General features: G+C 45.4%; 99 protein-coding genes and 3 pseudogenes. 45 read left to right on the top strand and 57 right to left on the bottom strand.

Features of this window, described 5'->3' with window-relative positions; all coding sequences use genetic code 11:
• Both QT996_RS09675 and QT996_RS09670 read right to left on the bottom strand, forming a co-directional pair.
• Nucleotides 1–710 (bottom strand): annotated as a pseudogene (locus tag QT996_RS09675) (M3 family metallopeptidase); the annotation flags it as partial.
• 180 nt (nucleotides 711–890) lie between these two features.
• Nucleotides 891–1,727 (bottom strand): hypothetical protein, encoded by an 837-nt coding sequence (locus QT996_RS09670; RefSeq protein ID WP_333046172.1) that lies wholly within the window; start codon nucleotides 1,725–1,727, stop codon nucleotides 891–893.
• A 144-nt stretch (nucleotides 1,728–1,871) separates the two neighbouring features.
• Between QT996_RS09670 and QT996_RS09665 the strand changes: the two genes are divergently transcribed.
• Both QT996_RS09665 and QT996_RS09660 read left to right on the top strand, forming a co-directional pair.
• Nucleotides 1,872–2,039, top strand: a complete 168-nt coding sequence (locus QT996_RS09665) for a hypothetical protein (RefSeq protein WP_333046170.1) — start codon at nucleotides 1,872–1,874, stop codon at nucleotides 2,037–2,039.
• Nucleotides 2,040–2,176: 137 nt separating this feature from the next.
• On the top strand, nucleotides 2,177–2,311 hold the full coding sequence (locus tag QT996_RS09660) for a hypothetical protein (RefSeq protein WP_333046168.1): 135 nt from the start codon (nucleotides 2,177–2,179) through the stop codon (nucleotides 2,309–2,311).
• A 121-nt stretch (nucleotides 2,312–2,432) separates the two neighbouring features.
• Here the strand turns inward: QT996_RS09660 and QT996_RS09655 are convergent, their stop codons facing one another.
• Together QT996_RS09655 and QT996_RS09650 are read right to left on the bottom strand one after the other, a co-directional pair.
• Complete coding sequence (locus tag QT996_RS09655) at nucleotides 2,433–2,672, bottom strand: hypothetical protein (RefSeq protein ID WP_333046167.1); 240 nt, start codon at nucleotides 2,670–2,672, stop codon at nucleotides 2,433–2,435.
• Between the two features lie 187 nt (nucleotides 2,673–2,859).
• Nucleotides 2,860–3,027, bottom strand: coding sequence for a hypothetical protein (locus QT996_RS09650; protein WP_333046165.1), 168 nt, complete (start codon nucleotides 3,025–3,027; stop codon nucleotides 2,860–2,862).
• 26 nt (nucleotides 3,028–3,053) lie between these two features.
• Here QT996_RS09650 and QT996_RS09645 point away from each other — a divergent pair, with 26 nt between their 5' ends.
• On the top strand, nucleotides 3,054–3,320 hold the full coding sequence (locus QT996_RS09645) for a hypothetical protein (protein ID WP_333046163.1): 267 nt from the start codon (nucleotides 3,054–3,056) through the stop codon (nucleotides 3,318–3,320).
• 107 nt (nucleotides 3,321–3,427) lie between these two features.
• Nucleotides 3,428–3,637, top strand: coding sequence for a type II toxin-antitoxin system RelE/ParE family toxin (locus QT996_RS28625; protein WP_445243948.1), 210 nt, complete (start codon nucleotides 3,428–3,430; stop codon nucleotides 3,635–3,637).
• Between the two features lie 180 nt (nucleotides 3,638–3,817).
• Here the strand turns inward: QT996_RS28625 and QT996_RS09640 are convergent, their stop codons facing one another.
• The 5 genes from QT996_RS09640 to QT996_RS09620 all read right to left on the bottom strand — a co-directional run bounded on the left by QT996_RS09640 (nucleotide 3,818) and on the right by QT996_RS09620 (nucleotide 9,757).
• On the bottom strand, nucleotides 3,818–4,111 hold the full coding sequence (locus tag QT996_RS09640; RefSeq protein ID WP_333046162.1) for a TIGR03792 family protein: 294 nt from the start codon (nucleotides 4,109–4,111) through the stop codon (nucleotides 3,818–3,820).
• A 26-nt stretch (nucleotides 4,112–4,137) separates the two neighbouring features.
• Complete coding sequence (locus tag QT996_RS09635) at nucleotides 4,138–6,345, bottom strand: PAS domain S-box protein (protein ID WP_333046160.1); 2,208 nt, start codon at nucleotides 6,343–6,345, stop codon at nucleotides 4,138–4,140.
• Nucleotides 6,346–6,928: 583 nt separating this feature from the next.
• On the bottom strand, nucleotides 6,929–8,137 hold the full coding sequence (locus QT996_RS09630; RefSeq protein WP_333046157.1) for an AAA family ATPase: 1,209 nt from the start codon (nucleotides 8,135–8,137) through the stop codon (nucleotides 6,929–6,931).
• 70 nt (nucleotides 8,138–8,207) lie between these two features.
• Nucleotides 8,208–8,753 carry an RNA 2'-phosphotransferase gene (locus QT996_RS09625; RefSeq protein ID WP_333046154.1) on the bottom strand — a complete coding sequence of 182 codons (546 nt, stop codon included), beginning with the start codon at nucleotides 8,751–8,753 and terminating at the stop codon, nucleotides 8,208–8,210.
• Nucleotides 8,754–9,073: 320 nt separating this feature from the next.
• Nucleotides 9,074–9,757 (bottom strand): class I SAM-dependent methyltransferase, encoded by a 684-nt coding sequence (locus QT996_RS09620; RefSeq protein ID WP_333046152.1) that lies wholly within the window; start codon nucleotides 9,755–9,757, stop codon nucleotides 9,074–9,076.
• A gap of 524 nt (nucleotides 9,758–10,281) precedes the next feature.
• Here QT996_RS09620 and QT996_RS09615 point away from each other — a divergent pair.
• From QT996_RS09615 to QT996_RS09605, 3 genes are all read left to right on the top strand, one after another.
• A complete protein-coding gene (locus tag QT996_RS09615; RefSeq protein ID WP_333046150.1) occupies nucleotides 10,282–13,128 on the top strand; it encodes a diguanylate cyclase in 2,847 nt (948 codons plus the stop codon).
• Nucleotides 13,129–13,275: 147 nt separating this feature from the next.
• The gene (locus QT996_RS09610) at nucleotides 13,276–13,563 is read left to right on the top strand and encodes a hypothetical protein (RefSeq protein WP_333046149.1); all 288 of its coding nucleotides are present in this window, start codon (nucleotides 13,276–13,278) and stop codon (nucleotides 13,561–13,563) included.
• Nucleotides 13,564–13,644: 81 nt separating this feature from the next.
• The gene (locus QT996_RS09605; protein ID WP_333046147.1) at nucleotides 13,645–13,857 is read left to right on the top strand and encodes a hypothetical protein; all 213 of its coding nucleotides are present in this window, start codon (nucleotides 13,645–13,647) and stop codon (nucleotides 13,855–13,857) included.
• A gap of 59 nt (nucleotides 13,858–13,916) precedes the next feature.
• Here QT996_RS09605 and QT996_RS09600 read toward each other — a convergent pair whose 3' ends face one another.
• Together QT996_RS09600 and QT996_RS09595 are read right to left on the bottom strand one after the other, a co-directional pair.
• Nucleotides 13,917–14,123: a DUF6887 family protein gene (locus QT996_RS09600; RefSeq protein WP_333046145.1), complete on the bottom strand. Its 207-nt coding sequence runs from the start codon at nucleotides 14,121–14,123 to the stop codon at nucleotides 13,917–13,919.
• Nucleotides 14,123–14,299 carry a DUF6888 family protein gene (locus QT996_RS09595; protein ID WP_333046144.1) on the bottom strand — a complete coding sequence of 59 codons (177 nt, stop codon included), beginning with the start codon at nucleotides 14,297–14,299 and terminating at the stop codon, nucleotides 14,123–14,125. Before QT996_RS09595 ends, QT996_RS09600 begins: the two co-directional genes overlap by 1 nt.
• Before the next feature lie 212 nt (nucleotides 14,300–14,511).
• On the opposite strand from QT996_RS09595, the gene QT996_RS09590 reads away from it, so the two are divergent.
• The 3 genes from QT996_RS09590 to QT996_RS09580 all read left to right on the top strand — a co-directional run bounded on the left by QT996_RS09590 (nucleotide 14,512) and on the right by QT996_RS09580 (nucleotide 16,361).
• Nucleotides 14,512–14,805, top strand: a complete 294-nt coding sequence (locus QT996_RS09590) for a hypothetical protein (RefSeq protein ID WP_333046142.1) — start codon at nucleotides 14,512–14,514, stop codon at nucleotides 14,803–14,805.
• Complete coding sequence (locus QT996_RS09585) at nucleotides 14,792–15,955, top strand: DUF6745 domain-containing protein (protein WP_333046140.1); 1,164 nt, start codon at nucleotides 14,792–14,794, stop codon at nucleotides 15,953–15,955. Before QT996_RS09590 ends, QT996_RS09585 begins: the two co-directional genes overlap by 14 nt.
• Before the next feature lie 100 nt (nucleotides 15,956–16,055).
• Complete coding sequence (locus QT996_RS09580) at nucleotides 16,056–16,361, top strand: hypothetical protein (RefSeq protein ID WP_333046138.1); 306 nt, start codon at nucleotides 16,056–16,058, stop codon at nucleotides 16,359–16,361.
• Nucleotides 16,362–16,515: 154 nt separating this feature from the next.
• On the opposite strand, the gene QT996_RS09575 is transcribed toward QT996_RS09580, so the two are convergent.
• From QT996_RS09575 to QT996_RS09560, 4 genes are all read right to left on the bottom strand, one after another.
• Nucleotides 16,516–17,361, bottom strand: coding sequence for a nitrate ABC transporter ATP-binding protein (locus tag QT996_RS09575; protein WP_333046135.1), 846 nt, complete (start codon nucleotides 17,359–17,361; stop codon nucleotides 16,516–16,518).
• 184 nt (nucleotides 17,362–17,545) lie between these two features.
• Nucleotides 17,546–19,546 (bottom strand): nitrate ABC transporter ATP-binding protein, encoded by a 2,001-nt coding sequence (locus QT996_RS09570; RefSeq protein ID WP_333046133.1) that lies wholly within the window; start codon nucleotides 19,544–19,546, stop codon nucleotides 17,546–17,548.
• 334 nt (nucleotides 19,547–19,880) lie between these two features.
• Nucleotides 19,881–20,726: a nitrate ABC transporter permease gene (ntrB, locus tag QT996_RS09565; protein ID WP_333046130.1), complete on the bottom strand. Its 846-nt coding sequence runs from the start codon at nucleotides 20,724–20,726 to the stop codon at nucleotides 19,881–19,883.
• Between the two features lie 65 nt (nucleotides 20,727–20,791).
• Complete coding sequence (locus QT996_RS09560) at nucleotides 20,792–22,177, bottom strand: CmpA/NrtA family ABC transporter substrate-binding protein (RefSeq protein ID WP_333046127.1); 1,386 nt, start codon at nucleotides 22,175–22,177, stop codon at nucleotides 20,792–20,794.
• Between the two features lie 735 nt (nucleotides 22,178–22,912).
• Between QT996_RS09560 and QT996_RS09555 the strand changes: the two genes are divergently transcribed.
• Nucleotides 22,913–23,608, top strand: coding sequence for a CU044_2847 family protein (locus QT996_RS09555; protein ID WP_333046124.1), 696 nt, complete (start codon nucleotides 22,913–22,915; stop codon nucleotides 23,606–23,608).
• 282 nt (nucleotides 23,609–23,890) lie between these two features.
• On the opposite strand, the gene QT996_RS09550 is transcribed toward QT996_RS09555, so the two are convergent.
• Complete coding sequence (locus QT996_RS09550) at nucleotides 23,891–25,471, bottom strand: tetratricopeptide repeat-containing serine protease family protein (RefSeq protein WP_333046121.1); 1,581 nt, start codon at nucleotides 25,469–25,471, stop codon at nucleotides 23,891–23,893.
• Between the two features lie 187 nt (nucleotides 25,472–25,658).
• The gene (locus tag QT996_RS09545) at nucleotides 25,659–25,832 is read right to left on the bottom strand and encodes a cation transporting ATPase C-terminal domain-containing protein (protein ID WP_333046118.1); all 174 of its coding nucleotides are present in this window, start codon (nucleotides 25,830–25,832) and stop codon (nucleotides 25,659–25,661) included.
• Nucleotides 25,833–25,870: 38 nt separating this feature from the next.
• On the opposite strand from QT996_RS09545, the gene QT996_RS09540 reads away from it, so the two are divergent.
• Entirely contained in the window at nucleotides 25,871–26,002 is a 132-nt protein-coding gene (locus tag QT996_RS09540) for a hypothetical protein (RefSeq protein WP_333046116.1), read from the top strand.
• A gap of 81 nt (nucleotides 26,003–26,083) precedes the next feature.
• Here the strand turns inward: QT996_RS09540 and QT996_RS09535 are convergent, their stop codons facing one another.
• Nucleotides 26,084–27,538 (bottom strand): methyl-accepting chemotaxis protein, encoded by a 1,455-nt coding sequence (locus QT996_RS09535; protein ID WP_333046113.1) that lies wholly within the window; start codon nucleotides 27,536–27,538, stop codon nucleotides 26,084–26,086.
• A 419-nt stretch (nucleotides 27,539–27,957) separates the two neighbouring features.
• On the opposite strand from QT996_RS09535, the gene QT996_RS09530 reads away from it, so the two are divergent.
• On the top strand, nucleotides 27,958–28,980 hold the full coding sequence (locus QT996_RS09530) for a cysteine peptidase family C39 domain-containing protein (RefSeq protein WP_333046111.1): 1,023 nt from the start codon (nucleotides 27,958–27,960) through the stop codon (nucleotides 28,978–28,980).
• Between the two features lie 145 nt (nucleotides 28,981–29,125).
• On the opposite strand, the gene QT996_RS28620 is transcribed toward QT996_RS09530, so the two are convergent.
• From QT996_RS28620 to QT996_RS09520, 3 genes are all read right to left on the bottom strand, one after another.
• A complete protein-coding gene (locus QT996_RS28620) occupies nucleotides 29,126–29,251 on the bottom strand; it encodes a glutathione S-transferase C-terminal domain-containing protein (protein WP_445304558.1) in 126 nt (41 codons plus the stop codon).
• Nucleotides 29,252–29,339: 88 nt separating this feature from the next.
• The gene (locus QT996_RS09525; protein WP_333046110.1) at nucleotides 29,340–29,780 is read right to left on the bottom strand and encodes a hypothetical protein; all 441 of its coding nucleotides are present in this window, start codon (nucleotides 29,778–29,780) and stop codon (nucleotides 29,340–29,342) included.
• A 219-nt stretch (nucleotides 29,781–29,999) separates the two neighbouring features.
• Complete coding sequence (locus QT996_RS09520; RefSeq protein WP_333046108.1) at nucleotides 30,000–31,028, bottom strand: isochorismatase; 1,029 nt, start codon at nucleotides 31,026–31,028, stop codon at nucleotides 30,000–30,002.
• Between the two features lie 77 nt (nucleotides 31,029–31,105).
• Between QT996_RS09520 and QT996_RS09515 the strand changes: the two genes are divergently transcribed.
• Nucleotides 31,106–31,837, top strand: coding sequence for a TVP38/TMEM64 family protein (locus QT996_RS09515; RefSeq protein ID WP_333046107.1), 732 nt, complete (start codon nucleotides 31,106–31,108; stop codon nucleotides 31,835–31,837).
• Between the two features lie 16 nt (nucleotides 31,838–31,853).
• Nucleotides 31,854–33,389: a mercuric reductase gene (locus QT996_RS09510; RefSeq protein WP_333046105.1), complete on the top strand. Its 1,536-nt coding sequence runs from the start codon at nucleotides 31,854–31,856 to the stop codon at nucleotides 33,387–33,389.
• 131 nt (nucleotides 33,390–33,520) lie between these two features.
• On the opposite strand, the gene QT996_RS09505 is transcribed toward QT996_RS09510, so the two are convergent.
• The 3 genes from QT996_RS09505 to QT996_RS09495 form a co-directional block, all read right to left on the bottom strand.
• Nucleotides 33,521–34,111, bottom strand: coding sequence for a Uma2 family endonuclease (locus tag QT996_RS09505; RefSeq protein ID WP_333046104.1), 591 nt, complete (start codon nucleotides 34,109–34,111; stop codon nucleotides 33,521–33,523).
• Nucleotides 34,112–34,202: 91 nt separating this feature from the next.
• Nucleotides 34,203–35,051 (bottom strand): phosphatase domain-containing protein, encoded by an 849-nt coding sequence (locus QT996_RS09500; protein ID WP_333046101.1) that lies wholly within the window; start codon nucleotides 35,049–35,051, stop codon nucleotides 34,203–34,205.
• A 197-nt stretch (nucleotides 35,052–35,248) separates the two neighbouring features.
• Entirely contained in the window at nucleotides 35,249–36,334 is a 1,086-nt protein-coding gene (locus QT996_RS09495; RefSeq protein WP_333046099.1) for a T4 RnlA family RNA ligase, read from the bottom strand.
• A gap of 190 nt (nucleotides 36,335–36,524) precedes the next feature.
• On the opposite strand from QT996_RS09495, the gene QT996_RS09490 reads away from it, so the two are divergent.
• From QT996_RS09490 to QT996_RS09475, 4 genes are all read left to right on the top strand, one after another.
• The gene (locus tag QT996_RS09490; RefSeq protein WP_333046097.1) at nucleotides 36,525–37,085 is read left to right on the top strand and encodes a hypothetical protein; all 561 of its coding nucleotides are present in this window, start codon (nucleotides 36,525–36,527) and stop codon (nucleotides 37,083–37,085) included.
• Between the two features lie 145 nt (nucleotides 37,086–37,230).
• Nucleotides 37,231–38,259: a hypothetical protein gene (locus QT996_RS09485; RefSeq protein ID WP_333046094.1), complete on the top strand. Its 1,029-nt coding sequence runs from the start codon at nucleotides 37,231–37,233 to the stop codon at nucleotides 38,257–38,259.
• A gap of 141 nt (nucleotides 38,260–38,400) precedes the next feature.
• Nucleotides 38,401–38,637, top strand: coding sequence for a type II toxin-antitoxin system Phd/YefM family antitoxin (locus QT996_RS09480; RefSeq protein ID WP_333046092.1), 237 nt, complete (start codon nucleotides 38,401–38,403; stop codon nucleotides 38,635–38,637).
• Nucleotides 38,634–39,071, top strand: a complete 438-nt coding sequence (locus tag QT996_RS09475) for a type II toxin-antitoxin system VapC family toxin (protein WP_333046090.1) — start codon at nucleotides 38,634–38,636, stop codon at nucleotides 39,069–39,071. The genes QT996_RS09480 and QT996_RS09475 overlap by 4 nt, the downstream gene beginning before the upstream one ends.
• Nucleotides 39,072–39,129: 58 nt before the next feature.
• Here QT996_RS09475 and QT996_RS09470 read toward each other — a convergent pair whose 3' ends face one another.
• Nucleotides 39,130–39,585, bottom strand: coding sequence for a type II toxin-antitoxin system antitoxin SocA domain-containing protein (locus QT996_RS09470; protein WP_333046087.1), 456 nt, complete (start codon nucleotides 39,583–39,585; stop codon nucleotides 39,130–39,132).
• Between the two features lie 439 nt (nucleotides 39,586–40,024).
• On the opposite strand from QT996_RS09470, the gene hemC reads away from it, so the two are divergent.
• The 3 genes from hemC (at nucleotide 40,025) to glgA (ending at nucleotide 44,170) form a co-directional block, all read left to right on the top strand.
• Nucleotides 40,025–40,996: a hydroxymethylbilane synthase gene (gene hemC / locus QT996_RS09465; RefSeq protein ID WP_333046084.1), complete on the top strand. Its 972-nt coding sequence runs from the start codon at nucleotides 40,025–40,027 to the stop codon at nucleotides 40,994–40,996.
• Nucleotides 40,997–41,353: 357 nt separating this feature from the next.
• Nucleotides 41,354–42,181 carry a trypsin-like peptidase domain-containing protein gene (locus QT996_RS09460; protein WP_333046083.1) on the top strand — a complete coding sequence of 276 codons (828 nt, stop codon included), beginning with the start codon at nucleotides 41,354–41,356 and terminating at the stop codon, nucleotides 42,179–42,181.
• A gap of 561 nt (nucleotides 42,182–42,742) precedes the next feature.
• Entirely contained in the window at nucleotides 42,743–44,170 is a 1,428-nt protein-coding gene (gene glgA / locus QT996_RS09455; protein WP_333046082.1) for a glycogen synthase GlgA, read from the top strand.
• Nucleotides 44,171–44,304: 134 nt separating this feature from the next.
• On the opposite strand, the gene QT996_RS09450 is transcribed toward glgA, so the two are convergent.
• From QT996_RS09450 to QT996_RS09435, 4 genes are all read right to left on the bottom strand, one after another.
• Complete coding sequence (locus tag QT996_RS09450; protein WP_333046081.1) at nucleotides 44,305–44,733, bottom strand: DUF1824 family protein; 429 nt, start codon at nucleotides 44,731–44,733, stop codon at nucleotides 44,305–44,307.
• Nucleotides 44,734–44,952: 219 nt separating this feature from the next.
• On the bottom strand, nucleotides 44,953–45,663 hold the full coding sequence (gene rnc, locus QT996_RS09445; protein ID WP_333046079.1) for a ribonuclease III: 711 nt from the start codon (nucleotides 45,661–45,663) through the stop codon (nucleotides 44,953–44,955).
• 47 nt (nucleotides 45,664–45,710) lie between these two features.
• Nucleotides 45,711–46,907 (bottom strand): ribonuclease III, encoded by a 1,197-nt coding sequence (gene rnc, locus QT996_RS09440; RefSeq protein ID WP_333046078.1) that lies wholly within the window; start codon nucleotides 46,905–46,907, stop codon nucleotides 45,711–45,713.
• Nucleotides 46,908–47,018: 111 nt separating this feature from the next.
• A complete protein-coding gene (locus QT996_RS09435; protein WP_333046076.1) occupies nucleotides 47,019–47,255 on the bottom strand; it encodes an HNH endonuclease in 237 nt (78 codons plus the stop codon).
• Between the two features lie 635 nt (nucleotides 47,256–47,890).
• On the opposite strand from QT996_RS09435, the gene QT996_RS09430 reads away from it, so the two are divergent.
• The gene (locus tag QT996_RS09430) at nucleotides 47,891–48,034 is read left to right on the top strand and encodes a chlorophyll a/b-binding protein (protein ID WP_015176459.1); all 144 of its coding nucleotides are present in this window, start codon (nucleotides 47,891–47,893) and stop codon (nucleotides 48,032–48,034) included.
• Between the two features lie 202 nt (nucleotides 48,035–48,236).
• Here QT996_RS09430 and QT996_RS09425 read toward each other — a convergent pair whose 3' ends face one another.
• From QT996_RS09425 to QT996_RS09395, 7 genes are all read right to left on the bottom strand, one after another.
• Nucleotides 48,237–48,449: a hypothetical protein gene (locus tag QT996_RS09425; protein ID WP_333046074.1), complete on the bottom strand. Its 213-nt coding sequence runs from the start codon at nucleotides 48,447–48,449 to the stop codon at nucleotides 48,237–48,239.
• Between the two features lie 106 nt (nucleotides 48,450–48,555).
• Complete coding sequence (locus QT996_RS09420) at nucleotides 48,556–48,774, bottom strand: hypothetical protein (RefSeq protein ID WP_333046073.1); 219 nt, start codon at nucleotides 48,772–48,774, stop codon at nucleotides 48,556–48,558.
• Between the two features lie 465 nt (nucleotides 48,775–49,239).
• Nucleotides 49,240–49,632, bottom strand: coding sequence for a response regulator (locus QT996_RS09415; protein ID WP_333046072.1), 393 nt, complete (start codon nucleotides 49,630–49,632; stop codon nucleotides 49,240–49,242).
• A 400-nt stretch (nucleotides 49,633–50,032) separates the two neighbouring features.
• Entirely contained in the window at nucleotides 50,033–52,600 is a 2,568-nt protein-coding gene (locus tag QT996_RS09410; RefSeq protein ID WP_333046071.1) for a PAS domain S-box protein, read from the bottom strand.
• 356 nt (nucleotides 52,601–52,956) lie between these two features.
• Entirely contained in the window at nucleotides 52,957–55,203 is a 2,247-nt protein-coding gene (locus QT996_RS09405; protein WP_333046070.1) for a glycoside hydrolase, read from the bottom strand.
• Between the two features lie 349 nt (nucleotides 55,204–55,552).
• A complete protein-coding gene (locus QT996_RS09400) occupies nucleotides 55,553–55,789 on the bottom strand; it encodes a NifU family protein (protein WP_006632519.1) in 237 nt (78 codons plus the stop codon).
• Nucleotides 55,790–56,068: 279 nt separating this feature from the next.
• The gene (locus QT996_RS09395; protein WP_333046069.1) at nucleotides 56,069–56,719 is read right to left on the bottom strand and encodes a DUF3386 domain-containing protein; all 651 of its coding nucleotides are present in this window, start codon (nucleotides 56,717–56,719) and stop codon (nucleotides 56,069–56,071) included.
• Between the two features lie 319 nt (nucleotides 56,720–57,038).
• Between QT996_RS09395 and QT996_RS09390 the strand changes: the two genes are divergently transcribed.
• Nucleotides 57,039–58,577 carry a PAS domain S-box protein gene (locus QT996_RS09390; protein ID WP_333046068.1) on the top strand — a complete coding sequence of 513 codons (1,539 nt, stop codon included), beginning with the start codon at nucleotides 57,039–57,041 and terminating at the stop codon, nucleotides 58,575–58,577.
• A 304-nt stretch (nucleotides 58,578–58,881) separates the two neighbouring features.
• On the opposite strand, the gene QT996_RS09385 is transcribed toward QT996_RS09390, so the two are convergent.
• Nucleotides 58,882–59,691 (bottom strand): GAF domain-containing protein, encoded by an 810-nt coding sequence (locus QT996_RS09385; protein ID WP_333046067.1) that lies wholly within the window; start codon nucleotides 59,689–59,691, stop codon nucleotides 58,882–58,884.
• A 338-nt stretch (nucleotides 59,692–60,029) separates the two neighbouring features.
• On the opposite strand from QT996_RS09385, the gene QT996_RS09380 reads away from it, so the two are divergent.
• Nucleotides 60,030–60,200, top strand: a complete 171-nt coding sequence (locus tag QT996_RS09380) for a hypothetical protein (protein WP_333046065.1) — start codon at nucleotides 60,030–60,032, stop codon at nucleotides 60,198–60,200.
• Between the two features lie 245 nt (nucleotides 60,201–60,445).
• Here QT996_RS09380 and QT996_RS09375 read toward each other — a convergent pair whose 3' ends face one another.
• Together QT996_RS09375 and QT996_RS09370 are read right to left on the bottom strand one after the other, a co-directional pair.
• Complete coding sequence (locus QT996_RS09375; protein ID WP_333046064.1) at nucleotides 60,446–62,344, bottom strand: ATP-binding protein; 1,899 nt, start codon at nucleotides 62,342–62,344, stop codon at nucleotides 60,446–60,448.
• Between the two features lie 564 nt (nucleotides 62,345–62,908).
• Entirely contained in the window at nucleotides 62,909–63,136 is a 228-nt protein-coding gene (locus QT996_RS09370) for a type II toxin-antitoxin system CcdA family antitoxin (RefSeq protein ID WP_333046063.1), read from the bottom strand.
• 526 nt (nucleotides 63,137–63,662) lie between these two features.
• Here QT996_RS09370 and lepA point away from each other — a divergent pair.
• Nucleotides 63,663–65,477: a translation elongation factor 4 gene (lepA, locus tag QT996_RS09365; protein WP_333046062.1), complete on the top strand. Its 1,815-nt coding sequence runs from the start codon at nucleotides 63,663–63,665 to the stop codon at nucleotides 65,475–65,477.
• 375 nt (nucleotides 65,478–65,852) lie between these two features.
• Here the strand turns inward: lepA and QT996_RS09360 are convergent, their stop codons facing one another.
• Nucleotides 65,853–66,110: a hypothetical protein gene (locus QT996_RS09360; protein WP_333046061.1), complete on the bottom strand. Its 258-nt coding sequence runs from the start codon at nucleotides 66,108–66,110 to the stop codon at nucleotides 65,853–65,855.
• Nucleotides 66,111–66,269: 159 nt separating this feature from the next.
• Between QT996_RS09360 and QT996_RS09355 the strand changes: the two genes are divergently transcribed.
• From QT996_RS09355 to QT996_RS09340, 4 genes are all read left to right on the top strand, one after another.
• On the top strand, nucleotides 66,270–67,289 hold the full coding sequence (locus tag QT996_RS09355) for an XRE family transcriptional regulator (RefSeq protein WP_333046059.1): 1,020 nt from the start codon (nucleotides 66,270–66,272) through the stop codon (nucleotides 67,287–67,289).
• 129 nt (nucleotides 67,290–67,418) lie between these two features.
• Entirely contained in the window at nucleotides 67,419–70,205 is a 2,787-nt protein-coding gene (locus tag QT996_RS09350) for a helix-turn-helix domain-containing protein (RefSeq protein ID WP_333046058.1), read from the top strand.
• Nucleotides 70,206–71,084: 879 nt separating this feature from the next.
• On the top strand, nucleotides 71,085–72,023 hold the full coding sequence (locus QT996_RS09345; RefSeq protein ID WP_333046056.1) for a UDP-glucuronic acid decarboxylase family protein: 939 nt from the start codon (nucleotides 71,085–71,087) through the stop codon (nucleotides 72,021–72,023).
• Between the two features lie 133 nt (nucleotides 72,024–72,156).
• Nucleotides 72,157–73,545: a UDP-glucose/GDP-mannose dehydrogenase family protein gene (locus tag QT996_RS09340; protein WP_333046177.1), complete on the top strand. Its 1,389-nt coding sequence runs from the start codon at nucleotides 72,157–72,159 to the stop codon at nucleotides 73,543–73,545.
• 145 nt (nucleotides 73,546–73,690) lie between these two features.
• Here QT996_RS09340 and QT996_RS09335 read toward each other — a convergent pair whose 3' ends face one another.
• Nucleotides 73,691–74,161, bottom strand: a complete 471-nt coding sequence (locus QT996_RS09335; protein ID WP_333046054.1) for a hypothetical protein — start codon at nucleotides 74,159–74,161, stop codon at nucleotides 73,691–73,693.
• Between the two features lie 166 nt (nucleotides 74,162–74,327).
• Between QT996_RS09335 and QT996_RS09330 the strand changes: the two genes are divergently transcribed.
• Both QT996_RS09330 and ppk1 read left to right on the top strand, forming a co-directional pair.
• Complete coding sequence (locus QT996_RS09330) at nucleotides 74,328–74,546, top strand: helix-turn-helix domain-containing protein (protein ID WP_006632503.1); 219 nt, start codon at nucleotides 74,328–74,330, stop codon at nucleotides 74,544–74,546.
• Nucleotides 74,547–74,671: 125 nt separating this feature from the next.
• On the top strand, nucleotides 74,672–76,855 hold the full coding sequence (gene ppk1 / locus QT996_RS09325; protein ID WP_333046053.1) for a polyphosphate kinase 1: 2,184 nt from the start codon (nucleotides 74,672–74,674) through the stop codon (nucleotides 76,853–76,855).
• A 451-nt stretch (nucleotides 76,856–77,306) separates the two neighbouring features.
• Here ppk1 and QT996_RS09320 read toward each other — a convergent pair whose 3' ends face one another.
• Both QT996_RS09320 and QT996_RS09315 read right to left on the bottom strand, forming a co-directional pair.
• Nucleotides 77,307–77,477, bottom strand: coding sequence for a hypothetical protein (locus tag QT996_RS09320; protein ID WP_333046052.1), 171 nt, complete (start codon nucleotides 77,475–77,477; stop codon nucleotides 77,307–77,309).
• Between the two features lie 202 nt (nucleotides 77,478–77,679).
• The gene (locus QT996_RS09315) at nucleotides 77,680–77,940 is read right to left on the bottom strand and encodes a hypothetical protein (RefSeq protein WP_006632500.1); all 261 of its coding nucleotides are present in this window, start codon (nucleotides 77,938–77,940) and stop codon (nucleotides 77,680–77,682) included.
• A gap of 320 nt (nucleotides 77,941–78,260) precedes the next feature.
• Between QT996_RS09315 and QT996_RS09310 the strand changes: the two genes are divergently transcribed.
• Nucleotides 78,261–78,812 carry a DUF2854 domain-containing protein gene (locus QT996_RS09310; protein WP_333046051.1) on the top strand — a complete coding sequence of 184 codons (552 nt, stop codon included), beginning with the start codon at nucleotides 78,261–78,263 and terminating at the stop codon, nucleotides 78,810–78,812.
• A gap of 49 nt (nucleotides 78,813–78,861) precedes the next feature.
• Here QT996_RS09310 and QT996_RS09305 read toward each other — a convergent pair whose 3' ends face one another.
• Nucleotides 78,862–79,023 carry a hypothetical protein gene (locus QT996_RS09305; protein WP_333046050.1) on the bottom strand — a complete coding sequence of 54 codons (162 nt, stop codon included), beginning with the start codon at nucleotides 79,021–79,023 and terminating at the stop codon, nucleotides 78,862–78,864.
• Between QT996_RS09305 and QT996_RS09300 the strand changes: the two genes are divergently transcribed.
• Together QT996_RS09300 and QT996_RS09295 are read left to right on the top strand one after the other, a co-directional pair.
• Nucleotides 79,024–80,094, top strand: a complete 1,071-nt coding sequence (locus QT996_RS09300) for an FAD-dependent monooxygenase (protein WP_333046049.1) — start codon at nucleotides 79,024–79,026, stop codon at nucleotides 80,092–80,094.
• 135 nt (nucleotides 80,095–80,229) lie between these two features.
• Entirely contained in the window at nucleotides 80,230–80,721 is a 492-nt protein-coding gene (locus QT996_RS09295) for a DUF3598 family protein (RefSeq protein WP_333046048.1), read from the top strand.
• 170 nt (nucleotides 80,722–80,891) lie between these two features.
• Here QT996_RS09295 and QT996_RS09290 read toward each other — a convergent pair whose 3' ends face one another.
• Together QT996_RS09290 and QT996_RS09285 are read right to left on the bottom strand one after the other, a co-directional pair.
• Complete coding sequence (locus QT996_RS09290; protein ID WP_333046175.1) at nucleotides 80,892–80,978, bottom strand: DUF779 domain-containing protein; 87 nt, start codon at nucleotides 80,976–80,978, stop codon at nucleotides 80,892–80,894.
• 13 nt (nucleotides 80,979–80,991) lie between these two features.
• Nucleotides 80,992–81,939: pseudogene (locus QT996_RS09285) on the bottom strand (ISKra4 family transposase).
• Nucleotides 81,940–82,924: 985 nt separating this feature from the next.
• On the opposite strand from QT996_RS09285, the gene remA reads away from it, so the two are divergent.
• Both remA and gmk read left to right on the top strand, forming a co-directional pair.
• Nucleotides 82,925–83,191 (top strand): extracellular matrix/biofilm regulator RemA, encoded by a 267-nt coding sequence (remA, locus tag QT996_RS09280; RefSeq protein ID WP_333046047.1) that lies wholly within the window; start codon nucleotides 82,925–82,927, stop codon nucleotides 83,189–83,191.
• Nucleotides 83,192–83,269: 78 nt separating this feature from the next.
• On the top strand, nucleotides 83,270–83,839 hold the full coding sequence (gene gmk, locus QT996_RS09275) for a guanylate kinase (RefSeq protein WP_333046046.1): 570 nt from the start codon (nucleotides 83,270–83,272) through the stop codon (nucleotides 83,837–83,839).
• Here the strand turns inward: gmk and QT996_RS09270 are convergent.
• Nucleotides 83,836–84,567 carry a hypothetical protein gene (locus QT996_RS09270; RefSeq protein ID WP_333046045.1) on the bottom strand — a complete coding sequence of 244 codons (732 nt, stop codon included), beginning with the start codon at nucleotides 84,565–84,567 and terminating at the stop codon, nucleotides 83,836–83,838. The two genes, gmk and QT996_RS09270, sit on opposite strands and share 4 nt — an antisense overlap.
• A gap of 236 nt (nucleotides 84,568–84,803) precedes the next feature.
• Here QT996_RS09270 and xseA point away from each other — a divergent pair, with 236 nt between their 5' ends.
• Entirely contained in the window at nucleotides 84,804–85,973 is a 1,170-nt protein-coding gene (gene xseA / locus QT996_RS09265) for an exodeoxyribonuclease VII large subunit (RefSeq protein ID WP_333046044.1), read from the top strand.
• Nucleotides 85,970–86,197, top strand: coding sequence for an exodeoxyribonuclease VII small subunit (xseB, locus tag QT996_RS09260; RefSeq protein ID WP_333046043.1), 228 nt, complete (start codon nucleotides 85,970–85,972; stop codon nucleotides 86,195–86,197). The genes xseA and xseB overlap by 4 nt, the downstream gene beginning before the upstream one ends.
• A 225-nt stretch (nucleotides 86,198–86,422) precedes the next feature.
• On the opposite strand, the gene QT996_RS09255 is transcribed toward xseB, so the two are convergent.
• The 6 genes from QT996_RS09255 to QT996_RS09230 all read right to left on the bottom strand — a co-directional run bounded on the left by QT996_RS09255 (nucleotide 86,423) and on the right by QT996_RS09230 (nucleotide 94,145).
• The gene (locus QT996_RS09255; RefSeq protein WP_333046041.1) at nucleotides 86,423–89,959 is read right to left on the bottom strand and encodes a CHAT domain-containing tetratricopeptide repeat protein; all 3,537 of its coding nucleotides are present in this window, start codon (nucleotides 89,957–89,959) and stop codon (nucleotides 86,423–86,425) included.
• A gap of 319 nt (nucleotides 89,960–90,278) precedes the next feature.
• Entirely contained in the window at nucleotides 90,279–91,142 is an 864-nt protein-coding gene (locus QT996_RS09250) for a DUF1822 family protein (RefSeq protein WP_333046039.1), read from the bottom strand.
• On the bottom strand, nucleotides 91,142–92,116 hold the full coding sequence (locus QT996_RS09245; RefSeq protein ID WP_333046037.1) for a hypothetical protein: 975 nt from the start codon (nucleotides 92,114–92,116) through the stop codon (nucleotides 91,142–91,144). Before QT996_RS09245 ends, QT996_RS09250 begins: the two co-directional genes overlap by 1 nt.
• A gap of 294 nt (nucleotides 92,117–92,410) precedes the next feature.
• Entirely contained in the window at nucleotides 92,411–92,620 is a 210-nt protein-coding gene (locus tag QT996_RS09240) for a CsbD family protein (RefSeq protein WP_333046036.1), read from the bottom strand.
• Nucleotides 92,621–92,818: 198 nt separating this feature from the next.
• Nucleotides 92,819–93,646, bottom strand: a complete 828-nt coding sequence (locus QT996_RS09235) for a PHP domain-containing protein (RefSeq protein WP_039886987.1) — start codon at nucleotides 93,644–93,646, stop codon at nucleotides 92,819–92,821.
• Between the two features lie 223 nt (nucleotides 93,647–93,869).
• Nucleotides 93,870–94,145, bottom strand: coding sequence for a hypothetical protein (locus QT996_RS09230; RefSeq protein WP_333046033.1), 276 nt, complete (start codon nucleotides 94,143–94,145; stop codon nucleotides 93,870–93,872).
• Between the two features lie 471 nt (nucleotides 94,146–94,616).
• Between QT996_RS09230 and QT996_RS09225 the strand changes: the two genes are divergently transcribed.
• The gene (locus QT996_RS09225) at nucleotides 94,617–94,943 is read left to right on the top strand and encodes a hypothetical protein (RefSeq protein ID WP_333046031.1); all 327 of its coding nucleotides are present in this window, start codon (nucleotides 94,617–94,619) and stop codon (nucleotides 94,941–94,943) included.
• Between the two features lie 145 nt (nucleotides 94,944–95,088).
• On the opposite strand, the gene QT996_RS09220 is transcribed toward QT996_RS09225, so the two are convergent.
• Nucleotides 95,089–95,556: a hypothetical protein gene (locus QT996_RS09220; protein WP_333046030.1), complete on the bottom strand. Its 468-nt coding sequence runs from the start codon at nucleotides 95,554–95,556 to the stop codon at nucleotides 95,089–95,091.
• A 55-nt stretch (nucleotides 95,557–95,611) separates the two neighbouring features.
• On the opposite strand from QT996_RS09220, the gene QT996_RS09215 reads away from it, so the two are divergent.
• Both QT996_RS09215 and QT996_RS09210 read left to right on the top strand, forming a co-directional pair.
• Nucleotides 95,612–96,232 carry a histidine phosphatase family protein gene (locus QT996_RS09215; protein ID WP_333046029.1) on the top strand — a complete coding sequence of 207 codons (621 nt, stop codon included), beginning with the start codon at nucleotides 95,612–95,614 and terminating at the stop codon, nucleotides 96,230–96,232.
• Nucleotides 96,233–96,292: 60 nt separating this feature from the next.
• Nucleotides 96,293–96,670, top strand: coding sequence for a VOC family protein (locus QT996_RS09210; RefSeq protein ID WP_333046027.1), 378 nt, complete (start codon nucleotides 96,293–96,295; stop codon nucleotides 96,668–96,670).
• Between the two features lie 152 nt (nucleotides 96,671–96,822).
• On the opposite strand, the gene QT996_RS09205 is transcribed toward QT996_RS09210, so the two are convergent.
• Nucleotides 96,823–97,113 (bottom strand): hypothetical protein, encoded by a 291-nt coding sequence (locus QT996_RS09205; RefSeq protein ID WP_190661269.1) that lies wholly within the window; start codon nucleotides 97,111–97,113, stop codon nucleotides 96,823–96,825.
• Between the two features lie 42 nt (nucleotides 97,114–97,155).
• Nucleotides 97,156–97,827: a phosphoribosyltransferase family protein gene (locus QT996_RS09200; protein WP_333046026.1), complete on the bottom strand. Its 672-nt coding sequence runs from the start codon at nucleotides 97,825–97,827 to the stop codon at nucleotides 97,156–97,158.
• 167 nt (nucleotides 97,828–97,994) lie between these two features.
• Here QT996_RS09200 and QT996_RS09195 point away from each other — a divergent pair, with 167 nt between their 5' ends.
• On the top strand, nucleotides 97,995–98,672 hold the full coding sequence (locus QT996_RS09195; RefSeq protein ID WP_333046025.1) for a uracil-DNA glycosylase: 678 nt from the start codon (nucleotides 97,995–97,997) through the stop codon (nucleotides 98,670–98,672).
• Between the two features lie 186 nt (nucleotides 98,673–98,858).
• Here the strand turns inward: QT996_RS09195 and QT996_RS09190 are convergent.
• Nucleotides 98,859–99,583, bottom strand: a pseudogene (locus QT996_RS09190) (IS1 family transposase).
• Nucleotides 99,584–99,936: 353 nt separating this feature from the next.
• Between QT996_RS09190 and QT996_RS09185 the strand changes: the two are divergent.
• Both QT996_RS09185 and QT996_RS09180 read left to right on the top strand, forming a co-directional pair.
• Complete coding sequence (locus QT996_RS09185) at nucleotides 99,937–100,167, top strand: hypothetical protein (protein ID WP_333046024.1); 231 nt, start codon at nucleotides 99,937–99,939, stop codon at nucleotides 100,165–100,167.
• A gap of 144 nt (nucleotides 100,168–100,311) precedes the next feature.
• Nucleotides 100,312–101,933: DUF4347 domain-containing protein (locus tag QT996_RS09180; protein ID WP_333046022.1), on the top strand; the 1,622-nt coding region annotated here is incomplete at its 3' end.

The raw sequence follows: 101,933 nt of genomic DNA, 5'->3' as shown, positions 1-101,933 counted from the left end.
TGCATGAAAGGGCCGTAACTCGGAAAGTCTAAAGTAATCCGCCAAGGGCCGTTTTCGGCATCCGCATTTTCTTCGCCGGCGCTGCGAGCGGCTTGAGCTGCTAAACTCAACAAACTCGGTGGCAAACCGTCAATTTCGTCTTTGTTTGTGAGGGTGATGCTGAATGCTTTGGTAGCGTCAAGGACGTGATTAGAAAATTGGGTAGTAATTTCGGCCAATTCTAATTGAATGGCATTAAAACGTTCTTTTTGCTCGCCTTCTAAACCTACGCCGGAGAGTTGGGCGTCTCGGAGAGCGGCTTCGACAATTCGCTTTTGAGCTGACTCTAAGCTGTCCCAATTTTCGCTAGCCCGCAGCGCTTTAAAAGCTTCATAAAGCGGTTTGCTTTGACTGAGCTTGCTCCAAAATTTTACTACTTCCGGCTGCACTGTTTCGTGAGCCGATCGCAGTTCCGGGCTATTTTTCACCCCCATCAAATGTCCGACAATGCTCCAGCTCCAATTTAAACGCTCTCCGAGCCGCTGCAATGGTTCTACTAAGCCGCTCCAAGTCGGCTCGACAGACGATTCTAAGGCAGCTAGCGAGGCTTCTAGTTCGGTCAGCAGTTGGGTGATGGCGGGGACGACGTGCTGTGGTTCGATCGCGTCAAATGGAGGCAATCCTTGACCGATTAGTAACGGGTTATCAGCAATAGTTACGGTTGCAGTCATTGATTTTTCTTGTAACAGGTTGAAAACAGGTGAACTAGACAGATTAGCTTTTAATCTTTTAACACAGTTGTCGAAAAAGTAGGACTCGATCGGGCGTGAGTCGGAGAGTCGGAGAGTGTCTCAGTGTCCGAGGGGAAAAGTATTCCTTCTGACTGATGACTAATGACTGCTGACTAATGACTACTGACGGTTCTCTGCTGTGTGCTGCAACTCCTTGACAACCGTGATTAAGCGCTTGAGGTGAGGTTTGACAACTTCTTGCTGCTCGTGTTCCAAACGGTGGATTTGAGCTTGGACTAGAGACAAATCCGGAGTCGATTGGTGCGCGGGAGCTTGCAGTTGGCTTTGCAAATTGGCCATGACTTTCTGGATTTCCAAAAATCGAGTATTTACTACTTCCCAGTCGTCTCGGGTGATAGAAGTTTCTACCAAGCCTTGCGTCGCGCTTTGCAGTTGCTCTATAGCCTGTTCTACAGCTTGGAGATGCGCCGATTGGTCAACTGATAAATCTTGCAGTTGTGCGCTCACCTGCTGGCGGACATCGAGCACAGCAGACGCCACGATTTCTTGCAAAGAAGCTACCGACTCTCCTAAACTGAGCAACTGCCGCTGGATATCGATCGATTCCTCAAAGCCTTCAGCCCTAGGCATTGCAGCCATTTGCTGGCGCAGCGCTGCAATATCAGCAGACAACTGCTTGCGTAATTTAACAATTACCGTCACCGCCGTTTTTTCGACTTTATTGACAGACTTTTGGACTTGGGTCATTTCCGAATTTTGATGCACCCGCACTTGCTGCTCGAAGCGATACCGATTAGCAACATTCAGCGACAAAGCCAAAGTTAGGGGAGCCACCCCGTAAAAAGCTTGACCCGATACTGCCACCGCCAGGGAACCCACACCAGAGGCTGCCAGAGAGGCGTACTCTGCCAGCTCCAGCCAGTGCCTTTGAGGAAAAGTTGGTCTCAAGTGGTTTGCAACAGAGGGTTTTGGCTTCCGCACGGCTCTTTGGGTCATAGTATTGGCTCGTTGTTGGTAAGGTTGCGAGATTGGGTGGAGCATCGATTTCTATCCTTTTTTAAGTTATATGTTTTAGATTATTTCTTGGCACTCTTCTATTTTTACCTTTGTGAGTAAGTTAAGGATGACTGCCATATTATTATGTATTTGGGAGCCTGTGGCGATCGCGCCCAATTCCGGCTGTTAAAAGGTTCGCCCCAACGCGCCCTCTATTTTACAGGAGTTAGCGCCATCGGGTTCGGGCGATCGACAATAGCTGCCCAGGCTAACCGAACAATGCCTAAGACTATTTTAGATTTTAGATTTTAGATTAAAAGTTAAAAAAATGCGACATACTGAGGGCGAGCGGGATTTGGAGCGTGTCTGGAGTTGCCTTTTTGTTCGCGCATAGGTATAATCTACTCTTTCTCAATTGCCCCTCTCAAATTTACTGCAAAAATTGACCAATGAACTCAGAAAAACCCGGAATTGGCGATCGGATAAAGTCTATTTTCAGTATCGCCATCTTTATCATTCTCGTACTGGGAGTAGGCTTTTTAAGCGTTAATTTTATTTTAGCTATTTATGCAAAACTTTCTTAAAATTAGGACTTACGCATGGGGTTCATAAACCTGGTTTTTTTACAAAAATACTTCGTCGTAGCCAGCAGAATCGGTAAAAAACCCCGTTTCTTTGGTATTTATGCGTCCAGGACTATTTTGGTTATAACCGTTTGATATATTGCTTCACTACAGGTGGCAAAGTGTAAAGACTTTCCTGTTTTTCGATCAAGCAGCGCCGCGATAGAGATTGCAATGCGTTTAGCAAATCGGATGATGATATTTGTCCGTTTTGTAGCAATTTGGCGAAGTTGACTGCCTGGTTTTCTGTCGCCAACAATGACATGACTTGTTTTTCTAGTTCGGAAGTGCGATCGTACTGCTGCTGTAAAACATCTTTCAAATCTTCCGGCAACAATATGGTATCATCTATTTGAAGATTTTCCGAAGGAATTGCAATACATTAACGCTCAAATTCTACCAATTACATTTGAAGGCACTGAGATTTACACAGGTCTTCCCCTGCATCACCCTTGATCCTTTCGATCGCATTCTGGTAGCACAGACGAGGAATCATTCGCTTGTTTTGATTAGTCGTGATGAGGCTTTTGATACTTATCCAATTCGGTGGGTGTGGTGATAAACAAGGCAAAAAGTTTATACTTGCGATCGCCCCTCACACCAAATACCAAACACTGCGATGATTCTACGAGTGGCGATCGCCCATCAAAACTCATAGCGATCGCCGTTACAATCAAAGTATCAATCCTCGTGAGATGCCGCGATGACCATCAAAGAACTCCTCATCCAAGAAATCGATAGCACCCCTAACGAACTGCTTGCAGATCTTCTCAGTTTGGTGCGATCGCTAAAATCCACTCCAAACCCCCAACTTAATAGCTACGAACAACTGCTAGAGCGTATCGACTACCTCGAAGCTATCATCGGCATTCGCAAAGGACTTGAAAGCTTCGATCGAGGTGAAGGTATTCCAGCCGAGAGAGCCATGACAGCGCTACAGCAGCAGTTCAACATTCCTCCTCGTCTATGAGTTATCAACTCCTAATCCAACCACCCGCCTTTCAAGAAATTAAAAACGCCTACCGTTGGATGTGCGATTATCTGAGTGCTGATGCCGCAAATCAGTGGTACTAGGATATCCAAGACGCGATCGCATCCCTGGAACAGTTTCCTTACCGTTGCTCAGTTGCACCCGAAGCTGCCATCATTGGTAGGGAAATTCGACAACTGTGGGTTGGTAAAGGAAGAACCTATCGAATTCTGTTTGTGGTGGAGGGCGATACCGTCGCAATAATACACATTCGTCACCGCCGTCAAGCCCCTCTAGGTACTGAACCGCCAGAGTAATCGCATGAAATAGTCAATCAAGATCGATCGCCCCTAACACCAAATACCAAGCACTGCGATGATTGTACCCAGATCGATCGCCCTTCACACCAAATACCAAATCGATGTCTGCGGTACAATCAAGGTAAAACTCATGATTAATCTTTCAAAAATTAACACCATCAACTGAGTGTGGACTAACTAATGCAAAAACTTGCGAACTTGATATTCGCGACTTTCGGCGATCGCAATTTGCAAATCGCCCATTTTGGCATCCAACTCATCGATTGTGCTTTGTGGCACCGACTTCCACTTCTCCCTAGTTTCCCAGCGAATCAACATCACCACCTCATTTTCTACCGGATCTACCCAAATTTCTTTGCCTAAAAAACCGTCCCAACTTTTTAGTCCCGCCGTCCAAACTTCCTGATCTCGCTGAATAAATTGCTCCCACTTTTCTTGAGGTACTTTAAATTTGAGCCACTCAATTACCATATTATTTCCTATTGGTAAATAGCTAATTAATCGTTGCCTATCGCAATTTTAATTATCAACTCAGTTCCCTCTCCCGGACGCGAAACACAGTGCAACTTACCCCCGTGCTTTTCTACTACTAAATGCTGAGATATTGCTAGACCCAAACCTGTGCTCGTGTCCGGACATTTAGTGGTAAACAAAGGGTCAAAGATGCAGCCGAGGACTTCTTCAGTCATGCCAGGGCCGTTGTCACTAATGGCGATCGCAACTTCGTTTTCCCCTACCACAGAAGTCCGAATCCGAATTTCGGGATTGAATACTTCTGATCTCGATCCGCCGGCAGACAACAAAGACTGACTTTGCATTTTACCATACTTTTCAGGATTTCTCCCCCCTTCTTCCAAAGCGTCGATCGCATTTGTCAACAAGTGCATGAACACTTGGTTTAAGTGTCCTGCATAGCAGTGAACTCGTGGCAAATCCCCGTACTCTTTAACTAGAGAAATTCCCGGCCGTCCCCCTTTAGCTTGCAGGCGATTTTGCAATATCAGCAAAGTGCTGTCCAAACCTTCGTGGATATCAGCAGGCTTCATTTGGGCTTCGTCGGTACGCGAGAACAAGCGGAGCGATCGCACGACATCCCGAATCCTTTCGGAACCGACTTTCATTGAATTTAGCAGTTTTGGCAAGTCTTTTTTGATAAATTCTAAGTCTAATTCCTCCATCAGATATTGAATTTCCGGTGCGGGATTTGGATAATACTTTTGGTAAAGGTCGATCGATCGCAGCAGTTCTTCTATGTAGCCGGTGGCGTGGCTGATATTGCCCGAAATAAAACTAACGGGATTGTTAATTTCGTGCGCTATTCCTGCTACCAACTGCCCCAGAGATGACATCTTTTCTGTTTGAATCAGTTGAGTTTGAGTTTGCTGCAAAACTAAAAGCGTATGCTCCAATCTCGCCGCTTGCTGCCGCAGGCGTTCTTCAGATTCTTGCAAAGCCACAAGAGACTGTTTGCTTTTTGTAATGTCCAATCCCACAAATACCGCCGCCGTACTGTTCTGGTATTTTTGAGCGACAATTAGATAAGTTTTATTTTCTCCTCTGATGTTCGCTGTTACTTCTTGAGATGTCTTCTTTTTATGGTTGGCAAAGAAATCGTATACTAAATCGTTAAATTTGGGACTTGTATCTAAAAAACCTACTTTTTGACCGATAAAAAGTTCGGCCGGCATTTGGTAAGCGCTAGCTAAATGTCGGTTTACTCCCAAGTAGCGCAAATCGGAACTTACCCAAGAAACTAATCCGGGCACGGCGTCCAAAACGGCTTGAAGTTGCTCTTTGGCTTCTAAAAGCGCTGATTCTGCTTGGCGAGCGGAAATGTCGCGGGCGATCGCGCAGCGGTATTCGCAGCCGCCGTATTCTAAATAATTGACTTTAACTTCGACGGGAAAACTGCCGCCGTTTTTGGTTTTGTAAGTGCTTTCAAAAGTGAGGTTGGTTTGCTGCTGGAGTTGAACCCAGTGTTCTCGCCAATCCGATGCTGCCAAATGCGAATCGATGTCGCTAACCCTCATGTTTAGCAGTTCCGATTCCGAGTAGCCGAAAAGATGGCAAGCGGCTTTGTTCACGTAGCAAATTTGACCGTCGGACGTAGTAAAAAAGATTGTATCAGCAGCATTTTCGAGGGCAATTTGAGTTAGTTGTGGTATTGTTTCTAACTGCTTGGTTTTGACCTCGGACTGAAATTTATTAGAGCAATTGGTTGGAGCGGGAGCCTCAGCTATCTTAGATGCAAACAAAATCAAACCGCCGATCGCACCTTCGCTATTTGTCCAAGGCTGAAATACCCATCTTACCGACTCGCTGACAGAGGCGATTGCGGTTTTTCCTGATACAGATGCGATCGAGCGCCCTGCCACAAACTCGCTGTATTCCAAAACTCCCGTCAAACAAGCCTGGGCATTTTGCTCCCAATATTCCGGGAGATTCGGGAACAGTTCCCAATGATATCGGCCGATCGCCCCGCCATCTCCCAAGCCGCAATCTGTTTCCCAGCGACGGGAAACCGACAGATAGCGCATTTCACAATCTACCATTGCCACGGCTTCGGCGGAGCGCTCCACAAACCGCCGAAATCGCTCTTTACTCTGGGACACGGCTGCCTCTGCGGGTTGTTGGGCGATCGGGACATTCCCGTCAACGTACCTTCCCAGTCCCTGACTTTTTTGCTGAACTGGCTTAGTTTGCACGGTTTGGGATTTCCTCCATAGCTGTCAAGTTTGAAAAACTCTGTTTGAGACCAAAAATGCTGTTTTCCCCTGATTTGCTCTCTCGGACGATATCCCTAGAGGGTATCACCCATCATTGATATCATTTTTGATAAGGAGATGTCTATAGGCATTACTATCAACTTAAGACCAAAGCTAGTGCCCGCCTGCTGTTTGATGACTAGGCATAGATCACGGCGACGCCCCCGGAATAGTCGGAGGGGACTGGAGTGAGCTCTTGTCTCCCCCCACTATTCCGGGGCGCAAGAGGGCAGCGACAGTCGGCAAAAAACGAGAGAGAAAAAGGGTTTTAGGCGATTGTTGACACCAAAAGTCTATAGGTACTCAAGAAAATTTCCCCCAAACTTTGATATTCAGAAGAATTCCTAGTGATTGTTGGGTATTTTATACAAGTTCCCAAAAGAATGCAACTGTATGCCCGTGCTCCAAACCATGAGCTTCCTCAGTCATTCCTCATTCTTTAATTGAAAATCCCACATCACACATGGTATTAGATCGTGTAGCCAGTGCGATCGCCACATAGCTGGAGAATGCAAGAGAGCGCTCAAACAAATTTGTGCGTAAATTCACTGGTAAAATCCACTCTTCCTTTGCGTAACATTGCAGGATCTAATCTTTCAGTGGTGTTGCAAGTCATCAAAATTACGAGTTTTTGCTGAAATTGAATGCCGTGTTCGTCGATGACGCTTTGATACAAAGTTCCATCCAGCAAACTCAAAATATGTTCAGTTTTGTTAGTGCGTTGGGCTTCTGCTGTTGAGCGATCTTGAGCCAAATTATCAGCCTCATTGATAATAATACAAATCCGCTCTAAATAACTCGGTGGCACAAAATTTTCCACAGCATCGTGGTCTAAGATAAAAATTACATAACCCAGCGGCACTAAAATTTCCTTTGCTACCGCTTGCGTCCAAGCAGTTTTGCCCGTGCCCGGTTCGCCACTAACCAAAACAGCCAACTGATTTTTATCCAGAATTGCCTGCTGAACTGTATCGGTAAAACTTTGAACCTCCGCAGAAAACGTGCGAATTGGGAACTGGCTGTGAACCTGTCCGACGCGGCTTTTGTACCCGCCCAGAATCACCGCTAAATTATAAGTTGCCTTGCTAACGAGCGGCGCAATATCTTGGCAAATCAGAGTGTAGCAGCGTCTTCCCCTGTCGTAGCTGTCAATTTGCAGCCAGCAGCCGAATCGGGCCCAAGAAGCATAAACAGTACCCAAAACTTCCAAGCGTTCCCAGCTAATAAATCGCTCCGGAGGATAAGAAAAATGTCGCTCCATAAAAGACTGGGTAATTGCATCCGGTTTCCCGAGCAAATCCAGAACTTTGAAAACAGTAATCTCTTGGAGTTTGTTGAGAACGTAGTCGATGGGAATGCTAGCGCGGCTGACCAATTGCACCACAGGCGTTTCGGTAACTAAAACATCTTTGTAGCGGTAATCCGGGTAAACTGGCTGCGGAGTAATGTAATCCCAAAATTCATCAATTTCGTAGCGAGTATTTTCCGAAAATACATTTAAAATATTCGCCCACCAAGTATATTGGTGTCGTCCCATTGCATCGGCAATGTCGCTAGCTGCACCTAAAGTTTTTTGAGCTAGTTCTAAGGGATCGCTAGACGCTAAATGTACCAGGTGTTCCCAATCTAATTGACGGTAAAAAGGTCGCCAACCAGAGCCTAGCAGACCTCTATTTTGAGAATTGTTTTGATGAAAATTGTTTTCGCGATCGCCCATATCTTCCGCACTCATTTGGCAAAACTCCGACTTACTCTTATTTTACAGTTTTTCTGGTACACATTCTACAAAAAAGTCAAAATTATCAACTTATTTTGAGATAAGTGGGCGGCACAAAATCTACTAGCCAAACTTTGTTTTCCGAGCAGTAAAATGTATGACCATCACGTTGCATGGCTACGGCATCTACAGTAAAGACTGCCGGGATACCATGTCTTGCACCTACTTGGCGTGCCGTCTGTATATTCACCGACAAATGAACATGATGCCGTGACATTTTCCTAATTCCTTGACTGAGAATAGACTCCACTGCAGCGCTACCTGTTCCATGATATAAAATATCCGGGGGAACAGCGGGTTCTAACTGCAAGTCAACCTCTACGCTATGTCCTTGGTTGGCACGAATTAGAGTGCCTGTGGAGTCAAAAGAAAAGCGCTGCTTGTCGTTTTGCACGACTACTTCCTTGAGTTCTGCAAGTTGAACAGGAAAGTTATTTTTTTGGCACGCAGCGAGGAGTTCGCTAACAGAAACCCAGCCACCTGGAGCGAGTTCAATGCCGATGCGTGAGGGCGCGTGACGCAGGTGTTTGCTGAGATAGCGGCTGATTTTTACTAATCGAGAATCGTTCATACTTTTACTTTATTTATTTAGTTTTAAAATTACATTTTACAAAATGTCAGTAGCGTGTTATATCATTGATTGGAAGCGGTTTTTTTGAAGCTGTTTGCACTGCCAGAGGACGCTTTAGTGAACCCGCCTCTCCAATTTTTATAAAAAGATTCTAGGAGATAAAAATGCTTTGACGCGCGAATTATAGCGGTAATGTGCGCCCTTAAGCACCTACCGAATTAGGTTCGGCGTCCGAGAATAAAAAAGTGTTTGGTGTGCCATTTTTCACTGGCTTTATATTTTGATAATTCTCAAGAACTGTGCCTTCGGCTGAATGGCTTTTACCTTGGGATAACTCCGCCAAAAATAGCAAAATTGAGATAGCGCCAGTGACATACTGCGTCGGCAAAACCAGCTTCTGCAAGCCACTTGGTCTGCTCTTCCACAGAGGAGGGAATATCTTCTTTTAGATAGTTGTGAAACCAGGCTGCATCGTCTTCTCCGTTAGCTTTCATGTACTGCCGCCACAAGTTTTCGTATTGCTCAGTCAGCCGGGGAGTAGCACCTGTCACAATATCTCGAATTAGCAAGATTCCCCCTGGATTCATCGAGTGGAAAAGTTGGTGAAATAGCTGTTGTTTGCCTGCGCTGTCGAGGTGGTGGATTGCTAAGCCTGAAACTACCAAATCGTAACCGCTGCCGAAATCATCTTCGGCAAAGTTTCCTTGCTGCAAGGTCAGCCTTTCTCGGAAAGCGGACAAGTTAGTTTGGCAAGTTTTCAGCATATTTTGGGCCATATCAAAGGCGAGGACATTTGCTTGAGGAAATGCTGACAAAATCATTGCCGACAGTATGCCTGTCCCCGCGCCTAAATCCAGAACTTTTATGTTAGCATTAGTTTTAAAAGGGATCAACTGGAGTATTACATCGTGCTGCTCGCCATAGCGCGGAATGAGGCGGGGAATTAAACCGTCATAATCAAATGCTCTTTGTTCAAATTGCTCGCGTACAGTGTCTAAATTCACAAACTATTTTCCTCAAGTTGTTAATAGTTGAGTGCGTCAATGCCGTTTGGCGGTTCTATCGTTTGATATTATATTACATTTTATATTACAAAAAACCTACAGACCTGTCAAGATGTAGAAGAAAATAATTTAAAAGAAGTTAAGGACGATCGCCAGACAGGGACTTTGTGCGCCCAAACCCGCCCGTGATTTGGGAACGGTCTAGCCCTGCACATATTGTCTTTCAGTGCAGATGAGACAGAATGCCTCAGACCCGAAAGGCAGCAGAAGACGAGACTTTGGGCCAGCTACCAGGAGTAATTGTGAGAAAAAAATGACGGTTATGATACCCGTTTAAAACAAGAATGCAACTCTAGGCGCGTGTTCCCCATCCGAAATTTATCAGTAATTCCACATAGTAAAATATAAAAGGGAATTAGCAAGCAGCCGATGAGCGGCTAGATAGGAAAAAATCAGTCCTCAGATTGACAAAATTTAGCCCCCTATAAACAAAAATTGAGGTGACTCCCGAGTGGATGTGGTGTATGCCAATTTTTCTGGAAGATGAAGAGATACAAAATATTGCACCCGCCGGCGCGGGAAAGAAAATAGTGATAATGAATCAGGATGCGAGTAGATTAGGTGTCAGCCGTCAGGGGAAGAGAGAAGCAATGGAAATCCAACAACGGAGTAAGGATAAGCGGGATCGCCAGCAACAAAACGCGCCTGATAGCCCAGGTCAAAATTCTACAACAAAAGAACTAGATTCGTTGCTGCAAGAATGTTTAGATTTTAAAAGAGCGATCGACCGATCGGCACTTGCGGTGAGGACTGACGCGCGAGGAATTATCAACTATGTCAGCCAAAGAGTTTGCTCCATCTCCAACTATTCCCACGCCGAACTAATCGGCAGCCACTTCGGCATCCTCCATTCGGAATATAAATCTTCGGAATTAATCAAAAATTTGCTGTTAACTGTTGCCAAAGGTGAAGTTTGGCAAGGAGACATTAAGAATAAAGCTAAGAATGGAACTGATTATTGGGTGTACGCAACAGTAGTTCCGCTGTTAGAATGCAAGGGAAAACCCTGTCAGTATTTGGCGATCGGATTCGACATCACCGATCGCAAAGCCGTTGAAGCCGCCCAAGTCGAAGCCAACCGGGCAAAAGACGAATTTCTGGCGATGGCATCCCATGAACTGCGATCGCCCCTGAGCGCGATTTTGGGATGGGCGCAGCTAGCTCGATCGCGCAATTTCAACGAAGCCACCACCAGCCGCGCTTTGGAAATCATCGAGCGCAACGCCAAATTACAAAACCGACAAATAGACAATCTCCTCGACCTCTCGCGGCTGCTGCGGGGGAAAGTGTGCCTGAACATCAGCCGAGTTCACCTCCCGTCGATCGTCGAATCTGTGATCGATACCCTCCGTCCCGACGCCGAGGCTAAAAACATCTGCATAGAAAAACATTTCGACCCCGGCGTCGATTACATTTTGGCAGATGCAGAACGCTTCCAACAAGTAGTCTGGAACCTCGTTACCAACGCCATCAAATTCACCCCAGAATCGACACCAAACCCAGTTCAAGTGCGCCTCGATCCTAGTCCGTCCGGCGTCTTGATTCGGGTCAGCGACAGCGGTTGCGGCATCGACCCCAAATTTCAGCCACACATCTTTGACTACTTCCGCCCCGCAGACAGCTTCCAGAGCAAGGAACACCACCGGCTGGGGCTGGGGCTCTCAATTGTGCAGCAGTTAGTGGAACTGCACGGGGGAAGTGTTTGGGCTTCGAGTCCCGGTATCGGTCAGGGGGCCACCTTTGGGGTGCTGCTACCGATTGCCAACAAAAATGCAGCCGATGATCGCACTGCTGCGATCGTCCAAAGTGAAAGCAGGCCCGGATCGGTTTCCAAACCCCTAGCGGGAAAGCAAGTCCTGGTGGTGGAAAGCAGCGCCGAGATCCGGAAATTTCTCAAAACTGGCCTGGAAGCATTTGGAGCTCAGGTAACAGCGGTGGGTAGCGCCACCGAAGCGATGGCCGAGTTGCAAAAGTCGCGGCCCGACGTGTTGGTGAGCGATATGACGGTATCGGGAGCAGACGGCTGCGATTTGATCCGCCGCATCAGAGCAATGGAAATGTCCGAGCACAGGGAACTGCTGCCGGCCGTGGCGCTGACCGAAGGCATCGAGGAAGAAGATTCGGCATCGGCGCTGGAGGCGGGGTTTCAGAGGCATTTGTCGAAGCCGGTGGAAGCGAATCAGTTGGTGAGCGCGATCGCCCAATTGGCGGGACTGACTGGATTCGGCGCCGGAGAGTGGGGTTCGGGAAATGTCGGGGCGAGCGGACTCCAGATCCCGCTGCCGGAACCTAAAAGTTCTGACGACAAAAATAATGGGGAACTATTAACCACTGACAGCAGAGAATTACCGCTGTTGCTGGTAGTAGAAGACAACAATTTTTTGGTGGCTTACCTCCAAACTTTATTAACTCCGTACTATCGAGTCGCCGTGGCGAGTGACGGGGTTGAAGGTTTAGAAAAAGCCAAAACTTTGCAGCCAAATTTGATTGTGAGTGACCAAGTTATGCCCAGACAAAACGGACTGGATTTGCTTAAGGAGATTCGGAACACGCCAGAATTAAAATCGACTCCGGTAATCTTTTTGACAGCGCGAGCGGGGATGGAAGCTCGGATCGAAAGTTTGGATGCGGGTGCTGATGATTATATTTCAAAGCCTTTTGACGAGAGGGAATTGCTGGCGAGGGTGAGAAATTTGTTGCGATCGCACTCAGCCGAACAGCAGTTGGCGGAGCTCAACCGTCAGTTGCAGCAGCAGAAAAAGCAGTTAGAAACGGTGAATCGAGCCTTGCACTATTTGGCAACTTACGACAGTTTGACTGAGGTAAGAAACCGCCACTCTTTTAATGAATACCTCGATACGGAATGGCGGCGTTTGGCAAGAGAAGAAGCACCGCTGTCTTTGATTATGTGCGACATTGATTATTTCAAACTTTACAACGACACTTACGGTCACCAAGCGGGGGATGAATGTTTGCGGCAAGTGGCGGCGGTTATCCAACATTCGGTAAAGCGACCGGCAGATTTAGTAGCGCGTTACGGTGGGGAAGAATTTGTAGTAGTTTTGCCGAATACGGATATTGAAGGTGCGACTTGCGTAGCTGAAATGATCGCACAACAGGTGCGGGGTTTGCACATACCTCACGCTAAGTCTGCTGTCAGCGAATACGTGACGCTGAGTTTGGGTGTAGCTTGCTGCATTCCGGCGCCAATATCGCAGCCGGGGGAGCTACTCGCGATCGCCGACGAGTCGCTTTATCGGGCGAAAGAATCTGGGCGCGATCGAGTTTCGGTTGCCGCATTTCAAGGATAATATAATAGTTAAATCAACTTGTATGGTGCGTCTGACATCGATTAGTTTCGATTTAAACAGTTTTTTTGGATCTGACGCACCCTACCAATGTGCTTGAAAACTTGTGCTAATTCAAATTGCTATAAAATAGTTAAAGGATGTCGTGCCATGACAGCAACCTTAGACAAACCACAAGACCAGTGCCTAATTCACTCCGGGATTGATTGGCAACAATTCAAGCTAATCGAGCAGGGGTTTTCTGATTCCCCCGGCATCCGACTTTTTTATTTCAAATGTGAGGTAGAAATGTTGGCAGTTTCGCAAGAACATGAAGTCTTCAGCGGTGTCATCGCCCTGTTGCTGGGCACTTATTTTGTAGAAAAACAAATCGATTTTACTCCCCTAGGAAGCTTTACCCAGGAAGAAGAAGGAAAAGCCTCCGCACAAGTAGATTAATCTTACTTAATTGGCAAAGCATCGGGAGGCATTGCAGACGTCTCGCTCGAAGTTGTATTTACTAGGGGCAACGAAAGCAAGTTGAATCGTTACCAAGCCTTGGGAGTCCCCGAAGTTTGGTTTTGGGAGGATGGAGTATTTGGCCTGTATCATTTGCGATCGCACGGATATGAAAAAATTGACCAAAGCGAAGTTCTGCCCGGTTTAGGCATCAACCTGCTGTCTCGCTGCTTGCTGATGGCTTCTAGGGTTGAAGCAGTTAAGGAGTTTCGGCGCGGGATTTCTGCGGTTTAGAGAGAAAGTGGCTTGGGCGATCGCTCCCGCATTTATAAATATATTGTTAGGATACAAGACTAACCTTTATATTCTTTCATTTGCTGGCGAATGGCTGCCTCAATCTTAGTATCGAAATCCGAATCTCCCACTTTAGTTATGATTAAATTCGAGCGCTTTTTCCGCCTGTCTAAGTAGGCTTGCAGTGCTGCTTTATCCCCGCGATTTTTAAGAAAATAACGCTTTAATTCTCGATCAGACATTGCAGTATAATCTACTTGGCTCATTAAAATACCTCTCCATTTGGAGCAATTTCAATCTCAATTTCCTCGTCATATCCAGCCAATACGAACAAGTTTTTGCTTCTCTCGTCAACACAGACGAGGTGAATAGGTTGCAATGCCAAATATGTCAAGTAATAACTGATTCGATACAAACCCTCTAGCTGCGCGTAGGTAGGCATTCAAACCTAAAACTTTATCGAAACTAACATCTACTGTAGCATTTCTGTCTGCGATCGCACTTTCACCTTCCAAGATAACGTCTGTCAGTGCAGCAAAGAGTTATGGAATTTGGTTTGTGGCTCTTGACAGCCATGTATTACAAATGTAGTATAAAGTTGCGGTAGAAAAGCTCGATCGATCGACACCAGCAAACAAAATTGAGAAAAAACCTATGCAACCCATCCGACAAGGCGACGTAATTCTCACCCCCGTACAGCAAATCGAAGGAGAAAAAAAACCTCACCTAACTCTCGCCGAAGGTGAAGTCACCGGACATTCTCACCAGATTATTGAGGGACAAGCTGAACTGTACGAAAAAGACGGGACTCTGTACTTGCGGGTGCTTTCACCGACAGCTTTATTGAGTCACGAAGAACACCATGCGATCGCAATTCCCGAAGGTAATTGGATGGTGCGAATTCAGCGGGAATATGAGCCGCAAGGTTGGAGGTATGTCGCAGACTAAGGTTAAAAAACTAACGCCTGAACAAGCAGCTTTGATTCCAGTTTATCGGGAAAAGTGGAGAGCGATATCGCTTTCCACTGGGCCGATAAATCGCTCGCAAGCTGCGGAAACAATAAAATCGGCATACAGTGCGATCGGCAAAAAAGCACCGGAAATCATTTTTGTTGATCGCCCCTACGAAGCTGCTGATATAATCCTCAGTCGAGTTGACAATCCCAGCAGCGAACTGCGGAGCGAATTTGAGAGAAAACTTCGCAGCCAGCTAGAAAAACAACTGCGACGTTATTTGGGAAGCCAACTAGAAATCGAACTGCAAAGCCAACTGCAAACTCAACTTTCAGCTCGACTTTATACTCAACTGCAAACGCAAATGTGGGAGGCACACCGCAATTATTTAGCTGGCTTCATAGCAAGCCAATTGCCACCGGAAGAGGTGTTCAATGAGCCGAGTCGAGACTTTTACTGGCAAAGATTAGGAAGAGAACTATTCAGTAATTGCATTCAACCAGTATTGTGGGCTGCTTCTGGCAGTTTATTAGATTTCTGCATTTCGGTTCTAAATTTACCTCATTCCTACGCCAGAAATTGGATAGTTTTTCAATCGATTGTCCGGGATTGCGGCTTGATTTATCCCTATGACAAAGTTTGCATTGTCTGTGAAAAGCCGATCGCACTTTCCGTTGACAGCAACCACCGCTTGCACGCCGAAGGAACACCAGCGGTACAATTTGCCGACGGTGTTTCGATTTACGCCTATCACGGCGTGATTTTACCTGAATGGTACGGTAGGCTGCACCCGCACGAGTGGCAGTCTAAGTGGGTGTTGAAGGAACAGAATGCAGAAATTCGGCGCGCCTTAATTCAGGGAATTGGTTACGATCGCATTTGTCAAGAATTAGCGGTGACAGAATTAGATAGTTGGCAGGAATACACTCTATTAAGCATCGAGTTTGACGATGATTTTGATCAGGTGGGTAATGCAAAGCCAGTTTATTTGTTAAAAATGACTTGTCCAAGTACGGGATTTATTCACGCTTTGCGAGTGCCGCCTGATGTGCGATCCTCTTCGAGGGCTTCGCTAACGGCTCTTGAGGCAATTCGCTGGGTAAATTGGGGAATGGAGCCAGAGGAGTTTTCCGTGCAAACCTGAGTAATACCAATTGTTAAAAGTCACTGAGCCCCGCCCCGGACTTAGGCTAAACCGTTTCCCTACCCGATATCTGTACTTCACTCAACTGAAAACCGCTATATTGACAACAGCCTTAATCCATGAAACACCGATCGACGTTCCCGCAGTGTGCCAGTTCCAAGGGTGGAATGCACCAACCACCGATCGCCCAAAAACTGTTAATAACATGAAGAAGAAGCCCACCCTCGATCGAAGGTGGGCTAAGTTCATGCCAGCTTACCGACAGCTAGGCAATCGGGTCTCTTGGCTGGTAGACGTAAAATATCGGAAAAAGATCCGAACGTCCGAAAAAACTTATCGCCCACCATTAAGCTTCAGTTTACCCAACCGGATCGGGAAAATTGCGCCCGTAGGGATGTTCCCCTGAAATCGGGGAACACTGGGGCTTCAACTTTTCAATAGACTTCTGCAAAAAAGCTCGTCTTGGGCCGGCAGGATGCTCAACCCCCTACTCCGCACAAGAATTAAAATTTTTCGAGAAGTCTCATAATTCTCCTCTTTAACTTTGATTGGCCAACCGATTAGGCATCGTGATCGTGTGCAAAACGACGGAACAGGAAATCTAGGGCGTAGTTCCGCAAATTGTAGTATTCTGGATCTTCCATCATTTGAACCCGATCGCGCGGACGCGGAAACGGAATCTCCAAAACTTCGCCAATTGTCGCCGACGGGCCATTAGTCATCATCACCAGTCGATCGGCCAAAAACAGCGCTTCGTCAATATCGTGAGTAATCATCAACACCGTACAGCGGTGATCGTTCCAGATTTTCAGCAACTCTTCTTGCAATTCCTCCTTAGTAATTGCGTCCAGAGCACCAAAAGGTTCGTCTAAAATCAGCACTTTCGGGCGAATTGCCAAGGCGCGGGCGATCGAAACCCGCTGTTTCATCCCCCCCGAAATTTGTGGCGGTCTTTTCTGGGCAGCTTCCGTCAATCCCACCATCGCCAAATGCTCATTGACGATCGCATTTTTTTCGACCTTCGACTTATTCGGAAATACAGCATTAACAGCTATATAAACATTTTCAAACACCGTCCGCCAAGGCAGCAAAGCGTAACCCTGAAACACCACCATGCGATCGGGGCCCGGCTTCGTAATCCGCTCTCCGTTAATCGACACCGTACCCTGGCTCGGATGGCTAAAACCCGACACCATATTTAACAGTGTTGATTTGCCGCAGCCCGAGTGTCCGATCAGAGCAATAAACTCTCCCTCAGCTACATTCAGATTGACGTTTTCTAAAGCTCTGTAACCGTTTGGATATTCTTTGTAAACATTGTCAATCACCAAAAAAGGTTGGCGGCGGCCTTTTCCCCGCTGGATAGGAGTTTTGGTGTTCGTCTGGTTTGTAGTGGTGTTGAGCATGGGTTTAGGAAATTGTGAGTGGGTGATTCGCAAATAAAGAAGGAAGTTCGGCAACGAGCAATGTACGGGATTTAACGGATGTAACGGAGGTCATGAAGAGGGAATTGATCACTAGCAATTAACAGCTAAAAAGCAACAACTAACAATTAGCAATTACCCTGTTTTTATCCAACTAAAAACCGCTCTAAGCAGCTCTGCGGCCGGAATCGAGTACAACTTCCGCCATCGTGAAATCGCGTTTTATCGCCAGATTGTTGAGATAGCCGATCGGATCGTCAGCATTAAACACCGAGCCGTCAAACAAGCTGAGAGAACCGCGAGTGTAAGTAATATCAGCCATCCCCAGCTCTCGCGCCGCCGTGCTGAACGCACCGACTCGCACCACCCGCTCCAGAATTTCCACCCAGTTGCGGGGGAACACAGTATCGCCCCAGCGCGCCATCTGCACCATGTGCCAGAGTTGTTCGGTGCGGCTTGGGCGGTTCACCCCATCTCCAGAGAACAAGTGGTGGGCGTATTCCCGCATCGGAGAAGTCAGGTTGCAGGCATTAGATTTCGGATCGCCGAGTTGGATGAAACTCTTATCAGTAGCGACGTACTCCCGTCCCGCGACAATTTCCGAAACCTCGGCGGCGTGATTTGGATCGGCGCAATAGTGGCAAGCTTCGAGCAAAGCTTTGACTAAAGCAATGTGAGTGTTGGGATAAGCATTTGCCCAGTCTTCCCGAACCCCCAGAATTTTCGCGGGGTGTCCGGGCCACAGTTCCAAATCTGTCGCCACCGTAAAGCCGACTCCTTCCATCGAGGCCCGCAAGTTCCAAGGTTCGCCGACGCAGAAACCGTCAATAGTGCCGCCCTGCAAGTCAACGATCATCTGAGCCGGTGGGATATTTTTCAGCAACACATCGCGATCCGGGTCAATGCCACCGGAAGCCAGCCAGTAACGCAGCAGCAGGTTGTGCATGGAAGAAGGGTGCACGATCGCCATACGGTGCGTTTGCGCGGGCGTTCTCTGGAGCATTTTTTTAAAGTCGGCCAGAGTGTAGATCCCTTGGTCGTAAAAGCGCCTCGCGAGGGTAATTCCGTTGCCATTGCGGCTCATGGTGAGGGCTGTAACCGTCGGAATCGGCTTCTCTTGGTGGCCTCCCAAGCTCAACCACATCGCCATCCCAGAGGGCATTTGGGCTGCGTCTAAGTAACCGGCGGCGATGCCATCTACGATGCCGCGCCAGCTTGTTTCCCGCACGAGGTGGACTTCATCGAGTCCGTGTTTGGCAAACAAGCCTTTTTCTTTGGCGACGGCTAGGGGAGCGCAGGCGGCTAGGGGGATAAAGCCGAGTTCGAGGTTGACTTTTTCTAGGCCGTGGCGGGCGATCGCGGGTACTTTCCGCGCCCGCAGTTTTTTCACCCGCTTCTGCTGGTTGAGGAAGTAAATCATTTCGCTACGTAGAGCGTAGTAGCTGGGGTGGGAGACGACTTCCATCCGTTTGCGGGGGCGGGGGATGTCTACGTCGAGAATCCCGCCAATCTTCGATTCTGGGCCGTTGGTGAGCATGACGATGCGATCGCTCAGCAACACGGCCTCATCCACATCGTGCGTTACCATCAGGGCGCTGATTTCGTACTCTTGGCAAATTTCCATCAACTTTTCTTGCAAGTTGCCGCGAGTCAAAGCATCCAAAGCGCCGAAGGGTTCGTCTAAGAGTAACAGTTTGGGGCGCAGGGCCAGAGCACGGGCGATCGCCACGCGCTGTTTTTGTCCGCCTGATAGCAATGCAGGCTGTTTCTCTGCGTGGGGAGTTAAGCCCACCATATCGATGTGTTTTTGAATGATTTCGAGGCGTTCGGCTTTGGGTAAGCCACTCATCACCGAGTCTACAGCTAGAGTAATGTTTTCTCTGACCGTCCGCCAAGGTAGCAGCGAATAGTTTTGGAATACTACCATGCGATCGGGGCCTGGCTGGGTGATTCTTTGTCCGTCGATCGTCACCAATCCTTCTGTGGGCAGATCCAAACCTGCGACCATATTTAGTAAGGTAGATTTACCGCAACCGGAGTGTCCGATTAAGGAGATAAATTCGCCTTTTTTAATTTCTAAGTCGATGCCTTTGAGGGCTATGTATGTGCCGCCGTCTGTTAAATTAAATACTTTTCCGACTTGTTCTACTGCAATCAAAACAGACATGATTTTCTTGCCTTTTTTGTAGGTTTGTTATTTTTCTATAGCGGTTCTCAGGAAAGTAAGGTACTCTTCCAATGCCCTGTTTGCCCAATGCCCAAGAACACCTCATGTTACTGAGAAAGGCTATAGATAATGTCGCTTTTAATCGAATCTCGATCCCCCTAAATCCCCCTTAAGAAGGGGGACTTTGATCCATTTCCGGTTCCCCCCTTCTTAAGGGGGGTTAGGGGGGATCTTGGCCTAATCATCAAACAGCAGACTGGTATTACGTTTGACGTGTTTGTTGTCACCAATGGGCAGAGGCTGGGAACGAGTAACAGTCAACATATCTAATTAGCTACTTTCCTTGAGAAGGAGCAATCTTTTGCTGCAACCAAGCCATCATGCGATCGAGCAACAAACCAACAGCCCCGATGTAGACTACAGCTAACAAAATTTCGCTGATGTAGTTTTGCTGGTAAGCATTCCAAATAAAGAAGCCGATACCCGTAATCCCAGACATCACAATTTCCGCTGCAATAATCGCCAGCCAAGCCAAACCGATCGCAATTCTCAATCCGGTAAAGATATAAGGCAGCGCCGACGGGAACAAAATATTGAGATAATATTCCTTCCGAGAAAGTTGCAGCACTTTCGCCACGTTGTTGTAATCGTCGGGAATTTGGCGGACACCTTCAGCCGTGTTGATCAAAATCGGCCAAACTGAGGTAATAAAAATTACGAACAAAGCAGCAGGTTCGTTTTGTTGCAGTGCCGCCAGGGCAATGGGTACCCAAGCCAAAGGTGCCACCATCCGCAAAAACTGGAAAATCGGGTCTAAAGCCTTGTTTAGGAAGGGATTCGTACCTACCACAACTCCCATGCTAATGCCCACAGCGGCCGCGAGAGTGTAGCCTTTTGCTACCCGTTCCAAACTAGCCAAAGTCTGCCAAAATAAGCCGACTCCGTAGGTTTTGGAGTTCATGAAAGGATACATCAACAAAATCCGCGTCCGTTCGTCAGTCCAAACGCTAGTTGGGGGTGGCAACTTGATGATTCCTGTACCCGACAGGAATTGCCAAACTAACAGAAACCCTAAAAGTCCTAAAATTGGCGGCAATATATTTGACGAATTCTTTTTCCAAAACTCGCCCAGCGCTCCTTGGGCATCGACTCCCCTTCTCCGATTCATGCTGACAGCCATCTTGCTAATCTCCTATGTTTCTGCTGTTTTTTTCCAGACTAAGTTATGGGAAGCGATCGACCCCATCACGCTTTTTTAATTGCCAAACTCTTAAGGTAAGTTTCGGGATTTTCAGGGTTGAATTCTTTACCGTCAAAGAACTTCTCAACACCGCGAGTGGATTTTGTAGGAATGTCACCCTCAGAAACTCCGGCTAATTTGGCTGCGGCTTTCCACAAATCTTCGCGGTTGACTTTATCGATAATTGTCTTAGAATCTGCCAAGGTGTTAGTTGGCAAGAAACCCCAGCGCACGCTTTCGGTTAAGAACCACAAATCGTGGCTCTTGTAGGGATAGGAAACGTTGCCGAGGTCGTCTTTCCAGTACAGCGGACTGCTCTTGAAGTCGTTGATGTCTGGTTTGCCGTCGGCCATGACGTACTTGCCTTCATAGGGAGGTATTAAAACTGTCGGATCTACGTCAAAGAAGTTTTTGCCGGAAACAATGGCGACCAATTCGGCACGATTTTCTCGTTTGTCGCACCACTGCTGTGCTTCAATCAGTCCTGCTAGCAAAGCTTCGGTGGCTTTCGGGTGTTTGTCTACCCAGTCGCTGCGAATGGCTAGATATTCCTCGGGGTGATTTTTCCAGATTTCGGCAGTCAGGGCGGACATGAAGCCGATGTTTTCTTTGACAATCCGCAGTGGCCAGGGGTCGCCGGTGCTGAAACCGTCCATGCTTCCGGTTTTCATGTTGGCTACGGTTTGCGCTGACGGTACTGTTAGCAACTCGGCTTCTGTGTCGGGATCGATGCCGTTAGCTGCTAGCCAGTAGCGAATCCACAAGTCTTGATTGGCTTTGGGAAAAGTGTAGGCTGCTTTGAAGGGCGTGCCTGCTTGTTTGAGGCCTTTGATGTAGTCTTGGGCCGCTTGATCTAGTTTAAGTCCGAGGCCTTTGCCTTGGTGTTTGGCCGCGATCGCAATTCCATTTCCCTGAGTGTTCAACTGGGCCAGAACATACATCGGGATTTGGACGCTGTTTTTGGTGATCAGACCTTTACTAATTTGATAAGGCATCGGCATTTGCCACTGGCCGCCGTCAATTCCGCCGCCTGCAGAGCCGATTTCTACGTTATCTCTGGCCGAGCCCCAGTTGGCTTGCTTAGCGACTTTGACATCTACCATGCCGTATTTGGCAAAGAAGCCTTTTTCTTGGGCAATAATTAATGGTGCTGATTCGACGATCGGGATATATCCCAATGTAATTTTAGTGCTTTCAATTCCTTCGACTCTTTTCTCGTTGGCAACAGCCATTACTGAGGTAGCCGCGGGTATTGCGCCGCCAGCACCGGCAGTTGCACCGGGTTCTGGGGGATTTCCCAAACAGCCTTTGAGCAGTATAGAACTGACAGCAGATGCACCTGCTGTAACGATAAATTTACGCCGGGAAAAATTTTCCGAAAATTTGGTCATAGCCTAGCCTCGCTGCAATTCATAATCTTCTGTAACGACATCACTGAAGTTTATCAAGGCGCTTTTTTTCTGTTCGCTAATTGGGTTTAGCTAACTGTTTGGAGCGCAGGTTGGCAGGAGGGAGCAAAAGATTTATCGCTAGTATAAGTCTTTAAACTATCCCTGCAGATTTGACTTTTTTGATTAATATCGATATTTCGATCGGCCGAGTTGTGTGAACTCACTTTTTGCGAGCCCCACGTTTCCTTGGCTTCGTTATTAGCTTACCGTACTCTTGCGGAAATTATGAAACAATTATTAAAATTGATTGATAAGTAAATCTTTTAGGAGTGGGCTAGCGATAAGGAGCCGTTGGGAAGGGCGCTCCGGTTGGCTTATCAAAACTGGTTAAAACCAAGGCTTGGTGGGTAAAGGTTGTAGCGAAGGGCGATCGGGGTTTCTTCAAATCAATTGTCAATAAGCGAAAAATATCGCCACCCTCGCACATTTACTTTGTTAATATATGTCGAGTTTTTTTAATGTAGCAGTTAATTGTAGCCTACAATACAGAAATAATTCCTGTTTAGCAACGTATTCGTTCCCTAAACTGCAACTTTCATTACCTAATTCCCCAGGAGAGGACGGAAACATTACATATATTTGGCTGGCGATTTGTCCGGACGCAACGTTCATTTCTTTGAAGATACATATTATGGAAATAATTTAGCAACGTTAGGATAGCAAGAGGGTAGTACGATGGCTAGTTTTGTACCGATCGAGGATGACGAGGGGAATCAAATCTATATTGAAGTAATACCAACTGGAAGCCAAAGCGGTATTAAACAAACTTCAAAGGATAGTGGAGTTGCTGACAAGCTGACAGCAGACGATTTGAAACGGATGATTCGGCAAGCAGTAATGCCGACTTGTCAAACGTTTGTAGATGTTTGGCAAGAATTGAATCAACCACTGACTGCAGACAGTGCAGAAGTTGAATTTAATGTGGGATTCACAGCCAGTGGAAATGCTGTAATTATGCAAGCTTCTGGACAAGCAAGCTTCAAAGTGAAGGTTAATTGGAAGTTCCAGCCACCTGCCGTCCCTAATATCTCGCAGATGCGAACAAATGAGGATTTTAACGCTAATTTAGATTCGTTAGAATCAGACATTGAAAGAGTAAAAACAGCTAAAAGAAGCTTCCTAGAAAGCCGAACAGACAATCGAGATTTCACTGACAGCGGACAGATTGAGGGACTTAAGAGGAAGCTGAACAACATAACGTTGAATGTTACTGAAAAATTGTATTTACAGTCAAAGAATTGCGATCGCTCACCAAATTGTGATAAAACCATAACTCCCGAACAAGGAGGATGCTGCCGCATTAAAGATCAAGAACCTGTAAAACTATTTCAAAGGATTGAAAAGATTCATGAATACCTACAACAATTTTAACTAACGGTGCTGGTAAGGTGAGATTTTTTTTTTGGGGCTAAGTATTATAAACGGCTTGCTGACAGAGAAAGTATCTCTTGTACAAACTAATTCGATACTTCTCCCTTTCATATCAAATCCGGGTTAGTCACCCCTTTATTTTGTCATTTCGAGAGGAGCGAAGCAATCGCAGAAACCTTGCAACTTGAAAAACACAACGAACAATGACATAAAAACAAATAAAGGGGGTAGTAAACTTGGATTTGGTATCATACAAATCCGAATTTACCACCCCCGTTATTGTCATTGTTCATGCTCGCTCTCGATCGCATAGACTCTGGCTTCAAACGGATGATTTATCAAGGGGAGGCCTAACCCGGATGTGGTATCGCTTGTCTGCGAGCAGATATTTTTGAGATTCTCAGGAACTGCGTAACTGTTTTTCTTATAGAGGTTGCACAGCAAGATTTTAAATTCTTTTGTTTGATAAATATAGGTGTAAATCTTGCTGGAATTTACATTTCGAGCCAGTACATAAGAATTGTTATTATCTAGCACAGCTTTTTTTCGGTTAGGTTCGATCGTTTCTTCTAGAAACTCCCCATAATATTGGATAAAACTGTCTAAATAATTCCCCTCTTTTGAAGTACCTTGATTTTCATAAACTAGGGTCGCATATATATCTGCTAGTAACTTGACGGATTCCTGATAGTATATAAATGAACCCGTTCGTTCGCGGCGACTATTTACTGCAATTTTTTTCGCTGTTTCTGCCACATATTGCAACTTAAGTATAGCCTCATTCCATTTTTGTAAGTCAGAAAAACACCCGCCCATATTGTAGTAAACTTTGATAGTCAATTCTCTATTATCTTGGATTTTTTCAAATTCTTGGAGCGCCTTTTCGCAATCATTAAGGTTAGAATAGGCAATTCCTAAATTATATATTGCTTTTACTCTGTGTGGCGACTGAGAATTTGATGTTATTTTTTGCACAGTATTAATCACTTGTTCGTAATCTTTTTTTTGAAGTAAAATTTGGCTTTTAGCAATTATTAAGCTATCGTCTTTACATTCCTCGATCGCTTGATCGGCTTTAAATAATGCGCTATCGATATTGCCGTCTTTTGTATCTGAATCAATATCCGATACGAGTTCTGTAACTCGATAAGGAGAGCATTTTCCTAAAAAAAACACAAAGTTACTATTTTGCAAGAAAAGCTTTACCCAAAACATTGCCAAAGTTATTAGGGTTAAAACACCGCTCGAGTAAAGCGCAAATTTTATGATATTTAGGGGCCTTATTTTAGACAGGATTTTACTCCGAGCGATCAAAGTGGAAGATGGGATTGCTAATCCACCATTCAAGTCTTCAGAAGCTACAATTAATCCAATGACTTTATATTTGCCTTGTTGATAAACAAATACAGGCGCACCACTTTGACCGCCTTCAATACGTTGAGCATCAGAGAAGGTTTCTAAGCGAATTAGCTTTTGGTCGCCTAGTGCGCCACAGCGAGCAAAGGCAGTAATCTCTCCTCGGATCGGAGCTCCATAGAATTCCTCATTAGAGAAACCAAAGCTTAGAAACTCATCACCAGGGTCAAAATCTTTTCCGAATTCAGCAGCGACAACCACAGCATCTTCAACCTGTAGAAGCGAAAAATCATCTCGCTCTGGATCTCCTTCATAAAGACAAGTCACAGGTTGATCCATAACTCGCACATTTTTCCAACCACCAGCATCTCGTACCACATGGGCGCAAGTCAGCAGATGTGCCTCACGGCTGACAAAAAAGCCAGTCCCGTAAGTTTTTCCATCTTTGTCCTTAATTCTTACAGTTGACTTCTGGACTGCCTCAAAACTCTCACTTCGCTTTCCCATTGCTAACCCCTCGATTTGGCAAAATTCCACTTCTCCTTGTTATTCATCATTCGCCACAAAAAACAGGATTTTTTGTCAAATATGTAGGGGGACTTTTGGGAGCGGAGCAGAGAAACCGGGTTTCTTCAAGAAACCCGGTTTCTAAACACCCGAAATTACTAATCGATCACAGTACCTACAAGTTCGATTAGTTCGGTGGATCAAAGCGGTTGACCCAGAGAGCAACACCGATCGCGGGCAGCGCTACGCCGAAACAAATCAACCACTGCTCCAGATTCATCGGAGCAGTCTCAAATATGCGATTGATAAACGGAGAATTAGCAAAGATGATCGGCCAAATCACCGCCACGACAATTCCCACACCGAATTGTCATCGATTCTCCGCTGTTGACTGGGAGAATGAAGCTAATTGCGGTGTTAGTTCGATCGTCCGTTACAGAAGAGGATTTGTTTAAGGGCAGAAATTCGATCGCCCTGGCCTTCGCGATGCCATTGCCTGCGATCGTTTTTACTTGGAGGCCAGAGGTTTGACAAGCTGGGAGGGCTGCCTGATCAATTCATGACTCAATGCTATCAAGTGCTAGTCTGCTAGCCCAAAACACTGAGCACCCTTTAGACAATTGAATTGAGATTTTGGGCTGCATCGTTCAATTGTTGAGTCCCTACTTTGGTTTGAGTAATACCACTAGCGGTTTCTTTTGCTGCTAGGTTGAGGCTGTTCATCGCCTCCACTACTTGTTTAATAGCAACTGCTTGTTGTTGAGCAGTTAGAGAAATTTGTTGATTGTTCAATACCACATTGTTAACAGCATTTGCTACTTCCGAGAAAGCTGCTGCTGTTTCTTGACTAATTTTGGTTCCTTCTTCTACTGTTTTAGTACCTTCCTTTGTCACCGTTACAGTGGAATTTATCGCATTCTTGATATCCTCGACTAGGCGGTTAATTTTCTCGGCTGATTTCTTACTTTTATCTGCTAGTTTGCGGATTTCTGTGGCTATGACAGTAAAACCTTTGGCGTTTTCGCCCGCCCGGACTGCTTCTACTGAGGCATTCAGTGCCAGCATATTTGTTTGATTGGCTAAATCTGTGACATCAGTAGAGATATTGCCAATCTGATGGGTTTGTTCACTCAATCGCAGAATTTGTGTCGCGATCGCCCCGACATTTTCTTTCAAAATTATCATCGATTCCAGTGTTTGCTCCACTGCTAGGGTTCCCTTTTCAGTTATCTGTAAAGCTTGCCGTGCAGATTCAGCACCAGCTTGGGCTTGCTGGGCTGATTGTTGGGAAGCAGCGCCCAACTCATCCATTGTGATTGTAGTTTGATTTACAGAACTAGATTGCTGTGCGGCTGTGCGTTCTTGCTGTTCAACTGTGGCAGCAATCTCTGTGGAAGAACTAACAATCATAGTGACGGACTGATTCAGTGTCTCTGCAATGCCGGAAGCAATCCACAGAGCGATCGCAATTGCCGTAAGTGCAGCTAAAGCAGTGCTTAAAATCACCACTGTACTCAGGAACTGCAAAGCTTGAATCTGTTTTTTTTCTTGATCGACTAAAACACTTTCCTCGGTGCTTTGAAACTCCTTAGCTATAGCATCAACCTGACGAAGCTTTGGTACAAGTTGGCTCTTCCATAAGTTAATTCCCTCGTCTTTCTTACCTTGGTCAACCAAAGAAAAGGCTTGTTTATAGCCTTTGTCTATCTGATTTTGTAAGACATTCATTTTATCCAGCCGCTGGCGCTGCTGTGGGTTTTGAACCCGCTTGAGTAAATCCTGATAGAAGTGGTCAAAGCTGTTTACCGCTTGATTGTATTCAGTTAAGAAAGTACTATCTTTTGCCAAAAAATACCCACGAGCAGATTTTTGCATACCTGCAAATCCTAGCTGTTGCTCTTTCAAATCTATAACAACAGCATGAGAATTATTTAGCAGTTTTCCTTTTCCTTCTACTTCTTTAGCATTAAAAAAAACTAAAGTAGCTGCTCCAACTGAAAGCAAAATCGGTATGGAATATCCCCACAGGATACGCTCTCTTAATTTTGGGGCTTTGAAGTTAATCATCTTAAATTTTTCCTATATTTAAAAAACAAACAAATTAATCGCCTTCAAAGCAAGGGGAACGGCATATCCGATTAGCCTCCGGTTTCTCAGCTTTAAGTTGGCCCACCTGGCAAGATCTCCTGTTGGGTTAGGTAGCTGAATTATCCGATTCTCAACCATTGACTCAGACTCATTAAGAAAAACCTGAAAAAACTTAATAGGGAGCAAGCTATGCAGGTCAAGCCTTGAGGATTAAGGGTTGTTTTGCCTGCTTCGATTTTGGATAAATCGTGTTTATTCGATTGTAGCGGGAAATGGAAGAACGAAACCCAAACATCGTCAAATTCTCTCCCCCACTCTTCTTCTCTCCCACTATTGATTGGGCTTCAAGTCGATCACATAAATGTTACAACCTAGTTAAGCAACAAAATTTTGAGTTCATGGAAATAGTAGTGACGCTGGTGCTGGGTTCGGTGCTGTTTGTCTGGGGAATGCGGTTCGGGCGGGTGTTAGTTCGATCTGGAGTGACGGCTAATGATTTGTTTAAGGGCAGAAATTCGATCGCCCTGCTGTTTTTGGGTTTTTATATTGCTTTGCTGCTACTGGCTCTAAATCTGCCTCAAATGCCCGCTTTGCCGATCGAGTGGCGCTTTCACGGGATGCAAGTTACTTGGACTTTGCTACGAGTGATGTTGATGGGAGTCTGCGGTATTGGGTTTAGTATAAGTTGGTTGACAGCGCGATCGCAAGTAATCGCGGTAATCTTAATTGGTTGCTTGGGATTGGCAGGATTTACCAGCGCTGAAAACTATTTTATGGCGCCAATTTATGCTGATTTAATAGATAATTTGCAGCCAAACGGTGTATTTCGACAAACATCTAACAGCAGTTGCGCGCCGGCGGCTTTGGCAACAGTGTTAAGGCGTTGGGGAATCGATGCGACGGAATCGAGTGTAGCGCGTTTTGCCGGGACGAGTCGCTTGGGAACTTCTATGCCACAAATAATTGTAGCAGCCAGAGCTTTGGGCGTAAATGCGATCGAACTGGCGCCGACTTGGGAGCAAATTCAGCAAATTAATCGCCCCGGAGTGCTAGCAGTTTGGCTGTTTGACGGCCCTCGGAAGCTACCGCACGCTGTGGCTTTGCTGGGAATGAATGACAGTATTGCTGCAATTGGAGACCCGGCGCGGGGCAGGATTTTCTATTTAGATAGGGCAACTTTTGCCCAGATTTGGCGCGAGGAATACGTGCCGATTTTTCGTTCTGCGGATATCTGGTTAAGTGACAAAAAAGCTAGGGACTATTTGAGTAAATTAGGATATAATAGGGGCGATTTAAAAGCAGATATCGAGCGCTTTCAAACAGATAAAAAATTAAAACTCAGCGGCAAGTTAGACCGGATGACTGAATTAATGTTGAGCGGCAGTTTTTTGCAAGAAGTCCCCAGGTTGGATGGGAAATAGTTATTAAAAATCGTCAACCGCAGAGGCACTCTTGACGCAGAGGGAAGAGTGCCTGGGCAGTTTTTTTAAACAATAGTTGATCCATCCGTTCTTAGCGATCGCAAAAAGTCGAGCGCCCCAGCAGATGAGTGACGAGTGCACCTTCCTAGCATGGCTGCAGGAAATTACCAATGTAACCGTAGGCAGTTGCATCTAATGTGATGCGTTCCTTTCCCATAACCAACGGTTTCTCTGCCAGAAAGTCGGAGAGGGCTGGAAAATCAGCGCAGATTACGTGACTGATTTCTTCATGATTATGACGACCGATTGCTTACATTTTCCTTCTATATTTTTACGGTCGCTCGCAGCTTGGCTACCTCTCACCGTTTTTGACAATGGGGAACAGTTGAACCGCTCCTTTTAGGCTCAGACAGCTTGACTTCCCATCCAGGTAAATTCCACCAATTAACTCGCTTATTCGGCTGAATCCAGAAGTTTAGTTGCGTGATCTTGCCATTCTCAAATCTGAGTGTGGGAAAGGTAGGATAACTGGTATCATCGGTTTCGCGATAAGTGCGTCCCAGGTAATTTAGGCAAGTCGTTAATCCCTCAGTAATTCCCAATTCTTCCACTCCCGTTCCCTTCAATTTGGCATCATCGTAGCTGAAAGAACCGTCGAATGAATTGCCCGCTAACCCGCCTTTAGTAACAGTGATGGTGAAATCGTAGGTTACGGGAACTGCGTAGGCTTGGGTTGCAGTTACAACTGTGCTCAGAAGAGTCGTCGCGATCGCCACCAAGAGTTTTGAAATTGCTTGCACACTCAGCTCCCGAAAAAGAACAACACTATAAATTTCGCTTTCAGCCATCGGACAACTCCTTAACTACGCTTCTCTCGGAAGTGATTTACCGGATATGATATCATAAGTAATCAGTTAAATGCGATCGCAGCAGACTGCAAAGCGAACAAAAATTACCGCCTCTGGTTAATCATGTATACTTTTTTTTGCAGAGACAACCCCAAGAAAAAACACTCGTCTTTAAGCGCCCAGAATTAACTCAGTAGATTGAACAATATTCATTCCCGCCGCCGCAAATTTTTGATAAGCTGCATCTGCTTGTTCCGTAAAATCAACAACACCCGGAACAACCACAGGCGAAGTGCAATCTTCCAGCAAATAAATCTTCTTTGCCAAATTCGGATCTCGCGTCAAAATTTCCGTTAACAAATCATCAATTGTCCAAGCAACGCAGTGACTTTTGGCTTGCCCGGCAATAATTACTGCATCAAAATCGAGCAATTTATCAATAAACTTAGCATTCTTTTCCGCAATCGGATTGCCGTCGAATCCATCTAAAACTTCCGGTCGCAAAACCGAATAGTTTTCTGTTAGCGGATTCCCGCCTTTGATTTCAAAAAGTGCTTGGCTGTTGCGGGCTATAGTATGAAAAAATACTGCTTCTTCCACCGCAGAAACCAGCGCGTGTCCCATGCCACCTAACATTGAGTGATAAGGCCAAATTGTCAGGGGGTATTTCCCATCGTCGCGGAGTTTTTTGACGTAGTGGCAAGCCTGTTTTTCCAGTGCTGAAAAATTAGCCCCACTTATGCTATCGGCGACGGCTGGATTGACTTTCCAAATGCCTTGCTGCACGTCTTCTAAAGTAATTGACGTGGCGGCTGGTAGGGGGTGTTCGCCTGCTTCATTTATCCAAAAGATTGGATGAAAAATTTGCATGGCGGTGTGGGTATCCATTGTCGGCGCAATGGTTGTAATTGCATTTAAATTACGGTAGATAAATTCGCACAGCCGCAGGTTATCTTCGACAGCACCGTTACCGGAACGCCCGCCCACAAATAATTCAAACTCGGGCAAACAAAAGGTATTTTGGGCATCGATTATCATTAAACAAATGCGGTTTGTGTCGCTTGCGGCTGGCTGGATGTTGTGCTGTTTTGCCCAATCTTTCGCTTGGTTGGCACGTTTTTGGTAGGGGACTCGCCAGACTTCACCTAATTTTTTTGGGTCAAAATGTTCGGGGATTGGAAGTTGGGCTTTTGGTGTCATGACAATCGCTTTTAGGGGAGTTTACAGTAATAATTTAAGTTTGGAGTATAATGCTGATAAATATTTGCGGGTGAATCATGGCAAAAGAACGAATCCAAGATTATGCTAGGGTAAAATTTAAACGCATAGTGTTGTTTTTTTCGATCGCCCTTTTGCTCGCTCTCTTAATTGTAGCAACTAGATCTGCCTACGTTCAAGATGTTGTGAGAACTCTGTTAATGCGGATCGAGGAGTTAGGGTGGTGGGGGCCGGTGGCTTTTGTAGCTACTTACAACTTGGCTACAGTGCTGTTTGTACCGGGTTCGGTACTGACGCTGGGAGGGGGGGCGATTTTTGGTTTGTGGTGGGGTTCTGTTTACGTATTTGTGGCGTCGATTTTAGGTGCTGTATTTGCTTTTGCGATCGGGCGCTATTTGTGCCGCGATCGCGTGGTAAAATATATGGAATCTCACCCCAAGTTTAAAGCTCTCGATCGCGCAGTTTCCCAACAAGGATTAAAAATAGTTTTTTTGACTCGTCTTTGTCCTTTATTTCCTTTCAATTTATTGAATTACGCTCTGGGAATTACTCAGGTTTCTTTGAAAGATTACGTGCTGGGTTCCTTTGGCATGATACCGGGTACAATTATGTACGTTTACTCGGGTTCTTTGGTGGGAAATATTGCGGCGCTTGGCGCGATATGTCAGTCAACAAATCCTCAAACAGAAGCAGCCAAATGGTCGCTCAATATCCTCGGTTTTATAGCTACTGTTGCTGTAACTGTTTTTCTCACTAGGATAGCCAGCAAAGCTTTGGAAGAAAGTATTTAATTAGGAGGATTTGCGAATGCCGCAGTCAAAAGTCGATCGCGTAACTGTCCCCCCGATGGACGAACACAACCAGAAATTAGTCTCCTATTTGCATCCGCCAGATTGGGTAAATCCGCAGCCGGCTAGTTCTTATAATTTAGTAGTAATTGGCGCGGGACCCGCTGGATTAATTGTTGCTGCAGGTGCCGCAGGTTTGGGCGCGAAAGTTGCTTTGATTGAAAAACATTTGATGGGCGGCGACTGTTTGAATGTCGGTTGTGTGCCGTCAAAAGCTTTAATTCGCTCGTCCCGCACTGTCGGCGATATTTGGGAAGCAAGTAAATTTGGTGTTAAGGTTTCTGACAGTGTAGAAGTGGATTTTGCCGCTGTGATGGAACGGCTGCGCCGCATCAGGGCGGGAATCAGCGATGTTGATTCTGTTCAACGATATCAGGAGAAATTAGGAGTCGATGTTTTTTTGGGTTCGGGTCGTTTTACTAGCAATAATACAGTAGAAGTTGCAGGTCAAACTCTCCGGTTTAAAAAAGCAGTAATTGCCACAGGTGCAAGGGCGCTACAACCACAAATTCCCGGCTTGCAAGAAGCTGGATATCTGACAAATGAAACTGTATTTAACCTGACAGAAAGACCTCAGCGTTTGGCAGTAATTGGCGCAGGGCCGATCGGCTGCGAATTGGCTCAAGCCTTTCGGCGGCTGGGTTCGGAAGTCGTATTGCTGCACAAAAATGCTCAGATTTTAGATAAGGAAGATGCGGATGGTGCTAAAATCGTGCAGCAGGCTTTTGTAAGCGAAGGAATTCAACTAATACTAGAATCCCAAATAGAGGGCGTTGAGAAAACAAATGCAGGCAAAGTAATTTATTATAAATGTCAAGGTAAGGAAGCATCGGTAACAGTAGATGAAATTATTGTGAGTACAGGGCGATCGCCCAACGTGGAAGGATTGAATCTGGAGGCTGTGGGCGTTGAATACGATACACACACGGGCGTATTTGTCAACGACAATTTGCAAACTACTAATCGCTGCATTTATGCCGCAGGCGATATTTGCATGAAACATAAATTTACTCACGCTGCTGATTTTGCCGCGAGGATGGTGATTCAAAACACTCTATTTTTCGGGCGCAAAAAGCTCAGCGCTTTGACGATACCTTGGTGTACTTACACAAACCCGGAAATTGCGCGCGTCGGAATTGGGGAACACGAGGCTAAGGAAAAAAGCATTGATATCGATACATTTTTAATTCCTTTCAGTCAAGTCGATCGGGCAATTATTGACGGCGAAGAGGAAGGGTTTGTGAAAATTCACGTCAAGAAAGGCAGCGATAAAATATTAGGTGCAACTATTGTAGCCCGACACGCTGGGGATATGATCGGCGAGATTACTTTGGCAATGGTTAACAATATTGGTTTGGGAAAGATTGCTAGCACAATTCACCCGTATCCGACACAAGCTGATGCCATTCGGAAAGCAGGAGATGCTTACAATCGCACTCGTTTGACGCCGTTTGTGAAAAATTTGTTTAATCGCTGGTTGGCTTGGACGCGATAAATTGATATCAAATCTGGCTTGATAAGGCTTTTATGGGCGTTGCTCTGAGCAACTGGCTACAATAAAATTCAGTCTTTGTGGAACAGGCCGGAAAGCCTGTTCATGAAAGAGGTGGAAAATGAAGTGTGTTTTTATGCTTCTGTTTCTGTTTCTGTTTCAAATCCAACACCTTCATACAAAAGTTCGATCGGCAAATCAAACCCAATACTTGATAAAGTGATAATCTCTCCAGCAGTGTAAGAATAGTAAAGCCACATTCTGCCCTCGCCCCGACAGTAACGCTCAACAAAAATCTTTTGTGAATCAATCAAGATATACTCTTGCAAAGTCTGAATTTTCAGGTAACAAGTGAATTTTTCATCCCGATCTTTAGCACTTGTACTGGGAGAAAGAACTTCCACAATTATTTTAGGATTCTGAATGAAATTGCGCGAATTAATGTCTTCTGGATCGCAACTGACTATCACATCAGGGTAGTAGTAACGGCTTTGAAAGTTAACTTGCAATTTCACATCTGACACGTTCATCCGACAGCCTCTGGAACGCAGATGCGGGTACAAGTTCCTGTAAAAGTTGAGTGCAAGATCGTTATGAGGAATTGTACTGCCTGGCATGGCAAAAACTTCGCCGTTGACATATTCGTGGCGAATCTCTTGTTGAGCTTCCCATTCGAGATATTCCTCAACGGTCATTTTTTGGGGTGCTGGGGGAATGGATATCATAACAAAACTTTTTGCAATGTTACTTGGATTGTAGCATTAGGAGTGGGCAAATGGTTGGAAGTTGCGATCGCCCGCGCCAACAAACCCTGCCTTAAAAATCTCCTTCATCTACTTGGAATACCGTCAATCCCAAACCTCTCCACATATCAACAACTTGCTGGCGATCGTCCAAAACAAACTTAATGTTATATTTTCCTGCAATATGCCGCCGATAGAACTCCTCTTTAATAATCGAATCCTTCCTCATATCTCCGGTTTTCCGCATATAAAGACTGGCATAATTAACCTCGTACTGCTGCAACCATTTTTTAGTTTGAGGCTGACAGTCATCTGTGCGGCCAGACACTACAATAATATGGGCGCTGGACTGCCACTTGCGAACAGTATCTAAAACTGGCTGATTGGGTAAATCGCGATCGCACGTCGAAGCATCAAAAGGATTTCTGCCATTGAGAAGCGCTAATGTGCCGTCCATATCGACAATAATTGCATCCGGCAAATCCGGGTTATATTCCGGCAGCCCAACGGGAACCCGCACGTACTTATTGTACATTTTCATGATCACATCTTTGCCCACCGAATTAAGCCTTTTCAAATCCCGTTTAATACATTCCTCAACCGGAACTTGCAAGAAAGAATCATTAACTTCGACGATTGCTTTACCTTTTACCAACTGTTTGATATGCTCGATGTGAGGCCCGAAATTAGTATCATCAACAATGACGTGCTTGCCGCTTTCCAAAGCCATCAAAATAATCGTATCTCTTAACTGCAAAATAAACTTTTCATTTGCCGGCGACCAATGAGAAGCGTGAGCCATTTCTCTGAGCAAATCTTTATTGCTACGCACCCACTTTGCAGGTTCAGACAGCAGCAACTCCCTAGCAAATTGAGATTTTCCCGAAGCAGGTAAACCGACAAGTACAATAACTCTTTTCATGGTAAGTAGAAGGAAGAAGGAAGAAGGAAGAAGGAAGAAGGAAGAAGGAAGAAGGAAGAAGAATCATACAGCAAACTTTTTAGCTGTATCTTAGGTTTAATTAGGTGCATTCCTTTCTTCGATCAGCTAAAATAGAATGTTAATTTTCGTTCGTAGTGAGGACTAAAGTCCTCATTCAAGAACGACTGTAGTCGTTACTACAAACCTAGATGGAGGTAATCTAAACCCAAGAGCTCCTCTATTTTATGGATCGTAACATCACGGAGAGCTTCTTTCACTCCCGCAACTCTTCGGGCACGCAAAGAAAACAAAATCCCGGAATACGGCAAATGCTTCACAGCTAATGCAAAATCTTTCTGAACTTCGATATGTTCATGCTGTCGGTAAGCTTCCTCGATTTCTTCAACCAAAGATTGATATTTGTCCTTAACTTGTTGATACAACTCACTCCACTCAGGAAAATAAGCTAAAAACTCTTCTCCTTCATTAGTTAAAACAATTTCTATCAGGCGGCGGGTCGAAAACCCTTCGCGCAGATGGGAAATCGCGACATATTGCGGAGACTTAACTTTAACTCGGTTGAAGTTAGCGTCGCAGATAATATACCCTTCCGAATTCATCGGATCTAAATGTTGAGCCGCTTCGATAACTTCTTTCCAGCTAGTTAAAGGATAGGATGCTACCAATTCCCAGCCGTATTTATTGGCCCAAAGGCTCGGGTCTGTTTCTAGCAGCGTTTGAGTGTTGCGAACCCCGTGCAGCACAATTTGATTGTTTTTTGGCTGGACAACTATTCTATTGTAAGGCGTCATCAATTCAAAGATAAAACATTGGTCGGTTTCTTCCGGCAATTGATATCCCAATTCTTGCCAAACTTTCCAAAAAAGTTCGGCAAAGCTGAACCCAAAACCATTAACTTCGCCGGCGGCGTCGGGAGTGCCGCTAGATTGCACTCTCCATTCTCCCTTGTAAAAATACAGTACAGTCAGAGAACCGTCGAGTTTTTCATAAACTTTGGCATGACTCCAATCAATTGCAGCGGCGTGAATTTCTCCGTAATTAAAAAATTTGTCGTAGGGATAAGAAACTATCTGCCAATTTTGAGATGAATCTAAAATAATGCCTCGGCACTGCTGGACTATTTTTTCGCCCAGGGGAGATTCTATCTGCGAGTATTTCAGACAGACTAAATCGGGATATTGGCGGTGGCGGGTAACTTTGATATGATAAGTTTCGGACAAAGTTTCCAATCCGTGCTCGCGCAAATACTCTTGCAGTTCCACGATCGACTCCTAAATTGCTCGCCTTCTCTATATTATAGATGACTTCATATTCTGGCAACCTTGTCAAGATAGTCAAAAAACATTTTTCCCGGAAAAGCGAGAGTTAATTGGGTAGTTTGAATTATGGTTGTACATAGGTAAATGCGGTTCGCCGCCCAACCAAACTCTTGGAATATTAAGGGAAAAGACCGTGAAGAAGAAATTATTACTTTTGGCTAGTTCTGCTTGTGTATTGACTGCTTTAGTACCTCCCTCGGTTGTTTTTGGATCTTCGCAATTGTCGCTGCGACAACCGGGAACAACACAAATTGCTCAAGGAGGCACTGCGGTTCCGGTAAGTCAAATTTTGCAAAAATTAAAAGGCAAAACGCAAGTGCCTATTTTTATTCCCAGCAGGATTCCGCTTTCGGGAAAAATGTATTATCCAACTACAGCACAAGCAAACAGCTATAGTATTTCAATCGAGTATAAACCAGATTGCGGCGGTACGACAGTTTGCTCTTTTGGGTCAATTCTAGGTCAAAAAGGCGGGGAGTTTACTACAAAACTAGAAGGGGTAACTAAGACGTTAAAAAATGTCAAACTTGCGGGCGGAGTGAAAGGAGTTTATCATAACGGTTGCGGGGCTTACTGCACAGCAACTCTTCAGTGGAAAACTCAGGGTTTTATGTATACCGTCGCCATTAAGAACGGACGAGAATCGGATTTAATTTTAATAGGAAATTCTGCTATTCAAGCTGGGAAGCGTTAAGTTTAGCAGTCGGGGAGGCACAACTTCTATATGTAGGGTGCGTAAGCGCGCACCTTACCGTTATTGTATGATATATCTTAACTCGCACTCGCCCTTTATAAGATGCTATATTTTTTTGCGCTTACCTACTTCGGGGGAAATCAGGATGAGGGGAAGATGGCTATTTGCGGCGATTTTTGCTTGTATTGTGACTGATTTTACGATTCCCTTCGGGATAGCTTCGCTTCACGCACCTTTGACACCAAACTCAGCGTTAGCAAGGACTGAACTCCCGATTACAGAAATCCGCTGGTTTAATTTTTCCCCTGAAGATAGCTGGCAACCCATACAATTTATTGTACCCGATCGCAACACTGCAAAATCTGCCGGCAGCCGCAAGTTGCGGTTGTACGATGTTCATATTGCCAAAATGTTTGAAATTTCTCATTTTCTGTGCGATCGCGATCGCCCTTCTGAAGGTTACAATTGGTCTTATCAAGCGGAAAATGGCAATATTGAAATGGGACGCTTCAAAATTAGCTGCAATCTCGCCCGTTCCATAGCCACAGCTTACGGCTTAGGCAAACCCGAAATTACAGTGATTCGCCGCAACTTCAACCTGAAAAACGGTAGCCCTTCTTTTGCGCTAGAAAAATACTCGATTCCCACTTTTAACATTGCTAAAAATAGAGTTATGCAGTGGAGGAATTTTGTGCAAAAGTTTTCCCCAATCCCCGATAACTCAGGTACAAACCAAGCTAACAGTAGTTTTCCTGCCAGTACCATCTTTCGGCAAATCAAAGGCAAAACGCGAGTGCCTGTTTTTCTTCCGAGTAGACTGCCTTTATCTGAAATTCAGCAACTTGATTTTGATGTGCAAGCGGGTGCTCACGGTTACATTGTGGCAATGTATTTAGGCAAAGGATGCCGTGCCGGGGCCTGTTATTTCGGCACCATCGAAGCTAAAAGAAATGAACCGTTTTCGCCTCCTTCGCGATTGCCACAGGATACTTACAGAAGCGTGGAATTGGCGGGCGGAATCAGGGGGATTTATTTCAATAATTGCGGTGCTTACTGCACTGCTTTTGTTGAGTGGCAAAGGCTGGGGGTGCTGTACCGAGTCACAAGGAAAAACGCACGGCAGCAAGAAGTTATCCAGATAGCAAATTCTGCACTTCAAGCAGGGCAACGTTAAATTTGGGTGAGAAATGGAAAAGGTACGCGCGAGCCAAGCTATCCAGAAGGCGCTTGCCTTCGGGCACGGTAGAGAATCGATTTTTTTCGCATTAAATATCCCGTTGCTGTACACTTAAAAAGTACCTAAAAAACTAATGAGATGCCTGCGATTAGCGTTGAAGAAGCCCAGCAGAGTCTGCAAGCTATCTTGGAAAAGGTAGCCAAAGGAGAAGAAGTGACAATCCTACAGTCCGGCCAAGTAGTAGCTCGCATAGTTCCGCCACTATCCAAGGAGCAGCGGTTAGCTAGGCGTAAAGCATTCCGAAACTCCATTAATGTCAAGGGCGAGCCCATGAGTGCAACAGTCGTTAGGCTAAGGGAGGAAGCACGGTATTGATTTATATAGATACCAGCGCTCTTGTCCCCTTCTATTTACCAGAAGCTCTCAGCGATGCTGTTGCTGAATTGCTGAGGATTGAAGACACGCCCGCACTAAGTCAATTAGTTGAGGTGGAACTGTTTTCAGCAGTTGCCCGCAAATTGCGAATGAGGGAAATTTCTCCAGAAGAGGCAAGACAAATAGGACTCGATTTTCAAACTGACTTGGATGAAAATTTTTATACTCGCATCCCCTTAGAGCCAATTCATTACAATTTAGCTCGCGATTGGATTAGCCGCTTTGAAGTACCGTTGCGTACCTTAGATGCACTGCATTTAGCAGTAGCAAGTTCTAATCAGTTGCTTTTGGTGACTGGCGATGAGGCTTTGGCTTGCAGTGCTCGGACTTTAGGAATTGAAGTTCAGTTATTGATTGCCGTAGCTGAGAACTAAAAGGTCGTGAAGCGAAGCTATCCCGGAGGGAATCGACTTTTTGGCAAGGAAGCTGCACTTACGCCTCCACCAAAGGTGCATAGCAGGATTTTATATCCTCGTGGGAGATGATTTTAGTTGATGTTTCTGCAGGTTCTAATCCCTTGCGGGCGTTGAGCCAAGGTGTCTCTGATTGCGTCAATCCTGCAAGATGTTTAGCACTTAATTCTCCATAAGCATTCCAAACTTCTTCGAGTACCTCGATTTCATCTTCATCAAATTCTTCTTCAAAATAATTGGGATCTGGAATATCGCTATATTTGTAAGCTTTGTACTCATTCCAAACATCGCGGACAATGGGGCCAGAAACCCAAGCTTCAATATCTTGATCAAATAGCGGCTGGCTTCTAAAGACTAAACTCCAAGCTTGTGCATAATACACGAGCTTTTGCAGTTTCAGCCCAGAAATGGTATCGCCTGCTTCTCGATCGACATGACATAAAAAGTAACGAGCTACGTCAAGAGCACTTTTCATAGTTTTAGGATTTTAGTAATTTGACAAATTCACTTTTGATGCTAAGCTATGTGGTGGCTTTAGAAGTACGATCGCAATTACGATCGCCCTTTTCCCCTCGCCACTACGTTTCTCTCCCCCAATCCCGCAACCTTTGAGCTAATTCTTTCTCGCTGCAGCTAAGCTAACTCCTCATGTCAACCAGGTTCATCCGGCTCGACCCTAGGTAAATCGTACATCGCCCGTAGCCTTTGCTTCGGAATGTCGATCGCCGGGACTGCAAGCGACGCCCAACGCTGGATGGGAAACATCATCAAGACTCAGTGCTACTGGCGCTCAAAACCTGGTATTTCTATTTTATTGCCCGAATTATCCCAACCAGCAATTAAAGTCCCCACCTGCGGTACGCTAGATCAGGTGAATATATTGGCTGATTTCAAGCTATCCTCCGATCGATCTTATGTCCCCAACCACATCTGCCCCTTCCCGAACCGTTCGCATCGGTTCCCGCAAAAGCCAACTCGCCCTCGTGCAAACCCACTGGGTGCAAGAACAGCTACAGAAACACTTCCCGGAACACACTTTTGAAGTCCACACCATGTCAACCCAAGGGGACATAATTCTTGATGTCGCCCTCGCTAAAATTGGCGATAAAGGACTTTTCACCAAAGAATTAGAAACGGGGATGATTAACAATGAAACGGACTTTGCCGTTCATTCCCTCAAAGATTTGCCTACCAATTTGCCCGAAGGTTTAATTTTAGGATGCGTCACCGAACGAGAAAATCCCGCTGACGCCTTAGTAGTTCACTCCAAGCACAAAGACAAGCAACTCGACACCCTCCCAGAAGGTTCAGTAATCGGCACTTCTTCCCTGCGGCGGCTAGCTCAACTTCGGCATCATTTCCCTCATTTTGAATTTAAAGATATTCGCGGCAATCTCAATACTCGACTCGCTAAATTAGATGAGGGCGGTTACGACGCGATTATTTTAGCAGTTGCCGGCCTCGAAAGATTGGGAATGGGCGATCGCATCCACCAAATTATCCCTGCTGAAATCTCCCTTCACGCCGTCGGACAAGGTGCTTTGGGCATCGAATGCCGCGCCGGAGACACAGAAATCATGGCAGTGATTAAAGCTCTCGAACACTTGGAAACCGCCCAAAGATGTTATGCCGAACGCGCATTTCTGCGAGAATTAGAAGGCGGCTGTCAAGTGCCAATCGGCGTCAATACCAAAATAGAAAACGGTCAATTAACCTTAACCGGAATGGTATCGAGTCTCGACGGCAAGCGATTCGTCAAAGATAGTGTTTCCGGCGCCGCCGAGACTGCTGAAATGATCGGAATTGACCTCGCTCACCGCCTGCGCCAACAGGGTGCTAGTGAAATTTTGGAGGAAATATTTGTCCAAGTTCAACGTGGTTCCTAAAACCGATCCGCATCTCTTTGTCAATGCTTTTAGACGCGATATATCGCCTTTTGTAAAATAAAAGTAACAGGCGGTTTGCTTTGGCTTTCACGGGTAGAGTAGCAGTCTGATTGTAGATTTTTGAGGGGATTTTAGGTAGGACTTGCGTGATGGATTTCAAAAATATCTGACTAACTTAGGACGCTCCGCAGGGGTGTTAAGCAACCCGGTTTCTGATGTAAGTCTCGCTGTATAGCCCAAGATTTATGGTAAAAACCGGTTTTTTTCGTAAGTCCTATAATTCTTAACATCCCCATCCCCAATCTATAATCAAACATCCAAAATTAATCAGCAATTTATTTCAGGTAAAGGCCCAATATGAGCGCTAGAGAAATTCAATTAAAGCTGGAATTGAAAAAGGTTCAGCAACTCTATAGCAAAATGCAGGCAGACCAACAAGCTTTGCAGAAGCAATTGAAAGAGTTCAAAACTCAAGCAGGAAATTTTTCGGATGTAGTCGAGCAAGTCTTGCCGTCCGTAGTGTCAATTTACGTCATGGATTGGGATACAGAAGAAGAGATATCTTCAGGAAGCGGGTTCTTTGTATCGCCGGACATAATTGTCACGAACTATCACGTTGTAGAAGATATTGCCGATCAAGATTACTTCTATGAGGAAGATGAAATCGAACAGGTTTTAGTCGAAACTCACGACGGAAAATTGAGATTGGCAGAGGTGGTGTTTACTGGTAACACTGAAGAAGATTTAGCATTACTCTTAATTAGCGATTTTACCTTCGACCCGAACACAGGGGAACAAGTGGACTCTCCCCAAGAATATCCTCCTCTAGAGTTGTCTTTTGATGTGAAAGTGGGAGATAGAGTAATTGCTGTGGGCAATCCTTTGGGGCAGTTTGCTTCAACTGTAACTCAAGGTATTGTGAGTGCAATTCGCGAACCCGAGGAATATGAAGAAGGCGGTGACGACGAAGATGAGGTGGGTGAGGTGAAGGTGTTGCAAACTGATGCGGCGATTAATCCTGGAAATTCCGGGGGGCCACTGATTAATATGGCAGGTCAAGTGGTTGGGGTGAATACGTGGGGATGGGAAGATGCTGATAATATTAATTTGGCGATCGCCTCTGAAGCTTTGGATGATTTTCTAGCGGGATTTGAGGAGACTTTTGAGGACAATTCTCAGAATTAGTCTGGGGTTATCTGGGAGCATCTCATATTTGTAAAAACACTTCCTCTGGCTCCTTCCTTCTTCTTCTTTCCTCCTGCTTCCTGCCTCAAAACTCCAATTTCTAGCTGGGCTGCTTTCATTAAGATGCTCCCGTTGTCCGTAATATGTGATTCGGGCGTGGGCGAAGCCCTCGAAGAGGATCGCTCTTTTTCTCAGAGGGGATGAAAAAGGCGATCGCTATTTCCTTAATTACATACTGATGGCTTTGCGGGCAGTTTTACTAATGCGTAAAAATGACCAAAGTTCATACATTTTTTGATGTTTACCGTTCCTCAGAAAGTGACAGATAAATTTGATTAGAGCGTGAAAATTATCGCGGGAGGGGAGTACGAGCGATCGCACTTTCATCCCCCGCCACTGTTACCTCAAAAAGCGCTTGCTATCTTTTTTATTGAAGATGAACCGACGCCGATCTGAGAATAGGGATAGAAAATTATTTATTTGGCACGATCACGTTAATATTGTGACGCTCCCCATTTAAACTTAATTTAGACTAACAATCTCAAGGAACACAAAAAAATAATGCGTATTTTATTTGTATCCGCCGAAGCAGCACCCCTCGCAAAAGTGGGCGGTATGGGCGATGTCGTCGGCGCTTTGCCTAAATTTCTGCGGCGCATGGGACACGATGTCCGCATCTTCATGCCCTACTACGGTTTCATCTCCGACAAAATGGACGTTCCCAAAAAACCTGTTTGGGATGGGGCGGCCATGTTTCAAAGCTTCTCGGTGTTTGAAACTGTTTTGCCGGGAACCGATGTACCTTTATACTTAATGCAACATCCATCTTTCTTGCCGCGCCGCGTTTACGGCGGTTTAGATGAAGATTGGAGGTTCACTTTCTTTGCCAATGCTGCGGCTGAATTTGCCTGGAATCACTGGAAGCCCCAAATTATCCACTGTCACGACTGGCATACGGGGATGATACCTGTTTGGATGAGCCAAGATCCTGATATCAGCACAGTTTTTACTATTCACAATTTAGCTTATCAAGGGCCGTGGCGCTGGCGTTTGGAGCAGATGACTTGGTGTCCTTGGTATATGCAAGGTCACAATACAATGGCTGCCGCAGTACAGTTTGCCGATCGAGTAAATACAGTTTCACCCACTTACGCCGAGCAAATCAAAACCCCAGCTTATGGGGAAAGTTTGGAAGGCCTGCTGTCTTACATCGGTGGCAAAGTATCAGGCATTTTGAACGGAATTGATACAGAATCTTACAACCCCGCCACTGACAAGTACCTCCATCAACAATTTAGTGTTGATACTATTGAAAAGCGCCCCGCTAATAAAATTGCGCTGCAAGAAGAAGTCGGTTTAGAAGTAAATAAAAATGCTTTTTTGATCGGCATGGTGACGCGGCTGGTAGAACAGAAGGGATTAGATTTGATAATTCAAATGCTCGATCTGTTCATGGCCTATACCGACTCTCAATTTATTGTACTCGGAACGGGCGATCGCTACTACGAAACCCAACTCTGGCAAATGACAGCCCGCTATCCCGGTCGGATGTCCACCCAACTACTCTACAACGAGGCCCTTTCCCGGCGCGTTTACGCAGGCTGCGACAGCTTCCTGATGCCCAGCCGTTTTGAGCCCTGCGGCATCAGCCAAATGCTCGCCCTCCGCTACGGGTGCGTGCCAATGGTTCGCCGCACCGGCGGTTTAGTCGATACCGTTTCCCACAACAACCCGATCGACAATACTGGTACCGGTTACTGTTTCGATCGCTACGAACCCCTCGACTTGTTCACCTGCATGATCAGAACTTGGGAAGGTTTCCGCTACAAAGATAAGTGGAGAGAACTGCAACAGCGCGGCATGAGAGAAGATTTTAGCTGGGATATTTCGGCCCGGAAATACATCAACTTGTACAGCGATATTTTGGGACTGCCACCCGAAGGAATCGCACCGGAACAAGAGCCAGAATTGATCGTTGGCAAGGGTTAATTTTAGTAAGGTGCGTCACTCGCTGTTTGATTCAAGTGAATCGAAGGGCGATCGGCTGACGCACCCTAAAGCTTAGTCCCCAGTCGGTTTTTGATTCAATTTAATCAATCGATTGACTAATAACTACTGACAAATTAATCAACAAATAAATCGAGAGGTAAATGACCGTAAGTGCCACTAACTCCACCTTCTGAGGAAGATTGACACGAAATCAAAACGCCCCGGTAAGTTCCGGGATAGCCGTCAACATAATACGACCCCTTCAAAGTATTAAACTTAATATAAACCGAACCCGCAAAGGTCGAGACAGCATTGGGATCTAAAACAGCTTGATATCCCAAAGCTTTCAAATAAGCTTCTAAAGCTAAAAACCCCTCATCCGTCGAAGAAGCGCACACTCCCAACATTTGATAATCCGACAAACTGGCTACCAGCAAAATCGCTTGACGGAGGGCCTGTTTTTCCAGCGACGATGCTACAGATTGCATATCCAGACAAGTGAAATCTTTGAGGATTTCCTGTGCTTCTTCAACAGTTAGGGTAGTCGGGTTTTGAGTAGACATGAATTGCTCTGATATTTCCCAAAATTACGATCAACAATCGGGCACTCGTCAACGAATTTCTGTCATTGCAACCCTCAAGCGACGGCGGTAACACTTACGCAAGTCTTGATTATAGCCCATTGTGTGCTCTGGCCATCAATTTGGGCGATCGTCTTCAATGGCTTGGCCAACGCCGGAATCGCACAAAAAACCTAGTAGTTTTTACCCCAGTTTTCAAGTTTAGATCAGTCCGCGTTTTTTCAGCTTTGCTAGCGCATCTTCGGCGGCATTTTTTTCGGCATCTTGTTTGCGACGACCCCTGCCAACACCGTACATTTTACCGCTGACATACACTTCAGCAGTGAACTCTTTGGCATGATCCGGGCCTTCCTCATCAATGATTGAATATTCGGGGTTTTGACCGAATTTTGCCAGAGCCCACTCCTGAAATCGATTTTTAGAGTCTACAAGGTTTTTTGGCCCAGCATCGGACTCAGGGTAAACCATACTCTCAGCAACTGGAATAAACAGCTTTTGAACAAAGCAGCGGACAGATTTCATGGTTGAGTCGAGATAGTACGCACCAATAATCGCTTCAAAAGTATCGCAAAGCAAAGAGGGATTTTGGCGACCTTTATCTTTTTCAGCCCCTTTTCCCAGGCGCATTAACTTGCCTATACCTAGTTGCTCAGCAAACTTTGCTAGCTGATCCTGATCGACTAATCCAGAACGCAAGCGAGTTAATTGAGCTTCGCTAAAATCTTCATAGCGCTTGTACAAGATTTCACCGACTAGATAACCTAGCAGGGCGTCGCCGAGGAATTCTAGTCGCTCATTGTGTTCGCCTGCTTCTGGGTGTTCGTTGACGTAGGAGCGGTGAGTGAGCGCGCGACTTAAAAGTGATTCATTTTTAAATTTTGGAAGTTTGGGAAATTTTGGAATTTGTGGCATTTTTGTTTGTTTAGTTATTCAGCAAATCAATTGTAGGGAAAAAGTCTTTACATTAGCTCTATTTTTTTCAGTGCAGCTTCAGCAGCCAGCTTTTCAGCGTCTTTTTTACTGCTAGCTGTAGCTTGACCGTACAGCTTATCATTCACCCGCAGTTCAACAGTAAATTCTTTAGCATGACTAGGGCCAGCCTCATTAATTGTGATGTATTGAGGTGGAATTGACCCGATATTGCGATGTACCCATTCCTGAAACCGATTTTTTGAATCTACAAGGTGTTTGGAATCGATATCAGGCGTAAGAGACAAGAAGTTTTCAACTACTGAAGTAAACAGCGGCTCTACAAACTCACGGACAGCCTCAATACCAGAATCGAGAAAGTACGCGCCGATAACAGCTTCAAAAGTATTACTAAGCAGCGTGTTCTTTGTTCTTCCTCCACTTGTTACTTCACCTTTGCTTAACCGCATCCATTTGCCAATGTCTAACTCGATCGCAAACTTCGCTAACTGTGCCTTATCTACTAACGCAGAACGTATGCAAGTCAGTTCACCCTCACTTTTATTTGAATAATCACGATAGAGATACTCAGCGCTCAGGAAAGTTAACAAGGCATCACCAAGAAACTCTAGTAGCTCGTTGTCTTCACTTACTTCTTTCGGATTTTCAAAAAGAAAGGATCTGTGAGTAAGTGCCTGGTTTAACAAAGAAGCATCCTGAAAATTTAGTGTTTCTAGTAATTCTGCTAAACTTGCTCTAAAGCGAGATTCTTCAGCAGAAGAACTTCGAGTCTCGTGACGAGTTTGCTCTTGAGCAAGAAGTCGCATGACATCTTGTTTTTGCTTTTCTAATTCTTTAATATCTGCATCTGAGGCAGATATAGCTTTAAGTAGTTTGGCAATACTGCCGAGAGCGCGATAGGTGTCTTCACTAGAAAATGAGGAATTGTGCGCCCAATTATTGCGAACTTCTATAAGTTCAATCACTAGAGCATTTTCAAAAGGAGTTAGATGCTTTTTGAAGACATTATCCCACTGCTTGGACATGACTGATAACAGGGTCAAAACATCTTCACGCAGAATATTATCTATTATTTTTCTTTTGGGTATTTTATTGTTTACTAAGCAATCTTGAGCCTTTGCCAGCCAGCGCTCGCCGTAAAATGCTTGCATTTGCTGTTCCACATAAGGGTACAATCTCTGACATAGAAATTTTAAAGCATTGCCAACTCGTTCGTTATTGTTCATGGCCATCTTTGTTATTTCCTTCTCTCGATTGCTTAGGGAATATTATGGTTTTTTATTTCTGGGTAAAACCCGGTTTATTTGAAAAACCGGGGTGTTGAATTGAGATGTTACCTATAAACAATTACCCCTTACCCAGTTGGGAGGGTAGAGACTGTTTCCGCGAGACTGGTTGCATGAAAGACAAGCAAGTCGTAGGTTTTCTAGACAGTCAGATCCACCGAGACTTTTGGGGCGCAAATGTTCTATAGTCAGTTGATTTTTTGGGAGACATTTACCACACCACCAACAGTTATGACCATAATCATCGATAAGTTTTTGCTTCTTGTTATGCTTCTGCTTTGGATTCATTTCGGTTTCCTTTTGCTTGTTGTTTACAACAGCATTGAAACATCAGTTATCCAGCACATAAGGAATGTTGCTTAGGGATTGGCAAGAGATGAATATTCCCAAACAAATAAGATTTAAAAGTAGGGATTAATGCTACTTCTAATTTACTTATCTTATATGGATAATTTTCTGTCGGAAAATTCATAAATGAGAACAACTCACACTAAGCAAACACTTTTCAGGTGACGCTAGGTGTGAGCTGATGTCTCATCTACCGTATATGTAAATATTCTTATATGTATACATCTATATGAGATTAATAGACAACTGCAATAGATATTTAGATAAATACTTAGCAATGTTATTTACTAATCACATATTGAAGCATATGTGTAAGAAAATATACATATACGATAGGTGAGACAGCAGCCCACGCTCCGCACTGGAATTTTGATGATCCAATGATTTCCCTCAAGCGTAGCAGACAGCGAAGCTCGATGTCAATCTCTCCCCCTCCCCTAGCGAGCCCCTCTCCCTGCAAGCCCATCCCGCTTATCTCCGGCAGTTGAACAGTAAATGTAAAAATATGTTGCAAAGTTTCTATTGCTGTGTTAAGTTTAGTTACATAAGGTTGAAATTAAACGAGGTTTCTGGTCATGGAAAACAAAGACGCAAAAGTTGGCTTTACTGAGTTTGCTGAAACCTGGAACGGTCGTTTGGCAATGTTGGGCTTCGTTATCGGCTTAGCTACGGAATTCCTCACCGGTCAAGGCATTCTCTCTCAAATCGGTTTGATGTAATCAGCTTAACTGCATACAATAGCTGAAATTCCGGCGATCGACCCCTTCACAAGTGCAAAAGCCCCCCCGCTAATAAGTCCCCTTCACTTCACACGGAAGGGGGCTTTTGCATTTTCTATCAAAAAATCCAACCGATAGCACAATCAAAAATCTTTTCCGTCTCCATATTTATCGCGAGACTAACGAGACTAACTCCAGCAAACTAAGCCCTTCCTACCGCATCCAACATTCTCAATTTAGGAGTCAAAGCAGGAAGCTTTACCAAGCCGTCTCGTTTGTGAGTTCCCGCAGTGTTACCTAAAATCATCTCCGACAGATCCGGCATTTCCTGCCAGCAGTGCGAGCAGAACCAATAAACGCGATTGTGGCGAGCGTGGCGGAGCAATTTAGAGGAGCAACAAGGGCAACTATTCATGATATTTTAAACCTTTTTTAAGATAATGCAGCGATAACCGAATCATTACAAAGATTGACGAGTGCCGGTGCATCTCCACTCCAGACACAACAATAAAAAATCTCTTTCACTCACAACTTTGAGCGTCTCGCAAGTAGCACTTTTGGAGGCTCAACAGCAACACCACAATCAGAAGCTGAACGCTCCAAGGAGCCCAAGAGAAACCCCAAATAAAACAACCCAGTCCAGCCCAAGCCACAAGAACAAAAATATCTTGAGAGGTTTGCCAGTAAATCCAGACTGCTGCCAGAGAAACTATTAGTAGCAAAATGTAAGCTGAGGGCATAGTCGTCTTCTCCCAATGTGTCTGCCAACAGTCAGGAGCGATCCCTGACCATGTGCTTAAACTTAAAACTAAAACCTGAAGAACTTATGAAGACGAGTGAGTTGTTACAAAAAGTAAAATAATCCTGCTAGCTTATATTTTTTCGATAAATCAGTAGGAATACTGAGATTATGGCTGAGGCCGAATCCGCTTAAATGAACGCTCTAGAAATAGGGACTTAGGCATCACCTATTTGTGTCAATTTCACCTCAAAGAGCGGCAGGGTTGAAACGCCTCTGCCGGACTGCGGTTTTTAGTTTTAAGCTGACAGGACAAAAGGCACAGCCCCTAAGTCCCCACAGATATGCCGAGCGATCGACCTGATTCTAGCTGAGGCACAATACAAAAGAAACCAAGTTTTTTTAGCTCTCTTTGCCTGCAAAACTACTGCTTGAAAAGCTGCACAATTCAATGCCGGCGATCGATCTATTCTTGCTCCCAGCCCAAAGCTTCAGCGACCTGAGCCGCCAAAAACATCGGTTCAAAAGGCTTAGCAATCACGCTCACAACCCCTAAATCCGCGAACATCCGCCTGTCCCCAGCGAGAGCCTTAGCCGTCAATAAAATTACCGGAATGTGCTGCGTAGCATTATTAGCTTGTAACTGTAGAAAAGTAGTAGGCCCGTCTTGGTCGGGCATCATCACGTCCAACAGAATAGCATCAGGCTGTTCGGCAAGAGCCTTAGCAACACCCTCGCGGCCCGAACTCGCTGTCAGGACTTCCCAGCCCCCCACCACCTCAAGACTGACTTGAGCCACTTCCCGAATATCTTCCGCATCGTCAATAACCAAGATGCGCTTGGCAGTCAAAATTAACATTTTTTTAGGAATGAGAACTGATCACAGACTAGAGGCGAAATGTGAATATTTTGTAAAGCAAATTATCTTACCCGATCGGACTTTACAGTAAATTTTCAAAACTGTATAGCAGATGTTGAAGGCCCTTCGCCTCCCGGAGGCTTCGTGAGCGGGTAAAAAGAAGGAAAAAAGAACACCTCCGTTGCCATCGACCGCCTGGGTTTCAACAATTAAGAACATCCTAACCCTCGGGCGCGGTTGCTGTAAAATTTCCCCCCCAAAAAAAGCCACTTTTCTACCTCAAATCGCGATTTTTGCCCGCAGTCCCCGAACGGCATAAAAGGCTGAGATTGTTTCTCGATGACTCTCACGAACAATCGACAGAAAATCACTAACTTTGGGTACACCTGATCAGTAGAAATTAACTTTCAGTTGCAAGCCCCTCCCTTAAAACTGGCAGAGTTAAGAAAAAAGTGCTGCCTTCCCCCAAAACGCTTTCCACCCACATCCGGCCCCCGTGCTGCTGCACGATACTGCGACAAATAGCCAGCCCCAAACCAGTACCTCCCTTCTGACGAGAATCAGAAGCATCAACCTGTTGAAAGCGTTCAAAGACCATCTCCAGTTTGTCTGGCGGAATACCTCGCCCTTGGTCTTTCACAGCAATCACGATGTACGACGAGCTCGTCCCTGGCAAGTGCGGAGGCGCGGCGGCAGGCTTAGGAGACAACAAAGACGGGGACGACACCGGCTTGTACCCTGCTTTTTCTGGCACATCCGGATTGTGGGTCAACTCCCCGCTCAGCCAAACCGTAGCCCCGGAGGGAGAAAATTTAATAGCATTACTGAGCAAATTTGTCAAGGCTTGAATTAGCCGATCGGGAACAGCTTGCAATTGCGCCCCCACAGGCTTCACCGACAGAGTAACTCCCGCCTGCTGAGCCATTCCCTGCATCTCGTCAGCCGCCTGCAACATCAGCTCAGCCATATTACAAGTTTGTTTGATAGCAGTGCTGTAACTCGACTCCATCCGCTCTAAATCTAGGATGTCATTGACCAAGCGCACCAAACGGTCAGTGTTAGTGACAGCAATCTCCAGCATCCGCTTAGCTTTCTGGGGGTAAGCGTCAAGCAGACCGCTGTTGAGGAGACCGAGGGCGCCGTGAATTGAGGTCATGGGCGTCCGCAGTTCGTGGCTGACAACAGAGATGAATTCATCTTTCATGCGCTCGACGGCAAGCCGATCGGTGATATCCTTAAAAGTCACCACAGCTCCAATAATTTCGCCTTCTTCTCGCATCGGAGCAACAACGTACTCAACCGGAAAACTGCTGCCGTCTCGCCGCCAAAAAACCTCATCGGTGACGCGCCGGGCCTCTCCGTCTTCCAAGGTGGCTAAAATTTGAGAACTTACCCGCTGAGACAGCAGTTTGCCCGCCTGCGGTGCTGCGCAGTGTGGAACCCGTTCAGAGCCTGAATTGATGTCTGTTGCAGGTGAGAGTTGCTTGATCCCCTTTGAGCCTTCTTCCTGTGAACGGTGTAAGCTTTCATAGAGTGGTCGATCGATCAATTGCTTTGATTCACACCCAGCCATTCTCACCGCCGCAGGATTGACAAAAGTTACTTTTCCCTCTTTGTTCAACCCACAAATTCCTTCTCCTGCGGAGAACAAAATCATTTCTGTTTGGTGGCGGAGTTGTTCAAAGGCTTTTTCGACTCGCTTGCTGTCGCTGATGTCGCGAGAGATGGTGGAAACGCCCGTTACCGCTCCAGTGGCGTCTTTAATCGGAGAAATCGTCAGGGACACATCTATGTGTTGGCCGTCTTTCCGCAAGTGCACGGTTTCGTAATGGTCGATGGTGGCTCCAGCCCTAATATTTTCCAATATTTGGGGCATTTCCTTGGGGCGTTCCGGTATTGCTAAAATCTCGATCGACTGCCCCTTGATTTCCGCCGCACAGTAGCCGTAAATCTTCTCGGCTCCTGCATTCCAGCTCTGAATGGTCCCGGCGAGGGTTTTGCCCACGATGCCGTCGTCGGAAGACTCGACAATCGACGCCAAGCGCACGAGTTCGTCTCTAGTTTGCTTGTGTTGAGTAATGTCACGACCCAAAATCACTATACTTTTGCGTCTGCCGTCGGGGTGAAATACAGGTACTTTAATCACATCGTAGATTTTCACAGTACCGTTTGAGCGAGGAATCACTTCTTCTCCCCTAGAAAGTTCACCTTTTTCCCACGCTTCTTGATCGCTCACCTCGCACGCCTGTAGCGCCTCTCGGTAAAAACTGCTGAGTTCTCCTAGCTGAGAATCTTTGAGGCCGCGGTAGTCTATCTTTTCTAGCTCAAACATTTCCAATATCGCTTGATTTGCCTCCTGCCACCTGCCCTCGCCATCTTTGAAGCAGACAATATCTGGCATGGCATTGATCAGCGAGTCAAGATAGGAGTTTTCTCGCAGTGCAGTTTCTACCTCCGCCCGCTTGGCGATTTCCCGTTGCAGGTTTTCGTTTGCCGTTTGCACCGAGTTGATTAACAAACTTTCTGTAAAAGTCTGTTCTTTAATTACTTCCTGAAGTCTGTGGAGTTCTACCGACAGCCGCCTGCGGGCCAACAAATTCTCTACCCGCAAGTGCAGTTGGGCAGGTTCTGCGGGACTTACTATCAAATCGTCTATTCTTCCTTCGAGTTGTTTTGCCTGCTGCGAAAAGGGCTGCTCAGAAAGAGCAGGCGTTTGGGATTTACTAACAAGCAAGAAGGGTAAAAATATCGGCTCGGCGGCAGCTTTTAATGATTCTACCAGCGGTCCGATGCGATCAAAATTTGCCTCGTCGAGAATGCACAAGTCAAAAGCGATTTGGGGAAAGGGAAATTCCGAGTTGGGATCTAAAGCCCGATCGAGTACGATCACCTCATGCTCGGTGTTGAGGTGTGCGATCGGCAAATTAGGTTGTTGTTGGCGATCGACCAAGAGTAAAATGCGGCTCATTAGTTTGTTTATTTCCCCATGACTAATGATATGATGTCCGGTAAATTAACCATTATATGTTTTGTAGTGAGGGCTTAAGTCCTCTTTTTTATGAGGGATGCACCCTCACTACAAACAAATTTTATAGCCCTTGATCGACCGGACGTTCTCGAAATGATCAAGGCATTATGTAGCCAGAGTTAAAGCGCCTATTTAATATAATAATTTGATAATCATTTAATTGTTTGTTGGTGAAAGAAATGACTAATGACTAATTCAGGGGGCGGGTTTATATTTATCTGGGTTGTCAGTTCTCTGAAAGCTGGTGCAACCCGCCCCTACAGCCTAATGACTAATGACTAAGGACTAATGACTTTTTACGGCATTCCGATCGGAATCAGAGTATCTTCCGGCATACAGGTAGAGTAACGCTCTCCTTCCGATAAAACCGCAATCAGTCGCAGCGACCAGTCGGGCATAATTTGCAAATCCCCCCAAGGTATTGCTACCTCCAAACATTTATCCAATCCCACTTGGGCCCGGCTGATGCGGGGATGCCACTCATCGCCCTCTCCTGCTTCCTGAAACCAAATCGATTTCGTCAGCAAATTAATCTCTAACTGATGGTGGAATCGATAGTTTAGTGGTGCTTCGTCCGGCAAACCCGACAGCGGAATCAGACTGTTGTTCATCGTGCGATCGGGATAAAACCAAAACAAATTTAACTGCTGCGGGCAATCAATTCCCGGCCGCACCCCTGCTTTGAAGTCGGCGCGAATGTAAAAATTCAAGTGGTCAACCCCGTACCAAAGCCGCTGAATTGCCGAGCTCCGGTGCATCGTACCCCTTGCTCCCCCAACTTCAATCCGACCGGCTTTGTCCCAATCCTGTTCGTTGCCGATACCGTCAATCACCGGGTGAATAAAGCTCAGCGGCAGGTGGTCGCCTTGAACCTCGTGCACCTCTACTTGTCGTCGCACTTCCGGGGGCACGGGTTCGCCAAGAGCTTCGTAAATTCCCGCTACGTGTTCTCGAAATAGCTGGTCGAACATGGCATCTTGGTTCGACGTGTGGCCTTCGCCAAACCACCAGAACCAGTCGGAACCTTCGGCCGCATAAAGCGCTTCCCAAGCTTCTGGGTTGCTTTCTTCTGTGGCCTCTGGATGGTTTGCCAGCATTTGTCTCGCGGGCCCTAATATGTCCCAAGCGCGATTTTTCGCGGGATCGCCGATCCAAGTTGTGAGGGAACCGTCCACCCAGGAACCGGTGTGCAGTTGGGCTGCGGGAATTGTTTCGGTTGCTGGGAATTTGTCGAGAAATTCTGAGACTGTGACTAATTTGATATCTGGATTATCGCTGAGAGTTTGATAGAGGGATTCTAAGAACGGTTTGCCGTCTTGGGGATAGAATTCCCAGCAATTTTCTCCGTCTAGGGCGATCGTAACTAACCAGGGAGTTTCTAAAGCTGTTTGGCCGCCCGACTGTCGGTTTTTGAGAGTTCTGCCGATCGCTTCTAAGTGTCCCACTAAATCTGATGCTGCTTTTTCCGGTTCCATCGAACCGTAAGTAAACCCGATCAAATCAGACAATCGGTGGTCTCGAAATACTATTGCCAAATCGCCGTCAGGAGTTTCTAAACGGTAAGGACGATATAACAGTTCGGGTTCGTAGACATTCCCCGCCCCGTCGCGGTTAAAAAAGTGTTTAATTGTCGAACCCAATACTGCTTCGTCCGAGACTATCCATTTAAAGCCTTGTTTAGCAATATAGGGCAAAATTTCCGGGCTGACTGCTTGTTCCGACGGCCACAAACCGCGCGGTTGGCAATCAAACCGGTCTTGATACATTTCCCAGGCTTTTCTCAGGTGTCGGGGAATATCTTCTTCCCACTGAAACCGCTGTTTTGGCAGCGTCATGTTTGGAATGGCTATGCGGCCGCCGTTGGTGTCGGCAAGCAGCGGTAAAATCGGGTGCGTGTAGGGGGTTGTTGAGACTTCCAACTGTCCCTCAGCTTGCATTTTACGGTGCTGGGGAATGATACGAGCGAGGATTTCTTTTTGTTTTGAGTAGATGTTTTTTCTGTCTGCCAAACTAAAATTTTGTTCTTGTTTCAGCCACCCTGCAATCTCGGGGTCGTCCCAAAACAGCGGGTCAATCCAAGCTAAATTGTGCCACGCCAGCAAGTCGCTAAAATCCTGCAATTTCCAGTTTGCCAAACACCACTGAATGCCTTTTTCCTGCCGCTGAGTGTAGAGTTGAGCGTAGCGGGAATGAGGCTGAATCAGGGTGTGGTAATTGGCGTCAAAGAAGTGTTCTAAAATGAACTCTTGTTCTGCGATGTTTAAAGTTTCTGTTGGCTTTAATGTCACCGCCAAGTAAGGGTCTAATGCTTTGTCTGCGAGGCAGTCTTCTATCTGCAAAATCAAGGACGGAACCAGGTTTACGGTTTGATGCAGTTTGGGATATTTTGCTAGAAGGAGAACTAAATCCAAGTAGTCTTTGACTCCATGCAAGCGCACCCAAGGCAGTCGGTACTGGGCTGTTCCTGCGCTAGCTGATACTCGGGATTTGTAGAGCGGTTGGTGTTGGTGCCAAATGAAGGCTACATAAAGGGGGTGAGACATTGAATTTGGTAATTGGTAATTGAATTTGGTAATTGAATTTGGTAATTGGTAATTGGTAATTGGTAATTGGTAATTGGTAATTGGCAATTAAATTTGGTAATTGGTAAGAGTCAACCGTCAACAGTCAACCGTCAACGGCCAACTGCTAATTGCCAACTGACTAATTACAATACTCCGGACAGTTTTGGGAACGAGACTCCAAGCTTACGCGGGGCAAGGATCATAAATAAAGTCGAATTAAATGCCACGTCAGGGGTGGAGCTGACATTGATTTAATTATCCACAGGGGCTGCGAAGTCAAGCCAGAATAAGCCATTGGGCCATATAAAAACTGTCCGGACTATTGTAATTACATTACCTGTTCGACTTCAGCAATTTCTGGGATAGCCTCGCGCAGGCGACGTTCAATGCCCATTCTCAGAGTCATTGTGGAACTCGGGCAAGAGCCACAAGCTCCTTGCAGTCTCAGGTGTACCACTGGGCCGTCAATTTCTACGAGTTCGACGTTGCCGCCGTCGGATATCAGGTAGGGGCGCATTTCATCAAGAACTGTTTCGACGTTATCTCTGGTTAGTGCTAGTGTCATATTTCGTCTCTGTGAAGATTTCTTGCAGTTGATTGTGTTCGATTTGAGCCAAGGGCAGCATTCTCAACCCGCGCAGGATTTAAGAAACCGGGGTTTTTGATAAAATACTTAGGCACTCAGGTGAGCCCGCGGCACGAAACCCGGTTTCTGTCACGCTGATGCTCGATCGGAATTCGCTCTCTCGTTCGATCGTAGCGTTACTTGCTGCCAAATCAAGTTGATTCTCATACGTTAACCAAAAAAGCCCGTTTTATTTAAGAAATCGGGTTTTTGATCGCTCTAGACTACTGCTGGTTCTAGCAGTTTGACGTTGGAGTAGTTGAACTCGGTTGTTGTCAGTTGACCTTTTTCTTTGGCTCGAACTACTTGCTTGGTCATGACATAATAGTCGCCTATCTTCTCAAAGGTATCTTCAAATTCGAGTTCTCTGATGATTTCGTCGGTTTGAGGGTTGCGGAAAACGGCATCGTAGTGGCTCGCCAAAGAACCTTCGGGTGTCTCTAAGCTTTTGTGCGTGTCAATTACGAAAGCCATGCGGCCCATCACTCGGCTGACTTGACAAATTGAGAGACCTCGGATTTTATAATTCGAGCCCATTGAGTCGCCTTGCACCAAGATGTCCACAGCGTCGGTGCTGTCTTTCTCACCCAGGGTAAAGCTATTTTTGCCGTGAGATTTTTCAAATGTCGAGCGTTTGCGGTGGGTGACAATATCGCGCATTTGGGTGTAGACGCTTTGCTGCACTTCCTCATCTTCAATGCCGCTGACTTCCACGCTCATGTCAGGTTTGATGGAAACATGACCCGTATATACTTCGTCGCCCTGTTTGAGTTCAATATCGGCGCTGTAACCGGGAAAATTGGCATCCCAGGTATAGCGGTGTTCGTAAGCAGCGCGAAACAAATCGCGAGCGTTGGCTTGCTCTGTCATAAATCCCTCTTTCTCTTGACACCCATCTAGTTTAGCTTAACCGCGAGAAGCCCCACATTCACTGGGTAGGGGAGTTACCCGCACTCCTGGCGAGCACTTCTTGGGGGTGGTGCTGGGCTGGCAATTAGGGCACAACAAGAATTTACTTTCTCTATCGGTTGCTATGATTTGAAAATAAAGTCCCAAAATCCCTGGTTATTGAGAACGCGATGGGTCGATCGCCAGACACCAGTCTTAGTTATGGGTTGTGTTGAAAAAACTTGTGTCCGCTTTTTAGGGGCTTCACCCGCAGGCAACTATTAGATTCCCCCTTAATAAAATGCTAGAAACTGTCTACAAACACTTAGAAACATTGCAGGAACAAGCTAGGGAATTGCCACACCCGCAACAGGCAATTTTCACAAAAATTTTGGAAAATTTATCAAATTCTCTACAGGATATTGCAGGCAGCCGCTTGTTTGAAAGCGCCACAAATAACGCCGCCAAGTTGGTTGAAATTGAAAAAAATAATCGCCTCTTGGAACGAACTGTAGCCCAGCAAGTAGGGCAAATTAGACAACTACGGGAGCAGTTGGAAAAACAGACCAGCCAGCATCGCAGGGATCATCAAGCCTTAACTAAAAGTGAAGCCAAACTGCAAGCTATGCTGCGTAATTCTCCCGATCTAATTAGCATTGTTGGCTCGGACGGGCGAGTTCGATACCACAGCGGAGCCCTACAGCGGCTTTTGGGTTACAACCCAGAAGAAAGAATTGGCAAATTTCACGGCGAGTTAATCCATCCCGACGATTTGCTGGCTTGGCAGACGTATTTTGGTAAGTTGTTAGAATCTCCAGGAATTGGGGGGGCCATCGAATATCGGAAACGCCACGCTGATGGTTCTTGGATCTATATGGAGTCGATAGGTAACAGTTTGCTTTACGATTCTAGCGTGCAGGGAATTATAATTAATTCGCGGGAAATAGGGGAACGAAAGCAAGCTGAAATCGCAGTCCGAGAGTCGGAAGTCCACTACAGAGTTATGTCGCAAATTACTTCGGATTTTGCCTATTCTTTTAAGGGAATGCCCGACGGCAAGTTCGCCTGCGAGTGGGCGACAGAAGCTTTTGAGCGTTGCACCGGGATCGTTCCTGAAGAATTAGAATCGTTTGGTTGGTGGAACTCCGAACTCGTTCATCCCGATGACAGGGAAATGTTAATTAAACAATTAGAAGGCTGTACTTTCAGCCGCACTGGAGCTAATGAGTATCGCATTATTAATCAAAAAGGCGAGGTGCGCTGGGTGCGGGATTACTGGCAAGTGGTGTGGGACAAAACTGCTGAACGGGTTGTCCGTTTGTGGGGCGCTTGTCAGGAAATTACCGATCGCAAGCAAGTAGAATTGAAACTGCAACTCGTTAACCAGGTTTTGCAAGCCCAGATAGCATCGGCGCCGCTGGCGATTAACTGTACCAGCAATGACGGCAATACCGTTGTTTGGAACCGCGCTGCCGAACAACTTTTTGGCTGGACTGCGGCTGAGGTTTTAGGGAAACCTTTACCGAATATTCCAGAAGGTCAAAAGCAAGATTTTTACGCGCTGCTAAAGTCTGCGTCTAATGGCAAACCGCAAAACGGTTTAGAAATATCTTTGTTGAAAAAAGACGGTAGTTCGATCGATGTTTGGCTGTTTGCCGCACGCGTCCGAGATGCGGGCGGTCAGACTGTCGGCAGTATCAATATATTTTCTGATCTTTCAGAACGCAAGCGCATAGAGGAAGAGCGCCAAAAACTAGCAGCGATGAAAGATATGGAGGAACCTTTTTGGGCGCGCTATGTCAGCCCTCCAAAAACTCCGAAAAAAAATGGCCGGGGGTAATTCTATCAAGCACAAGTTAAAAGCATTAAAAGTGGGAAAGTGCAATCTTATGCTGGCAATATTTTCCGGTAAAATAACCTATTTGATGGGAGTCGTTGGACCGGACATAATCTGATAAATACACCGGGCTACTACGTGTAGTAGTTGCTATTCTGTAGTCTGTAAAACTATAATTCCCTAAAAATAATTGATGAAGCAGCTACCGAATTTAGTGAGGGAATCTAGCGATAAAGTGTCAGCTTTTTCCCGGTAAAACTTGTTGGCACGGTAAATATTAGACTTGTTAAATACGCCACTAGAAGGTTTATTTAGATCCTGATTTATCCTGAGTCCTGAAAGTGGCTAACTCTGCGTGAGTTTGGCAAGCTTCACTTAACTCAATGTAATCTAAGATATTGGAAATTACTTGAGAAAGGTGGATAGCCGAACGGTGAGCTTCTTGGATAAAATCTCTCTCCTCTATCGGATCGTCAGCTTGATCGTCTATGGTTAGTTGTAAATAGCCGATGATGTGATTTAGGGGAGTGCGGAGCTCGTGGGACGCCTTCAACAAAAATTGCTTTTTGAGCTGGGATAGTCCTTGTACTCGCTTGCTGCGCTCTTGGTAGAGGGTGGCGAGGGCGATCGCACTTCCTACTTGCTCGGCAAGTTCTTGTGCGAATTCGATCTGCGATTGAGTCCAAGGTCGATCGGCATTACCCTTTCCCGACGATCGATCCTTGCACTGATGCAAGCTAATTATGCCGTTAGGTTGCTCTTGGTAAGCGGTAGCCACCACTAGCAGCGACTGCGGACCAAAAGGGTCATTAGCTGCAAAGGAGTCTACTATTACCGGTTCGAGGGTGGCTAGAGCTTGAAGGAAATGAGGTGCTGCTGTGAGCGAGATTTCCATTCCCAGCATTGGTAAAAATGCTTCTTGGCAGTATTCAGCAGCTACTTTGACTTGTAGGCTAGAACTTTCATAGGGACAAATGATGCAGCGGCTGACGCCTAGTGTTTCTCCCAGAGTGTTAACTGTTTGCTGCCAGATGGTATGGACATCCAAGGTTCGACGAATATTTCTGCCAATTTGGAGTAAAAGCTTTTGCGATTGAGCTGATATTTGCTGATTCATAGCAACCCTTTTTCTACTAGACTGGCAAAAGTTTACCACTCCGGCAACAGAGCAGGAAGTAACTGAATTTGCCAGCCTGCCGCTATGCGACTTATGGATTACGTAATTCTACTTAAGTATTGCCACAGGTCGTCAAACATTACTAAGTAGTTGCGGTGTCTTTACAAGATCTTTATGATTTTCACATAGAAGGGAGAGCGTCCTTTTTTCTTAAAAATCCTTTACAGTAGGGGATGAGAAAGCTGAATCAGTGCTAAAAGTAGGCATTAAGTTCTTGTAAAGTTGGCGGTTTGTGGGGGTTTACTAGGAGGTGTGGGCTGCCAGCCGACAGATTAAAGATGAGCTGTTATCCGCATCCCCCGGATTTGATTTATGCCAATTCTGGGTGGGGATTCGGAAGTGGCGTGGGTGATCAATATGAGTCCAAAACTCCCAAGGAGGCAGCTTGGCGACCGATAAAAGTCAAAATTGATACGGTAGTGGGCGATCGAACAGTGTTTATAGGATAATTACCAATTATCGATGACCTTTATTCACGCAACAGAACTTACTAATACAAGAATATAGCAATTTTTAAGTAAGTAAGGTACAGTTTGGTAATTGGTAATTGGTAAGAAAGCTAGCGATTACCTCACGAAAGTTGAGAACCGCTCTAGCAGTTTTTTTTCGGCTTCCTGATTCCCTCTTGCTTCTTAATTTTTGCTGATTCCTTCAATGTCCCGATGACCAATTACTGATGATCAATTACCGATGATTAATTTTTAAATAGTGGTTCTTGATAAAGCGGGACAGTAAAAGTAACAGTCGCTCCCAGCCCTTCGCCCATACTGTAAAAATTTACTGTACCCCCCATTGCTTCTACCAGTTTTTGAGAAATAGCCAATCCCAAACCGGTGCCGCCGTATTGTCTGGTACGAGCGCCGTCCACCTGAAAAAACGACTCAAATAATTTATCCTGCTTGTCGAGAGAAACGCCAATGCCAGTATCAGCAACTCGGATTTTCACCATTCCGGGGAACTGCTGGTTGTCAACAGTCACCTTTTTCTTAATAATTTCGGCACTGATGCGAATTCCCCCTTCCCCGGTAAATTTAATCGCATTGCCCGTGAGGTTCAAGATTACCTGAAGCAGGCGTTGGTAGTTGCCGTACAGAATAATCTCGTCCTCCACAGGGGGTTTTTGGATTTGAAATTGCAATCGCTTTTGCTCGACTTGAACCCGTGTAAAATTCTCAACTTGTTGCAACAGTTCACCGAGTTTGACGGGAGCGAGGTCTAACTCCATTTTGCCAGCTTCGATTTTAGCGACATCCAAAATATCGTTAATCACATTGAACAAATGTACTGCTGATCGGTAAGCTTCTTCGATAAATTGGTGCGCTTCTTCGGGGTCATCTGCCATGCCGTCCATAAGCAGTTTTAGGAAGCCGAGGATGCCGTTGAGGGGGGTGCGGAGTTCGTGAGAAGTATTAGCAAGAAATTGACTTTTAAGTTGGGAAAGAGCTACGGCTTCGGCGCGGGCTTGTTCTAATTCTTGGTAAAGTGTAGCGTGGGCGATCGCACTGCCGACTTGAGCGACTAACTCGCGGGCGAATTCGAGTTCGACTGGACTCCATTTCGGGGAACTGCCGCAGCGGTGCAAACATATCAGTGCATTGGGTTGGTCTTCATAGGAGGTAGCTGCTACGAGCACGGAATGGCGGTGGAAGGGATCAGCGGCGGGGGAGGCGTAATCGACTGCTACTGGTTTTAAGGTAGCTAAAGTTTGAATCCACCCTGGCTGTTCGGCTGCGCGCAGTTCTACTCCCAGCATAGAAGAGTAAGCTTCTTGGCGGTACTCAGCTACTACTTTAAAAGTTTTCGATTGGAGATTTTCGATTTGAGTGGGGGAAATTGGGGGCGAGGGATCGCTAACTATTGACTGTTGTAATTCGGCTGCTGTGGCGGTCGAATTTTGCTGATTTTCTGGTGCAAGGAACGGGGATGTTTCGAGATTTTCGCTGTCTTTTTTGTAGGAACAGATGATGCAGCGACTCGCGTTTAAAACTTGACCCAAACTGTTAACAGTTTGCTGCCAAATGGTGGCTAAATCGAGGGTTTTATGCAGGTTGTGAGCGATTTGAGAGATTATTTTACGGTCGATTTCCGAGTAGGGAGGGAGCGATCGACGGGGGATACGGCTAGCTGGAAGCGACATTTGTTGGCGGGCGTCCAAGGGGGATGGCAAAGCTCGATAGAGCATGAATTCTGGGGAATCAGGCCGTCTGTCTTTGGGTTTGTCAGACAGCAGCCTTCCCATAACTAAGACTTTTGTAGCTTTGCCGTTTGAGTCGATCGCCGGAGTGAGTGTCAAATCGAAGAGAAAATATTGTCCGGCGTGGCCAAATGGATAGCTGAACCGTTGCGGAACGAGGGTTTCGAGCGATCGTCGCAGGATATCGAGATAAGGTGCAGGGGGGATGGGTTGCAGGGTTTCGCTGAGGGGGCGATCGACAATTTGTTCTGCTGTAACGTTGTACTGTTCGGCTTTTTGCCAATAAAAAGATAGATATCGACCAGAGGCGTCTTGGGTAAATACTAATTCTGCTCCTAACTCTTGAAAAAAGGCTGTAGAGGCGAGGCTCGATTGCCGGAAATCTGTGTTAGAGTCCATCAGAGTAGGGGATGAAAGTAGTTCTGATTTTGGAGTATTGAGTTTTTAATAAAAGGCTCAAGACTCGCCCTTGTTTGGGGCTTCTAGTGTTAATTGGTGAGTTATTAATCAATTAAAAAGTTGTTGGCTTTTTAATTAAAACATTAATCGCTCAAAACTCACACTTTGCAAAAATTTTAGGCTTCTACTATTGACTTTTGAGTGATTAATGAACTCATAAAATATTAATACTTTAATTCTGAACTCAACTCAAAGCTCAAAACTATTCGTTCTCAGCCGTTTTGGGTAATTAAGAAATAAAAATTAAGATTGAGGAATTAGGAATCTGCACCGATTAACGATCGAGTTTGAAAATTACGTCAAAATCTGAGGCTGCCAACAGCTCAAGTCTGGGACTGGCTCAGGCATTTTTTCCGTCATCTTGAATAGTTCCGAGGTTGTCAGTTAGCCGAGTTAAGTCGCCCACAACCTGTAGCTTTCGCCACAAAATGAGCCGGAGATCGCCTGCGCGATCGAAATTTCACACCCTGCAGATTTGGGCGCACCGTCTGGGGCGAGAGAAGCTCAGTCGTTCCATTCGCCGCGAGGGGGGACTGGGGGGTTGCGGCGTAAACTCAGAGCCAACTCGTCTTCGCGGCGCTCGCCTCTGAGCCACTGCTTGATTGCTGTTTCAATGACTTTGCTGGGGTCATTCGTCAAGTGCTTAATTTGGTCTAGCAGTTCAGAATCTATATGGATAGATAGTTCCACTTTTTCTGACGAACTGTGGGAGGGTATACGTGATTCGCTCATAGTTAAAAAATCCTAGTTTTAATTCTTAAGTTTCAATTCCTTCTAGGAATTTACGCCTTTTTGTTTTGAAGGAAGTGTTTTGAAGGTAGTGATGCCTTACCCCTAGTAGATATTCACAACGGATGAAAACCTATATTTTTTACACCCTTACCGTCCCGCTTCCGTCATTTGACCAAATTATGTGCTTATTGTCAAGCGCCAGTAACTTCTAACCAATATTTTTAAGTTGGCGATCGCACTCCTGAGAGCAACCTGACTGAGCTGGAGGTTTGAGGGCGGATGGTGGCGATCGGCTGTTCCCTAACCGTTTAACAGATTTTTGTACGATAACAGAGAGAAAACTTTTTTCCCAGGAGGGCGTATTGGCTGGAGTTGGCTGTTTAACATAGCATAAATACAATTAATCTGTCAACCCACAGCTTAGAAAAAATTAAATTCTATTTAAGTCTCTAAATGAGTATAAATGATTGTAAATTGAATGAAGTTTTATAATACAACAAAAGTCAATCTTTTGCCGATAGGTTTTATGACTAACGTTCCTGTATCTCGCATTCGTAATTTTTCGATTATTGCTCACATCGACCACGGAAAATCCACCTTGGCCGATCGGCTGTTGCAGGCGACTGGGACTGTGCAGGCACGGGAGATGAAGGAGCAGTTTTTAGACAATATGGAGCTCGAACGCGAACGCGGCATTACGATCAAGCTGCAAGCGGCTCGGATGAATTACACTGCCAAGGACGGTCAGGAGTACGTGCTCAACCTGATCGACACTCCCGGACACGTAGACTTTTCTTACGAGGTGTCGCGATCGCTCGCTGCTTGCGAAGGGGCGCTGCTGGTGGTAGACGCATCTCAAGGCGTGGAAGCACAAACCCTGGCAAATGTCTACCTTGCCTTGGGAAACAATCTGGAAATTATTCCTGTTTTAAATAAAATTGACCTGCCGGGGGCAGAACCGGAACGGGTAAAAGGGGAAATTGAAGAAATTATCGGTCTGGACTGTAGCGGGGCGATTGAGGCTTCTGCTAAGGAAGGAATTGGTATAGATGAGATTTTGGAGGCGATCGTCGAATTGGTGCCGCCGCCGCAGGATACTGTTGACAAACCGCTCAGGGCGCTAATTTTTGACAGTTATTATGACGCTTATCGCGGGGTAATTGTGTATTTCCGGGTGATGGACGGAAGTGTCAAAAAGGGCGATCGAGTTTTGTTGATGGTTTCGGGTAAGGAATATGTCATCGATGAATTGGGCATCCTTTCACCGACTCAAGTTCAAGTAGACGAACTGCACGCGGGGGAAGTCGGTTATCTGGGCGCGGCAATTAAAGCGGTAGCTGATGCTCGCGTCGGCGATACGATTACTTTGGTCAAAAAGCCTGCACCGGAGCCTTGGCCGGGTTATACAGAAGCAAAACCGATGGTTTTTTGCGGCTTGTTCCCGATCGATGCTGACCAATTTCCAGATTTGCGGGAAGCTTTAGAAAAACTCGAACTCAACGATGCGGCGCTTTCTTACGAACCGGAAACTTCGAGTGCGATGGGATTTGGTTTCCGCTGCGGTTTCTTGGGTTTGCTGCACATGGAAATTGTGCAAGAAAGACTGGAGAGAGAATACAATTTGGATTTGATTGTGACGGCTCCTTCTGTGGTTTATCAAGTCACAACAATTAAAGGAGAAGTGTTAACAATTGACAATCCCAGCCACTTGCCAGATCCTCAGTATCGCGAGAAAATTGAGGAACCTTATGTGCGGGTAGAAATGCTGTCGCCGGAAACTTATGTGGGCGCGCTGATGGAACTGTCTCAAAGTCGGCGGGGCATTTTTATGGATATGAAGTATCTGAGTCAAGGCCGAACTACGCTGGTTTACGAGTTGCCTTTGGCGGAGGTGGTGACGGACTTTTTTGACCAGATGAAATCGCGATCGCGCGGTTATGCGAGCATGGAGTATCACCTCATCGGTTATCGCGAAAATCCGTTGGTGAAAATGGACATTTTAATTAATGGCGATCCGGTTGATGCTTTGGCGATGATCGTACACCGGGATAAGGCTTACAATGTGGGCCGCGGATTGACGGAAAAACTCAAGGAGTTGATTCCTCGTCATCAATTTAAGGTGCCGATTCAAGCGACAATTGGCGCGAAGGTGATTGCTTCGGAACACATTCCGGCTTTGCGGAAGGATGTGTTGGCGAAGTGTTACGGCGGTGATATTTCGCGGAAGAAGAAGTTGCTGCAAAAGCAGGCGAAGGGTAAGAAGCGGATGAAGTCTGTGGGTACTGTGGATGTGCCGCAGGAGGCTTTTATGGCTGTGCTGAAGCTCGATCGGGATTCGTAATCTGTGTGGCCTTTTGTCAGGAACAGGCAAGATGCCTGTTCCACAAAGAGTCTGTTTTTTTGTAGTTGTTTGCAGTCATCTAGAACAGGCAAGATGCCTGTTCCACAAAGAGTTTGTTTTCTTGTGGGATGGGCATCTTGCCCGTCCCCGTGGAATGCCAGAAACCGGGTTTTTTTCCCGAAAGATGCGTTACACACGGTAAATTCAGTAAAAAACCCGGTTTCTTTGTCCGAGTGCGTCCAGGAGTGTTTAAACCCAGATAAATACAAAGAGTTAGGGAAGCTAGATTAAGAGCGATTCCCTACGGGATAACTACGCTTCACGCACTTTTGGAGATGAAGGACGATCGCCTTTTTGCAAATCAACTATCAGAGATTACTCCTCATCATCATCATTATCTTGAACTACCTTACTACTTAAAAGTCCGAAAATCGCACCCACACCCATATTCCAAGTGTTATTGCAAGTCTCAAAAATGCGAGCTTGTTGGGGAGATGGCTGATCTTCGGTACTAATCCAGAAAGACACGCCTCCAGAAAGTAAGGTAAAAAAGATAACAGTGGCGAAGACGTACTGGAAAGGAGAGGGAGATTGAAGAGGAGTCATTTTAGTAGATTTGGGTTTAGCTTTCATGATTGCTACTTTCTTATTGGATATGTTTTAATCTTAAAGAGTAAAAGCTTGAAAGTCAGCCTGTGTATAGGTTTCAGTTAGTATGACTTTGGTATGCGTTTAGGATGCGTTTGGTTGGCGATCGCTCGCTATAATACTTAAAAGGTTTGTAATTTGGCTATGCCGCAACCAACACTCAAAGCATCTGACGCAGGAATCGAAAAAGCAAAAATAGCTCTCATAGATAAAGGCTGGACTCCCGAAGACTTAGCCGAGCGTGTTTTGATTAGGGGTGAGAGCATCCATATTCACACAGTTAAAAAGTTTTTCGCCAACAAGAAGGGTGTCAGGCCCCAGTATTTTGTGGCAATTTGCAAGGCTTTAGGATTGGATTGGCAAGAAATTCGAGAACCCAATGGAACGCCATCGCCCCAAATACCTTTACCAAATGACAATCCAACCGCAGAAGTAGAACAACCAAATATTAACCACAATAATCCTTTTATTCCCCAGCATGGCAAGATAGACGATCCGCGATTTTTTTTTGGCAGAGAAAGGGAAATTCGGCGGGTATTCGAGACGCTGAATAGTGGCAGTAGCGTAGCAATCATTGGCGAAAGTGAGATCGGCAAAAGTTCTCTGCTACAAGCCATTTACCGAGAAGCACCAAATCAACTCCATCATCCGCGCAAACCCATTTACCTCGATTTGCAAATTGTTTGCCATGAAAATGACTTTTACGATGCTTTATGCCACAAAGCGGGTATCGAGACAGTGAAGGGATATTCACTAGAACGGGCTTTAGAATCGCACCGATTGCTGTTGCTTTTAGATGAAGTCGAGAATATGAAATGGGATGGATTTACTAATCCAACACGCAGCCTATTACGGGGTTTGACTGAGGGATATAACCCACCTTTGCGTCTAGTTATCGCCGCGCGCACCTCTCTAGATATCCTATTTCCTGGAAAAAATATGACATCTCCTTTCAAAGGACATGAGGAAAATCTGAAGCAATGGGATGAAAAAATCTGCCGTGAATTTATTGCTAGTCGCCTCCAGGCTTCCTGGTTAACACCTGTGGCTCAGCCCGTGAATTTTACTGAGGCAGAAATTGCGGGGTTAATTGCTGAAAGTGGTGGCTATCCTCAGAAATTGATGCAGTTGTGCTATCAAACTTATGCTGGTTATATCAACTAGGACTTACACATGGGGGCCCAGAAACCGGGTTTTTTATGAAAATATTTCGTTAGAGAATCGCAGATTCGGTAAAAAACCCGGTTTCTCACCAGCCGTGCGTAAGTCCTGTTTATTCATTCCCACCTATTTATGAGTCAAAAAGATCGCCCTGTTCCTCGGTTAGATTTAGCTCCCAAACTGAAGCGCCCTCTTTCTTTGTGGAATCCTTTAGATTACCTGCGATTGTTATATTGGGTGTTTTTCTTTCCTCAAGCTGTGCAGTGGTATGAGTTAACATTTGGGTGTGAATCTAATTTAGAAGATGCCAATTTAGAAGATGCCAAAACCTGGCGAGAAAAGTGGGAGTGGTTACGTCACAATTCAGTCCAGTGTCAGTTAATTCTACAAGCCTTGATGTTAATCATTGTTATCCCCGTAGGCTTGAGTAAATTTTTCGAGGAAATAGGCATTTCTATCGATTGGTTGGGCGTGGCGTTGGGCGTGGCGTTGGGCGTGGCGTCCGGCGTGGCGTCCGGCGTGGCGTTGGGCGTGGCGTCCGGCGTGGCGTTCGGCGTGGCGTTCGGCGTGGCGGTGGGCGTGGCGTTGGGCGTGGAGTTCGGCGTGGCGTTGGGCGTGGCGTTGGGCGTGGCCGTGGGCGTGGCGTCCGGCGTGGCGTTCGGCGTGGCGGTGGTCGTGGCGTGGGGCGTGGCGTGGGGCGTGGCGGTGGTCGTGGCGGTGGACGTGGCGTTCGGCGTGGCGTTCGGCGTGGCGGTGGGCGTGGCGTTGGGCGTGGCGGTGGGCGTGGCGTGGGGCGTGGTGGTGGGCGTGGCGTTCGGCGTGGCGTGGGGCGTGGCGTGGGGCGTGGCGTTGGGCGTGGCGTGGGGCGTGGCGTGGGGCGTGGCGTTCGGCGTGGCGTTCGGCGTGGCGTCCGGCGTGGCGATCGCACGTCCTGAAAATTGGCTTTTCGCTGTACCGTTTACCCTACTTCAGCGTCAACAGCTAAATAGACAATTTCCTCACATTACCCTACTTCCCCTTCCCTACCTGTCTTCTCAAATAGCTAATTGGCTGAGCCGGGATTGGGAAACAGGATTGCACAACATTAACCAATTACTACGATTTACCCGTCAGTTTATCCCTGTTGATAAAGCTGTAAATCGCGTACTGGCAGAGACACCAAAAGACCAACTTATCTATCGCGTCGCTCAATTATCAGCAGATCCTTGGTATTGGGAGTTGGTGTATTATGCCTCAGCTTCTCTAAGTGAAGGAATGAAGTCAGGAGCAGTAGCATATTTTTTCATCCTACCTTGGCGACAACAAATTCAAGCTCGTTTTCAAACAGAAATTCGTTTAAATACTCCTGCCCGTGCCTCTGCCGCTGGTTTCTGGTATCTCCACGAGCAAGAACCAGACAAAGCTACAGAAGCTTTCGCTATAGTGCGAGAGCTGCTTTATGGAGAGGAGATGTTTACCTTAGCGCAGATTCTCACAGATTTTCACCAAACAGGAGAACTAGCCGAGATTGCTTTCCTGAAACTGCCTGCTTCCCCCAATCCACCTCTGCTGCGTGAGACTACTTGGGAAGCAATTGCTTCTCTACGGCGGGTAATTGCCGATGTTCAACTTGTCCAGAATAGCTTATCTCGTTCTGCCCGTTCCCTTGCCCTCAACCGAGCATTAGGTGAACTTAAAACTATCCTCGATAGTCCAGATATTATACCACAATCTGAACGAATTTTAATTATTAAAACTGCCCAAAAATGGCAAGAAATATTACTGCAAGTGACCGGGAAACTCGGAGATATTTCGATCACTCAACCTGTGACTATCCCCTATATAATTGGCGATCCAGTCCAAGGCAATCTATTTGTGGGCCGCGAAGACATCATCAGACAGCTAGAGGAGTTGTGGGTAAAAGGCAATCCGCTTCAATCTGTGGCTCTCTACGGTCATCGGCGGATGGGAAAAACTTCGATTTTGTTGAATGCTAGCAACTGCTTAGGCTCAAAAGTACAGGTAGCTTATGTCAATTTGCTGCGGGTAGGAGACTGCTCTCAAGGAGTCGGCGAACTGCTAATATTCATCACCGATGCCATTGCCAAAACAGTCAAGATTGCACCTCCTGCCGATCGCGATTTACTCGATTTACCCTATCTCACTTTTGGACGCTACATCGAACAAGTAATAGCAAATATAGAAGGTGGATTAATCGTTGCTTTAGACGAGTTTGAAAAAATAGAAGAATTGATAGACGCTGGGAACATCAATCAAGATTTTATCGGTTTTTTGCGAGGGATGGTGCAAATGAGTTCTAAAGTAGCCTTTGCTTTTGCCGGATTGCACACCTTGGATGAAATGACCCAGGATTATTTCCATCCTTTTTTTGCTAGCATTCTCCCCCCCATCCGAGTAGGTTTCCTGAGTCTAGGTGCAACTCGCCAAGTTTTAGCCAATCCCGATGATGATTTTCTCCTCGACTACAAACCAGAAGCCCTCGATCGCATTTATGAACTAACTCATGGCCAACCCTACCTCACGCAATTGGTAGGATTTCTGTTAGTCCGCCTCTACAACGACCAAGTATTTGAAATGGGACGCCCCCGCGATCCAATGTTTACACTAGAAGACGTAGCAATAGTCATCAACGACCCGGAATTCTTCAGCCGAGGTCGCTACTATTTTACAGGAGTTTGGGGTCAAGCAGCGCAAGGCGCATCGGGACAACAGGAGATTTTAAAAGCCTTAGCACCTCACTTAGAAGGAATGAATCTCGACAGGCTGAGTCAAGAAACAGGGATGGATGAGACAAGTTTACAGGAAGCACTAAAAACTCTCGAACGCCACGATGTGGTTCGAGAAAGTGATGGTTGCTACAGTATTACTGTCGAACTATTCCGCCGCTGGGTTGAGATGTCATGGGGAGGGAAGGGATAGTTAGTTATCCCTTTGAGTATTCGGCGGTTGAAACCAATCCTACACAAACTCTCGTCCCAGCAGAGGGGGACTAAGAGACAAGCTGTAAAATTAATATTACTATTAGGCCAAATATTTACATGGTTGGCGGCCCTAACGGTTCAGGCAAAACTACAGTTTTCCCGATATTATTACCCAATTTTTATTTTGAGAATGTTTTGAATATGTCCATGCAGATGCGCCGCCGGAATGTCCCCATTCAATCCAGAGTCAGTTGCATATCCTCGCAGCACGCTTAATGATACAAAGACTGCGAACTTTATCAGACTCTGGCACCGATTCCGCCTTCGAGACAACTTTAGCCGATCGTAACTTTGCTCGATTCTTGAGAAACTGTCAAACTAAAGGCTACACAATCAACCTAATTTAGTTCTGGCTGCAATCTCCCGAAATCCCAATTGAACGGGTGCAACCCAGGGTTGAAAGTGGCGGACATTCTCTTCGCGAAATCGAGATAACTTCTCTCATATTGCTTTTGAGATAAATCGACCCTTGTTTTTTCCAACAAGCCCGTGAAGCCCAGCTATCCCGTAGGGCATCGCCCAACTTCAAACCGAAGTCATCAAGTAACTAATAACCAGTAACAAATAACAGAAGTATTGTCAACAGTATTTTTTCTGAATAGTGAAACTTAAATAAAAATTGCTAGCGAAGATTTAGGAATTATAGCACTTCGTTCAAACTCTTGAAAAATGCTAAGTTAATTAAAGATTTTATAAAAGTGACACATAAGTGTTTACATTGTCGATCGCAATTTTGTTATTCTATTAGAAAGTTTCATTCTAGCGACTGAATTTTTGTACCCCAGTCCTACCCCTAAACAGAACGGCAGTTTCCACAATGAGAATTTTAGTCACAGGCGGTGCGGGTTTCCTCGGTTCCCACCTAATCGATCGCTTAATGGCCCAAGGACACGAGGTAGTCTGCCTGGATAATTTTTACACCGGGACTAAACGCAATATCCTCAAATGGCTGGACAACCCATATTTTGAGCTGATCCGCCACGACATCACGGAACCGATTCGGTTGGAGGTAGATCAGATTTACCATCTGGCGTGTCCCGCTTCCCCTATACACTATCAGTACAACCCTGTCAAGACCCTTAAAACAAATGTCATCGGCACGATGAATATGTTGGGATTGGCAAAACGGGTAAAAGCAAGATTCTTTCTCGCCTCCACTTCCGAAGTGTACGGAGATCCTGACGTACATCCACAAACAGAAGATTATCGCGGCAACGTTAATTGTATAGGAATTCGCAGTTGTTATGACGAAGGCAAACGAGTAGCTGAAACCTTATCTTTTGATTACCATCGGCAAAATGGAGTAGACATTCGAGTTGTACGAATCTTCAATACCTACGGCCCCCGGATGTTGGAAAATGACGGCAGAGTAGTGAGCAATTTTATTGCTCAAGCTTTGCGGAATCAACCGCTGACAGTATACGGCGACGGTTCCCAAACCCGGAGTTTTTGCTACGTTTCTGATTTGGTGGAAGGATTTATTCGTTTGATGAATAGCGACCAAATCGGGCCAATGAATTTGGGTAATCCAGGCGAATACACTATATTGGAACTGGCCCAAAAAATTCAAAACACGATTAATCCTGGGGCAGAAATTATCTTTAAGCCGCTGCCGGAAGACGATCCAAAACAGCGACAACCGGATATTACTCGTGCTAAAAATTGGTTGGGGTGGGAGCCAACTGTTCCCCTGGATCAAGGTTTAGAGTTGACTATAAAGGATTTTCGCGATCGCATCGAGGGAAACCAAAAGTAGAGACTGGGAGAGGGGGAGAGTGGGGGAGGGGAAAAATCTTCCTTATTTCCAATTCTCAATTCTAAATTCGCAATTCGCAATTCGCAATTCCCGATTGCCATCTGATTTTTTTACTAACTTTGAGGACATTTGTATGCAGGTTTGCGTCATCGGTACAGGATATGTTGGCTTAGTCACTGGCACTTGTTTGGCCCACATCGGCCACCACGTGATTTGCGTAGACAATAACGAAGAAAAAGTTAAATTAATGAAGTCTGGACAGTCGCCTATTTTTGAACCCGGACTGTCAGAATTAATGTCCTCTGCATCTGCGTCGGGCAATCTAGAATTTACTTCCGATTTAGCAGCAGGAGTGGCTCACGGGGACATTTTGTTTATTGCCGTGGGGACGCCTCCTTTGCCTACTGGGGAAAGCGATACTCGCTACGTGGAAGCGGTTGCTCGTGGGATTGGCGCTCACCTCGACGGCGATTACAAAGTAATCGTAAACAAGTCAACGGTGCCCATCGGTTCGGGAGATTGGGTGCGAAGAATTGTACTCGACGGTTTAGCAGAACGTCAAAAACCTCAAAGCGGTGACGGGGCTACTGGTGAGGAAGTAGCAGCAAAAAAAGGTGTGGTATTTGATGTGGTTAGCAACCCGGAGTTTTTGCGGGAGGGCTGTGCTGTTTTCGATACTTTTAATCCCGATCGCATTGTTCTCGGCAGCAACTCTCGGCGGGCTATGGATATGATGCTACAGTTATATCGGCCGATTGTCGATCGCAAGTTTGCAGAAAATCCGTCTTTGCCCGAGGTGCCTGTGGTAATGACCGATATCAGTTCAGCGGAGATGATTAAGTACGCAGCTAATGCTTTTTTGGCTACGAAGATTAGCTTTATTAATGAAGTTGCTAACATTTGCGATCGCGTCGGTGCAGATATTACCCAAATATCGAAAGGTATCGGTTTAGATTCGCGGATTGGTAGCAAGTTTCTGCAAGCTGGCATTGGTTGGGGCGGTTCTTGTTTCCCGAAAGATGTCTCGGCTTTAGTTCACACTGCTGAGGATTACGGCTACGAAGCGCATTTGCTGAAAGCGGCGGTGGAAGTTAACGAACGCCAGCGGTTGATTGCTATTGAAAAGTTGCAACAAGTTTTGAAGATTCTCAAAGGTAAAACTGTCGGACTTTTGGGTTTGACTTTCAAGCCGGATACTGACGATTTGCGGGATGCTCCGGCGCTGAATTTAATCGAGAGTTTGAACCGATTGGGAGCGAAAGTTAAAGCTTACGATCCGATTGTTTCTCAAACTGGAATGCGTCACGGTTTGTCGGGAGTTTTGGTAGAAACTGATCCGGAAAGACTGGCTGATGGTTGCGATGCTTTGGTGTTGGTGACTGACTGGGAACAGTTTCGCAATTTAGATTACGAGAAAATGGCGAAGTTGATGAATCATCCGGTGATGATTGATGGCCGCAATTTCTTAGACAAGAAGGCTTTAGAAGCCGCTGGTTTCCAATATGTGGGGATTGGAAGGTAAAGAAGAGTTTTGATCATAACCTCTATCTCGTAGGGTGCGCCGCAGCGCACCTTACAAACGAGCATTTCTAAGCCGTAGGATGCGCCGAAAAACACCTTACATTTGCTGGCGACGAACAATCGCGGGTTTATCCCTCCGGCGTGGTTTAAAAATGTTCCATCAATGTTTTTTCTTGAGCGTAAACATCTCGTAGCTGTTGCAGCGCTGAGGCAGAAATTACCGATTTAACTGTAGCGACTAATTTACCCCACTCAAGCAAGCTGTCAACTGAAACAGCAGTTTTGAAGTTGTACGTATAGAATTTAGTCCAAAATTCTGGTGCTTGTGTCCGTTTCCAGCGTTTGTACCAGGCGACAAAATCTTGAGCACAGGGCGGTTTTACTTCTAAGATAGGGGGGAAATCGGCGTAGCTGACAAATCGACTGAGGCCTTTGGCATGAACGTACACCACGTTGTGGCAGCATTCGATCCGGTATATCTGTTCGGGTGATATGTTGAACAGGAGTGCTACTGTTTCTTCGGTGACAAATCTCGATCGCGGATTGACGATCGACGATTTGTGAATAATTTTTGATGCGCCGATCGTTGACGCTCTTAGCTGATTTTCTGATATCATTGTAGTTGCATCTGGTGGTGGTAGCTAAATCTATCTCTGCTAAGTGCGATCGACAGAAATTATCTGTCGGGATTAATTTTAACTGGCGATCGTCTTTAGTTTGCAGACCGGGGGCGATCGCTTTTTGATATATTATACTAAATCCAAAATTTTGTAAATAGTGAATATGAGCAAAGGCTTAGTCAGATTGCGGGTTCGAGAGTTGGCTGCCGAGAAGGGATGGACGCTCAAGGAAGTTGCGGAGCGATCGGGCGTGGGCTACAGTACGATTAGCAATTATGCTCGTTCTCAGGGGATGGCAATGGTTGACTTTGCAGCAGTCCACAAGCTGGCTCGAACTTTTGATGTGATGATTGAGGATTTCGTGGTAATCCTCGAAAAATAGTTGAAAGTTTTGCCTAAATTCAATGTTTGAGCGATCGACCAAAAGCAGATGCGAACAAATCCTTTAACCTACAATACTATTTCTAGAGATGCCATCACTGAGCCTCCCCAAGACTCCCTCAAACCATGCCCAAGCCAAAAAAGATCCCCGCCAAAACCTACACTGAAATCAATCTCAGCGACCCTCAATATTACTTCAACCGAGAACAAAGCTGGCTAGAATTCAACAACCGCGTGCTCCACGAAGCCCTCGACCCCCGCACGCCCCTCCTAGAAAGGCTCAAATTTCTCGCTATTTTTAGTTCCAACCTAGACGAATATTTTATGGTGCGGGTGGCTGCCCTCAAACAGCAAGTACAAGCAAAAGTCAGCAAATTGACCTCCGACGGCAGCACGCCTCAACAACAGCTAGATGGCCTGAACAAGCGGCTTTTGCCGATGGTTTCTCAGCAACACGCCTATTTTGAGCAAACCCTGCGGCCGAAACTAGCAGCAAGTGGCATCTACATTCTGGACTACATTGACCTCAATCAAGAACAGCGCAATTACTTGCACCGCTACTTCAAAGAACAAGTATTTCCCGTACTCACTCCCTTAGCAGTTGACCCCAGCCACCCATTCCCCTACCTTTCCAATCTCAGCCTCAATTTAGCAGTAGTAGTCAGGGACCCCGACACGCGGGAAGAATTATTTGCCCGCGTCAAAGTACCGCAGGTACTCCCGAGGTTTTTGCCACTACCGGGGGATTTGCAGTGGCCGCAGAGGGGCAAATCTCCTGTTTGGACTGGCGTGCCCCTAGAACAGGTGATTGCCCACAATTTAGAAGCTTTGTTTCCGGGGATGGACGTTGAGGAATATCACCCGTTCCGCATTACTCGCAATTCCGATTTGACGGTGGAGGAAGATGAGGCGGAGGATTTGCTGCTGGCAATAGAACAGGAACTCCGCAAGCGCCGATTTGGAGGTTCTGCTGTGCGGATGGAAATTCAAGCGACTATGCCACCTGCGCTGCGAGATATGCTGATGGATGAGCTGTATCTCGGTGAGCAAGATGTTTACGTCGTAGAGGGGCTGCTAGGCCTCAAGGATTTGATGTCTTTTGTGGGGCTGCCGGTGCCGGAACTGAAAGACCCGGCTTGGACTCCGGTTGTGCCGCCCCGCTTGCGGAACTCGGAATCGGCAAGGATTTTAGAGAAATCGATGTTGGATGCTGAGGATGGTCAGGATATTTTCACCGCCATCCGGCAGGGGGATTTGATGCTGCACCATCCTTATCACTCGTTTGCGGCGACGGTGCAACGGTTTATTACTGAGGCGGCGCACGATCGCTCCGTGTTAGCGATTAAGATGACTTTATACCGCACTTCTGGAGATTCGCCGATCGTCAGCGCCTTAATTCAAGCAGCGGAAAACGGCAAGCAGGTAGCCGTTTTAGTAGAGCTCAAAGCGAGGTTTGACGAAGAAAATAATATTAATTGGGCTCGCAAGTTAGAACAAGCGGGAGTCCACGTAGTTTACGGTTTGGTGGGACTCAAAACCCACACCAAAATTGTGATGGTAGTGCGTCGCGAGGACGGGCACATCCGCCGCTATGTCCACATCGGCACCGGCAATTACAATCCCAAAACAGCCGGACTGTATACCGATGTGGGTTTGTTGAGTTGTCGCGAGGATTTGGGATCTGATTTGACGGATTTGTTTAATTATTTGACGGGCTATTCGCGGCAGGTATCTTATCGCAAATTATTGGTAGCGCCAGTCAATATGCGCGATCGATTTTTAGCTTTAATCCGTCGCGAGGCAGAATTCTGCCGCTTGCAGGCAGAAGGCGGTATCGGTAGCTGCGGCCGCATTGTCGCTAAAATGAACGCTTTAGTTGACCCTCAAATCATTGTTGCTTTGTACGAAGCTTCGCAAGCGGGAGTTAAAATTGATTTGATTATTCGGGGGATTTGCTGTTTGCGTCCCGGCGTTGAGGGTGTTAGCGAAAATATCAGAGTTATCAGTATTATCGGGCGCTTTTTAGAGCATTCTCGGATGTTTTATTTTTTCAACGGTGGCGACGAAGAGGTGTATATTGGTTCTGCTGACTGGATGCAGCGCAATCTCACAAGACGGGTGGAGGCCATAGTTCAGGTGGAAGACCCGACAATTGCCAAGGAACTGCAAGAAATTTTGGGGGTAATGCTGGCTGACAACCGCCAAGCTTGGGATTTGCAGCCGGGAGGACACTACTCTCAGCGACGGCCGCCTACTAATTGCCCGGAAGTGAGCTCTCAGCAAATTTTGATGGATATGGTAATTAATTAGTCATTAATCATTAGTCATTAGTTAAATTTGCCGTTAGCAGTTGTCGGTTGTTTTTAGCTATTAAGCTATAGCAATCCTTGCAGGAGTCGTAAATTTTTTACCTCACCCCAACCCTCCGCGCGGGTTCGGGGGGAGTAATACCAATTTTTTATGAGGCTGCATAGAATCTGATCCCCCCTAACCCCCCTTAATAAGGGGGGGACAAGATTCTTCTCAAAGTCCCCCTTCTTAAGGGGGATTTAGGGGGATCGAGATATGTGCAACTTCACCTTAAATTGGTATAAGAAATTCACAAACGATGCGAGGATTGCTATGTACTGCATTTAATGTTCACTTTTAGGGCTAGCTTTGGGGCCCACCCCACAAGATTTTTAGTAACCTAACTATGCAAATTAAATGCCCGGCAGCTTAGCTAACAACTGATGACTAATGACTAATGACTTCTGACTGCTTAACTGTTAAAAGTGCGCTTGAATTCTTCTAAGAGATCGTCAATTTCTTCGATCGCCTGACTCACATCTATTCTCAGGGCTCCCAAGTCCGATCGATCTAACAGCCGCACGAGGGATTCCCGCTTGCTCTCGATCTGTGCTACGCGCTCTTTGATTGTTTGTGCATCCATGGTTTTTTGCCTTTGCTACTATTAACAAAAATATTTGACATTCCCCCCTGCGAACAGACGGGGATTCTTAATCCACCGACATACCTTTTTGGGCAAATCCTTCACTGTTTTTATATGGGAAGTGATGAACCTGCTCAGGATTTTTGGGTCTGTGTTATAGTTTGATTGTACATCAAAACTTCCCCCAAACTTCAGCCAAATTTTAGCGCAAAAAAGGCGGACGTTTGGTATCTGCGGGTTTATTTTTCATCATTCCAGCTAAAAATCGCTTCAGGGCCTTCTCCCGGTTTTTCATAAAAGCAGCCCAAAATCCCGGTTGATATTCATCCATCGTCTTGGCTAGGGCCCAGACATCGATCGCTAAGATATTATAAAGCCTTTCATCTTCGCGTTTGAGCGAGTTAATCTGCTCCAAAACCGCCTTGTTTGCTCCAGCAGTTTGTTTGTCTTCGTCTTTAATCATGTCCGAAAAATGGTTGAAAGGGCAAGAGTGTAGATCGCGATCGCCACTCTGTATACTTTGATGATACTGCCGATCTCGATTGCCTTCTGGAACCAACGCCGCGCAATTAACACGGATATTTACCGATGGCGCGCCCGGGCGAGTCCGGCAGGATAAGCTTCTGAACCTAGAGACAAGACTGTGGATGCACACCGCTCCCGCGCTCATAGATGCTAGCAGTTTTTGCAGGTCTTTTGGCAAAAAAACTAAATTTATTCAAGACTTTTTGACAGATAATAATTAAAGTATATTATTTCTGTCCGACTACTTACCTCACTAATATGTTACGTAAAATTTCTTTAGCAAACCTAGCCTTAGTTGTGGGCGGTATTATAGCAGCAGTCGGGTTCGGAGCTTACTTCACAGACAGACCTACCCTGAACCTAGCGGGTTTTTTTTATGGAATTCCGCTGTTGCTGGGAGGTTTGGCCCTCAAAGCGGCAGAACTCGAACCAGTGGAGTTCACCGAACCGACTTCTCCCGAAGTTCTTCTCCTGCGAGAAAGTCAAGCCACCGATACTCAAAACCAAGTCCGCAAAGATATTACCCGATTTCGCTACGGTCAACCCGCGCACTTAGATGATGCTTTGGAGCGCTTGGGCCTGGCCCCGACAGACGAGGAACGACCACTCCTGCAAGGGTTGCGGGAAGTTGATGTTGACGGTGCTTATGGGTTAATTTTAGAGTTTTATTCGCCACTAATGTCGATCGACTTATGGGAAGAAAAGCAAGACAAAATAGCTACTTTTTTTGGGCCAAGTTTGCGCGCACAAGTGAGTCAAAAGGCTGGTGACAAAATTGAATTGGCTCTAATTAAAAATACTCCAGCTTAAAGTAGTCTTAAGTTTTGAGTGCGTGAATTTTGAAGTCATCACTTAAACCTTAATCCTGCATCAGCTTAGATAGTGATTTTAGCGGCAGCGTCAAACCTGTCGCTATTAACAAAAGCTCAATCCGCAATTGGGCGATCGCCAAAATTTGATTTTCCTTAATTACAATAGTGGTTGAGAAGCGATCGGCAATCTTAAATCTGGAGAAGCACAAATGGTTTCGTCCCATAGTAGGATAGGTATTATCGGCGCAGGAACATCAGGAGCTTATCTGGCAATTCTGCTGAGTCAACAAGGGTTTCAAGTTGACTTGTTTGAAAAAGCACCCCATCCGCGCACCGATGGCTGTGGTATCCTGATCGTACAAGCAGGTATGCAAGCACTTCATCAAGGCAACCCTGAAATCACCGAAACAATTATCAACTCAGGCGATCCGGTTAAATTATTCGAGTTTCGCAACCTCCGTGGCGGTGTCATCAATTCTGAACCCGTCACCTATCAGGAAAATGAACTCCCAGGAATGCTGGTACACCGCAAAGCTATTCTAGAAGCACTCCTCGACAAGTTACCCCCTGAGTGTATTCATTTTAATGCGGAATTAGCATCGATCGCCCAAACCGAGCACAGTGCAATCGCCCACTTCAAAGATGGCCGTAAATGGGAAGGCGATCTTTTAATTGGTGCCGATGGAATCGTCTCAAAAGTCCGTCAATTTATCGTTCCAGATGTAGAACTTTTCTATTTAGGCGATATTGTCTGGCGAGGAATTGTCGAAGATCACAGCTTCTGTCCCGAAGGAAACTTTTTGGTTTATGTACGCGGTAGGGGAATTTATGCCAACTTCTTTCACATTGGTGGAGGTCGCACTCATTGGGGTTTCTTTATTGAAAAAGAGCGCACAGAGTCGGAAATAGGGAAACTACAACCTAATAATATTACAATTCCTCCCCAAGAATTAGCAAAACTCCCAGATGATGCGCGAAAAGTGATTGAATCAACCCCTGTGGAAAATATTGTCTGTCGTTTTTCCTATGACATTGACCCCTTACCAAAAATCTATGATGGTCGTGTTATCTTAATTGGAGATGCGGCCCACGCGAAAAGTTCCACACGCGCTAGAGGTATGACTTCTGGCTGGGAAGACGGCCTGTGTTTAGCACAACATCTCACAGATAGTGCTAATATTGCCGAAGCGCTAGAAAATTTTCAAGCTGAAAGATTACCTATTGTCCACGAATATCAACGCACTAGCCGCGAAATGAGTTTGAAAATAGGTCGCCGTTAGCCCAATTTTAATCATCCTGTAGGGCGGGTTCGCCAATAACTTTAAAGGGTGCAGACAGGTAAAAAAAACGCCCCCACCCACAAAAAAGCCCTTTTAAGTTTGGACAATTTTTTTAGATAAACCGGAGACTAATTAATGAATAACGATTTGGGAATTCATGAAGATACCGTCAACCCTCTAAACTCTCCTGATTTAGAGAAAGTACCGGAAATTTTCACACGTCATATTGGTACTTGGAAAGGCGAATTTATTAAGACTGATACTCGCGGACATTTTTCTCGCAGCTTTTTGTGTAATATAAGCATCGGGATTGAGGGGAGTCACCACCGACAAGTTAACAACTATGAATACTCAGATGGTTCTCGCATTCAGCTAATTTTTCAAGGTGAATATGAAAATCGGATGCTGAAATTATTTTCTAGCAGTTATGCTGATTTTTTGGGGGTCGTGTGGGATGCTGGTCAGGACATTATCTGTATGCGGTCAACAAAAACTGAGGGTAACGCACTGATTACTTTTGTGGAAACAATCACTTTAGTAGCCGACAATCACCGAGTTCGTAGCACTCAAATTTTTAAAGATGGCATTTTTGACAGCATTGCATTTATTGAGGAAATGCGTATATAAGTAAGCCCACATAAAAAATACCCCGATTGCCGACTTCTTTAAAAAGTCGGCAATCTAACATATCTCGCGTTTTCAAGAACTAATTAATCCGCCTTAATAAACAAGCGAGAACGAGTAATAAAACGCTCTCCATCCGGCCCTTCCAGGGAAAAATCGTTACCTCCTGGCCCTCATGCCACGTCTATAATTAACTGCGTGTGCTGCCAATATTTGTATTGCGGGGCTGCAATATAAAAGGGGCAACGGGTGCATCTCACTTTGGCACATACATCAAATTGAAAGTTGACCGTTCAGATAAGCACAGCGAAGAGCCAGGATAGAGGAAACGTTCTCAATATTCCATTGCGCTCCCGATATTTTCACCCTTAATCCAATGCGTTTAATTTTTGATTCAACGGTTCCCGAACCAATCGAACTTATGGATTATTCTTTGTAGTATTGGTAATTCACTATTCGGCAGCGATGGGTCTCTAAATAATTGAAAAACGTTTTAAATGCTTGACTTTTAAAGTCTTTAAATAAATTTATAACTTCATCAACTTTGCCTTGCCACAACATAGTTTCTGCTAACTTTAATCGTTTTATTGAACCCCCTACCTTGTAGTAATTTTTGCCGATTAGTCCCATCAATTAAATCTTGATTATTTGGAAAAAATGCTCCATCATAAACATTATCTCAACATACGGCTTTATAGTCTTTCCAGTAACACCCCTCGCCCTAGGTTTCGTTGCTTAGCCTGACTTTACCGCCATTCAATGTAATTTATTGGACTCCTTGTTTAGATGTAGGCAATTCAAATTCTTGTCTCTTGACTAATATGAGTAATGTACTGTGAAAAATTTTGATAGCCGTAAATTTTTCCAAATCTTTTTCTGCCATTTGATAAGATTCGTTGGCACTGATTAAAAGACAACATTTTTTCATCAGTGGACTAAATTGACTGTAAGCTTTCCAACCAAAATCTTTCGCCTGATTGTCTGTAATTTCGAGGGAGCCGACTGTGGATTTTATTTGGGGGGTTTTCCTGTTTGAATTCCTGATACTGCTGAAAAAAAAAATCTACCTAGTGTGGAACCCACTTATTCTAACATTTTCTGACGCACCGATTTGTCGATACTTTCCAAACTTTTTTACTCGATTGGATCGGTATTTCTCTAAAGAACTTCTGCTGCCGCTTTTAAGTAGACTTTTAGCTGTTGCTGGTCTGAGGCTGTCATTTTCTTTACCTCATCTTTATTTGACGATTTTACTAGCTTTTTTATTTTAAGCCTTTTTTGACATATTCGCAAAAGTGAGATGCACCCCTACAGAACTACCCCGCAGGGGGTAAGTTTCGATTAAGCTGAATTCTTTGATCTGCATCAATTTTACCCTCGCTTATCCACCAATCAATACCAGTCTACCTGATTTTGAGCTTAACCGAGAAGTATTGATACATATCCTGTATGTGTACGGTGCGGTGTGGATGAAGTCTTACTGCTACCCAGAAGATTCCAGGTTTATGAACCACACAACAGTTCCTCCTAGGGACACGGCAATGCCGTGTCCCTACACTTAATAAACCTGAAATACGCTATAATTTATGCGAAAAACAACTTTTTGCGTAAGTTTTAGGGTTATAAAAATGATAATTGGAGCCACACTTTTTTCATTGGCATTAATAGGAATAAAATTTTCCATACCAACCCATCTTAGTGTAGAACATCATGCAATAAACATCTGTATTTTGGCACATCATCCCCAATCTTTTGGTGGGAAATTGGGGCTGATGTGCGATCGCCAGCAGCTTGTAGTTTAGGTTGGAAACCTCATCAAAGCAGCATCAGTCTCAATAGTGTTAGTATAGACTTTCGCTTGGCAAATATTTACTACTATTTATCACTGATTCTACTTATTTTTCCTATTTTGAAAATTAAATTTATATTTCGCAACATTTACAGATTGTTTGATCGATACAGCTAATGCGTTTATTAGCAACTAAAAATCGACGAATTTACCGAATCTTTAAGATAGAGCGGCAACAGCGAGTATTTTTTAAATTTTTGATAAAGAACGGGGTACTCGGTGTCAAAAGGGTAAAAAATTAATCTCAACTAAAAAACTTAGTTGGGATTAATTTGAGGATTGTACTAAAAAATATTTGTATATATGATAAAAAGTAAGGATTGATAGTTAGTCGTTCACCTACAGATTAAGATTTTCATGGATATTCAATTAATTAATATCGGTTTTGGTAACATTGTGTCTGCTAATCGAGTGATTGCCATTGTCAGTCCCGAGTCAGCGCCAATTAAGCGGATTATTACTGATGCGCGGGAGCGGGGACAACTGGTTGACGCGACTTACGGGCGCCGCACGAGAGCGGTAATTATTACAGATTCGAGTCACGTCATCCTCTCGGCGATTCAGCCGGAAACGGTTGCTAATCGTTTTGTGGTGAGCAAAGACGGTCAAGGTCGGGATGATTGAGGTTTGTCAGTTGCAATTTGAGCGTTTACAGTCTAAAGTAAGCGGAAACTTAAATTGTTACACGTTTCTATTCTAAAAATGAAATCTGGTAAATTAATTGTTCTGACGGGGCCTAGCGGTGTGGGGAAAGGCACCTTAGTACGATCGCTCCTTAATCGCCATTCCGAATTGTATCTGTCGGTATCGGTGACAACTCGATCGCCCCGTGAGGGAGAAATTGAGGGACAGCACTACTATTTTGTCAGCCGCAGCCGCTTTGAACAAATGGTTGAGGCTGGAGAGTTGGCGGAATGGGCCGAGTTTGCCGGTAATTTTTACGGTACTCCTTATTTTGGTCTCAAGCAAGGAATTGGTGAGGGAAAATGGGTATTGCTCGAAATTGAGCTCGAAGGGGCTAGGCAAATTAGGAATAATTTTCCAGAGGCGCTGCGAATTTTTATTTTACCTCCTTCTTGGGAAGAATTGGAACGGCGCTTGCGGAGTCGGGGTCAAGATTCCGAAAGTGCGATCGCCCGTCGGTTGCTGCGGGCTAAAGAGGAAATTGAAGCTGCTGGGGAATTCGATTTCCAAGTTGTTAATGACGATTTGGAAGTTGCTTTGAAAAAGCTAGAATCAATACTTAATTTGGTTGAGCTTGCAGGTAACTAATGGCTAATTACCCATTTCTCCGTCCTCGCTAAAACTTCGCTACTTTGTTTGATAGCAACACAAACTTTTAAATTCAACTCCAGAATATTCGATGAAGGCGAAATTTTTCTCAACGGTTCAATTTCGCGAGCAGAACAGCCCAACATTTCCATATAAGCTAGCGTCCACCCAATAGCTGCCATGTCCCCTACATTGCCTTCTCCGGCGCAAAGGTAACAATCCAATTCGCCCTCGGGTCCACACTCAGGACAAACCCAATTGCCCAGTTGTGAATGGGGCAGATTTATGCGGGAGGCGGATGCAATTGTTAATGCTTTAATATGATTTTGAACTACTTGTTTAAAACCTCGGTTTTGGTCGCTGCGGTGGTCGGAATTACCGTGCGGCCCGATTGCTACTGCTTGCTGTTGTGGCGAAGCAAGAGATGCTGTTTGGTTCTCCCTGGTTACTCTAGATTCGCCTAGGTTCGCAGTTAGCTGAATACTATAGTCTTTCGACTCCGCAGTCTGAGATTGGTTGAGTGCGCTGGAGGAATCGGGTTCGGAAGTTGTGAAGGATTGTTCTATGCGATCGGCAAAATCTTGCATTGAGAGGTGATGTTCGATCGCCAAAGACCAAGTTCTTTTATGTCGGAGGTCGCCATATTTTCTGGCTTCTTCCTCAGTAATGCCGATCGCCGCAGCCTCTTGGCGCAGCACATTCATCGAAGTCATTGTATCTGATATCATTAGTTTGTTTGCAGTTAAAATTACTATCGTCCGCTCAGCCTACCAATAAATTACCTTAGATATACTACAATAGTCCGGACTATTTTGAGATCCTAGTCGGAAACCCTGGATTTTCCGTTAGCAAGTCGATTCTGCCATAGCCCTGACACCCTTATTTTACGCTTGGCAATCGCACACTGTCCGAAGTATTGATAGTAGCCTAAATCTAAAATCTAAAATCTAAAATCTAAAATTGGATGAGTTCAATTCTTCCCGATACAGCTTTATCTGTTGCCGGACTAACATCTTACCTGCAAGACTTGTTGGAGGGCGATCGCAACCTGCAATCAGTTTGGCTGACAGGCGAGGTGTCGAACGTTTCGCACCACCCCAGCGGCTGCTTTTTCACTCTGTGCGACACCGACAAAAGCGCTGCTATTCGCTGCGTAGTGTGGAATTCTCAGCGGCAAAAATTGGTGCAAATCCCGGAAAAAGGGGAACAGTTGCTGGTTTTGGGAAGCATCCGGGTTTACAAAAATCGCGGCGAGTACCAGTTGACTGTTGTGCAATCGCTACCGGCTGGGGAAGGATTGCAGGCTTTGCGGTTGCAGCAATTGCGATCGCGCTTGGATGCTGAGGGTTTCTTCGATCCCGCCAGAAAGCGCCCGATTCCCGCACACCCGCAAATTGTGGCCGTGGTGACATCCGATACTGGCGCTGCTTGGGGAGACATTCAGCGCACTCTAGCCCAAAGATATCCGGGTTTGCGGGTGTTGCTGTCGCCGACAGGAGTGCAGGGAGAATTGGCTGCTGCTGCCATTGCTAGGGCGATCGCCCGCGTAGAATTGGACGGTAGGGCTGATGTGATCATTTTAGGGCGGGGCGGCGGTTCTGCGGAAGATTTGGCTTGTTTTAATGATGAGAGAGTTGTCAGGGCGATCGCGAATTGTGCGATTCCAATTATTACAGGTATCGGACACGAAAGAGACGAATCTCTCGCCGATTTAGTAGCAGATAAACGAGCCCACACTCCGACTGCGGCAGCCGCTCAAGCAGTACCAATTTTAGCAGATATTTACTTTGAACACAAGCAGCGAATGGTCAATTTAGCAAACGCTGTGCGAACCAGATTTCAGACAGAAGAAGAGCATTTGCAACTGTTACAAAACCGATTAAAACGTTTGCCTGCGACATCCCGAACTTTGCGACAAGCAACTGGTAAACTAGAAGTATTGCAAGAAAAGTTATCCGCCCTGAATCCGGCTGCGGTATTGCAAAGGGGTTATGCGGCGGTAATCCAAAGTGACGGTACGATCGTCCGCAAAACTGACGGTTTGGAATTGGGAGAGGAATTGACTGTGAGATTGAGTCGGGGAGAGCTGAAAGTTAAGATTGTAGAAGTATTGGATGCTGAAGAAAAGTTATGATTGATTCGCAGTTGCGCCAGTCTGACTGGAATTATGAAGAAACGGTCGATCGAATTGAAGCGATTATCGATCGGGTTGAATCGGGAGAGTTGCCTCTAGAGGAGGTTTTCGAGCAGTTTGGGGTGGCTGTGGAGTGTTGGCAGGAGTGCGAAAGATTTTTGGCGCGGGGGAAGGAACAGATGGATTTGTCGATCGAGCTTTTAGCCGCAGAACCCGATTTTTAACCGGAGATAAACTCTGATTAATGTGGATGAAATAGCGCGTTTTGCCGAAAGTCCGACAGGGAATTAATTCCCTGTCTCATAGCCAAAGTCCTCGCTAGGAGGAGTGTTAAACTCATAGGATTTAGCATCGGAGCCCAGAAACCGGGTTTTTCTACGAAAAGACGGGTTGCGGCCAAAAGATTCGGTAAAAAACCCGGTTTCTTCAGCCGGAGTTCCTCAGTCTAGTCAATGCAACCCCTGACAAATAAACCCCGACCAATAACTCAAATCATCAAAAGGATTTGACATAGTGTAAATATTTTCTTTCAAACTCTCATATCCTTCCTTCTGTTTCTGAATCTGATTCTCCCGCTTCGTTATTTTCTTCAACTCCGCCCCCAACTTATTAAACTCATCCGTCTCCTTGTGGTAGGATTTCTGCTGCAATTTTAACTTTTGTTTTTCCTTTTGAGCCACAGCCAATTTTGACTTTAAATCCCCAATAATTCTCTGAAGCAACGGATCGATTTGCGGTTGATAAAGCTCTTTCAACTCCGCCCCCGAAATTGTCCGCAACCTCACCTGTGCCCGCCACAAAGCCTCTGGACGACTCAAACCTTCCCGACGATACTGATAGTAAAAAATCGAAAACAACGAAGTAGCAAAATCATCCACCGCCCACAAAGTGCTGACCACACTCCGCGCCCCCGCACACAAAAATCCCGTTCCCAAACTGAGCAGATTATCGGTAATTTCCGTCCCTCCTAAATTAGTTTCGCAGCAGGACATAAACACATCGGATAACTGTGGCAAGCGCCAACCAGGTGTCATCAATTCCCCTAATGTGATACTCCCGTCTCCTAAAAACAAGCGCGATTCTAAAGGATTGTCTAAACGCGAGACAGCGTGGTGACTGGAGTGGATTATATTCATATTTTGGGCGAGGTTTCGATAGGCTGCGACTGTTGCTTCTTGACTTCCTTTTAAGCGCTCAGCTTTGGTCACAATTTCGGCAATTTGTTCGCACTCAAAAGGAGTGAAGTACAAGTCATCCGTGGCATTTTCCACAATCCCGTATTTGGGCGATTCGATGGTTGGGCGTTGATTGCAATACTCCAAGATTCGGCAACTGGGCACGTAACGAATTAGGAATTTGTCACCAAGGAACACCCTTCGTAGGGGCGGTGCCCCCGTGCCCGCCCTCGGTTGGGGAGGTTCTATCGGCAATGCCGCCAGCGGAATCTGATGCAAATACAAATGCGGAATCACAATCAATTCCTCAATCCCATCCAAACAATTACCAATCAACTCATCAACTTTCAACCGCTGCGACAACTGAGACAAAAACTCACCTATCCCCTGTTGCCAAATTTTCCGATCCAGCAAATAAGGCGACAACCAACTCTCAAAAATCCACTTCTGAAAAATTCCCAAACCCTCTCCCTGACAAGTGTGAATTTGCGGCGCTTTATCCTTGTAAATCACAAAAACATGAGTGTCATCTGTCGTGGTATAAAAACAGAGAATCGCCGTCTGCGAATTGTCAATCAATTGCTGCATCGCCGCAAACTGCATCGGATAGACTTGAACTTGTCCAGCTAAAACTGGATCTAAACTGCGGATGTTTTCCCAGATTCGCTGTTTCTGGGCTTCCAATTCTTGAATCTTCTCCGTGTAAGCAGAAGTATCCGCCCGACTCCGCGACTGACTCCCCACACCAGCTAATCCCTTATTCCCCTCAGATGGATTGCGGAGTTGTTCGACTTCTGCGTCAATTTCCCGCTGCTTCGCTTCAAATTCCTGCAAATATTTTTGCACTTCCGGCGGGATTTCCCCGCTAGCATACAAATCATTGCTGTGCATTAAATCGACTAAACGCTGAGCACGGGTTCTGTCACAATATTCGATGGCTTTTTCCAGTTGATTGTTGTTGACAGCAGCTTGAATAGCCTTTTCGTAAACTTCTATAGATTCTGCTATAATCTGTTGGCGGATATCGTCTGAAGTTGCCCAACTTCTGCTTTTTTCTACTGCTTGGATTGCTTGCTCGAATCCTTCCAGGGCGATATCCCAGAAGCCAGCAGTGAAAGCGGTATTGCCGAGGTTTCTACCAGATTGCAAGCAGTCTAAAGGGAAAGTAGTAGGAGTGCGAATTTGTAATGCTAAGCGGAAACAAGAAATTGCCTCTTCAATATTCTCGGCCATGACTCCTGCTATTCTGTTACGATAGGCTTCCCCCAAATTGTTTTGAGTCATTGCCCAATATTCGGGATAATTCTCGCGGGTACGGACTTTTAAGGCTGCGGTATAACGGGCGATCGCAAGTTCAATATTCCCCGCCCTGACTCCTGCTATTCTCTTACTATAGGCATTTCCCAAATTGTTTTGAGTCATTGCCCAATCTTCGGGATAATTCTGGCACTTATAGACTTCTAAGGCAGCGGTATAATAGGCGATCGCAATTTCAATATTCTCGGCCCTGACTCCTGCTATTGTGTTTCTATAGGCTTCCCCCAAATTGTTTTGAGTCATAGCCCATTGTTCGGGATAATTCTCGCGGGTATAGACTTCTAAGGCTGCGGTATAACTGGCGATCGCAAGTTCAATATTCCCCGCCCTGACTCCTGCTATTCTCTTACTATAGGCATTTCCCAAATTGTTTTGAGTCATTGCCCAATCTTCGGGATAATTCTCGCACTTATAGACTTCTAAGGCAGCGGTATAACAGGCGATCGCAAGTTCAATATTCACCGCCCTCACACCCTCTATTCTGTCACTATAGGCGGCCGCCAAATTGTTTTGAGTCATAGCCCAATCTTCGGGATAATCCTTGCGGGTACGGACTTCTAAGGCTGCGGTATAACGGGCGATCGCAAGTTCAATATTCTCTGCCTTGACTCCTGCTATTCTGTCACAATAGGCAATCGCCAAATTATTTTGAGTGATAGCCCAATCTTCGGGATAATTCTCTCGCTTATAGACTTCTAAGGCTGCGGTAGAACGGGCGATCGCAAGTTCAATATTCTCTGCCTTGACTCCTGCTATTCTGTTACCATAGGCAGCCGCCAAATTATTTTGAGTCCCTGCCCAATGTTCGGGATAATCCTTGCGGGTACGGACTTCTAATGCTGCGGTATAACAGGCGATCGCAAGTTCAATATTCGCCGCCCTCACACCCTCTATTCTGTCACTATAGGCGGCCGCCAAATTGTTTTGAGTCATAGCCCAATCTTCGGGATAATCTTTGCGGGTACGGACTTCTAAGGCTGCGGTATAACAAGCAATACAAATTTCTAAATTCCATGCCCGCCGCCCCAGGGGAAACTGCTGAATTAAATTGCCAAATTGAGCAATAACTGCAGCGATGTATGCAGCTTGTTCTGAGGTAACTTCTGTGAATTTGGATGTTGCCCAAGCTTGTAATACTTGAGCAAGATTTAAATCCAATTTGTCGAAGTTTTGTCCTAAAATAGAATAGACAACTTGAGGATTTCCACCACTTTCCATCGTTGCTTGTAATACCTCCCCAAAAAAAGATAAATACTCATCAGAAGTTGCTGTACTGCTGATATAATTTGCCAAATATGCAGCAAGACTTTGCAACCAACTTACATTGGAGTTACCCTCTGCCGCCATCTTCTCCGCTTCCGCTGCCATGAGTTGCACAAAATTGGCATCAACTAAGTCTCGATTGGCGTTGAGAATATCATTTACTGTACCGCTAGGGCACTCAAGCAGGGCTTGAATCAGTTCGAGATAGGCGGCGATGCGTTGTTCGTCCATTGGAGTTTCCCTTTATTCTGTATATATCTCTATCGGTAATTTGGGGGATAATTATGCAGATTCCTGAAAAATTCTAGATATTTGTCTTTGGAATGTTGTAGGGGCGGGTTCACCAACCACCAGCGCCAAAAACAAATAAACTCCAAAACCCGCCCCCACCCCATGCAAAAAACCCAAAAACGCAATATTTTAATTTTTTTTTCGTATTGATGACTTGTAGGGGCGGTTTTTTTTAATTTTTGATTTTTATCAGATATGGTTAGTGAAGCCGCCCCTACAAGTCAGGGAAATTTATCCATATTTCTAGGAGATTGCCGATTTATGACAAGGCAAAATCCTCACCATCTCCCCAAATCTCAGCTAACTTCTCCAACAAATCTTCAGCAATCAGATTCAGTTCTGCTTTCACATCCTCCTCAATATCTGAAGCTTTCTCAACAGGTGAAGATTTATCACGAGAGAAAGATATATCTCTATTTCCCAAACCTCCACTGCTAGAACCACTTCCCGCTAAAGCCTTCCCCCCTTCATATCCCCAGTCAGATTTCTCACTACTGTGCAAAACTTTATTCAAAATTGCCACAATTTCCGAAATAGATTTGTTTTGCAAATTCTCCCGAACTTGTGCTTGTACGGGGTCATTTTCTCCCAAATCAGATAGCAACTCTTCAATTTCACCTTGCAACAGCGGAATCGCCAACTCAATTCGATCTAAATAATCCCACAATTCCTCAAGTGGTTTGAGATTAGTTAGAGAAATCTCTTGAATTTCATCATGAATTTCCACAGCCGAAATAAAGCCCAAAAGTTTCACCTTATCGAAAGGTTCGGCAAACTGAACGACGATATATGCAATGCGGTTTCCTCGCACTTCCGGCAGAGAAATCGCCGATTCTCCAAGCTGAACCGGACAGCATTCTATCTTGCCAATCCCCGGCAAAACCAAATCGCCGACATCCAAAACCGCCCGCATTGCTGGATTCCAACTATCACCGCCATCAATATCGGTTTCCATTTCCATCCATTCCAAAAAATAGTTAACTGCCCAAACCGCCAGGGTATTGAAATAAACCCGCTTGCCTTTTTGCGGATTAGCTTGCTCTGAAGCAAATTGCAGAGCTAAATTGCGGGCAGTTTGCTCCAGAGGAATTTGTAACAAATAAGTATCCATGCTATTCACCATTATTCCTCCGGTTGATATCCACATTCTTTAGCAATTCTATTGCCAATCTCTTTGACGAGTTCAAAACCTGTTCTTTTCCAGTGAGAGTTGAGAGTTTGATAGTCAATATTTAACTCTCTGGCAATTACCGATAATTTATCAGGAGGGTCTTTCAGCAGCAATCGCACTGCCAGTATGTGACAATTGGCATCCGGTCGAGGGCGACGATTTTCGGGAGTGTTTGGCTGAGTCTTATCTATTTTTTCATTGGGATAACTGTTTCGCAGTTCTCCCGTCGGATCGTCTTCAATACACTGCCATAGTTTGCGGCCGATGCGATCCTTATTTTTAACTTGTTCTTGCTCAATCAGTTGCTCAATCCCTATGACCGTAGTATCATCAGCCACTCCTTCAGAATCAAATTTTTCACCTGTTTTGCTCTTAGTTGGAGCATCCAAACTAAAAGTAAAAGGCTGCCGCTCTAACTTGCTGTATTGGTCGTATACTTTGCGTTTAACGATTGTATTGAACCGCTTAACCACTCTGGTTTGCAACGCATCATCAGCGATATTATCGAGGTCAATTTCCCGAAAAAATCTCGGCAGCGTTTTGAAAAAACCCCCATAGGCCTCATTCACTGCGCCGTCAAAATCAATATTAGGATTGACATCGCGATTCTTGCGAATTCCGGGCAAATGGGGAATGAGTTGGCACAATTTATTTTTGAGTCTTTCTTGTTCCTTACTCCCCTCTTGCGAGTCTTTCAAGAGTTGTAGAAGTTGGCGTAACTGTTCGTCGGTGTTCACTGGGACGTTCGGATGACATCGAGATAATTCGATTATCCCAGGGAAAATAGCGCTGTAACCTGCCAACAGTAACAAGGTCAAGGAAATCGGTTTGAGTTCCCAACCCGTGGGTGGAAGCAACAAGTTGAAACTTGCCCCTACAGGAACTAAACCTGCTAAGGGTTCGACGGGGGTATCATGTCTCGTCATAGTCCAGTTTTTGCGTGTTGATACTCTGATATCGCAGGTTTTGGCTGCTTTATGCAGAATTGAGCAAAAATTTTTCGTAAAGGCAATGCGATAAGGACTGAAGTCCTTACTACGAAATTAATCCGGTGTAAAATTAACAATCGTAGGGACTTCTCCACTGCGCTTTTGAAGAGATGTCGCAGGAGTCACCCAGTTTATGCACATTTCAAAAATAAATCATATCAAACCCTATTGATACCAAAGGATTTGATATGAAGCGAATTCTATTAGCCAAGATTTGGTATAGCGCGGTTTCTACAATTTGTCGATCGACCTTTTGGCTTTATCTGCCAGATTTCTCACCGCATTTTTAGCATCTTCTGCTGCGTGGCGGGCGGAGGCTTCCGCTTGTTTGGCTTTGCCTTCAACCTGGTCTTTTCTGTTGCCCGTAATATTACCGAAAATTTCCTGAGCTTTGCCTTCTAAATTTTTGCCGATCGCCTTAGCTCTGTCTTCTGCACTCATAATAAGCTCCGTTTGGCAAGTTGCTATAGTAACATTGTAAAATTAACTCGGCTGCAATTGCCTTTAACTTCATATTAATTTATATTCTGCTTGACCTCGGTCTTCTTCTAATGATTTACTTCCGGCAAACTCGTCACTCAAAAAGCCAAGGATTTTTTTGTGACAACTGTATACATCCGCAAAATTCGTTCTAAAAAACTATTTCAAACTCGCCGCAGCAACTTTAATTGGTTCCAGTAATTCTAACGGCAAATGCAGCATATTCAATTGGGTGCTATCTGCTGCTTTCCTTTCAGGATCGGGGCCGTGATAATCGCTGCCACCAGTTGCCAGCAAACCGTAATGAAGGCACAAATCTTTCAACTTTTGGATTTGGCTGGAACTGTGGCTGGGATGGTATACTTCAACTCCCATTAAACCAGCATCTACTAATTCTTTTAAGACTTCCTCAACAGCGCCGCCGCGAAATAAATAAGGGTGAGCCCAAACTGGTACGGCGCCGCAACTCTTCAGTAAATCGATGCCTTCGACTATCGAGAATTTCTCGTAATGAACATAAGCCGGGCCGTCATCTCCCAGCCAGCGATCGAATGCTTCCCGCGATGATTTCGCGTGACCGGCTTTTACCAGTGCAGAGGCAATGTGAGGCCTTCCCGGTGCCATTCCTGGGGATGTTTTTGGCAGTTCGATCGCGTATCCCATTGCTGCTAATTTTTCGACCATTTCCTGCGATCGGCGGAACCTTCCTTCCAGGCGATCGTTCAAAGGAACGCGCAACTTATTGGCATCAGGATAAAAACCTAAAATGTGCAGCGAACGGCCGTTGTGAACAGTGCTGAGTTCGAGTCCTGGCACGATTTCTATACCGTGCAAAGCAGCAGCGGCGAAGGCTTCATCCCAACCCGACATCGTATCGTGATCCGTGACAGCCAAGGCGCGAACCCCCGATGACGCGGCCGCGGCTACGAGTTCGGCAGGGGTGAGAGTGCCGTCGGAATAAGTAGTGTGACAGTGGAGTTCTAGCATTTTTTCGGTAAGTTAAAGTCTGCAAGACCTGCAATTATTCCCCTCACTCACGCGACATATATCGTCCCTGCAATCGACAAGTTTTTGGGTAATTTCAATCAGTTAGCTGTAATAAGTTGTCGCGCCTTTAATTGGGACATTTATGTTTATTAAAAGCTGGCGTGGGGTGGGCATCTTGCCCGCCTTTTCAATTGAATTTAGATGCAGAACACCTTAGCTCTATCTAGATTTCTCGCATTGGATGAAGGACACCCTCTGGCAATTTGGAAGGAATCGGCGATATTTCAATACTTTGTATGTTGTGAACTGGGATAACTACCAGTTTATCTGCCAATTCGAGAATTATCGGGTCTGCTGTCAACATTTTGTGCAGGCGAGTGCCTAAAGTTGCTTGCTCTCCTACTGTTCCCTCTGGCGCACTGAACTGGAAGTGTTGCTGTTTGCCGTTGGTATAGTGGATTATCAGATCGATAATTCTTTCTTGGTTGGTTGCTTGCATAATTTTTTTCCCTAACAGTCGATCGGGACTTCGCAAAATTAACACTAAATCAAAACTGGCGATCGCACCACTGTTGCAAAGCTTATTGGAAAGCTTTTGACAAAACCGGGATGTCGGTATGAAAGTTCGCTTGCTACTAATTTTATCACAAAAAATGTACTGAAACTCGCCAACTTACCAAGTATACAATTGGCAGTCGCGCTGTCTTCGCTCCTCAATACGCGAGATCCCTCGCCCGCAATATTTGGTCGATTGCGCTTTCTTCTATGCCACTTGGCAAAGTGGCTCAATTTAGCCTGTGTAGCGACTTGACTCAAAGCAGTCTCAAGTCTTACAGCAGAGGCATTTGAGCGCTTTGGGTGTCCAGGTTTTTCAAGGGGGGAACTGTGGAGGTTAGGATAGTGGCATTCTGCGGTCACTGCGGCAGAGGATTTTTTTATAAATTAATAACATAACATTCAGGTACAGCTTATGAAATCCACACTTTGTTATCCCGAAACTTCTCTTCACTCTAACGCAGTCACTGTTAATAATAATGCTATTGACTCTTGTATCCTTGCAGCTTGGATTGACTTAGTAGGAGGAGATTTTGATAGCTTGGGAGGAGATGATTGGCTTCCCTTGTGCGGCGACATTGATGACGGCGAAATTTACCGGGAATGGTTTTTGTGGCAAGACAGCGAAGTGGCTCAAGAATGGGAAGCTTACGATCCCATTACTAATTATCGAGTTGTCGCACCTACCCGAGAAATGCTGATTTCTAAAATCGACAAAATAGAAGAGTCCAGAACAATTTAGTTGAGCGGGAGAAGGTTAAATCTTGAGTTTCAACTTTAATAATTCTGTAAACAAACCCGGTTTCTCCCAACCAAACTCAAGAAACCGGGTTTTTCAGATCAAAACTCTAGGTTTGGGTTGAGTTCCACTGCCCCAACATAATAATTTATGTGGCTACTGCTTTTTGTTTGTCTCGTTCTAATTTGCGCTGCTTCAAGGCGCCAAGATTTTGTTTAATCGTGTCGATCGCAAATCCAGCCCCCTGCTGTTGGTATAATTCGCTGGCACGGATCAAATCTGCAACTGCCTCCTCATCCGATCGCAAATTCGCACAAGCCAAGGCGCGATTGTGGTAAGCTTCTGCCAAAGTTGAAACTTGTTCTACAGCGCTGGTAAATTTATCTTTTGCCTTGCGGTACTTTCCTGACTGATAAGCCTCAATTCCTTGTTGAAAATAAACGGAAGCTTTACTGCCGCTTTCGGTATCTGGAAATTCTGGGTAAGTTAAAATTGGTTCTTTAAAGAGTACAGAAATGCTGCCCTTGCCGAAGTAAGCCCAAGTCATTGTTCCAAACCCAATCCCCAGCACGATGGCAACAATGACAGACAGAGCAATAAAATTGGTGAGTTCCATAGAGCAATATTTGTTGTATTATAATATGATAAGTTAATTTCTAACTTCTGCACCAATGGCTGCGCGGATTTACCTTAACTGGAAATGGTTTTTCGGATCGCTAGCTTTAGTATTGTCGATCGGCTTAATTACTGCAACTGCAAGTTCTAACGCAGCAACTAACGCGCAAACTCAAGCAGGGTGGCAATTGTTGCAGCGGGGGGAGACGGGGTTGGTGGTAGCAATGCGACACGCGATCGCCCCAGGTACGGGAGATCCTGCTAACTTTAAGTTGGGCGACTGTTCCACGCAGCGGAATTTATCAGCACAGGGAAGAACCCAAGCCAAGCAAATTGGAGGCGAATTTCGCAACCGCAACATCAAAGTTGCCAGAGTTTTATCGAGTCAGTGGTGTCGGTGTTTGGAAACAGCAAAACTGATAAATTTAGGCAAAGTCGAACCGTTCCCAGCGTTGAACTCATTCTTTAGCGATAGCAGAAAAGAAGCCCAACAAACAGATCCAATCCGCAAATTAATTGTTGACAACCGCCACACTAAAGGCGCGATTATTATGGTAACGCATCAAGTAAATATTACCGCTATCACTGATATTGTACCGCAAAGCGGCGAAGCTGTGATTCTCAAAAGCGATCAACAAGGTAAAATCCAAATAGTCGGACGAATTGGAGGATTTTAAATAGATAGAAAGTTATAATATTATTAATTTCCCATTACCAATTCCCCATTACCAATTTATATGAGTTTCCAATACAGCGCCGCCCTAGTGACTTTAGCAGACCTAGATAAGGAAGTTCTTGTTAAATTTTACACAAAATTTCTCGACATAGAGCCAAACCCTTATATTCCCAATACTTATGCGGAATTTCAACTCCCAGGCTTAAGACTTGGTATATTCAAACCTAAAGATTCCCACAAATCGGAATTTGCAAATCGAGCAAAAACAGGCATGAGTTTGTGTTTGGAAGTCAGCGATATCGAAACTGCGATCGCCCGAATTTGGGCTTTAGGTTATCCGCCCAGCGGAGAAATTATCAAAGCTTCTCACGGTCTAGAAATCTATGCCTTCGATCCTGCAGGCAACCGCATAATTTTACATCAATCCAATCAGCGGTAGAGACTGTAGAGAAGACTGGACGATTTCAATCGCTATTACACTTGCTTCTCGTCCGAACTCACAGGGGCTAAGAAATCAAGGGGATATTTAAGGCGAACTGGGTATAAAACCAGCCCTTACCATTCAAAACTCAAAACTCAAAACGGCCTTAACTACCTAATCAGTTCAGCAAAACTATAAAAACTGATAATTAATAACAGCAATGCTGTCAGGTGAGTTAGCTGAAATTGAGGCCGTGGGCCGATGGATTCCCGTACCAAAATTGAAAAAGACGAACCAATTATATAACTCAAAGACAGCGTTAAATACTGCCACTGCAATGTTACACTCCACAGCCCCAGCAAAATCATCGCCAAAGTCAACATCACCAACTCAACAAAGCGAGGCGGATTGTGCTGAGTAGACAGAATCAAAGTGTCCAACCAATATTGCCAAGGTCTCATGTTTTAGCGATCGAGCTTTTGGATTTAGCCTTCTAGCTTAACCTACGATCGCCATTCCGTTTGTTGCTGCAAACACCTTAAAGCCTCCGCAGTCTCAACCTGCGGAAATTGCCCGTAAAAGCGGCTGACACTGTAAAAAGGGTGAGGAGTCTCCAGGACGATCGCCTTATCGCCCATTCCGGCCAAAAATCCCATCAAATCTGCCGGGGCGACAGGCGCGCAAATCCATAAAGCCGCCGGTTGCTGCGACTGCAAAGCCTTAGCCGCCACAGCCATCGTCATCCCCGTAGCAATGCCGTCATCTACCAAAATCGCCAAAGCCCCCGCCGCGCTGATATTTGGGCGTCCAGGAGACAAATCTGCCAGCAGAGATTGAGCATTATTTTGAGCCACGGGCAGTGCTAATTTTTGCAAGCGTAAATTGTGCTGCTTTTGCTTTTCCCAGAGGACGTGACCGTCAGCAGTTGCAGCCCCGATCGCCAATTCTAAATTATCTGGGCGAGTAATTTTCTTAGCGACAACCACATCCAAAGGACAGCCCAAGCGGCGCGCAATCGGCACAGCAACGGGCAAACCCCCGCGCGGCAAGGCGTAAACAATCGGTTTCACCGCCTTCTGTGTCATTAAACTCAACTTGCCGAACTCGTCCACAACTGCCTCGGCCAGTTTTTCGCCTGCATCGGCGCGATCGTCAAAAAACGGGTTAGAGAACATATTTTTGCCTGTACGAGCTCAACGAAATAATGTCAGACTTGCGAGTATTAATTTGAGATTGTGCGATCGACAGCATCCCATACAAGCTTCTAGCCAAACTCAAATCACCAAACCCGATCTAAACTATAAACTCTAGACTCAAAAAAATCTCCCTAATTGTAAAATTTATGTCCAGCGACTTGCAACTGAGCCTTTTTGACAACAATCAAAGTGCCACTTTCCAAACTGACTCAATACCAGCAAATGCCAAAATTCCCATTCCTCCCGGCACTTATCAAAATATGGAACAAATCGGCGAGCACTGCAACCGCTGTCACCGCTGCGAATTAGGCAATACGCGCACTCACGCTGTCATCGGGCGGGGCAATCCTCAAGCCTCAATTTTGATTGTGGGAGAAGCGCCCGGACAAAACGAAGACGAAACTGGATTGCCCTTCGTCGGGCGATCGGGCAAACTGTTAGATAAGATTTTAGAATCCGTGGGATTGAGTGCAGAAACCGACGTATTCATTGCCAACGTCATTAAATGTCGCCCTCCCAACAACCGCCCTCCGACAGCAAAAGAAATCGAAGCTTGCAAACCATACTTGCTCGAACAAATTCGCATTTTAGACCCCAAAATTATTTTATTAACCGGTGCAACAGCCCTCAAAGGTTTGTTAAGCGACAAGCGGCCCATTAGTAAAATTAGAGGTCAATGGATTGAATGGGAAAATCGTTTGTGTATGCCGATTTTCCACCCGTCTTACTTGCTGCGAAACCCCTCCCGAGAACCGGAGACTCCGAAATGGTATATGTGGCAAGATATGCAGGCAATAAAAGCTAAACTGGATGAATTAAAATAGCAATTGTAATAATTTTTTGTTTGTGCTTTGTATGGGCGGGTTTCACCAACTATAATGGCCGAAAACAGATAATCTCATAAACCCGCCCCCACCCCACGGTAAATCCCTCAACAGAAAATTCGTGAATTTTCTAATACCTCTGTCAGGAACAGGCAAGATGCCTGTTCCACAATAAAAATTTGGTAGTCAAGCACAGTAATGATATCGTGTTCTGATGCAAAAATTATAGTAATGTACAAAGTTTAAAATTGCCTCAATATGGTTTTGCAGTTTTTTTGAGAAAGACAAGGTTTTACGAATCAAACGAGAAATTAGCTGCCGTAAAGTATTATTAAGTCTTTCAATCTAACTGGTTTTTCCCGATTCTTTACCTACAGATCAATGTCTTATAAAATGTAGCACTTCTTAATAAGATTCCCAAAAATCAGTATAACAAACAGCACATTGTCTATAGACAGGAGGTAAAGATTTCTAGAGCTCTTCCGCAGATTTTTTGAGCGGTCTCCAATATAAAGTCCAACAATTTTACGGGTATTTTGATCTAAAGGTATCCAGAGCCATTGCTTTTTTCGCTGGTTTTTGACAAATGACCACATTTCATCTAGCTGTAAAGTCAATTAATTTTTCGGTTTTTTTATCACCAAAATTGCCCCCAAAATTTCGGCATATTTTTATTTACATAATTCTGCCGCTATCGAATGGATACCCCCGTAGCTCTAGCAATTCCGGCTCAAGAAATTTTTTCTAAAATCAGCGGCTCAATTAAGGATTTAGTAGAGGAGTGAAATCTGCTTATATTGAGATTTTTAATCTGACTGATGACTACAAGTTTTACATTTAAATCGCTCTTTACCGTAAGAAGTCTTTCCCTTTTTAATAAAATAATCGCTTTGACAATTAGGACATTCCATAGTTTTACCTCGGAAATTTATGTGGATTTAATATTAAAACATTACTGTGCATCATTACCCGAATGACTAATCGCTATCGAGGTTTGAAGCACGGGCCTAGATTTAGATTCTTTTTTGAAAGTGGTATCAGCGGTAGGATATCGGATCTATCTGTAATTGCGCGTTTGTTGGAAGTAAGGGAAAACACGCACATATAAATTCCGTGTGATCGCGGATGGCAGTGCTGCAGAAATAGGGGAAACTGATAGATAGGTTAAATAAGAAAAAGCGAAATAAACAAGGTCGCTGGCAATTTCAGAAGCTCTGAATCCAAGGCTGTATCTACCGCTAAACTCACTTTTGGAGGACGCAATATGTTGACTTTTTTAAGGGAAACGACTCGCGCCTCGGAATACGCAAATTCCCCATCCAAAAGCTTTGTATTCCAAGACTCCAGCATCAATGAAGGTGGATATTTTGTTTCCAGGATTTGGGCTGGGGAATCTGACTGCATCGAGAAAATTACCTCGGCACTTCAAAAATATGGCTCTATTCTTATAGAGATTGACAAAGTTCGCACAACTTCTGACGGCCGTTCGGACTAACTGCAATTAGGCTCTGTTCTCCTCAGTTAAGATTACCTCGATTCATACAAAAGTCAATTGCCAAAATCGCATAGTTATCAAATAAACTTAATGAGATAACTCCGGGGTGTATCTACTAATAATGCCCTTAATGGAGTCTCCAATATGAGTTCTACATTCGCTCAAGTTAACTCACAATCTTCTTTTAAAAAACGGCCAGTGCGCTCCTTAGTCTTCATTGACTCCGGCGTGGAAGATTACGAGTCAATTACAGCGGGAGTGCTGCCGGGACAGCAGGTAGTAATACTCGATAGTACCAAAAACGGCATCGAAAAAATCACCTCGGAGATGGAAAAATACGCCTCTACTAAGGGGGCGATAGAATCGGTTCACATTTTTTCTCACGGCAATTCTGGTAGCTTGCAGCTTGGTTCTGCGACGTTGAATTCCGATAACTTGCCGCAATATGAAAGCCAGTTGCAAGGGTGGCGAAATGCCCTGAGCGAAAAAGCGGATATCGTGCTTTACGGTTGCGATGTTGCTGCGGGTTCCGGTAGTGATTTTGTCGCTCGCCTGGGCGAGTTAACCGGGGCTGATATTGCAGCCTCTACCGATCGCACTGGCTACGGTGGTAACTGGAATTTGGAGTTTGCCAAAGGTGATATTGAAGCACCGCTAGCCTTGACTCCAGAGGCAATGGCGGATTACCGAGGGACTTTAGGAACTATTACCGTTACTAACACTAATGATAGCGGACCGGGTTCCTTGAGAAATGCCATCGCCTCCGCAGCAGCCGGCGATACCATTCAATTTGTTTCCACTCTTGCCAGCCAAACAATTACTCTCACTTCTGGTCAACTTGTCATCAACAAAAACTTGACAATTGATGCAGTTGGTGCAGCTAATTTAACCATCAGTGGCAACAATACTTCGCGGGTCATCCTCACCGAAGCTTTAACCAATGTTACTCTAAAAAACCTGATTGTTGCCAACGGCAAAGTTTCTGGTACTGACCAAAATAATCAGACAACTAGCGCCGGTGGTGGCATTCAAACAGGAAGTAGCAGCACTTTAACTTTAGAAAATTGCCAAGTCAATAATAATGTTGCCGGTTTTGGTGGCGGCATTTATACAGGCTTCAAGAGTACCACCCATGTGACAAATAGTACCTTTGATGGTAACGATGGGCGATCGGCTAACAGCGAACGAGGTGGCGGGGCGATCGCCACGAAAAGCGGGGGTTCTCTCACCGTCAAAGGCTCTACTTTTACTAACAACAAAGGTATTAACGGTGGGGCAATTAACCACCTTTTAGGCAACCTAACCGTCGAAAATTCTACTTTTTTAAATAACGATTCTACTGCCGGGGCAGCCGGAGCAAATACCAGTGGTTATGGCGGTGCAATTTACACCGACGGTGCTAATGCTTCCGGTACAAACAGTACACCTGGACCTGTCGGTGGTACGATCGCCATTCGGAACAGTCGCTTTGAGGGCAACAAAGGCGCAGGGCAAGGCGGCGGGATGTTTCTCTTTGTATATCCCCCAGACAAAATCATTGTTGAAGGCAGTACAATAGTCAACAATCAAGTCGTCAAAAGCAGCAACGGCGATGCTTTAGGCGGCGGCTTACGAATTGCTAACGGCGCATTCACAATCAGCAACACTACTTTTTCTAACAATTTAGCGCAGAGTCAAGGTGGTGCTTTGTGGGTGGGAGAAAAATCCCCGGGTACGATTATCAACAGTACCTTTGCAGGAAATAAAGCAGAGGATGCTAGCGGTAC

The sequence above is a fragment of the Microcoleus sp. S13C4 genome (genome assembly GCF_036700865.1).
GTDB lineage: Bacteria > Cyanobacteriota > Cyanobacteriia > Cyanobacteriales > Microcoleaceae > Microcoleus.
The sequence above is the reverse complement of the archived record's forward strand: the minus strand, read 5'-3'. Positions and strand labels throughout refer to the sequence as shown.

Coding starts and splice junctions, on each gene's coding strand:
- QT996_RS09670 (WP_333046172.1), bottom strand. CDS start 1,727: ATGACCCAAAGAGCCGTGCGGAAGCCAAAACCCTCTGTTGCAAACCAC.
- QT996_RS09665 (WP_333046170.1), top strand. CDS start 1,872: ATGTATTTGGGAGCCTGTGGCGATCGCGCCCAATTCCGGCTGTTAAAA.
- QT996_RS09660 (WP_333046168.1), top strand. CDS start 2,177: ATGAACTCAGAAAAACCCGGAATTGGCGATCGGATAAAGTCTATTTTC.
- QT996_RS09645 (WP_333046163.1), top strand. CDS start 3,054: ATGACCATCAAAGAACTCCTCATCCAAGAAATCGATAGCACCCCTAAC.
- QT996_RS09640 (WP_333046162.1), bottom strand. CDS start 4,111: ATGGTAATTGAGTGGCTCAAATTTAAAGTACCTCAAGAAAAGTGGGAG.
- QT996_RS09630 (WP_333046157.1), bottom strand. CDS start 8,137: ATGAGTGCGGAAGATATGGGCGATCGCGAAAACAATTTTCATCAAAAC.
- QT996_RS09625 (WP_333046154.1), bottom strand. CDS start 8,753: ATGAACGATTCTCGATTAGTAAAAATCAGCCGCTATCTCAGCAAACAC.
- QT996_RS09615 (WP_333046150.1), top strand. CDS start 10,282: ATGCCAATTTTTCTGGAAGATGAAGAGATACAAAATATTGCACCCGCC.
- QT996_RS09610 (WP_333046149.1), top strand. CDS start 13,276: ATGACAGCAACCTTAGACAAACCACAAGACCAGTGCCTAATTCACTCC.
- QT996_RS09600 (WP_333046145.1), bottom strand. CDS start 14,123: ATGAGCCAAGTAGATTATACTGCAATGTCTGATCGAGAATTAAAGCGT.
- QT996_RS09595 (WP_333046144.1), bottom strand. CDS start 14,299: ATGCCTACCTACGCGCAGCTAGAGGGTTTGTATCGAATCAGTTATTAC.
- QT996_RS09590 (WP_333046142.1), top strand. CDS start 14,512: ATGCAACCCATCCGACAAGGCGACGTAATTCTCACCCCCGTACAGCAA.
- QT996_RS09585 (WP_333046140.1), top strand. CDS start 14,792: ATGTCGCAGACTAAGGTTAAAAAACTAACGCCTGAACAAGCAGCTTTG.
- QT996_RS09575 (WP_333046135.1), bottom strand. CDS start 17,361: ATGCTCAACACCACTACAAACCAGACGAACACCAAAACTCCTATCCAG.
- QT996_RS09570 (WP_333046133.1), bottom strand. CDS start 19,546: ATGTCTGTTTTGATTGCAGTAGAACAAGTCGGAAAAGTATTTAATTTA.
- ntrB (WP_333046130.1), bottom strand. CDS start 20,726: ATGGCTGTCAGCATGAATCGGAGAAGGGGAGTCGATGCCCAAGGAGCG.
- QT996_RS09560 (WP_333046127.1), bottom strand. CDS start 22,177: ATGACCAAATTTTCGGAAAATTTTTCCCGGCGTAAATTTATCGTTACA.
- QT996_RS09555 (WP_333046124.1), top strand. CDS start 22,913: ATGGCTAGTTTTGTACCGATCGAGGATGACGAGGGGAATCAAATCTAT.
- QT996_RS09550 (WP_333046121.1), bottom strand. CDS start 25,471: ATGGGAAAGCGAAGTGAGAGTTTTGAGGCAGTCCAGAAGTCAACTGTA.
- QT996_RS09540 (WP_333046116.1), top strand. CDS start 25,871: ATGAAGCTAATTGCGGTGTTAGTTCGATCGTCCGTTACAGAAGAGGAT.
- QT996_RS09535 (WP_333046113.1), bottom strand. CDS start 27,538: ATGATTAACTTCAAAGCCCCAAAATTAAGAGAGCGTATCCTGTGGGGA.
- QT996_RS09530 (WP_333046111.1), top strand. CDS start 27,958: ATGGAAATAGTAGTGACGCTGGTGCTGGGTTCGGTGCTGTTTGTCTGG.
- QT996_RS09520 (WP_333046108.1), bottom strand. CDS start 31,028: ATGACACCAAAAGCCCAACTTCCAATCCCCGAACATTTTGACCCAAAA.
- QT996_RS09515 (WP_333046107.1), top strand. CDS start 31,106: ATGGCAAAAGAACGAATCCAAGATTATGCTAGGGTAAAATTTAAACGC.
- QT996_RS09510 (WP_333046105.1), top strand. CDS start 31,854: ATGCCGCAGTCAAAAGTCGATCGCGTAACTGTCCCCCCGATGGACGAA.
- QT996_RS09505 (WP_333046104.1), bottom strand. CDS start 34,111: ATGATATCCATTCCCCCAGCACCCCAAAAAATGACCGTTGAGGAATAT.
- QT996_RS09500 (WP_333046101.1), bottom strand. CDS start 35,051: ATGAAAAGAGTTATTGTACTTGTCGGTTTACCTGCTTCGGGAAAATCT.
- QT996_RS09485 (WP_333046094.1), top strand. CDS start 37,231: ATGAGGGGAAGATGGCTATTTGCGGCGATTTTTGCTTGTATTGTGACT.
- QT996_RS09480 (WP_333046092.1), top strand. CDS start 38,401: ATGCCTGCGATTAGCGTTGAAGAAGCCCAGCAGAGTCTGCAAGCTATC.
- QT996_RS09470 (WP_333046087.1), bottom strand. CDS start 39,585: ATGAAAAGTGCTCTTGACGTAGCTCGTTACTTTTTATGTCATGTCGAT.
- hemC (WP_333046084.1), top strand. CDS start 40,025: ATGTCCCCAACCACATCTGCCCCTTCCCGAACCGTTCGCATCGGTTCC.
- QT996_RS09460 (WP_333046083.1), top strand. CDS start 41,354: ATGAGCGCTAGAGAAATTCAATTAAAGCTGGAATTGAAAAAGGTTCAG.
- glgA (WP_333046082.1), top strand. CDS start 42,743: ATGCGTATTTTATTTGTATCCGCCGAAGCAGCACCCCTCGCAAAAGTG.
- QT996_RS09450 (WP_333046081.1), bottom strand. CDS start 44,733: ATGTCTACTCAAAACCCGACTACCCTAACTGTTGAAGAAGCACAGGAA.
- rnc (WP_333046079.1), bottom strand. CDS start 45,663: ATGCCACAAATTCCAAAATTTCCCAAACTTCCAAAATTTAAAAATGAA.
- rnc (WP_333046078.1), bottom strand. CDS start 46,907: ATGAACAATAACGAACGAGTTGGCAATGCTTTAAAATTTCTATGTCAG.
- QT996_RS09435 (WP_333046076.1), bottom strand. CDS start 47,255: ATGAATCCAAAGCAGAAGCATAACAAGAAGCAAAAACTTATCGATGAT.
- QT996_RS09430 (WP_015176459.1), top strand. CDS start 47,891: ATGGAAAACAAAGACGCAAAAGTTGGCTTTACTGAGTTTGCTGAAACC.
- QT996_RS09425 (WP_333046074.1), bottom strand. CDS start 48,449: ATGAATAGTTGCCCTTGTTGCTCCTCTAAATTGCTCCGCCACGCTCGC.
- QT996_RS09420 (WP_333046073.1), bottom strand. CDS start 48,774: ATGCCCTCAGCTTACATTTTGCTACTAATAGTTTCTCTGGCAGCAGTC.
- QT996_RS09415 (WP_333046072.1), bottom strand. CDS start 49,632: ATGTTAATTTTGACTGCCAAGCGCATCTTGGTTATTGACGATGCGGAA.
- QT996_RS09410 (WP_333046071.1), bottom strand. CDS start 52,600: ATGAGCCGCATTTTACTCTTGGTCGATCGCCAACAACAACCTAATTTG.
- QT996_RS09405 (WP_333046070.1), bottom strand. CDS start 55,203: ATGTCTCACCCCCTTTATGTAGCCTTCATTTGGCACCAACACCAACCG.
- QT996_RS09400 (WP_006632519.1), bottom strand. CDS start 55,789: ATGACACTAGCACTAACCAGAGATAACGTCGAAACAGTTCTTGATGAA.
- QT996_RS09395 (WP_333046069.1), bottom strand. CDS start 56,719: ATGACAGAGCAAGCCAACGCTCGCGATTTGTTTCGCGCTGCTTACGAA.
- QT996_RS09390 (WP_333046068.1), top strand. CDS start 57,039: ATGCTAGAAACTGTCTACAAACACTTAGAAACATTGCAGGAACAAGCT.
- QT996_RS09385 (WP_333046067.1), bottom strand. CDS start 59,691: ATGAATCAGCAAATATCAGCTCAATCGCAAAAGCTTTTACTCCAAATT.
- QT996_RS09380 (WP_333046065.1), top strand. CDS start 60,030: ATGAGCTGTTATCCGCATCCCCCGGATTTGATTTATGCCAATTCTGGG.
- QT996_RS09375 (WP_333046064.1), bottom strand. CDS start 62,344: ATGGACTCTAACACAGATTTCCGGCAATCGAGCCTCGCCTCTACAGCC.
- QT996_RS09370 (WP_333046063.1), bottom strand. CDS start 63,136: ATGAGCGAATCACGTATACCCTCCCACAGTTCGTCAGAAAAAGTGGAA.
- lepA (WP_333046062.1), top strand. CDS start 63,663: ATGACTAACGTTCCTGTATCTCGCATTCGTAATTTTTCGATTATTGCT.
- QT996_RS09360 (WP_333046061.1), bottom strand. CDS start 66,110: ATGAAAGCTAAACCCAAATCTACTAAAATGACTCCTCTTCAATCTCCC.
- QT996_RS09355 (WP_333046059.1), top strand. CDS start 66,270: ATGCCGCAACCAACACTCAAAGCATCTGACGCAGGAATCGAAAAAGCA.
- QT996_RS09350 (WP_333046058.1), top strand. CDS start 67,419: ATGAGTCAAAAAGATCGCCCTGTTCCTCGGTTAGATTTAGCTCCCAAA.
- QT996_RS09345 (WP_333046056.1), top strand. CDS start 71,085: ATGAGAATTTTAGTCACAGGCGGTGCGGGTTTCCTCGGTTCCCACCTA.
- QT996_RS09340 (WP_333046177.1), top strand. CDS start 72,157: ATGCAGGTTTGCGTCATCGGTACAGGATATGTTGGCTTAGTCACTGGC.
- QT996_RS09335 (WP_333046054.1), bottom strand. CDS start 74,161: ATGATATCAGAAAATCAGCTAAGAGCGTCAACGATCGGCGCATCAAAA.
- QT996_RS09330 (WP_006632503.1), top strand. CDS start 74,328: ATGAGCAAAGGCTTAGTCAGATTGCGGGTTCGAGAGTTGGCTGCCGAG.
- ppk1 (WP_333046053.1), top strand. CDS start 74,672: ATGCCCAAGCCAAAAAAGATCCCCGCCAAAACCTACACTGAAATCAAT.
- QT996_RS09320 (WP_333046052.1), bottom strand. CDS start 77,477: ATGGATGCACAAACAATCAAAGAGCGCGTAGCACAGATCGAGAGCAAG.
- QT996_RS09315 (WP_006632500.1), bottom strand. CDS start 77,940: ATGATTAAAGACGAAGACAAACAAACTGCTGGAGCAAACAAGGCGGTT.
- QT996_RS09310 (WP_333046051.1), top strand. CDS start 78,261: ATGTTACGTAAAATTTCTTTAGCAAACCTAGCCTTAGTTGTGGGCGGT.
- QT996_RS09300 (WP_333046049.1), top strand. CDS start 79,024: ATGGTTTCGTCCCATAGTAGGATAGGTATTATCGGCGCAGGAACATCA.
- QT996_RS09295 (WP_333046048.1), top strand. CDS start 80,230: ATGAATAACGATTTGGGAATTCATGAAGATACCGTCAACCCTCTAAAC.
- remA (WP_333046047.1), top strand. CDS start 82,925: ATGGATATTCAATTAATTAATATCGGTTTTGGTAACATTGTGTCTGCT.
- gmk (WP_333046046.1), top strand. CDS start 83,270: ATGAAATCTGGTAAATTAATTGTTCTGACGGGGCCTAGCGGTGTGGGG.
- QT996_RS09270 (WP_333046045.1), bottom strand. CDS start 84,567: ATGATATCAGATACAATGACTTCGATGAATGTGCTGCGCCAAGAGGCT.
- xseA (WP_333046044.1), top strand. CDS start 84,804: ATGAGTTCAATTCTTCCCGATACAGCTTTATCTGTTGCCGGACTAACA.
- xseB (WP_333046043.1), top strand. CDS start 85,970: ATGATTGATTCGCAGTTGCGCCAGTCTGACTGGAATTATGAAGAAACG.
- QT996_RS09255 (WP_333046041.1), bottom strand. CDS start 89,959: ATGGACGAACAACGCATCGCCGCCTATCTCGAACTGATTCAAGCCCTG.
- QT996_RS09250 (WP_333046039.1), bottom strand. CDS start 91,142: ATGGTGAATAGCATGGATACTTATTTGTTACAAATTCCTCTGGAGCAA.
- QT996_RS09245 (WP_333046037.1), bottom strand. CDS start 92,116: ATGACGAGACATGATACCCCCGTCGAACCCTTAGCAGGTTTAGTTCCT.
- QT996_RS09240 (WP_333046036.1), bottom strand. CDS start 92,620: ATGAGTGCAGAAGACAGAGCTAAGGCGATCGGCAAAAATTTAGAAGGC.
- QT996_RS09235 (WP_039886987.1), bottom strand. CDS start 93,646: ATGCTAGAACTCCACTGTCACACTACTTATTCCGACGGCACTCTCACC.
- QT996_RS09230 (WP_333046033.1), bottom strand. CDS start 94,145: ATGCAAGCAACCAACCAAGAAAGAATTATCGATCTGATAATCCACTAT.
- QT996_RS09225 (WP_333046031.1), top strand. CDS start 94,617: ATGAAATCCACACTTTGTTATCCCGAAACTTCTCTTCACTCTAACGCA.
- QT996_RS09220 (WP_333046030.1), bottom strand. CDS start 95,556: ATGGAACTCACCAATTTTATTGCTCTGTCTGTCATTGTTGCCATCGTG.
- QT996_RS09215 (WP_333046029.1), top strand. CDS start 95,612: ATGGCTGCGCGGATTTACCTTAACTGGAAATGGTTTTTCGGATCGCTA.
- QT996_RS09210 (WP_333046027.1), top strand. CDS start 96,293: ATGAGTTTCCAATACAGCGCCGCCCTAGTGACTTTAGCAGACCTAGAT.
- QT996_RS09205 (WP_190661269.1), bottom strand. CDS start 97,113: ATGAGACCTTGGCAATATTGGTTGGACACTTTGATTCTGTCTACTCAG.
- QT996_RS09200 (WP_333046026.1), bottom strand. CDS start 97,827: ATGTTCTCTAACCCGTTTTTTGACGATCGCGCCGATGCAGGCGAAAAA.
- QT996_RS09195 (WP_333046025.1), top strand. CDS start 97,995: ATGTCCAGCGACTTGCAACTGAGCCTTTTTGACAACAATCAAAGTGCC.
- QT996_RS09185 (WP_333046024.1), top strand. CDS start 99,937: ATGTTGACTTTTTTAAGGGAAACGACTCGCGCCTCGGAATACGCAAAT.